The 113,402-nt window shown below is 71.2% G+C and carries 104 protein-coding genes and 2 pseudogenes (2 of these 106 cut by a window edge); 59 read left to right on the top strand and 47 right to left on the bottom strand.

Annotation, left to right across the window (positions count from 1 at the left end):
* Positions 1-1,433, top strand: the 3' portion of a protein-coding gene (locus ABGB14_RS01610; RefSeq protein ID WP_347641688.1) for a pyruvate, phosphate dikinase. It extends 223 nt beyond the left edge of the window; 1,433 of the gene's 1,656 nt are visible here — the last part of the coding sequence; its start codon lies off the left edge, out of view; its stop codon occupies positions 1,431-1,433.
* 189 nt (positions 1,434-1,622) lie between these two features.
* On the opposite strand, the gene ABGB14_RS01605 is transcribed toward ABGB14_RS01610, so the two are convergent.
* A complete protein-coding gene (locus ABGB14_RS01605) occupies positions 1,623-2,381 on the bottom strand; it encodes a TetR/AcrR family transcriptional regulator (protein WP_347641687.1) in 759 nt (252 codons plus the stop codon).
* A gap of 135 nt (positions 2,382-2,516) precedes the next feature.
* On the opposite strand from ABGB14_RS01605, the gene ABGB14_RS01600 reads away from it, so the two are divergent.
* Positions 2,517-3,137, top strand: a complete 621-nt coding sequence (locus tag ABGB14_RS01600; protein WP_347641686.1) for a hypothetical protein — start codon at positions 2,517-2,519, stop codon at positions 3,135-3,137.
* Positions 3,138-3,234: 97 nt separating this feature from the next.
* Here the strand turns inward: ABGB14_RS01600 and ABGB14_RS01595 are convergent, their stop codons facing one another.
* Both ABGB14_RS01595 and ABGB14_RS01590 read right to left on the bottom strand, forming a co-directional pair.
* Positions 3,235-3,819 carry a histidine phosphatase family protein gene (locus ABGB14_RS01595; protein WP_347641685.1) on the bottom strand — a complete coding sequence of 195 codons (585 nt, stop codon included), beginning with the start codon at positions 3,817-3,819 and terminating at the stop codon, positions 3,235-3,237.
* A gap of 71 nt (positions 3,820-3,890) precedes the next feature.
* A complete protein-coding gene (locus ABGB14_RS01590) occupies positions 3,891-4,562 on the bottom strand; it encodes a DUF998 domain-containing protein (protein ID WP_347641684.1) in 672 nt (223 codons plus the stop codon).
* Between the two features lie 91 nt (positions 4,563-4,653).
* Between ABGB14_RS01590 and ABGB14_RS01585 the strand changes: the two genes are divergently transcribed.
* On the top strand, positions 4,654-5,280 hold the full coding sequence (locus ABGB14_RS01585) for a TetR/AcrR family transcriptional regulator C-terminal domain-containing protein (protein WP_347641683.1): 627 nt from the start codon (positions 4,654-4,656) through the stop codon (positions 5,278-5,280).
* A 106-nt stretch (positions 5,281-5,386) separates the two neighbouring features.
* Here ABGB14_RS01585 and ABGB14_RS01580 read toward each other — a convergent pair whose 3' ends face one another.
* On the bottom strand, positions 5,387-5,698 hold the full coding sequence (locus tag ABGB14_RS01580) for a hypothetical protein (protein ID WP_347641682.1): 312 nt from the start codon (positions 5,696-5,698) through the stop codon (positions 5,387-5,389).
* Positions 5,699-5,930: 232 nt separating this feature from the next.
* On the opposite strand from ABGB14_RS01580, the gene ccmA reads away from it, so the two are divergent.
* Together ccmA and ABGB14_RS01570 are read left to right on the top strand one after the other, a co-directional pair.
* Positions 5,931-6,554, top strand: a complete 624-nt coding sequence (gene ccmA / locus ABGB14_RS01575; RefSeq protein ID WP_347641681.1) for a heme ABC exporter ATP-binding protein CcmA — start codon at positions 5,931-5,933, stop codon at positions 6,552-6,554.
* Positions 6,551-8,104, top strand: a complete 1,554-nt coding sequence (locus tag ABGB14_RS01570) for a DUF6297 family protein (protein WP_347641680.1) — start codon at positions 6,551-6,553, stop codon at positions 8,102-8,104. Before ccmA ends, ABGB14_RS01570 begins: the two co-directional genes overlap by 4 nt.
* 12 nt (positions 8,105-8,116) lie before the next feature.
* Here the strand turns inward: ABGB14_RS01570 and ABGB14_RS01565 are convergent, their stop codons facing one another.
* On the bottom strand, positions 8,117-8,611 hold the full coding sequence (locus tag ABGB14_RS01565; RefSeq protein ID WP_347641679.1) for a GNAT family N-acetyltransferase: 495 nt from the start codon (positions 8,609-8,611) through the stop codon (positions 8,117-8,119).
* A 46-nt stretch (positions 8,612-8,657) separates the two neighbouring features.
* Between ABGB14_RS01565 and ABGB14_RS01560 the strand changes: the two genes are divergently transcribed.
* Positions 8,658-8,963 carry a hypothetical protein gene (locus tag ABGB14_RS01560; protein ID WP_347641678.1) on the top strand — a complete coding sequence of 102 codons (306 nt, stop codon included), beginning with the start codon at positions 8,658-8,660 and terminating at the stop codon, positions 8,961-8,963.
* Entirely contained in the window at positions 8,960-9,376 is a 417-nt protein-coding gene (locus ABGB14_RS01555) for an acyl-CoA thioesterase (RefSeq protein WP_347641677.1), read from the top strand. The genes ABGB14_RS01560 and ABGB14_RS01555 overlap by 4 nt, the downstream gene beginning before the upstream one ends.
* Positions 9,377-9,388: 12 nt before the next feature.
* Here the strand turns inward: ABGB14_RS01555 and lepA are convergent, their stop codons facing one another.
* On the bottom strand, positions 9,389-11,221 hold the full coding sequence (gene lepA / locus ABGB14_RS01550; RefSeq protein WP_347641676.1) for a translation elongation factor 4: 1,833 nt from the start codon (positions 11,219-11,221) through the stop codon (positions 9,389-9,391).
* A 55-nt stretch (positions 11,222-11,276) separates the two neighbouring features.
* Between lepA and ABGB14_RS01545 the strand changes: the two genes are divergently transcribed.
* The 6 genes from ABGB14_RS01545 (at position 11,277) to ABGB14_RS01520 (ending at position 20,128) form a co-directional block, all read left to right on the top strand.
* Positions 11,277-12,266, top strand: a complete 990-nt coding sequence (locus tag ABGB14_RS01545) for a hypothetical protein (protein ID WP_347641675.1) — start codon at positions 11,277-11,279, stop codon at positions 12,264-12,266.
* Between the two features lie 150 nt (positions 12,267-12,416).
* Positions 12,417-12,686, top strand: a complete 270-nt coding sequence (rpsT, locus tag ABGB14_RS01540; protein WP_347641674.1) for a 30S ribosomal protein S20 — start codon at positions 12,417-12,419, stop codon at positions 12,684-12,686.
* A 186-nt stretch (positions 12,687-12,872) separates the two neighbouring features.
* Positions 12,873-15,929, top strand: a complete 3,057-nt coding sequence (locus tag ABGB14_RS01535) for an ABC transporter permease (RefSeq protein ID WP_347641673.1) — start codon at positions 12,873-12,875, stop codon at positions 15,927-15,929.
* Positions 15,926-18,520: an FtsX-like permease family protein gene (locus tag ABGB14_RS01530; RefSeq protein WP_347641672.1), complete on the top strand. Its 2,595-nt coding sequence runs from the start codon at positions 15,926-15,928 to the stop codon at positions 18,518-18,520. The genes ABGB14_RS01535 and ABGB14_RS01530 overlap by 4 nt, the downstream gene beginning before the upstream one ends.
* Positions 18,517-19,443, top strand: coding sequence for an ABC transporter ATP-binding protein (locus ABGB14_RS01525; RefSeq protein ID WP_347641671.1), 927 nt, complete (start codon positions 18,517-18,519; stop codon positions 19,441-19,443). Before ABGB14_RS01530 ends, ABGB14_RS01525 begins: the two co-directional genes overlap by 4 nt.
* On the top strand, positions 19,436-20,128 hold the full coding sequence (locus ABGB14_RS01520; RefSeq protein WP_165974647.1) for an ABC transporter ATP-binding protein: 693 nt from the start codon (positions 19,436-19,438) through the stop codon (positions 20,126-20,128). The genes ABGB14_RS01525 and ABGB14_RS01520 overlap by 8 nt, the downstream gene beginning before the upstream one ends.
* A gap of 92 nt (positions 20,129-20,220) precedes the next feature.
* On the opposite strand, the gene holA is transcribed toward ABGB14_RS01520, so the two are convergent.
* The 10 genes from holA to ABGB14_RS01470 all read right to left on the bottom strand — a co-directional run bounded on the left by holA (position 20,221) and on the right by ABGB14_RS01470 (position 31,654).
* The gene (gene holA / locus ABGB14_RS01515) at positions 20,221-21,192 is read right to left on the bottom strand and encodes a DNA polymerase III subunit delta (RefSeq protein ID WP_347641670.1); all 972 of its coding nucleotides are present in this window, start codon (positions 21,190-21,192) and stop codon (positions 20,221-20,223) included.
* Positions 21,193-21,499: 307 nt separating this feature from the next.
* Positions 21,500-24,094, bottom strand: coding sequence for a ComEC/Rec2 family competence protein (locus tag ABGB14_RS01510; protein ID WP_347641669.1), 2,595 nt, complete (start codon positions 24,092-24,094; stop codon positions 21,500-21,502).
* 1 nt (position 24,095) lies between these two features.
* Positions 24,096-24,641 (bottom strand): ComEA family DNA-binding protein, encoded by a 546-nt coding sequence (locus tag ABGB14_RS01505; protein WP_347641668.1) that lies wholly within the window; start codon positions 24,639-24,641, stop codon positions 24,096-24,098.
* Between the two features lie 868 nt (positions 24,642-25,509).
* On the bottom strand, positions 25,510-25,731 hold the full coding sequence (locus tag ABGB14_RS01500) for a hypothetical protein (protein WP_347641667.1): 222 nt from the start codon (positions 25,729-25,731) through the stop codon (positions 25,510-25,512).
* 251 nt (positions 25,732-25,982) lie between these two features.
* A complete protein-coding gene (locus tag ABGB14_RS01495; protein ID WP_347641666.1) occupies positions 25,983-26,357 on the bottom strand; it encodes a helix-turn-helix domain-containing protein in 375 nt (124 codons plus the stop codon).
* Positions 26,358-26,571: 214 nt separating this feature from the next.
* A complete protein-coding gene (locus ABGB14_RS01490) occupies positions 26,572-26,853 on the bottom strand; it encodes a DUF6597 domain-containing transcriptional factor (protein ID WP_347641665.1) in 282 nt (93 codons plus the stop codon).
* A gap of 80 nt (positions 26,854-26,933) precedes the next feature.
* On the bottom strand, positions 26,934-27,755 hold the full coding sequence (locus tag ABGB14_RS01485; RefSeq protein WP_347641664.1) for a DegV family protein: 822 nt from the start codon (positions 27,753-27,755) through the stop codon (positions 26,934-26,936).
* Positions 27,756-27,768: 13 nt separating this feature from the next.
* A complete protein-coding gene (gene hutI / locus ABGB14_RS01480; protein WP_347641663.1) occupies positions 27,769-28,977 on the bottom strand; it encodes an imidazolonepropionase in 1,209 nt (402 codons plus the stop codon).
* Between the two features lie 487 nt (positions 28,978-29,464).
* Entirely contained in the window at positions 29,465-30,877 is a 1,413-nt protein-coding gene (gene hflX / locus ABGB14_RS01475) for a GTPase HflX (protein WP_347643109.1), read from the bottom strand.
* An 84-nt stretch (positions 30,878-30,961) separates the two neighbouring features.
* Entirely contained in the window at positions 30,962-31,654 is a 693-nt protein-coding gene (locus ABGB14_RS01470; protein ID WP_347641662.1) for a DUF4097 family beta strand repeat-containing protein, read from the bottom strand.
* Positions 31,655-31,816: 162 nt separating this feature from the next.
* Between ABGB14_RS01470 and aceB the strand changes: the two genes are divergently transcribed.
* The 7 genes from aceB (at position 31,817) to ABGB14_RS01435 (ending at position 39,078) form a co-directional block, all read left to right on the top strand.
* Complete coding sequence (gene aceB / locus ABGB14_RS01465) at positions 31,817-33,394, top strand: malate synthase A (RefSeq protein ID WP_347641661.1); 1,578 nt, start codon at positions 31,817-31,819, stop codon at positions 33,392-33,394.
* 37 nt (positions 33,395-33,431) lie between these two features.
* Entirely contained in the window at positions 33,432-34,868 is a 1,437-nt protein-coding gene (locus ABGB14_RS01460) for an FAD-linked oxidase C-terminal domain-containing protein (RefSeq protein ID WP_347641660.1), read from the top strand.
* Positions 34,868-36,055, top strand: coding sequence for an FAD-binding oxidoreductase (locus tag ABGB14_RS01455; RefSeq protein ID WP_347641659.1), 1,188 nt, complete (start codon positions 34,868-34,870; stop codon positions 36,053-36,055). Before ABGB14_RS01460 ends, ABGB14_RS01455 begins: the two co-directional genes overlap by 1 nt.
* Position 36,056: 1 nt before the next feature.
* Positions 36,057-37,259 carry a heterodisulfide reductase-related iron-sulfur binding cluster gene (locus ABGB14_RS01450; protein WP_347641658.1) on the top strand — a complete coding sequence of 401 codons (1,203 nt, stop codon included), beginning with the start codon at positions 36,057-36,059 and terminating at the stop codon, positions 37,257-37,259.
* Complete coding sequence (locus ABGB14_RS01445) at positions 37,256-38,008, top strand: IclR family transcriptional regulator (RefSeq protein WP_347641657.1); 753 nt, start codon at positions 37,256-37,258, stop codon at positions 38,006-38,008. The genes ABGB14_RS01450 and ABGB14_RS01445 overlap by 4 nt, the downstream gene beginning before the upstream one ends.
* 113 nt (positions 38,009-38,121) lie before the next feature.
* Entirely contained in the window at positions 38,122-38,862 is a 741-nt protein-coding gene (locus ABGB14_RS01440; protein ID WP_347641656.1) for an IclR family transcriptional regulator, read from the top strand.
* 3 nt (positions 38,863-38,865) lie between these two features.
* Complete coding sequence (locus tag ABGB14_RS01435; protein ID WP_132596886.1) at positions 38,866-39,078, top strand: DUF2277 domain-containing protein; 213 nt, start codon at positions 38,866-38,868, stop codon at positions 39,076-39,078.
* Positions 39,079-39,087: 9 nt separating this feature from the next.
* On the opposite strand, the gene ABGB14_RS01430 is transcribed toward ABGB14_RS01435, so the two are convergent.
* Complete coding sequence (locus ABGB14_RS01430) at positions 39,088-39,510, bottom strand: hypothetical protein (RefSeq protein ID WP_347641655.1); 423 nt, start codon at positions 39,508-39,510, stop codon at positions 39,088-39,090.
* 94 nt (positions 39,511-39,604) lie between these two features.
* Between ABGB14_RS01430 and ABGB14_RS01425 the strand changes: the two genes are divergently transcribed.
* From ABGB14_RS01425 to ABGB14_RS01415, 3 genes are read left to right on the top strand one after another with little or no spacing between them, the layout of a single operon-like run.
* Positions 39,605-40,285, top strand: coding sequence for a response regulator transcription factor (locus tag ABGB14_RS01425; protein ID WP_347641654.1), 681 nt, complete (start codon positions 39,605-39,607; stop codon positions 40,283-40,285).
* Entirely contained in the window at positions 40,282-41,538 is a 1,257-nt protein-coding gene (locus tag ABGB14_RS01420) for a HAMP domain-containing sensor histidine kinase (protein WP_347641653.1), read from the top strand. The genes ABGB14_RS01425 and ABGB14_RS01420 overlap by 4 nt, the downstream gene beginning before the upstream one ends.
* A 46-nt stretch (positions 41,539-41,584) precedes the next feature.
* A complete protein-coding gene (locus ABGB14_RS01415; protein WP_347641652.1) occupies positions 41,585-41,905 on the top strand; it encodes a PepSY domain-containing protein in 321 nt (106 codons plus the stop codon).
* Between the two features lie 45 nt (positions 41,906-41,950).
* Here the strand turns inward: ABGB14_RS01415 and ABGB14_RS01410 are convergent, their stop codons facing one another.
* Entirely contained in the window at positions 41,951-42,535 is a 585-nt protein-coding gene (locus tag ABGB14_RS01410; RefSeq protein ID WP_347641651.1) for a helix-turn-helix domain-containing protein, read from the bottom strand.
* A gap of 261 nt (positions 42,536-42,796) precedes the next feature.
* On the opposite strand from ABGB14_RS01410, the gene ABGB14_RS01405 reads away from it, so the two are divergent.
* Both ABGB14_RS01405 and ABGB14_RS01400 read left to right on the top strand, forming a co-directional pair.
* Entirely contained in the window at positions 42,797-43,693 is an 897-nt protein-coding gene (locus ABGB14_RS01405) for an LLM class flavin-dependent oxidoreductase (protein ID WP_347641650.1), read from the top strand.
* The gene (locus tag ABGB14_RS01400; protein WP_347641649.1) at positions 43,690-44,625 is read left to right on the top strand and encodes a chlorophyllase; all 936 of its coding nucleotides are present in this window, start codon (positions 43,690-43,692) and stop codon (positions 44,623-44,625) included. Before ABGB14_RS01405 ends, ABGB14_RS01400 begins: the two co-directional genes overlap by 4 nt.
* Before the next feature lie 3 nt (positions 44,626-44,628).
* On the opposite strand, the gene ABGB14_RS01395 is transcribed toward ABGB14_RS01400, so the two are convergent.
* Positions 44,629-45,204 carry a CGNR zinc finger domain-containing protein gene (locus tag ABGB14_RS01395; protein ID WP_347641648.1) on the bottom strand — a complete coding sequence of 192 codons (576 nt, stop codon included), beginning with the start codon at positions 45,202-45,204 and terminating at the stop codon, positions 44,629-44,631.
* A 103-nt stretch (positions 45,205-45,307) separates the two neighbouring features.
* On the opposite strand from ABGB14_RS01395, the gene ABGB14_RS01390 reads away from it, so the two are divergent.
* Genes ABGB14_RS01390 through ABGB14_RS01380 form a run of 3 tightly spaced genes read left to right on the top strand, consistent with a single transcriptional unit; the run spans position 45,308 to position 48,138 of the window.
* On the top strand, positions 45,308-45,628 hold the full coding sequence (locus tag ABGB14_RS01390; protein ID WP_347641647.1) for an epoxide hydrolase N-terminal domain-containing protein: 321 nt from the start codon (positions 45,308-45,310) through the stop codon (positions 45,626-45,628).
* 2 nt (positions 45,629-45,630) lie between these two features.
* Entirely contained in the window at positions 45,631-46,479 is an 849-nt protein-coding gene (locus ABGB14_RS01385) for an alpha/beta hydrolase (RefSeq protein WP_347641646.1), read from the top strand.
* 60 nt (positions 46,480-46,539) lie between these two features.
* Entirely contained in the window at positions 46,540-48,138 is a 1,599-nt protein-coding gene (locus ABGB14_RS01380) for an AAA family ATPase (RefSeq protein ID WP_347641645.1), read from the top strand.
* On the opposite strand, the gene ABGB14_RS01375 is transcribed toward ABGB14_RS01380, so the two are convergent.
* Positions 48,119-48,562, bottom strand: a complete 444-nt coding sequence (locus ABGB14_RS01375; protein ID WP_347641644.1) for a MarR family transcriptional regulator — start codon at positions 48,560-48,562, stop codon at positions 48,119-48,121. The two genes, ABGB14_RS01380 and ABGB14_RS01375, sit on opposite strands and share 20 nt — an antisense overlap.
* A gap of 158 nt (positions 48,563-48,720) precedes the next feature.
* Here ABGB14_RS01375 and ABGB14_RS01370 point away from each other — a divergent pair, with 158 nt between their 5' ends.
* Positions 48,721-49,608: an MBL fold metallo-hydrolase gene (locus tag ABGB14_RS01370; protein ID WP_347643108.1), complete on the top strand. Its 888-nt coding sequence runs from the start codon at positions 48,721-48,723 to the stop codon at positions 49,606-49,608.
* 84 nt (positions 49,609-49,692) lie between these two features.
* On the opposite strand, the gene ABGB14_RS01365 is transcribed toward ABGB14_RS01370, so the two are convergent.
* Genes ABGB14_RS01365 through ABGB14_RS01345 form a run of 5 tightly spaced genes read right to left on the bottom strand, consistent with a single transcriptional unit; the run spans position 49,693 to position 57,401 of the window.
* The gene (locus tag ABGB14_RS01365) at positions 49,693-50,361 is read right to left on the bottom strand and encodes an HNH endonuclease family protein (RefSeq protein WP_347641643.1); all 669 of its coding nucleotides are present in this window, start codon (positions 50,359-50,361) and stop codon (positions 49,693-49,695) included.
* A gap of 59 nt (positions 50,362-50,420) precedes the next feature.
* Positions 50,421-53,528, bottom strand: a complete 3,108-nt coding sequence (locus ABGB14_RS01360; protein WP_347641642.1) for a 2Fe-2S iron-sulfur cluster-binding protein — start codon at positions 53,526-53,528, stop codon at positions 50,421-50,423.
* Positions 53,525-53,767, bottom strand: a complete 243-nt coding sequence (locus ABGB14_RS01355) for a sarcosine oxidase subunit delta (protein ID WP_347641641.1) — start codon at positions 53,765-53,767, stop codon at positions 53,525-53,527. The genes ABGB14_RS01360 and ABGB14_RS01355 overlap by 4 nt, the downstream gene beginning before the upstream one ends.
* On the bottom strand, positions 53,767-54,969 hold the full coding sequence (locus ABGB14_RS01350; RefSeq protein WP_347641640.1) for a sarcosine oxidase subunit beta family protein: 1,203 nt from the start codon (positions 54,967-54,969) through the stop codon (positions 53,767-53,769). The genes ABGB14_RS01355 and ABGB14_RS01350 overlap by 1 nt, the downstream gene beginning before the upstream one ends.
* Entirely contained in the window at positions 54,966-57,401 is a 2,436-nt protein-coding gene (locus ABGB14_RS01345) for an FAD-dependent oxidoreductase (RefSeq protein ID WP_347641639.1), read from the bottom strand. Before ABGB14_RS01345 ends, ABGB14_RS01350 begins: the two co-directional genes overlap by 4 nt.
* 233 nt (positions 57,402-57,634) lie before the next feature.
* Between ABGB14_RS01345 and ABGB14_RS01340 the strand changes: the two genes are divergently transcribed.
* A complete protein-coding gene (locus ABGB14_RS01340) occupies positions 57,635-58,633 on the top strand; it encodes a helix-turn-helix domain-containing protein (protein WP_347641638.1) in 999 nt (332 codons plus the stop codon).
* Positions 58,634-58,666: 33 nt separating this feature from the next.
* On the opposite strand, the gene ABGB14_RS01335 is transcribed toward ABGB14_RS01340, so the two are convergent.
* Genes ABGB14_RS01335 through ABGB14_RS01310 form a run of 6 tightly spaced genes read right to left on the bottom strand, consistent with a single transcriptional unit; the run spans position 58,667 to position 64,837 of the window.
* On the bottom strand, positions 58,667-59,425 hold the full coding sequence (locus ABGB14_RS01335) for a glucose 1-dehydrogenase (RefSeq protein ID WP_347641637.1): 759 nt from the start codon (positions 59,423-59,425) through the stop codon (positions 58,667-58,669).
* A 1-nt stretch (position 59,426) separates the two neighbouring features.
* Positions 59,427-61,739 (bottom strand): tetratricopeptide repeat protein, encoded by a 2,313-nt coding sequence (locus ABGB14_RS01330; protein ID WP_347641636.1) that lies wholly within the window; start codon positions 61,737-61,739, stop codon positions 59,427-59,429.
* 19 nt (positions 61,740-61,758) lie between these two features.
* A complete protein-coding gene (locus ABGB14_RS01325) occupies positions 61,759-62,514 on the bottom strand; it encodes a hypothetical protein (protein ID WP_347641635.1) in 756 nt (251 codons plus the stop codon).
* Positions 62,515-62,562: 48 nt separating this feature from the next.
* The gene (gene dapF / locus ABGB14_RS01320) at positions 62,563-63,375 is read right to left on the bottom strand and encodes a diaminopimelate epimerase (protein WP_347641634.1); all 813 of its coding nucleotides are present in this window, start codon (positions 63,373-63,375) and stop codon (positions 62,563-62,565) included.
* 9 nt (positions 63,376-63,384) lie between these two features.
* Positions 63,385-64,290, bottom strand: a complete 906-nt coding sequence (gene miaA / locus ABGB14_RS01315; protein ID WP_347641633.1) for a tRNA (adenosine(37)-N6)-dimethylallyltransferase MiaA — start codon at positions 64,288-64,290, stop codon at positions 63,385-63,387.
* A 13-nt stretch (positions 64,291-64,303) separates the two neighbouring features.
* Positions 64,304-64,837: a methylated-DNA--[protein]-cysteine S-methyltransferase gene (locus ABGB14_RS01310; RefSeq protein WP_347641632.1), complete on the bottom strand. Its 534-nt coding sequence runs from the start codon at positions 64,835-64,837 to the stop codon at positions 64,304-64,306.
* Position 64,838: 1 nt separating this feature from the next.
* Here ABGB14_RS01310 and ABGB14_RS01305 point away from each other — a divergent pair, with 1 nt between their 5' ends.
* Complete coding sequence (locus ABGB14_RS01305) at positions 64,839-65,738, top strand: ribonuclease Z (protein WP_347641631.1); 900 nt, start codon at positions 64,839-64,841, stop codon at positions 65,736-65,738.
* On the opposite strand, the gene ABGB14_RS01300 is transcribed toward ABGB14_RS01305, so the two are convergent.
* From ABGB14_RS01300 to miaB, 3 genes are all read right to left on the bottom strand, one after another.
* Complete coding sequence (locus tag ABGB14_RS01300) at positions 65,732-66,472, bottom strand: isocitrate lyase/phosphoenolpyruvate mutase family protein (protein ID WP_347641630.1); 741 nt, start codon at positions 66,470-66,472, stop codon at positions 65,732-65,734. The two genes, ABGB14_RS01305 and ABGB14_RS01300, sit on opposite strands and share 7 nt — an antisense overlap.
* 178 nt (positions 66,473-66,650) lie before the next feature.
* Complete coding sequence (locus ABGB14_RS01295) at positions 66,651-67,097, bottom strand: hypothetical protein (RefSeq protein ID WP_347641629.1); 447 nt, start codon at positions 67,095-67,097, stop codon at positions 66,651-66,653.
* Between the two features lie 1,271 nt (positions 67,098-68,368).
* A complete protein-coding gene (miaB, locus tag ABGB14_RS01290) occupies positions 68,369-69,862 on the bottom strand; it encodes a tRNA (N6-isopentenyl adenosine(37)-C2)-methylthiotransferase MiaB (RefSeq protein WP_347641628.1) in 1,494 nt (497 codons plus the stop codon).
* A 138-nt stretch (positions 69,863-70,000) separates the two neighbouring features.
* On the opposite strand from miaB, the gene ABGB14_RS01285 reads away from it, so the two are divergent.
* The 6 genes from ABGB14_RS01285 to ABGB14_RS01260 all read left to right on the top strand — a co-directional run bounded on the left by ABGB14_RS01285 (position 70,001) and on the right by ABGB14_RS01260 (position 76,070).
* Positions 70,001-70,756 (top strand): amino acid ABC transporter ATP-binding protein, encoded by a 756-nt coding sequence (locus tag ABGB14_RS01285; RefSeq protein WP_347620236.1) that lies wholly within the window; start codon positions 70,001-70,003, stop codon positions 70,754-70,756.
* A gap of 17 nt (positions 70,757-70,773) precedes the next feature.
* On the top strand, positions 70,774-71,634 hold the full coding sequence (locus ABGB14_RS01280; RefSeq protein WP_347641627.1) for a glutamate ABC transporter substrate-binding protein: 861 nt from the start codon (positions 70,774-70,776) through the stop codon (positions 71,632-71,634).
* A gap of 58 nt (positions 71,635-71,692) precedes the next feature.
* Entirely contained in the window at positions 71,693-72,361 is a 669-nt protein-coding gene (locus ABGB14_RS01275; protein WP_347641626.1) for an amino acid ABC transporter permease, read from the top strand.
* The gene (locus ABGB14_RS01270) at positions 72,358-73,224 is read left to right on the top strand and encodes an amino acid ABC transporter permease (RefSeq protein WP_347641625.1); all 867 of its coding nucleotides are present in this window, start codon (positions 72,358-72,360) and stop codon (positions 73,222-73,224) included. The genes ABGB14_RS01275 and ABGB14_RS01270 overlap by 4 nt, the downstream gene beginning before the upstream one ends.
* Before the next feature lie 143 nt (positions 73,225-73,367).
* Positions 73,368-74,213: a glutamate ABC transporter substrate-binding protein gene (locus ABGB14_RS01265; protein ID WP_347643107.1), complete on the top strand. Its 846-nt coding sequence runs from the start codon at positions 73,368-73,370 to the stop codon at positions 74,211-74,213.
* A 48-nt stretch (positions 74,214-74,261) separates the two neighbouring features.
* Positions 74,262-76,070: a prolyl oligopeptidase family serine peptidase gene (locus ABGB14_RS01260; RefSeq protein WP_347641624.1), complete on the top strand. Its 1,809-nt coding sequence runs from the start codon at positions 74,262-74,264 to the stop codon at positions 76,068-76,070.
* Here ABGB14_RS01260 and rny read toward each other — a convergent pair.
* The 5 genes and pseudogenes from rny to recA all read right to left on the bottom strand — a co-directional run.
* Positions 76,067-77,683, bottom strand: coding sequence for a ribonuclease Y (gene rny / locus ABGB14_RS01255; RefSeq protein ID WP_347641623.1), 1,617 nt, complete (start codon positions 77,681-77,683; stop codon positions 76,067-76,069). The two genes, ABGB14_RS01260 and rny, sit on opposite strands and share 4 nt — an antisense overlap.
* A 624-nt stretch (positions 77,684-78,307) precedes the next feature.
* Positions 78,308-78,862, bottom strand: coding sequence for a recombination regulator RecX (gene recX / locus ABGB14_RS01250; protein ID WP_347641622.1), 555 nt, complete (start codon positions 78,860-78,862; stop codon positions 78,308-78,310).
* A gap of 662 nt (positions 78,863-79,524) precedes the next feature.
* Positions 79,525-80,070, bottom strand: a complete 546-nt coding sequence (locus tag ABGB14_RS01245) for a hypothetical protein (protein ID WP_347643106.1) — start codon at positions 80,068-80,070, stop codon at positions 79,525-79,527.
* Between the two features lie 171 nt (positions 80,071-80,241).
* Positions 80,242-80,814: pseudogene (locus tag ABGB14_RS01240) on the bottom strand (LAGLIDADG endonuclease); the annotation flags it as partial.
* 42 nt (positions 80,815-80,856) lie between these two features.
* A pseudogene (gene recA / locus ABGB14_RS01235) lies at positions 80,857-81,705 on the bottom strand (recombinase RecA); the annotation flags it as partial.
* A gap of 442 nt (positions 81,706-82,147) precedes the next feature.
* Between recA and ABGB14_RS01230 the strand changes: the two are divergent.
* Positions 82,148-82,420 carry a hypothetical protein gene (locus ABGB14_RS01230; protein ID WP_347641621.1) on the top strand — a complete coding sequence of 91 codons (273 nt, stop codon included), beginning with the start codon at positions 82,148-82,150 and terminating at the stop codon, positions 82,418-82,420.
* 5 nt (positions 82,421-82,425) lie between these two features.
* Here the strand turns inward: ABGB14_RS01230 and ABGB14_RS01225 are convergent, their stop codons facing one another.
* Positions 82,426-82,620 carry a DUF3046 domain-containing protein gene (locus ABGB14_RS01225; RefSeq protein ID WP_132596118.1) on the bottom strand — a complete coding sequence of 65 codons (195 nt, stop codon included), beginning with the start codon at positions 82,618-82,620 and terminating at the stop codon, positions 82,426-82,428.
* Between the two features lie 44 nt (positions 82,621-82,664).
* Between ABGB14_RS01225 and ABGB14_RS01220 the strand changes: the two genes are divergently transcribed.
* On the top strand, positions 82,665-82,859 hold the full coding sequence (locus ABGB14_RS01220; RefSeq protein WP_347641620.1) for a hypothetical protein: 195 nt from the start codon (positions 82,665-82,667) through the stop codon (positions 82,857-82,859).
* Between the two features lies 1 nt (position 82,860).
* Here ABGB14_RS01220 and ABGB14_RS01215 read toward each other — a convergent pair whose 3' ends face one another.
* Entirely contained in the window at positions 82,861-83,349 is a 489-nt protein-coding gene (locus tag ABGB14_RS01215; protein WP_347620246.1) for a VOC family protein, read from the bottom strand.
* 89 nt (positions 83,350-83,438) lie between these two features.
* Between ABGB14_RS01215 and ABGB14_RS01210 the strand changes: the two genes are divergently transcribed.
* From ABGB14_RS01210 to ABGB14_RS01150, 13 genes are all read left to right on the top strand, one after another.
* Complete coding sequence (locus tag ABGB14_RS01210; protein ID WP_347641619.1) at positions 83,439-88,187, top strand: ATP-dependent helicase; 4,749 nt, start codon at positions 83,439-83,441, stop codon at positions 88,185-88,187.
* Positions 88,188-88,271: 84 nt separating this feature from the next.
* Positions 88,272-88,877 (top strand): TetR/AcrR family transcriptional regulator, encoded by a 606-nt coding sequence (locus ABGB14_RS01205; protein WP_347641618.1) that lies wholly within the window; start codon positions 88,272-88,274, stop codon positions 88,875-88,877.
* Entirely contained in the window at positions 88,874-89,623 is a 750-nt protein-coding gene (locus ABGB14_RS01200; protein WP_347641617.1) for an ABC transporter ATP-binding protein, read from the top strand. The genes ABGB14_RS01205 and ABGB14_RS01200 overlap by 4 nt, the downstream gene beginning before the upstream one ends.
* The gene (locus ABGB14_RS01195) at positions 89,614-91,368 is read left to right on the top strand and encodes a hypothetical protein (RefSeq protein WP_347641616.1); all 1,755 of its coding nucleotides are present in this window, start codon (positions 89,614-89,616) and stop codon (positions 91,366-91,368) included. Before ABGB14_RS01200 ends, ABGB14_RS01195 begins: the two co-directional genes overlap by 10 nt.
* A gap of 19 nt (positions 91,369-91,387) precedes the next feature.
* The gene (locus ABGB14_RS01190) at positions 91,388-91,603 is read left to right on the top strand and encodes a hypothetical protein (protein ID WP_347641615.1); all 216 of its coding nucleotides are present in this window, start codon (positions 91,388-91,390) and stop codon (positions 91,601-91,603) included.
* A 42-nt stretch (positions 91,604-91,645) separates the two neighbouring features.
* The gene (locus ABGB14_RS01185) at positions 91,646-92,314 is read left to right on the top strand and encodes a GntR family transcriptional regulator (protein ID WP_347641614.1); all 669 of its coding nucleotides are present in this window, start codon (positions 91,646-91,648) and stop codon (positions 92,312-92,314) included.
* A 90-nt stretch (positions 92,315-92,404) separates the two neighbouring features.
* On the top strand, positions 92,405-94,021 hold the full coding sequence (locus ABGB14_RS01180) for an ABC transporter substrate-binding protein (RefSeq protein WP_347641613.1): 1,617 nt from the start codon (positions 92,405-92,407) through the stop codon (positions 94,019-94,021).
* Positions 94,021-94,980, top strand: a complete 960-nt coding sequence (locus ABGB14_RS01175) for an ABC transporter permease (RefSeq protein WP_347641612.1) — start codon at positions 94,021-94,023, stop codon at positions 94,978-94,980. The genes ABGB14_RS01180 and ABGB14_RS01175 overlap by 1 nt, the downstream gene beginning before the upstream one ends.
* Positions 94,973-95,839, top strand: coding sequence for an ABC transporter permease (locus tag ABGB14_RS01170; protein WP_347641611.1), 867 nt, complete (start codon positions 94,973-94,975; stop codon positions 95,837-95,839). Before ABGB14_RS01175 ends, ABGB14_RS01170 begins: the two co-directional genes overlap by 8 nt.
* Entirely contained in the window at positions 95,836-96,801 is a 966-nt protein-coding gene (locus ABGB14_RS01165) for an ABC transporter ATP-binding protein (RefSeq protein ID WP_347641610.1), read from the top strand. The genes ABGB14_RS01170 and ABGB14_RS01165 overlap by 4 nt, the downstream gene beginning before the upstream one ends.
* The gene (locus ABGB14_RS01160; protein ID WP_347641609.1) at positions 96,798-97,766 is read left to right on the top strand and encodes an oligopeptide/dipeptide ABC transporter ATP-binding protein; all 969 of its coding nucleotides are present in this window, start codon (positions 96,798-96,800) and stop codon (positions 97,764-97,766) included. The genes ABGB14_RS01165 and ABGB14_RS01160 overlap by 4 nt, the downstream gene beginning before the upstream one ends.
* Positions 97,767-97,817: 51 nt before the next feature.
* On the top strand, positions 97,818-99,602 hold the full coding sequence (locus ABGB14_RS01155; RefSeq protein ID WP_347643105.1) for a gamma-glutamyltransferase family protein: 1,785 nt from the start codon (positions 97,818-97,820) through the stop codon (positions 99,600-99,602).
* Positions 99,603-99,788: 186 nt separating this feature from the next.
* On the top strand, positions 99,789-100,625 hold the full coding sequence (locus ABGB14_RS01150) for a polysaccharide lyase (protein ID WP_347641608.1): 837 nt from the start codon (positions 99,789-99,791) through the stop codon (positions 100,623-100,625).
* A gap of 24 nt (positions 100,626-100,649) precedes the next feature.
* Here ABGB14_RS01150 and ABGB14_RS01145 read toward each other — a convergent pair whose 3' ends face one another.
* The 3 genes from ABGB14_RS01145 to ABGB14_RS01135 form a co-directional block, all read right to left on the bottom strand.
* A complete protein-coding gene (locus tag ABGB14_RS01145; protein WP_347641607.1) occupies positions 100,650-101,735 on the bottom strand; it encodes a glutamate--cysteine ligase in 1,086 nt (361 codons plus the stop codon).
* A gap of 88 nt (positions 101,736-101,823) precedes the next feature.
* Positions 101,824-102,474 carry a M15 family metallopeptidase gene (locus tag ABGB14_RS01140; RefSeq protein ID WP_347641606.1) on the bottom strand — a complete coding sequence of 217 codons (651 nt, stop codon included), beginning with the start codon at positions 102,472-102,474 and terminating at the stop codon, positions 101,824-101,826.
* A gap of 12 nt (positions 102,475-102,486) precedes the next feature.
* Positions 102,487-103,635 (bottom strand): ROK family transcriptional regulator, encoded by a 1,149-nt coding sequence (locus ABGB14_RS01135; RefSeq protein WP_347641605.1) that lies wholly within the window; start codon positions 103,633-103,635, stop codon positions 102,487-102,489.
* Positions 103,636-103,772: 137 nt separating this feature from the next.
* Here ABGB14_RS01135 and ABGB14_RS01130 point away from each other — a divergent pair, with 137 nt between their 5' ends.
* The 4 genes from ABGB14_RS01130 to ABGB14_RS01115 all read left to right on the top strand — a co-directional run bounded on the left by ABGB14_RS01130 (position 103,773) and on the right by ABGB14_RS01115 (position 108,609).
* Positions 103,773-105,092, top strand: a complete 1,320-nt coding sequence (locus ABGB14_RS01130) for an extracellular solute-binding protein (protein WP_347641604.1) — start codon at positions 103,773-103,775, stop codon at positions 105,090-105,092.
* Positions 105,093-105,096: 4 nt separating this feature from the next.
* Positions 105,097-106,101, top strand: a complete 1,005-nt coding sequence (locus ABGB14_RS01125; RefSeq protein ID WP_347641603.1) for a sugar ABC transporter permease — start codon at positions 105,097-105,099, stop codon at positions 106,099-106,101.
* Positions 106,101-106,952 carry a carbohydrate ABC transporter permease gene (locus ABGB14_RS01120; protein ID WP_347643104.1) on the top strand — a complete coding sequence of 284 codons (852 nt, stop codon included), beginning with the start codon at positions 106,101-106,103 and terminating at the stop codon, positions 106,950-106,952. The genes ABGB14_RS01125 and ABGB14_RS01120 overlap by 1 nt, the downstream gene beginning before the upstream one ends.
* 214 nt (positions 106,953-107,166) lie before the next feature.
* Positions 107,167-108,609: a glycoside hydrolase family 3 protein gene (locus ABGB14_RS01115; protein WP_347641602.1), complete on the top strand. Its 1,443-nt coding sequence runs from the start codon at positions 107,167-107,169 to the stop codon at positions 108,607-108,609.
* 41 nt (positions 108,610-108,650) lie between these two features.
* Here ABGB14_RS01115 and ABGB14_RS01110 read toward each other — a convergent pair whose 3' ends face one another.
* On the bottom strand, positions 108,651-109,832 hold the full coding sequence (locus ABGB14_RS01110) for an ROK family transcriptional regulator (protein ID WP_347641601.1): 1,182 nt from the start codon (positions 109,830-109,832) through the stop codon (positions 108,651-108,653).
* 110 nt (positions 109,833-109,942) lie between these two features.
* On the opposite strand from ABGB14_RS01110, the gene ABGB14_RS01105 reads away from it, so the two are divergent.
* Positions 109,943-110,392: an Rrf2 family transcriptional regulator gene (locus ABGB14_RS01105; protein WP_347620262.1), complete on the top strand. Its 450-nt coding sequence runs from the start codon at positions 109,943-109,945 to the stop codon at positions 110,390-110,392.
* Between the two features lie 45 nt (positions 110,393-110,437).
* On the opposite strand, the gene ABGB14_RS01100 is transcribed toward ABGB14_RS01105, so the two are convergent.
* The gene (locus ABGB14_RS01100; protein ID WP_347641600.1) at positions 110,438-111,619 is read right to left on the bottom strand and encodes an MFS transporter; all 1,182 of its coding nucleotides are present in this window, start codon (positions 111,617-111,619) and stop codon (positions 110,438-110,440) included.
* 85 nt (positions 111,620-111,704) lie between these two features.
* On the opposite strand from ABGB14_RS01100, the gene ABGB14_RS01095 reads away from it, so the two are divergent.
* The gene (locus ABGB14_RS01095; RefSeq protein ID WP_347641599.1) at positions 111,705-112,289 is read left to right on the top strand and encodes a TetR/AcrR family transcriptional regulator; all 585 of its coding nucleotides are present in this window, start codon (positions 111,705-111,707) and stop codon (positions 112,287-112,289) included.
* Between the two features lie 202 nt (positions 112,290-112,491).
* Entirely contained in the window at positions 112,492-112,725 is a 234-nt protein-coding gene (locus tag ABGB14_RS01090; protein ID WP_347641598.1) for a hypothetical protein, read from the top strand.
* A gap of 71 nt (positions 112,726-112,796) precedes the next feature.
* Here ABGB14_RS01090 and ABGB14_RS01085 read toward each other — a convergent pair whose 3' ends face one another.
* Positions 112,797-113,402, bottom strand: partial view of a protein kinase gene (locus ABGB14_RS01085; RefSeq protein ID WP_347641597.1) — the final stretch only. Its footprint extends 1,290 nt past the window's final position; the window shows 606 of its 1,896 coding nt (coding positions 1,291-1,896); its start codon lies off the right edge, out of view; its stop codon occupies positions 112,797-112,799.

The following is a 113,402-nucleotide window of genomic DNA, read 5'->3' as shown; positions in this document are numbered from 1 at the left end:
GACGCAGGTTCGGCGGAGCTCAGGCGCCGTTGGCCGTGTCGGTACGCTCCGGGGCGAGCGTGTCGATGCCCGGCATGATGAACACCGTCCTGAATCTCGGGCTCACGACGGAAGCGTCAGCGGGTTTGGCCGCCGAGACCGGCGACGCCCGGTTCGCGCTGAACTCACGGCTGCGGTTCCTGTCGAGCTTCGCGTCCGCGATCACGGACACCGACGTCATGGGAGCGGCCGCCGACCCCGGCGGAGCCCCGGGCGACGGGGACGCACAGCTGATCGAAGCGGTCGAGGAGCGTATCCGGCAACGAGCCGGCCGGTCGATCCCTGACGGCGCGGCCGAGCAGCTGGAGCTGGCGATCGAGACCGTCTTCTCGTCGTGGGACGCACCTCGGGCGCGTACGTACCGCGAACTGCATGACATTCCGCACGATCTCGGCACAGCGGTGATCGTGCAGGCGATGGTGTACGGGAACCGTGACGACCGCAGCGGCACCGGAGTCGCCTTCAGCCGTGACCCCAACACCGGGGAGAACGTCCCGTACGGCGACGTCCTGTTCGGGCGCCAGGGCGAAGACGTCGTCTCGGGCCGGTCATCGACCCGCCCCCTGCACGAACTGGCCGGCCGGGAACCGGCCGTGTGGAGCGCCCTGACGGAAGCCCTGCGCCGGGTCGAGGGGCACTACCGCGATGCGTGCTACGTCGAGTTCACCTTCCAGGCCGGCGAGCTGTGGCTGTTGCAGGTCCGGCCCGGCCGGTTCGTCGGAGGCGCCGCCGTTCGCGTCGCGACCGAACTCGCCGACGAGCGCCTCATCACCCGGCGAGAAGCGCTGCTCAGGGTCTCGCCACACCATCTGCGGCACGCCCGCACGCCCCGCATGGCGGCATCGGCGAAGGCTGACATCGTCGTCCGCGGAGTGGGGGCCTGTCCCGGTGTAGCGGCCGGCAAGGTGGCGACCACGGCTGAAGCGGCGGTGCGCATGGCCGCCGACGGCCCGGTCATCCTGGTGCGCCCGGAGACGTCCCCGCACGACATGCGCGGCCTGGCCGCCGCCACGGGCATCGTCACCGCGCGCGGCGGGTCGGCCAGCCACGCCGCGGTCGTCGCACGGGCGATGGGAAAGCCGGCCGTCGTCGGCGTCACCGGCCTCGTCGTCGACGTCGCCGCCGCCTCGTGGAGGGCCGATGGGCACACCGTCAGCGAAGGCACCCTCGTCACCATCGACGGGACCAGCGGCGAGGTCGCCCTCGGCAGCCCTCCCGTCTCGACGGACGCGGCCGACGCCCACCTGCGCCGGCTCCTCGCCTGGGCGGACGACGTGTCGGGCGACCGCTCCGAACGCGAGGAGGCCGAACGCCTCACCGCCGCCCACGCCATCCTCCGTCACGACTGCACGAGCAAGTCCGATCTCCGGTCAAGGGTCGTAGGCGATCAGTGACCGGGTGATCGGGGCGTTGGTCGCGTTGTTTCGCCAGATCGCCGCCGCCGGCGCGAGAACGCGCTGGGCGACGCGGATGGTGCAATCCACGGTCCAGCAGTCGTCGGGCGAGCACGCCGACGGTCCGCTTGTCCAGCCCGACGGCAGGCCCGTAGCCGCTTGTCGTAGCCGGACGGTGGCCTGCCAGGATCAGCCGCCCGCGTGGTTGAGCTCGGCCAGCCCGGCCAGAATGCGGTCCAGGCCGAACCGGAAGTCCTCGTCGGTGTAGCCGATGGAAGCGGCGCCGGCCGCGTCGGCGAACAGGCCGCAGAACAGCGGATAGCGGTCCGGCGTCATGACCGTCGCGAGGAAGCCGAAGTAGTCGCCGGCCGCGGCCTCGCCGCCGTCGGAGATGACCGGATCGAGGGTGAGCCTGGCCTGCTCGCGAACGTATCCGAAAATCAGGGTGACGGCGCGCAGCCGGTCGTGCGGGCTCAGCCTGGTCCCCGATAGAGCCTTGAGCATGCGCTCGCCCCACAGCAGGTCGTTCGGCGTGTCCGGCGGGCCGAACGCGGGCACCTGGAGGACCCAGGGGTGGCGCCGGAAGAGGTCGTAGATTTGCCAGGCGGTGGCGGCCAGGGACTCCCGCCACCGTGCGGGGTCGGGGTCCGGCAGGCCGGCCGGGGGCGCGGCGGCGGCATCGCGCATCACCACGACGAGGTCGTCCTTGGAACGGACATGCCGGTACAGCGAGGTCGTCACGGTGCCGAGCGCGGCGGCGACGCGCGCCAGCGACACCGCCCCGAGCCCTTCGCGGTCGGCGAGGTTGATCGCGGCCTCGACGATCCGCTCCAGGCTGAGCCCTCGCCGAGGGCCGGGCCTGGGCGGCTCACCGCGCTCCCGGGCGCGGGAGGCGTGCCAGGCCAGCTCGATGCCCGCCGGCGTGGGCCTCCTGTGGTGCTCCCCCATCGCCTCCGTCTCCCTGTTGCGCTGCGGTATGTCGGCGACAACCCTATAGTGGCGTAGATTTTTCACCACTATGGTGAACAATCTACGCCACTCGTCGGAGGCAGGGCCATGAGAAACAGGACGTCAGTCGTATCCGTGGGCACGTGGGCGGGCGGTGGCTTCGTCACCCTGCTGGTGGCCTACACGGCCGCTCTCGCGGTAATGACGGCCCAAGGGCTGCCGTTCCCGCCGCAGGACCCCTTCCGCACGGCCTTTCACGTGATCATGATGCTCGGAGGGCTGGTCATGGTGCCCCTGTGGTGCGCCGTCCACCTCGCCACCCCGGCCGCCAGGCAGGTCTACACGCTCGCCTCACTGGTGTTCGTCGTGCTGTGTGCCGTGTGCACCTGCGCCAACCGGTTCGTGGCGCTGACTCTGGTCGCGCAGAGCCCCGGCCTCGGCCGGACCGAGGGCCTGGAGTGGTTCGAGCCCTACGGATGGCCGTCGCTGACCTTCGCGCTCGAACTGCTCGGCTGGGGCGTGTTCTTCTCCCTCGCCTGCCTCTTCCTGGCCCCGGCCTTCCGGGGGCATGGCATCGGCATGACCTTCGCGATCACCGGCGTGCTGAGCCTGGGCGGCGCGGTCGGCCTGCTCACCGGCTCCACCGCGCTCATGGGCGCCGTCGCCCCGCTGGCTTGGGGCCTCGGGCCCGCACTGGGCGTGGTGCTCATCGTGTTCCGGTTGCGCTCCCAGCCCCAGGACGCCGCCGCACCCTGAATGGCTCGGCCTGGCACCAGCACACCGCGTCCCCCGAGGCTGAACACCGCCGGGACCGCCGGGAGCCGCTGTCGTGCGACTTCCGGCGCTGCGCCTGTCACGGCCGGACGCTCGGCCCGAATCCGGTCCAGCGCAGGTCGGCCGGAAGGTGACCCATGTCGTTGTAGAACAGCACGGCCGGCGCGGCACCGTCGTAATAGTCGATCGCGGTCAGCGCCGTGTTGCCGCAGCCCAATCCCAGCCACCGGGCCGGCGGTGCGTCGAGGGCCTGCCGCACCAGCCAGGCGACCTGGTAGGCATGCGTGACCAGGACCTCGTGGGTCTCCGTCTCGGCGGGGCGCGCGAACCGGTCGATCAGGGCATCCGCGAGCCTCGCGCCCGCGGCCGCCTCCGCGGCGTCGTAGCCGTCGAAGAAGCCCGCCCACGCCGGCGGTATGTCATCCGGCACGTGTGGCACGTGGTCGACCAGCTCGGCCGCTTCGCGCACGGGAGCCGCCAGGTGCTCGCCGATGATCTGCGCCGAGCGCACCGCCCGGGGCAGGGGCGAATGCCACACCGCATCGATGGGCAGGCTGGCGAGCCGATCCGCCACCAGGTGCGACTGCCGCTCCCCCACGTCGGTCAACTTGCCGAACGCGTCGGCTGCGCCGTGCCGCACCGCGTACAGATGCCGAGTCGCCATCACGATCCCTTCAAATGTTAGGAACATTCCGATGCCATGAACATCCTAATGGGATCGCCGCGTACCAGGACTCAGGCGTCCTGGACGTCCCTCGGACGCCTGCGCAGGAACCACGTCGCGACCACACCGAACCAGCCCAGGCTGACGGCCAGATTGATGCGCTGCCAGAGCCCGTGGTACATCCCCGTCTGGCTCTCCGCGTCGTACGATCCGGCGGCAATCGCGAAGGTCACCGGCACCGCGAGCACCGTGGCGACGCAGAACCACATCCAGGGCCGCCCTCCTGGCTCGGCGGCGAAGTACCTTGCCATCACACCCATGAGCGCGATCAGCGACAGGTAGAACGGAACGGGATTGCCGTCGTGGATCAAGCCGTGCACCGTCGGCTCGGCCGTTCCCGTGCTGCCTACGGGATATCCGGGCTTGGGGTCGGTGACGAAGACGCCGCCCACGATCAGGCACGCGCCGAAGACGGCCGCCAGCAGGGAGGCAGCCACCGATCCGCTGCCGTGACGCATCACGCGCCGCAGGCCGAAGGCGAACCCGAGGACGAGCAGCCCGCTGACGATGAAGTTGGCGATCTGCACCCATCCCCGCTCACCCAGGGAGAGCTCGCTGCCGAAGCGGTGCAATGGCTCATATCCAGGACGGAGCGCGCCCTCAACGAGGATCACTCCCGGGAACAGCACCGAGACAATCAGGCCGCAGCACAACAGCAGCCTGGTGGAACGCGTGTACGACACATGCTCTCCTTAGCAACGATAAGGACGTGTTCCGCCAAACTGCCTTATCATTGATAAGGAGTCAAACGCCGACAGGAGGCCATGACGCGGAGTGAACCGGTCGACGATCATCAGTGCAGCGCTGGAACTGCTGGAAGAAGTCGGACTCGAGGAACTGACGACGCGCCGGCTCGCCGCCCGGTTGCAGGTCAAGTCACCCGCGCTTTACTGGCACTTCCGCAACAAGCGAGAGCTCCTCGATGAGATGGCACGATCCATCCAGGTGCGCCAGGATCTCGGGCCGCCACGCGCCGGCGAGCACTGGCGCGACTGGCTCACCCGCCGGGCCCGCGAGCGCCGCGCCATCCTGCTGTCCCACCGTGACGGCGCCCGTCTCATAGCCGGAAGCAGCCCGGGGCCCGATATCGCCGCCGCGTTCGATGGGGAGCTCAACGCGCTGGCGCTCCAAGGGTTCACTCCCGTGCGGGCCATGCGCGCCATCACCACGCTCGGCTCCTACATAACCGGCTTCGTCCTGGAGGAGCAGGCACGCCGCCAACGGGAGAAGCCCTCACCGAGCGACCTCGACCAAGCTCAGGCGACCCCCACGCTGCTGGCCGCCATCCGCGACGGAGGCTCGCCGGATGGACCTGCCGCGTTCGAGGACGGGCTGGCCCTGCTTCTCGACGGCATCGAGGCCACTCTCCGCAACGGTGGCGACGCCCCCTCGGCCCGATGAAGCCGAGTGAGACGTCTCCGCCGCATCCGGGGGCCCGCGCCGGCCCGGCGAGATCGCCGGCCACCCCGCCGGCAGCGGGACGGATGAGGGGCGGGCGCAGACCCGGCTAGCGGCCACCTTCCGGCGCTCCCGGATCGAGCTGCGACTCCGCGTCGAACCCCGCCAGCTGTAACAACGTCTCCAGCGCCGCCTGCCTGGACTCCTCGACCGAGTCGCCCCGCTCACCGAAGCACTCGGCCGCCACGTCGAGCACCGCCGTCAGCACGGCCGCGTCGGGATAGGGCACATCGACGAGCACCGTGCCGTCATCACCCGCCTCCCCTGGCGAGCCCAGATGGTGCCGCAACAACCTCCGGGTCTCCTCAGCCACAGCGACCCCCAGCACCGCAGCACGCTCGAACCGCTCAGAAGCGATCACGTCACCCTCCTATCGCACAGGTGTTCGGTAGTGAAAGGTAGAGGGCGGCACCGACAGAATCCCTTACGCACACGGCGATCGCCGCCCTCCAGGACGGTGCTCGACTCTCCGCGCCCGCACGGCATCGCGCGTCCGGGACGCCGTTTGCGGGACGGCGCCGTACGGGATGACGATCTCCACACGGCGGCGGTCCGCGCGCCGCGCGGCCCGCACGAGTGGGTACGCTCGAACGGTGTACGAGCCGATCATCGAAGTGGCTGGCCTCGCGGTGGAGCTGGGCGCCAATCCCGTGCTGCAGGACATGCGGCTGACCGTGGCGCCGGGCGAGATCGTGGCGGTGGTCGGCCCCAACGGGTGCGGCAAGTCGACGCTGCTCCGCTGCCTGGCCGGCCTCCAGCCCGCCACGTCCGGCGAGGTCCGGGTGTTCGGGGAGCCGCCGGCCGACGACGCCCGTTTCTGGGCCCGGGTCGCGCTGCTGGGCGACGAGCCGGCCTGGTATCCCGGGCTCACCGCTCGCGAGCATCTGGAGCTGATGGGCGCGGTGCACGCCACGCCCCGCATGGCCGTGGACGCGGCGCTCGACGTGTTCGCCCTGGCGGAGCGGGCCGACGCGGTTCCACTCAACCTGTCCACCGGCCAGCGCCAGCGCCTCTGCCTGGCCGCCGCTCTACTCAGGCCGAGCACGCTGCTCCTGCTCGACGAGCCGGAACGCGGGCTCGACTCCGCCTTCCGCTTGCGACTGGCCGGGCTGCTCGACGACTACGCGTCCGAGGGCGGCACCGTCGTCATGGCCACGCATGACGAAGGCCTGGCCTCGCACGCCCGCCAGGTCTCCCCCTCGGGAGTCACCGCATGACGGGCCCGCACTCGCCCCGGACGTCCGGATCCGAGACCGGCGTGCGGTCGGTACGCGCCTACCTGCGCTCGCGCGGCCGCGCCCCCGCGAGCCTGGCCGATCGCTATGTCACCGTGTTCGGGCTGGCGATGCTGGTCGCCGTGGCCGGTCAGCCCATCTCCACCATGGTCGGCGGTCTGGCCGGATCCGCCGAGCCCGGTCGCATGGGGGCGGGCGTGGCCCTGGTGGCGCTGGCCATGGCCGGTTTCCTGACCGCCGCGATGGCGGTGGGGCCGGTGCTGCTGCCCGCCCCCGACGCGAACTGGCTGCTGCTCTCCCCGCTGGACCGGCGGCATCTGCTCGGCCGCACGGCGCGGGCGCTCACCGCGGTGGCGGTCGTGGCCGGTCTCCTGCTGGGTCTCTGCGCGCTGGCCGTGCTGGGCGCGCCCGACCAGCTCGTGTGGCGGCTGCTCGCCGCGCTGGCGCTCGGCGTCTCGGCGGCCGTGGGCGGGACGGCGCTGGCGGTGCTGGGTCAGGCCTCCCTCTCGTGGCAGGTCTGGCTGACCGCCGCGATCGCCGCGCTGGTCGTGCTGGCCGTGGTGGCCATGAGCGGCCAGCTGCGTTCGGCGCTGGCGATCGCCGCGGGCGCGCCGCTGACGGCGGTCGCGGCCGCCGTCGCGGGCGGCGCCGTGCTCTCCGGGCTGCTGGCAGGGCGGGCATGGGCGGCGCTCGGCCGGATCCCTGCCCGCACCCTGGTCAGCGCCTCCACCCGCGCGGGCCATGTGGCCAACGCGACCGTGACCCTCGACCCCGGCGCGCTGACCTGGATCGCCGAGGACAACCACTGGCGGGCCAGAAAGCTCGGCTCGCGCCGCTGGCCGTCGTGGCCCGCGCCGCTCGCTCTGGCCTGGCAGGACTGGCTCCGCCTGGCCCGCAGGCCCCGGCGGCTGGCGACCATGACGGCGGCGGCCGCGCTGCCCGCCGTGCTGGCCCAGGCGGGCGTCACGAGCGTGGCGCTCTGGGCTGCCGTGCCGGCGGGGGCGCTGGCCGTGGCCTGCACCGGCGTGACCGGGGCGCGCAGAGACAGCGACAACCCGGTCATGGCCCGGCTGATCGGCGTGGGCCGGCGCCCGGCGCTGGCGGCCCGCGCCGTGCTTCCCACGCTGCTGAGCGCCGCCTGGACGACCCTGGCCCTGGCCGGGCCGGCTCTGATCGCCGGCGGCTTCCCCGGGGCGGAGACCGGGGCCGGCGGGGCGTGGTCTGGGGCATGGTGGCTGCTCGGGCCGCTGATGGCTCCCGCCCTTGCGGCAGGGGCGCTGCGGATGGCCAGGCGCAGCCCTGTCGATCATTCCATGCCGGTGATCGACACGCCGGCCGGCTCGATCCCGACCGGGCCGCTGATCTGGGCGGTCACGGGTGCGGACCTGGCCGTGCTGGGATGCCTGCCCGCCCTGTCGGCGCCGCTGGTTCCGGCGCACGGCCTGGGCGCTCTCCTCGCGGCCCAGGGCGTGGTGAGCGTGCTGGTCCTGGCGGGCTACGTGCTGCGCGCCGGCACGCGCAGGGCAGGGTGACCCCTTCGCTGCTCAGGCGACGTACACGTCGCTCGGCACGCCCCCGTACGGGATCGTACGGTCCTTGCGCATGCCCGCCTTCTCGGCCACCTTCCGCGACGGCTCGTTGACCTCGCGGATCACCGCCACGACGGGGCCGCCCAAGCCCTCCCCCACCCGCAGCGCCGCCTTGGCCAGTTCCAGCGCGTATCCCTGTCCCCATGCCGACGGCCGGAAGCGGTAGTACAGGTTGAGCACCTCTTCCCGGTCCACGACCGCGCGACGCAGGCCGCCGAAGCCGAGCACATGCGACTCGCCCGCGCGGCGCACCGCCCAGTAGCCGAGCCCTCGCTCCTCCCAGTCGGCCAGCCACAGGTCCAGCATGGCCCGGCTGGACTCCACGTCGGTAACGGGACCGTCGGGGTGGTAGACGCTCGTCCGCGGATCCGAGTGGATCTCATGGACGGCGTCGAGATCGTCGGCTGTGACACGGGAGAGGACCAAGCGTGCCGTCCGTACCACTTCCACCCTTACAGGGTAGTATGTAGAATCGCATAGCGTTTGATACCGATCGATGGGCGATGTGATGGACGTACCGAAGCTCCAATCCTCGTTGCGGCTCATCGCCCGCGGGCTGGAAGAGCTGGCCGCCGCACTGGGCGAGCCCGAGTCGAGCGAGGACGAGCGCACGGCGCGGGTCATCGGGGAGTGGGGGCGGCGCGGGCTCACCCAGAAGGAGGCGTCGGCACTGTTCCAGCGGCACGGATTCGCCCCGCAGACGACGGGCGGATGGGCGCGCGGCGACTGGGTGGAGATCGGCGACGACGGCCTGCGCTATCTCACCGCCCGATCACACGCCTGGCTGGAGGAACGATCATGACCTTCTCGGTGCGCATCGCCGTGCGCGGCTACGAGCTCGACGGGCAGGGCCACGTCAACAACGCGGTCTATTTCCAGTACGGTGACCACGCCCGCTGGGAGTGCCTGCGCGAGGCCGGCATCTCGGTCGACGACCTGTGGGACGACGGCATCGGCCCCGTGACCCTGGAGAACACCATCCGCTACCACCGCGAGCTGCGCGCCGGCGACGAGGTCGAGGTGACGTGCGCGTTCGAGTGGGGCGAGGGGAAGACGTTCCGGGTCAGGCAGGAGTTCAGGAAGCCCGACGGTGAGCTGGCGGCGGAGATGACCGGCGTCGGCGGGCTCATGGATCTCCGGGCCCGCCGCCTGCTCGACGACCCGAAGGCCCGCTGGCGCGCGCTGGCGCGGACGCCGGCCGTGCTCGGGTTGTAGGGCCGCGGAGGCCTACTTCTTGGCCTTGTCGGCGCTGGAGGAGTCGGTGGACAGCGCGGCGACGAAGGCCTCCTGCGGCACCTCGACGCGGCCGACCATCTTCATCCGCTTCTTGCCTTCCTTCTGCTTCTCAAGCAGCTTGCGCTTACGGGAGATGTCGCCGCCGTAGCACTTGGCCAGGACGTCCTTGCGGATGGCGCGGATGTTCTCGCGGGCGATGACCCTGGCTCCGATGGCCGCCTGGATCGGCACCTCGAACTGCTGCCTCGGGATCAGCTCGCGCAGCTTCTTCGCCATGTCGACGCCGTAGGCGTAGGCCTTCTCCTTGTGAACGATCGCGCTGAAGGCGTCGACCGGCTCGCCCTGCAGCAGGATGTCGACCTTGACCAGCTCGGACTCCTGCTCGCCTGCGGGCTCGTAGTCGAGCGAGGCGTAGCCGCGGGTGCGCGACTTCAGCTGGTCGAAGAAGTCGAAGATGATCTCGCCCAGCGGGAGCGTGTAGCGGATCTCGACCCGGTCTTCCGACAGGTAGTCCATGCCGAGCAGCTGGCCGCGCCGCCCCTGGCAGATCTCCATGATGGCGCCGATGAACTCGGCCGGCGCCAGGAGCGTGGACTTGGTGACCGGCTCGAAGACCTGCGCGATCTTGCCTCCGGTGGGGAACTCCGACGGGTTGGTGACGGTGAGCTCCTTGCCGTCCTCCATGATCACGCGGTAGACGACGTTGGGCGCCGTGGAGATCAGCGACAGCCCGAACTCGCGCTCCAGGCGCTCGCGGACGATCTCCATGTGCAGCAGCCCGAGGAACCCGACGCGGAAGCCGAAGCCGAGCGCGGCCGACGTCTCCGGCTCGTAGACCAGCGCGGCGTCGTTGAGCTGCAGCTTGTCGAGCGCCTCGCGCAGCTCGGGATACTGGTCGCCGTCGATCGGATAGAGCCCGGAGAACACCATCGGCTTGGGGTGCTCGTAGCCGGCCAGCATCTCGGGAGCGGGCTTGGCCGCGGCCGTCACCGTGTCGCCGACCCGTGACTGGCGCACGTCCTTCACGCCCGTGATCAGATAGCCCACCTCGCCGACGCCCAGCCCGAGCTCGGCCACCTTGGGCTCGGGCGAGATGACGCCGATCTCCAGCGTCTCGTGGGTGGCCATGGTGGACATCATGAGGATGCGCTCGCGCTTGCCCAGGTGGCCGTCCACGACCCGGACGTAGGTGACGACGCCGCGGTAGGTGTCGTAGACCGAGTCGAAGATCAGCGCGCGGGCGGCCGCGTCGGCGTCGCCGACCGGCGCCGGCACGGTCGCGACCACGTGGTCAAGCAGCTCGCGCACGCCCTCGCCCGTCTTGCCCGACACCTTGAGGACGTCGGAGGGGTCGCAGCCGATCAGCCCCGCCAGCTCCTCGGCGAACTTCTCCGGCTGGGCCGCGGGCAGGTCGATCTTGTTGAGGACCGGGATGATGTGCAGGTCGGCGTTCATGGCCAGATAGAGGTTGGCCAGCGTCTGCGCCTCGATCCCCTGGGCCGCGTCGACCAGCAGGATCGCGCCCTCGCACGCCTGCAGCGACCGCGACACCTCGTAGGTGAAGTCGACGTGCCCCGGCGTGTCGATCATGTTGAGCACGTGGCCGTCCCACGGGAGCCGCACGGCCTGCGACTTGATCGTGATGCCGCGCTCGCGCTCGATGTCCATCCTGTCGAGATATTGAGCGCGCATGGAGCGTTCGTCGACCACCCCGGTGATCTGCAGCATCCGGTCGGCAAGGGTCGACTTGCCGTGGTCGATATGCGCGATGATGCAGAAGTTGCGGATCAACGCGGGGTCGGTCTGGCCAGGCTGAGTGCGCACCGAAGTCCGTTTCGACAGGGTTGAGTCAAGCAGTCTTTCATGGTGACATGCCCGGATGAATGCCCGGACCGTCATCCGCCGCGGCCTGCGCCTGCTCGCGCTTGCCGCGGCCATCGTGCTGGCGCTGGTCGGCCTGATCGCCGCCACGCTCCGCATCCAGTTTACCGGTGACCCGGCCGCATGGGCGAAGAGCACGGGCCATGACGCCCTGTGGCTGGGCCATGCGTGGGTCGACGGGCGCCGCACCGAGCGCGACGTCGAGCGGCTGGCCGTACGGCTGCGCGCCACGGGGATCAAGGACGTGTACGTCCACTCGGGACCTTTCGAGATGGATGGCCGATTAGATCCAGCCAAATACCCCAACGCTCGAAATTTCCTGACGTGGATGCGCGAGCATCTCCCGACCGTCCGCATCTCCGCCTGGCTCGGCCAGTCCGTCAACGACGCCCTCGACCTCGACGACCCCAGGGCCCGCCAGAACGTGCTGGCCGGCGTCGCCGCCATCATGAAGGAGGGTTACGACGGCATCCACTACAACTTCGAACCCATCGGCGACGGCGACACCGAATTCCTGCGGCTCCTCGACGAGACCAGGCGGCACACACGACTGCTGTCCACCGCCAGCCCGCAGATCGAGCCCTACCCCGGCATGCGCCTGACGGCGAGGGCCGTCCTGGGCCACGACAAATACTGGTCGTCGGGCTACTTCACCCAGGTCGTGAACCGGGTCGACCAGGTCGCGATCATGACGTACGACTCGGGCACCCCACTGCAGGCGCTCTACGGCGGCCACGTCGTCAGGCAGTCGGAGCTGGCCCTCGACCTGGTGCCCGGCGACAAGTCGCTGTTCGTCGGCGCGCCCGCCTACCATGACCACGGCCTGGCCTGGGCCGACAACGCCGAGAGCGTCGAGATGGCCGCCGAGGGCGCCAAGCTGGCCCTGTCGGAGCACGGCCGCCGCGAGCGCTTCGGGCTGGCACTCTACGTCGACTTCGCCGCCACGGAGGACGACTGGCGTGAGTACATGACGCGCTGGATGGCCTAGCTCCCGTACACTGATGGACGGACCCATTTTCCCAGGCCGTTGATTTGAGCAGCCGCCTGGGTTATTGGTAATCTGTTCAACTGCGTGTGGCGCGCCCTCTCATCGAGCCCGCGCGCCCCATCCATCACTGACTTTCACCGAGGCTTCTTCGTGGCGAACATCAAGTCCCAGATCAAGCGCAACAAGCAGAACGAGAAGGCTCGCCTGCGCAACAAGGCGGTCAAGTCGTCGCTGAAGACGGCCGTCCGCAGGTTCCGCGAGGCCGCCGAGCAGGGCGACGTCCAGCAGGCCGTCGCGCTGCAGCGGGCCGCCGCCCGCCAGCTCGACAAGGCCGTCAGCAAGGGCGTCATCCACAAAAACCAGGCCGCCAACCGCAAGTCCGCGATCGCCAGGCAGGCCGCGGCACTGTCCGCCAGCTGACGCAGCACCAGAAACGCCGCATCCCCTAAGGGATGCGGCGTTTGCCGTTTCGGCAGACTTTTGTCACAGTTTCGATATCACACGGGCGTCGCCGCCTCGTATCGGCTCCGTCACCGTTGCGAAGATCACCTTGCTCTCCCTCCCGCGGGTGCCCGACAGTGCAGCTAAACAGGCAAAGGGGGGCACATGCGGGGGCCGTTGGTCGTCAAACGGGCGTTCAGCGAGCCGCTGCTCCTTCTGGCCGCGTTCGGGTCTATCCTGCTGGCCACCACCACGCTGGTCGCGCTGACCATGTACGCCTCCTCCATCGCCGAGGCAGGCGTCCGCAGGACGATGGAGACGGCGTCGTTCGAGCAGACGGCCGCCACCATCAGCGCGCCCGTGACCGCGGAAACGTTCCCCGCCTTCGACCGGTCCGTACGCGCCCAGCTCGACCGGGCCTACACCAGGCCCCCGGCCATCACCACCAGCTTCCGCTCCGACTCCTACGTGATGCCCGGCCAGGAGGGCGAGGAGCGGCCCGAGCTGCTCAGGTTCGGCAGCCACGACGCGATCGACCGGCACGCCAGGCTCATCTCCGGCGCCTGGCCGCGCGACGGCGGCGACCACGTGCAGGCCGCGATCTCGTTGTCGGCCTCCTCGGCCACCGGCTTCGAGACGGGCGACGAGTTCACCACGCGAGGCCGCCTCGACCCGCGCCCGGTCGAGGTCCGCGTCGTCGGCGTCTTCCAGCTCAACGACCCCTCCGGCGCGCGCTGGGCCGGAGAGCAGTTGCTGGCCAGGGGCGTGGACCGCGGCGACTTCACCACGTACGGGCCGATGATGGTGGCGCGCGAGACGTTCATCGCCCGCTTCGCCAGCAACGTCAACGCCACCTGGACCGCCGTCCCCGACCTGAGCGCGCTGACGCCCGAGCAACTGCGCCCGATGGCCGCCGCGCTCGGCCAGGTGGGCGAGCGGCTGAAGGCGGACGGCTGCGACCGCTGCACGGTCACCGGGCACCTGCCCGAGATGCTCACCCAGCTCGACACCGCGTCCCTGGTGGCCCGCTCCACCATGCTGATCCCGGTGCTGCAGCTGCTGTTGCTGGCCGCGTACGCGCTGATGCTCACCGCGCGGCTGCTCGCCGACCACCGGCGCATGGAGGTGGCGCTGCTGCGCTCGCGCGGCGCGGGCACGACGCGGCTGGCGAGCCTGGCCGGGGGCGAGGCGCTGCTGGTGGCGGTGCCGTGCGCGATCGCCGCGCCGTTCCTCGGCCCGCCGCTGCTCGCCCTGGTCAACACGCTGCCGTGGATCAGGTCCTCGGGCGTGCGGCTGTCTCCCACGGCCGATCTGGGCACGTTCCTCGTGTCGTTCGGCGTGGCCCTGGCCTCGGCGGTGCTGCTCCTGTTGCCGGCGCTGGCGGGCGCGCGGCGCACGTACGTGGAGGAGCAGTCGGCGCGCGGCCGCAGCGGCGGGCGCGGCCTGATCGAACGTGCGGGCGCCGACGTGGCGCTGCTGGTCGTGGCCGGGCTGGCGATCTGGCAGCTCCAGCACTACGGCGCGCCCGTGACCGCGACGGCGGGCGGCGGGCTCGGCATCGACCCGCTGATCATCTCAGGGCCCGCGCTGGCCCTGCTCACGGGCGGCATGCTGGGGTTGCGGCTGGTGCCGCGCATCTCGAAGCTGGCCGAGCGGCTGACCTCCCGGCGGCCCACACTCGCCCCCGCGCTCGGCGCCTGGCAGGTGGCCAGGCGGCCGCTCAGGTACGCGGGCCCGGCGCTGCTGCTGACGATGGCGATCGCGATCGGCATCGTCTCCCTGGCCACCGCGTCCACCTGGCGCACCTCACAGCTCGACCAGGCACGCCACCAGGCGGGGGCTGACCTGCGCCTGTCGGGTCCCGCCGACGGGCCGGAACTGGGGTCGCTGGGGCGCGGGACGGCGTTCACCGCGCTGCCGGGCGTGACGGCGGCCTCCCCCGGCTTCCGCGGGCAGACCGAGGTGGGCGGCGAGAGCGCGGTGCTGATCGGACTCGAGGCGAGCAAGCTCGGCGAGGTGTTCCAGCTGCGGCCCGACCTGTCCGCGAAGCCGGTCACCGACATGTCACGCGAGCTGGAGGGGACGCACGCCGACCGGCTGGAGCTTCCCGGGCGGCCGACGACGCTCACCCTCCGCGCGAAGGTGGAAGCCGACCTGCCGCTGCGGCTGGTGCTGTCCGACGGGCTCGGCGTCTGGCGCGACGTGCCGCTCGGCGTGCTGAAGCCCGGGGACAACCGCGTGGAGGTGAGCCTCAAGGCCCTGGCGGGGCAGAGCGGGAAGATCACGTACCCGGTCGCTCTGCGCGGTCTCGTCGCCGGCGCGCACGAGAGCACCGCGAACCTGACGCTGACCGGCCTGAGCGTCGACGGCCGCGAGCTCGCGACGCCCCAGATCTCGATGGAGGAGGACGACGCCCGTCCGGCCGTGGCCACCTTCGGGACCCGCCGGGAGGCGCCGCTGCCCGTCGTGCTCACGTCCGACCTGGCCGCCTCGCTCAAGATGGCCGTCGGTCAGGTCGGGCGGGCCAGCATCGACCGCAGGGTCCTGGAGATCAAGGTGGTGGCCGTCGTACAGACGATGCCGACGACCACCGCCGGCCAGCCCGCGGTGCTCGCCGACTGGGAGACGCTGCAGACGAGTGACCTGGCCGCGGCGCAGCTGCCCAGGCCCGCGACCGAGTGGTGGCTCGCGGCCGACGACACCTCGGCCGCGGTGGGGGTGCTCAAGAGCCGGCCGGAGTGGGACGTCACCCCGCTCGACCAGCGCGCGCTGACCGCCCAGCTCCAGGACGACCCGCTGGCCAGCGGCCTGCAGGGGGCACTGATGCTCGGGTTCCTCGCGGCGCTGGTGTTCGCGGCGCTCGGCTTCCTCGTGAACGCGGCGGTCGCGGCGCGCGAGCGGATGGCCGAGTTCGGGATCCTGCGGGCGCTCGGGGTGAGCTCCCGGCAGGTGTTCGGGATGCTGGCGGTCGAGCAGGCGTTCGTCATCGGCCTGTCCCTGGCGGCGGGCACCGGGCTGGCCGTGGTCGTCGGCACGCTGGTCGTGCCGCACATCGTGCTGACCGGGCAGGCCTCGGCCGTCACGCCCGGAGTGCTGCTCGACATCCCATGGGCCGCCACCCTCGCGATGTTGCTGCTGGTAGCGGCGGTGCTGCTCGCCATCGTGGCCGGCCTGGCACGCAATCTGCGCAGGCAAGGGCTCGTCCTCCGGGAGGAACAGTGAGGATCCCGCTGCTCGCGCGGGTGCACCTGGGCACGGTCGCCGTGCTCTCCGTGCTGACGATCAGCGCCTGCCTGCTGATCGCGGGCCTGCCCAGGGGGATGCAGGCCTCCTTCGACCAGGCGCTGCGGCGCTCGCTGAGCACCGCCGCCGCCCAGCAGGCCGACCTCACCGTGGCCGTGACGTCGGACTCGAATGAGGACGATCTCCACCACCGCGACCAGTTCACCGCGCGCGACCGCGAATGGCGCGACCTCCTGCCTCCAGGGCTGCGCCCGCTGATCACGCCCGAGGGCACCGGCTCCAGCCACATGAGCGCCAAGACCACCCTCACACCGATCACCGGGACCAGCGGCACCAAATACATCAACCTCGGCTGGCTGTCCGACGCCGGTCAGCGCGTGACCTGGGTCCAGGGACGGCCCCCCGGCAAACCCGGCACCACGCGGTACGACGGCGAGACGATCCCGGTGTTCGAGGTCGGGGTCGTGACGGAGGCCCTGCGGGAGATGGACCTGCGGGTGGGCGACACGAGAACGCTCGGCGAGAACGACTACGTCGCCGTGAAGATCGTCGGCGCCTTCGAGGCCAGGAACCCCGGTGACCGCTACTGGGACCACAACCTCGACATCCTGCGCGTCACGAAGATCCAGCCGCCGGGCTCCCTCGACTTCGAGAAGCACATCACCTCGCTGATGTCCGACGACGGGCTGACCGCGCTCAGCGGCGAAGGACGCCACCTGGCCTACCACTGGGTCCTGCCCATCGCCGCCACGACGGCGAACGCGCTGGACGTCCCCGCTCTCACCACCGCGATCTCCGACTTCGACCGCCTGATCGGCATCCAGGCGACCGGCACCGTCAGCCCCTACCGCCTGATCACCGGGCTGCCCAAGCTGCTCGGTGACTTCCGCGCCGGGCTGGCCACCGCCGAGACCGTGATGTACCTCGTGCTCGGCGGCCTCCTCGCCGTCGCGCTCGGCGTCCTCGTGCTGGGCGCGCAACTGCTGGCCGACCGGATGGAGCCCACGCTCACGCTGGCCCGCGCCCGCGGCGGGTCGCTGCGCCAGGTCGCGGGCACGGGCGCGGCACTGACCGGGCTGGCCGTGGCGCCCGCGGCGCTGGCCGGGTACGCGCTGTCGTACCTCGTGCCCGGCCCCGTGCTGCCGATCGTGCACGCCGGGCCGGTCCTCGTCATCGTCGTGACCGTCGGCTACGCCGCCACGCGGCTCGCCTTGACCTACCGCACGCCGCTCCACGAACGCCGCGACGACGTCGCCACCGCCCGGCCCTCGGCCAGGCGGATCACGCTGGAGGTGCTGGTCGTCGTGCTGGCGCTGGCCGGGGCCTACCTGCTGCGGGCGCGCGGGCTGGACGACTCCGCGGGGCAGGACCCGTTCCTGCTGCTGGTGCCGATCGCGCTGACGCTGGCGGCCGCGCTGATCACCCTGCGCTGCTACCCGTACCCGCTGCGCCTGCTCGTACGGCTGACCGCGCGCGGCCGGGCGGCCGTGCCGTTCCTCGGGCTGACCCGGGCGGCCAGGGCGCGCTCCGCCAGCGTGCTGCCCGTGCTGATCATGCTGCCCGCGCTGGGCGTGTCGGTGTTCGCCGCGGTGGTTTCCGACGGGATCGCCGGCACGCAGACCCGGGCGTCATGGCAGCAGGCAGGCGCGCCGATCAAGATGACGTCGAACATCGAGATCCCGGCCGCGGCCATCGAGCGGGTACGCGGCGCGGCAGGCGTGGAACAGGTGGTGCCCGCGCAGACCGCCCGCGTGCAGGTCGGCTACGGCGCGGAGCGGGCCGAGGCCATCGCCGTGGACGTGGCGCAGTGGCGGCGGCTCATGGGCGATGCCCCCTTCGACCTGCCCGCCCTGCCCAGCGGCGCGCTCGTCTCCCCCGAGTTGCAGGGGCGGGGCACGTTCGAGATCGGCTGGCAGTCGCGGGTGAAGCTCGCCACGCGCGGCGTGATCGAGTCGGTGCCCGGCTTCTTCACCAAGGGCAAGTTCCTCGTCGTGCCCATCGACGTGCTGACCCGGCCGGCGGTGAACACCCTGCTGATCAAGGGGGACGCCTCCGTCGACGATCTGGAACAGCTGGTCCCGTCGGCAACCGTGGTGTCCCAGAAGGGCACGCTGCGGGCCATCCAGGACGACCCGCTGACGAGCACCGTACGCTGGACCATGGTCGTCGTGACGGTCGCGCTGGCCGCGTACGCGCTGGTCGCCGTCGTGCTGGCGCTGGTGGTCGGGGCGGCCGACCGGGCCAGGGCGGTGTCGTTCCTGCGCACCCTCGGCCTGTCGGAGCGTCAGGCGCAGCGGCTGACCGTGCTGGAGATCCTGCCCATGATCATCGTCACCGCGCTGGTCGGGCTCGGCCTGGGCCTCGGCCTGCCCGCCGCGCTCGGGCCCGGCGTCGACCTGTCCTCCTACGCCGGCGACCTGCCCGTCGGCGACTACGCTCTCGACCCGTTCCTGCCGAGCGCGCTGGCGGCCGGGCTGGCCGCCGTCGCCGTGCTCGGAGCCTACGCCCACACCGCCGTCAGCCGCCGCCGCAGACTCGGCGCCGTCCTTCGAGTGGGAGACCTCACGTGAACCCGACCCTGTCCGAGCTGGAAGCGAAGGCCACGCGGCAGAAGGCCGCGTTCGGCGGCGACGCGCACATCGTGTGCGACAATCTCGTGCGCATCTACAAGACCGAAGGCGTCGAGGTCGTCGCGCTGCAGGGCCTGGACCTGGTGATCGACAAGGGCGAGCTGGTGGCCATCGTGGGCGCGTCGGGCTCGGGCAAGTCGACGCTGCTCAACGTGCTGTCCGGGCTCGACGTCCCGACGGCCGGGGTGGCCAGGGTGGCGGGCATGGATCTGCTGTCGATGAACGCCCGCGCCCGGCTGCGCTACCGGCGTTCCGTGGTCGGCTTCATCTGGCAGCAGACGGCCCGCAACCTGCTCCCGTACCTCACCGCCAAGGAGAACGTCGAGCTGCCGATGAAGCTGGCCGGCGGCAGCGGGCAGCGGCGGGAGCGGGCGGGCGAGCTGCTGGAACTGCTCGGTGTCGGCTACTGCGCCAACCGCAAAACTCCCGAAATGTCGGGCGGCGAGCAGCAGCGGGTGGCCATCGCCGTCGCCCTCGCCAACTCCCCCCAGCTCATCCTCGCCGACGAACCGACGGGCGAGCTGGACAGCGAGACGTCGGAGCTGGTGTTCGACGCGCTGCGCAAGGCCAACAGGGAGCTGGGCGTGACCGTCGTGGTCGTCACCCACGACCCGCTCGTGTCCGAGCAGGTCGACCGGACGGTGGGCATCCGCGACGGCCGCACCAGCAGCGAGACGCTGCGGCGCGAGGACGCCGAAGGGCAGATCATCGCCGAGGAATACGCCGTACTCGACCGGGTGGGGCGCCTGCAACTCCCGCGCGACTTCATGAACGCCCTCGAGATGGAACGCCGCGTACGTCTCGAGCTCGAATCCGACCACATCGGCGTGTGGCCCGCGCGAGAGGAGCCGTCAGGTGAGTGAGTCGCCCTTGGTCGTGGTGGAAGGGGTGCGCAAGGTCTACCGGAGCGGGCCCAAGGAGGTCGAGGCGCTGCGGGACGTGTCGTTCTCGGTGTTCCCCGGAGAGCTCGTCGCGATCCGCGGGCGGTCGGGGTCGGGCAAGACGACGCTGCTCAACCAGATCGGCGGCCTGGACAAACCGGACGCCGGACGGGTGGTCGTGGACGGGCACGAGGTCACCGCCATGTCCGACGACGAACTGCTCGCCCTGCGCAGGGACGTGGTGGGATTCGTCTTCCAGTCGTTCGGACTGATCCCCGTGCTGTCGGCGGCCGAGAACGTCGGGGTGCCGATGCGGCTGGTGCGCATGCCGGTGAAGGAACGCGAGGAGCGGATCCGGATGTTGCTGGCGCTCGTCGGGCTGGAACAGCACGTCAACCAGCGGCCGTACGAACTGTCCGGAGGGCAGCGGCAGCGGGTGGCGATCGCCCGCTCGCTGGCCAACCGGCCGCGCCTGCTGGTGGCCGACGAGCCGACCGGGCAGCTCGACTCGCAGACGGGACGGCAGATCATGGAGCTGCTGCGGGCACTCGTTCGGAGCGAAGGGGTCACCGCCCTGGTCGCCACCCACGACCCGAGCCTCATGACGCTGGCGGACCGGGTGCTGGAGATCAGCGACGGCGTGGTCCGCGAGGAGGCCCTCACCTGAACGCCGGTGACGATCACCGGCGTGCGGCTGGCCACGATCACCGTCCCGCCCGCGCCGCCGCCCCGGCCACATACCGGCAACGCCGGTGACGATCACCGGCCCGTGCGGCTGGCCACGATCACCTGCACCGTGTGTTCGAGCGCGTAGGCCGGGTCGGCGCCGCCGCCCTTGACCTGTTCGTCCGCATCGGCCACCGCCTGGATGGCCTTCGACAATCCGTCGGGCCCCCACCCGTTCAGCTGCCGCTTCACCCGGTCGGCCTTCCACGGGGGCATGCCGACATGGCTCGCCAGCTGACCACCCCGCAGGCTGCGCGGCGCGCCGGCGACCTTGGCCAGCGACCGCAGCCCACCCGCCAACGCGCTGACCAGCAGCACGGGGGCGACGCCGGTGCCGAGCGCCCACCGCAGTTGTTCCAGCGCCTCGGCCAGCCGCCCTTCGATCGCGGAGTCGGCGACGTTGAAGCCGGTGACCTCGGCCCGGCCCTTGTGGTAGCGCGCCACGGCGGACGCGTTGATCGTCTTGCCCTCGGTGTCGAACACCAGCTGGCTGCAGGCGGCTGCCAGCTCCCGCAGATCATTTCCCACGGCGTCGAGCAGCGCGGTGGCGGCGTCGCCGGAGATGCTCCGCCCCGCACGCTTGAACTCCCCCTTGATGAACTCCAGCCGCTCCCCCGTCTTGGTCACCTTGTTGACGGTGATCACTTGGGCCTTGGCCTTCTTCACCCCGTCGACCAACGCCTTGCCTTTGACCCCTCCCGGATGCGCCAGCACCATCACGGTGTCGTCGGAGGGCTGCTTGGCATAGGCCACGACCTCGGCGATGACGTCTTTCGGCAGATCCTGCGCCGACCGGATCACGATGACAGACCGGCCGCCGAACAACGACGGGGAGGTCAGCTGCGTGAGCTCGCCGACCGACACCTTGCCGCCCAGGAGGTCATGCACCTCGGACTCGCTATCGGCGGCCCGTGCCGCCGCGACGAGCCCGGTCACCGCCCTCTCGGCCAGCAACTCCTCATCGCCGACAACCAGGGTCACAAGCGCTGGATCGGTTCCCGCCATGGGGGAAGCATGCCAGACGCCAGGGACAACCAGGTATTCGCCGCAGCGACGCCGGGGAGGCCACGGTCCCAACGTCGTACCCGGCCTGCGAAAGGGCGGCCTCACCCGGCAGAACGAAGCCCCATCCGCACAAGCTCGACCCGTGCGGCACATGACGCCGGGCGCCTCTGCCGGGGCTCGCTCTCGCCGGGAGAGACCACGCGCCACCCGCAGGAAGCCCGACCCGAAGCAGCGCATGACACCGCCCACTTACCGAAGGCGTGTCCGAACCAGAAACGGGACGCTCCCGGCCCGGCTGCGTGCGCCATCAGGGTGCCGGGCCGCGCGAGAGCACGGCCATGCCACCTTCCCTCTCCACCACGGCGAGATCCCCTGAGTGGTCGGTCCGGTAGACGGCCGCGCCGAGCGTGCGCAGCAGGGCGAGCGTGGACGGCGCCGGATGGCCGTAGTCGTTGTCCTTCCCGACGCTGATCAGCGCCGCTCGAGCGCCCACGGCCTCCAGGAAGGCGGGTGACTGCCTGTTGGATCCGTGGTGCGGGATCTTCAGGATGTCGGCCCGGACCGCGGAGCGGCGCAAGACCTCTTCCTGGGCCTCGGTCTCCAGGTCGCCGCCGAGCAGCACGGAGCCCGATCGCCAGCGTACGTGGAGCACCACGCTGGAGTTGTTGATCGCGCTGCCCTCGCCGTGGCCGGCCACCTCTCCGGAGGCCGGCTCGGGAGCGAGCACGGTCACCTCTGAGGGGCCGAACGTCCAGCGAGTCCCCGGCGCAACCGTCCATTCCGGTATCCGGCGCCTCTCCAGCGTGCCCGAGACGCGTGCGGAGGCACGCGCCATGGCCCGCTGCGGGCTGACGACCACCGCGCCGACACGCCGGTCACGGAGCACTCCGGGCAGGCCGCCCACGTGGTCGGCATGCGGATGGGTGAGGACGAGCAGCGGAACGTCGTCGACGCCGAGGCCGCGCAGGCACCGGTCCATCGCGACCGGGTCGGGCCCGGTGTCCACCACGACCCCTCGTCCCGGCCCTGCCGCGACGACGATCCCGTCGCCCTGGCCCACGTCGCACATCACCATGAGCCAGCCCTTCGGCGGCCAGGGCGTCGCGATCGGCCGGATCACCAGCACCGCCACCAGAGCGGCACCGGCCGCCGTCAGCACGATCGCCCGCCAGGCGCGACGCCGCAGGATCAGTGTCCCGGCCGCCGCCGCGAGCGCGAGCAACGCCAGCCCGGGAAGGCCGCCCGGCCACGGCACGGTGGCGTACGGCAGGCCCACCGACCATAGGGCGACCGTGATGATCCAGCCGACCGCGTAACCGGCCGGGACCACCAGGAACCGTGCCCCGTCAAGCCATACGGGGGCCACCAGGGCAGCCCCGAAACCCAGCAGGGTCGCGGGAGCCACCGCCGGAGCCACGAGGAGGTTGGCGACGAGAGCGACGGGAGTGAGCTGTCCTGACATCAACACCAGAACCGGTGTCACCGCCACCTGCGCCGCCGCCGGCACGGCGATGGCCTCGGCGAGCCAGCGCGGCAACCGCACCCGCGAGCGGGGCTCAGCCCTCCGCCTGCCAGATGCTCCTGAGCCGTTGCCCGCGTCGGGAACCGGCCCGTCACCCCGGTCCCGCCCCGCCGGGTCGCGGCGATCGCTCCCCGGGCCACCGCTCGGCGAGGCCGCGCTGTGCGGTCGCGGCTCCGCGACCGGGCCCTGCGGCGGTGCGTCTCCCTCGTCCTGCTGGGCCGCCGACAGTCTGTCGCGCCAGCGAGGGGCGAGGAGGAGAATTCCGGCGGTGGCGGCCACCGAGAGGGCGAAGCCGTAAGACCTGGCGAGTTCGGGGACGAAGAGCACCAGCAGGAGGACCGTTGCCGACAGGGCCGCGAAACCGTCTCGTGCCCTGCCGGTGCCCAGCGCGACCGCGGCGGCCAGGCCCATGAGGAGAGCACGCAGGACGCTCGGGGACGGGCGGGCCACCACGGCGAACGCGAGCATGGAGAGCGCGGCCAGGACGGCGCGTACGGGCAGCGGGAAGCCGAACAGACGGGAGAGAGCCAGCATCGCACCCGCGACGATGGCCAGGTTGGCCCCGCTCACCGCGTTGAGGTGGCTCAGGCCCGCTTCTTTGAAGTCGGCCGTCACCTGCGGGTCCATCCGCGAGACGTCGCCGACGACCAGGCCGGGGAGGAGGCCGCGCTGGTCGGGAGGGAGCACGTCGGCGGCGGACCGCAGGCCCGACCTGAGGGCGCCCGCCGCTGTCTGGAGCTCCGACGGTGGCGTCAGGACCCGCGGCGGGCCGCGTACCAGGAGGACGGCCGCCACCAGGTTGCCCGCGGTCGGCATGGCGAGCCGGCCGGTGACCTCGAGATGCTGGCTGGGGAGGAGCGGGGCCCAGGCTGCCCCGCTGGAGAAGACGGTGACGGGGACGTTGACGGCCATCCGGCCCTCGGCCGTGCGGATGATCGTCAGGGTTGCCGGGGTCACGTAGCTGTCCGGGCCGAACGGGATGCTCTGGCTGGTTCTGCGTCTCGGGTCGTCCGTCAGCACGATCCGGGCGGTGACGAAGGCGTTCGCGGCCGCGAGTTCGGCCACCGGACCGCTGGTCACGGCGTGAACCCTGAAGGCGACCGAGCCGGATGACGCGGCCGCGCAGACGAGGGTGGCCAGGATGACACCGCGCCACGCGGCCGGCCCGCCGGCGGAGCGTCCGTCCCGTCGTCCGGGGAGTGAGCGGGTGTGCCAGGCCACGGCGGCGGCGCCGAGGGCCGCGACCAGGGCGACGGCCGTGCTGATGCGCGCGGAGCAGCCGAGCAGGATCAGCGCGCTGGCCCAGGCGGCGATCGCGGGGAGCAGCAGGGGCCAGGCGTGGCTCTTGCCCGTGACGGGCGGCAGCGGGTGGTCGGTCATGTCAGACGCGCACCTTCGGCTTGATCTCGTCGAACTTGCGCGGCCCTATGCCGCTGACCTCGCGGAGCTGGTCGATGGAGGTGAAACCGCCGTGGGTGGTGCGGAACTCGGCGATGCGTGCCGCCAGCACCTCGCCCACGCCCGGCAGCTCTTCGAGCTGGTCCGGTGTGGCGGTGTTGAGGTCGATGACGCCCCCGGCAGGGCCCGTGGTCGGCGAGCCCTGGGCCATTGTGCCGGGAGGTGCGCCCACGACGATCTGCTCTCCGTCGATCAGGCGTCTGGCGAGGTTGAGAGAGTCGAGGGACGCTCCTCGTGACACTCCCCCGGCCGCCGTCACCGCGTCCGTGACTCTGGCACCCGAGGGGAGCAGGTAGACGCCAGGCTTACGGATCTTGCCCGCCACGTGGACCGTCACCTTGGGCGCGGTGGGGGTCGTGGACGGGGTCGGCGACGACACGGGGGTGGGTGGTGGGAGCGGCGCCGGCGAGGGCTGGGATCGCCAGACGAAGAACGCCGCGACGGCTACGGCCAGGGCGCCCACGGCCACGAGGACACGCAGACCGGGCCTGCCGGGATCGAGGGCAGGGCTCTGGGACGCAAGGGCCGCCCGGAACGCCTGGAATGTCGGCGGAACCGGGGCGGGCCCGCGCTGCCGTGCGGTCTGCTCGGTCTGTGTGGGCTGTCCAGACTTGGGCTGTCCGGATCGTACGGGCCCTGCGGGGCGGGCGGCTTGTGAGCGGGGTGACAGCTGAGGCTGTGGAGGGCCGTAGGCAGAGGCGAAGGACCACGGTGGCTCAGGAGCCAGGTCGAAGGCTCCAGACGCCTCACGGGCCTCACTGGCGCTCTCCACGATCCGCGGCTCGCCGGACGCCCTGAGGAATCCGCCGGCGGCCTCGTGAGGTTCGGGGAATCTGTCGTCGTTCCGTGGCTCGTCAAGGAGCCTCTCAACGGGCTCACGGACACCGTCACGCGGCTTCCCAGGAGAATGGTCTCCATCGACGGACCGCGGTGCCTGAGGGGAGAAGCCGTGGGAGCCGGTGGCGTAAGGCATCCTGCGACCGTCGGCGGGGTTGCGTGCCACCCTCGCGGGCCGGCGGCGGGTGCGGCGGGATGGGGTGGCGATCGAGCGCAGCCGGGACTCGGCGATGACTCGTTCGGCCGTCGGATCGGGGGTTCGCACGCAGGTGAAAGTAGAGGTGCGGGCGGCCGTGCCAGGGGACCGAGCCGCGTTCTGTGGACGACGTCGGCGGCGGGGAATGGGTTGTGGACAACGCTGGGGTCGCGAGCTCGGCGCCGGTGGACGGAGGGTGCACGGCCGAGCCTGTACGAGCGATCCCGGAGGGCCCGACCTCGCGGCGGCTGGGCGGACCCGCTCCATCCGGGTCCGCCACGCGCGTGATCAGACGGCCACCGCGCTAGCGGCGTACTCGGAACCTCAGTTGGCATCCTCCCGGCCCCGTAGGACCGGGATTCCAGCCGTCGACGAAGTGGTACGGCGCCTCGGGATGCCAGCCCTCGGGTTTGGGCCGGTGGGACACCACGACCACGTGGTCGCCCGCGGGCGGATGCCCCTCCCATCCGTTCGTCAGGTCGAACAGGTTGCGGCCCATCACGCTCGTGCCGATCGCCTCCCACATCGCCCGGACGTATCCCGCCGATGCTTGTGAGACCTTGAAGGCGCTTCCCGTTCCTGAATGGTCGTACTGCTGGTCCGCACCCTCGGTGATCAGGGTGTCCCCGCTGAAGTACCAGTCGTGGAGTGGAGTGGCCCGACGTCGTCGTTCTCGTCGGCGATGAAGCCGTCCACCGATACCACGTTGTGCATGATGACCGTGCCCACAGACTCCCCCTCGAGTCGCCTTGCGCATTCGTCCCCGATCTTGCCGACTCAGGGCGCGGCTGGGCTTGTAAAAAATCCATCAGCGGGCATCGGACCACTGTCCGGCGGGGACCCCTGCTCGGCGGGGAACCTGCGCCGCAGGGTCAGGCATTGCGCCGGGGTGTGGCCGGTGAAGTCCTTGAACTCCCTGCTGAAGTGGGCCTGATCGAAATAGCCCGCCGCCTGGGTGAGCTCCGACCAGTCAACCGGACGCAGGGCGTCCACGGAGACGATCAGGCGTGCGAAGCGATAGATTCGCGCCACCCGCTTCGGGGTGACACCGACATGGGACTTGAACTGCGTGGCGAGGTGATTGCCGCTCACTCCCGCGGCATCCGCCAGCGCGCTGACCGGGACCACGCCATGGGCGGTCTCCAACCGCATGCCTGCGCCGGTGGACCAGGCGCAGACCGCGCGACGGCGCATCGGCGAGTCGTGATCGCAGTTCCTCCTCCACCAGCCGCAGCGTCCGGGTGGTGGATGCGAGGTCGCCGAGGCGGCAGCGCATCCTGTCCAGAGCCCGTTGCCAGACGGCGTCGACCGGCACCCATCGGTTCCGCAGCTCGGTCACCGGCCCATCGACGAACGGCGAAAGCCCTCAAGGCTTGAAGTGCACTCCGACGAGCCGCACCCGTGTGGGGTACTCCAGCAGAAAACGCCTGGTCCATAAGCCCATGAACCACCTATCGGTGAACACTGCGGGCGGCACCGAAGGGTCGGAATCACGCAGGCGGACGGGCCCGCCCAGGTTGACGAACAGGTGGGCCGACGGCATCGGCGGGACGTTCATCCTGCGGTGGCTCGGCACCCCCGTCAGGCAGTGGATGTCATCGATGAACCGGTCGAGCGGCGGGGCGGGCACTCGGCCGACGTAGTCCATGGACTCAGTGTGGCCGACGGCCTCCCTCACCATCGGATGTGAGCCGCACGGACCACTACCGGTGCGCCGTCCCGCCGACGTCAGTGGTCAGCGTGCCGGAGAGCGGCGACGGTCAGGCCGAGCATGCCGGGCCCCACGTGGGCGCCGATCACCGCTCCCACCTCGATCACCCGGGACTCCGCCGGTGACGGCATCCGCTTGGACAGCCGCTCGGCCAGCGCCCGGGCGCGTTCCGGGGCCTGCAGATGTTGCACCGCCACCTCCACCGGCCCTTCACCCGCCGCCTCCACGGCCAGGTCTTCGAGCCGGGCGATGGCGCGCGACGAGGTGCGGACCTTCTCGAGGAGGGAGATCCGGCCGTCCACGATGTGGAGCAGCGGCTTGATCATCAGGGCCGAGCCGAAGAGGGAGGCCGCTGCGCCGATGCGGCCGCTGCGGCGCAGGTAGTCGAGGGTGTCGACGTAGAAGAACGTGCGGGTGACCGCCACGCGGCTGCGGGCGGCCGAGGCCACTTCCGCCAGGGAGGCTCCGCCGGCGGCGGCGCGGGCCGCCGAGAGGAGCGGGTAGCCGAGGCCCATCGCGATCGAGCGGCTGTCGACCACCTCCACCGGTACGGGGGCGTCGGAGGCGGCCGCCAGGGCGGAATCGGCGGTGCCGGACATCGCGGCCGAGAGGTGGACCGACACGATGCCCGTGGCGCCCGCGGCGGCCAGGGAGGCGTAGCAGGAGGCGAACGTGGCGGGCGCGGGCCGGGAGGTGGTGGCGGAGGCGAGGTCGCCCGTGAAGGAGCCCTCGTCATGAGCCACTCCCTTGGCGATCACCTGCACGGGTACGACCGTGACCAGCGGCACAGGCGGCAGGTAGGCGGTGGAGTCGGTGACGACGGCGACCGTGGGCGGCATGTGCCGGGGTCAGTTACTGGACAGGGGTGCCACCCCGCCACACCCGGCGCGGCTGGAGGCCGAAGGACCAGGCGAAGGCGCCCTCGTGGTCGGCGTCCCACTGCACGATGTCGGCCAGCCGGCCCGGGGCGAGCACGCCGCGGTCGGGGGCGCCCAGGACGGTGGCGCCGCCGAGGGTGGCCGCGCGGAGCGCGTCGTTGACGCTCATGCCGAACGCCGACACCGCCATGGCGATGACGAGGGCCATCGAGGTGATGCCGCAGTAGCCGGGGTTGTGGTCGCTGCCGAGCGCGATCTGCACGCCGTGCTTGATCATCTGGCGGACCGGCGGGAGGTGGCCGCGCTGCAGGGCGGTGGCGGGGCAGACGACGGCGGGCACGCCGTAGCGGGACATGATGGCGATGTCCTCGTCGGACATGTGGTGCAGCCCGTCGGCGGAGGCGCAGCCGAGCTCGGCGGCCAGCTGGACGGCGCCGCGGCGGCTGTACTGGCCGGCGTGGATGCGCGGCAGCAGGCCGACGTTGCGGCCGGAGGCGAGGACCCAGCGGGACTCCTCGGTGGTGAAGTGGCCCTCGTCGCAGTAGACGTCGACGCTGTCGGCGCCCGCGGCGGCGGCGTCCGCGCACCAGGAGCCGACGGCCTCGACGTATTCGCGCTGCCGGCCGAAGTATTCAGGCGGGACCACGTGCGCCGCGAGGAAGGTGACGTGCACCCGCGGCATCATCGGCTCCTTCTCCAGCTCGCGCAGGAGCCGCACGTCGGCCAGCTCGCCGTCGCGGGTGAGGTGGTAGCCGGTCTTGGCCTCGACGGTGGTGGTGCCGCCGAGCAGCCAGTCGCGCAGCCGCTCGCGCACGCCGTTGCAGAGCGTCCATGGGTCGGTGCCGCGGGTCACGGTGACGGTGGAGCCCACGCCGCCGCCCGCCGCGGTGATCGACGCGGACGTGGAGCCGCCGGTGCGGATGGCCAGCTCGGCGTAGCGGTTGCCGGCGTAGACCGGGTGGGTGTGGGCGTCGATGAGCCCGGGCGTGACGAGCGCGCCACCCAGGTTTTCGACGTGGTCGACGTCGACGATGTCGTCGACGACTCCGGGCACCGTCTGCGGCAGGTCGGGCGCTCGCCCGACCCACGCGATGCGGTCGTTGTGCACGAGGATGGCGGCGTTGCTCAGGACTTCGTTGCCGGTCCAGAGACGGCCGATGTTGGTCAGCAGCCGAACGGTCACCGCATCACCGCCCCGGGAGAGCTTCTGCCCGTTTCCCGGCATGGCCCCAGCGCCCAGCGCACGGCCTGCGCCGCGCCCACTGAGTCCGCTCCGGGTCCGGACGACATGGGGGGTCTCCTGCTCTAGTCCGCGTCATGCTGTGCGGTGACCGTATCGCCGGAGACATGATCCGGCGATGTCAGTTCAGTTACGTTATTTCACAGGCTGGGCCGGTGTACAGGCTTATTCGGAAGAAAGACCACTGATCCCATCCGTCACCCAGCCCTGCCTCGTCCCCATGGCCCCCGTTGACGACATCCACACCACTGGTCATCATCAGCAACCCAGAACCCGAACCCAAAAATGCAGACCAACGTTAGGTCTGGCCAATGGTAGCAACCCCAGGGTGCGGGGACCACTGCCGCTTTTGGGCAGCTCTGCGCGCTTTATGGCGAGAGCTGCCCAACCGCTCCGCGATATACCGGCGCACGCCGGCCGCCCCAGGGCTCTAGGAGACGCGCTCGACCGGCTTGCCCACCCGCTCGAGCTCCTGCGACAGGCTCGGCAACACGCGGGCGTGGAGGATCGTGCCGTCCTCGACGTGCTCGACGGAGAGCACCTCGCCCTCCTTGTGAGCGCGCGAGATCAGGTCGCCCCTGTCGTACGGCACCAGGAGGTTGACCTCGTGGTCGAGCCGCGGCAGCTCCTGGTCGATGAGCGCCATGAGCTCGGGGATGCCCTTGCCCGTGCGGGCCGACACCACGATGCTGTCGCGCTCGCGCCGCAGGATCCGGTCGACCACTTCCCGGTCGGCCAGGTCGGCCTTGTTGATCACGACGATCTCGCGGATGCCGGAGGCGCCCTCGATGTCGGCGAGCACCTCGCGCACGGCCGCCAGCTGACCCTCGGGGTCGGGGTGGGAGCCGTCGACGACGTGCAGGATCAGGTCGGCGTCGGCCACCTCTTCCAGCGTGGAACGGAACGCCTCGACGAGCTGGTGCGGAAGGTGCCGGACGAAGCCGACGGTGTCGGCGATCGTGAACAGCCGGCCCTCGGGCGTGCGCGCCCTGCGCACGGTCGGGTCGAGGGTCGCGAACAACGCGTCCTCCACCAGCACGCCCGCGCCGGTGACGCGGTTGAGCAGCGAGGACTTGCCGGCGTTGGTGTAGCCGGCGATCGCCACGGCCGGGACCTCGCGCCGCTGGCGCTGGTAGCGCATGGTGTCACGCGAGGTGGACATGCTCCCGATCTGGCGCCGCAGCTTGGCCATCCGCTCGCGGATGCGCCTGCGGTCGAGCTCGATCTTGGTCTCGCCCGGGCCGCGGCCGCCGATGCCGACGCCGCCCGCGGCGCGACCGCCGACCTGGCGGGACAGGTTGCCACCCCAGCCGCGCAGGCGGGGCAGGAGGTACTGGAGCTGCGCCAGCTCGACCTGGGCCTTGCCCTCGCGGCTCTTGGCGTGCTGGGCGAAGATGTCGAGGATCAGCGCGGTGCGGTCGATCACCTTGACCTTGACCGTCTCCTCGAGCTGGCGGAGCTGGCCAGGGGTCAGCTCGCCGTCGCAGATCACGGTGTCGGCGGCTGTCGACTCGACCACGTCGCGCAGTTCGAGAGCCTTGCCCGAGCCGATGTAGGTCGCCGGGTCGGGCTTCTGGCGGCGCTGGATCAGGCCGTCGAGCACCTCGGACCCGGCCGTCTCGGCCAGCAGCTTGAGCTCCAGGAGCGAGTTTTCCGCGTCCTCGACGGTGCCGGAGGTCCAGACGCCGACCAGGACGACCCGCTCGAGCCGCAACTTCCGGTATTCGACCTCGGAGACGTCCTGCAGCTCGGTGGACAGGCCCGCCACGCGGCGCAGTGCCTGGCGCTCCTCGAGGTCCATGTCGCCGGTTTCGTACGCGTCGAGCGTGGAGTATTCGTGCATTCGTGTCATCTCTATGAGGAAACGTCTGGACACCACGGTGTCTTCCCACGATGGTGGCATGACATCCCTGGCGCAATCACCTGGTTATCCCGGTTCCACATCGACGTTGCCCGAACCCGCCGACACCGAGATCTTGTGCGGCGAGGAGCCGTCGTTGTCGACCTTGACGTTCTCGTCGCCGGATCCCACATCGGTCGTCACGGCGTACTTGCCCGCGGGCACGATGAGCCTCGTGTCGCCCGAGCCGGTTTTGAGCCGCGCGTCATCCGGGGCGCTGCGGTATTTGAGCTCGATGTTCCCCGACCCCGCCTCGGCGTACACCTTCTTGCCGCCGAGCCCGGCCGCGTCGACGTCGCCGGAGCCGACCTTCACGTCGATCATCCCGGTCAGGTCCCTGAGCGTGATGTTGCCCGAGCCTGCCTCGAGATCGACGGCCAGCCCTTTGGGGACCTCGATCTTGTAGTCGACGCTGCAGTTGCCGAAGGCGGACGGGCAGTCGTAGGTGACGAACAGCCCCTCCCCCTCGACCTTGTGCTCGGTGGTGGGCTTGTCGTCGCCGCTCCAGCGGAGCGTCTCGGTGACCCGGACGGCGGTGCCGCCGGTCTCCGTGATCACGGTGTCGCCCGCGCCGCTCTCGAGCCGCAGCTTCGTGACCTTCTCCGTCACCTGGTACGACGCCGTGTCCTGCTCGGTCGGGCCTCCGATCTTCGCGAGCCCGCACCCGGTCAGCGCCAATGCGGAGGCCAGCAGCCCGCCCGCGATCGCCATCGTTCTCATGCCTCGCATCCTTTCGCGGCACGGCGCCCGCCCACATCGGGGATGCCCCGGACGACCCCCCGGGGGAACCCCGTCTTTGACCGGGAAAGGACCATAAGGGTAGCGTCGATTCCATAATCCAGAAGTCGTTTTCCACATCGCGAAAAAGCGGAAAGGGGTCCCATGGAGATCACCGGCCCGATGCTCGACCGGTTCGACGAGATCCTCACGCCGGAGGCGCAGGCGTTCGTGGCGGCTCTCCAGCGCGAGTTCGACGCCAGGCGGCTGGAGCTGCTGGAGGCCCGCCAGACGCGGCAGGCGGAGTTGTCGGCCGGCGCCATGCTCGACTTCCTGCCGGAGACGAAGGAGGTCAGGGAGGGCGAATGGCAGGTCGCCGCCCCGGCGCCCGGCCTCGAGGACCGCCGCGTCGAGATCACCGGACCCGTCGACAAGAAGATGACCATCAACGCGCTCAACTCCGGCGCGAAGGTCTGGCTGGCCGACTTCGAGGACGCCAACTCGCCGCTCTGGGAAAACTGCGTGAGCGGCCACATCAACCTGCGCGACGCGCTCGACCGCGCGATCGACTTCGAGTCCGGCGGCAAGACGTACGCGCTGCGCCCCGACGACGAGTTGGCCACGATCGTGGTGCGGCCGCGCGGATGGCACCTGGACGAGAAGCACGCCCAGGTCGACGGGCGCCCGGTCGCGGCGGCGCTGTTCGACTTCGGCCTCTACTTCTTCCACTGCGCCCAGCGGCAGCTCGACAAGGGCAAGGGCCCGTACTTCTACCTGCCCAAGATCGAGTCGCATCTGGAGGCGCGGCTCTGGAACGACGTGTTCACGCGGGCGCAGGAGCTGCTCGGCATCCCGCACGGCACGATCAGGGCGACCGTGCTCATCGAGACCTATCCGGCGGCGTTCGAGATGGAGGAGATCCTGTACGAGCTGCGCGACCACTCCGCGGGGCTCAACGCCGGCCGCTGGGATTACCTGTTCAGCGTGATCAAGAAGTTCCGCACCAGGGGCAGGGAGTTCCTGCTGCCCGAGCGGAACGCGGTGACGATGACCGCGCCGTTCATGCGCGCGTACACCGAGTTGCTGGTGCGGACGTGTCACAAGCGGGGTGCGCACGCGATCGGCGGGATGGCGGCGTTCATCCCCTCGCGGCGTGACCCCGAGGTGAACGCGGTGGCGCTGGAGAAGGTGCGGGCCGACAAGACGCGCGAGTCCGGTGACGGGTTCGACGGGTCGTGGGTGGCGCACCCCGACCTGGTGCCGGTCTGCCGGGAGGTGTTCGACGGCGTGCTGGGGTCGCGGCCCAACCAGCTCGACCGGCTGCGCGAGGACGTCAGCGTGTCCGCCGGCGAGCTGCTGGCGGTCTCGGAGACGCCCGGCGAGATCACGGAGGCGGGACTGCGCAACAACGTGGACGTGGGGCTGCGCTACCTCGCCGCCTGGATGGGCGGGCAGGGCGCGGCGGCGATCCACAACCTCATGGAGGACGCCGCGACGGCCGAGATCTCGCGCTCGCAGATCTGGCAGTGGATCCACAACGACATCGAGCTCGCCGACACGGGCGCGCGGGTGACGAAGGATCTGGTCGAGCGGATCATCGCGGAGGAGCTGGCCGAGATCGCGCAGGAGCCGGGCCACGACGAAGGGCTGTACGCCCAGGCCACCGCGCTGTTCAAGGAGGTCGCGCTGGATGACGACTTCGCGGAGTTCCTGACTCTTCCGGCTTATGCTCAAATGCCATAGAAAAGGCAGATATCAACAGGAAAAGGGGGGATCGGTGATGGAAACGCTGATAGCGGCGCTGCGGTCGCTGCTGCCCCACGACTCGGTGATCACCGATCCCGTACGCCTGCGCACGTACGAGTGCGACGGCCTGACCTACCATCGGGCGACCCCCGGCGTCGTCGTGCTGCCCGGCACGGCCCAGCAGGTCGCCCGCGTGGTGCGCCTGTGCAACGACTTCGGCGTGCCCTTCGTGGCCAGGGGCTCGGGCACCGGCCTGTCGGGGGGCGCGCTCCCCCGCGAGGACGGCGTGCTCATCGTCACCTCGAAGATGCGCGCGATCCTGGAGGTCGACCTCGCCAACCGCAGGGCTGTGGTCGAGCCGGGCGTCACCAACCTGGCGATCACCGAGGCCGTGCGCGACCAGGGCTACTATTACGCCCCCGACCCCTCCAGCCAGCAGATCTGCTCGATCGGCGGCAACGTCGCGGAGAACTCCGGCGGCGCCCACTGCCTGAAGTACGGCTTCACCGTCAACCACGTCGAGGCCTGCGAGATCGTCACCCCCGACGGCGACCTGGTGACGCTCGACCGCATGGACCCCGGCTATGACCTGCTGGGGGCGTTCGTCGGCTCGGAGGGCACGCTCGGCATCGCCACCAAGATCACGGTACGCCTCTGCCGCGCGCCCGAGTCGGTGACCACGGTGCTGGCCGCGTTCGAGAGCATCGAGCAGGGCGGCGAGGCCGTCTCGGCGATCATCGGGGCGGGGATCGTGCCGGCCGCGATCGAGATGATGGACGCGCTGGCCATCGAGGCGGCCGAGGCGGCGGTGGCCTGCGCCTATCCCGAGGGCGCGGGCGCCGTGCTCATCGTGGAGCTCGACGGGCCCGCCGCGGAGGTGGAGCGGCAGTTCGCCCAGCTCAGGGAGATCTGCTCGGGCGCGTTCGAGCTGCGCGTGGCGGCCGATCCCGCCGAGCGGGCGGCGATCTGGAAGGGCCGCAAGTCGGCGTTCGCGGCCGTGGGGCGCATCAGCCCGGCCTACATCGTCCAGGACGGCGTGGTCCCGCGCACGTCGCTGCCCGGCGTGCTGGCCGCCATCGACCGGCTCTCGGCCGAGCACCGGATCAAGGTGGCCAACGTCTTCCACGCGGGCGACGGCAACCTGCACCCGCTGGTGTTGTTCGACGACGCGGAGCCTGGCGCGGGCGAGCGGGCCGAGGTGGTCTCCGGCGCGATCCTCGACCTGTGCATCGAGCACGGCGGCTCGATCACGGGCGAGCACGGAGTCGGGGTCGACAAATCACGCTATATGCCGAGGATGTTCAGCGAGGACGACCTGGACACCATGCAGCTCGTCCGGTGCGCGTTCGACCCGCGGGGCCTGGCCAACCCGGGCAAGGTGTTCCCTACGCCGCGGCTGTGCGGCGAGGTGCCGGGCGTGCGCAAGGGCGTGCACCCGCTGGTCGAGTCGGGGAAGGCGGAGCAGTTCTGATGACCCTGGCGGCGACCGGCGTGACGGTCAGGCGGGCCGGCGAGAAGGACGCCGTGGGCGGCGTGGTCCCGCGCTGGGTGGCCCTGCCCGAGACGGTGGAGGAGATCTCGGCGGTGCTGCGGGCCTGCGCGGAGCAGGACCTCGCGGTGGTGCCCGCGGGCGGCGGCACCAAGCTGCACTGGGGACACCCGCCCGAGCGGTGCGACGTGCTGCTCGACATGTGCTGCATGAACGAGATCATCGAGCACGCGGCGGGCGACCTCGTGGTCCGGGCGCAGGCGGGCGTCACCATGGACGCCCTGGCCGCCGCGCTCGCGGACAAGGGGCAGGAACTGGCGCTCGACCCGCCGTTCGCGGAGCACACGACGGTCGGCGGCACGCTCGCCACCGCGACCGCGGGCCCGCGCGCCTTCCGCTACGGCACCGCCCGCGACCTGCTCATCGGCATCACCGTCGTGCTGCCAGACGGCACCGTCGCGAAGTCGGGCGGCAAGGTGGTCAAGAACGTCGCCGGCTACGACCTCGGCAAGCTCTTCACCGGTTCGCGCGGCACGCTCGGCGTGATCGCCGAAGCGACCTTCCGCCTGCACCCGCTGCCCGCTCAGCGGCTCTGGATCGTGACCGGCACGAAGGTCGCCGACCTCACCGGCGAGACGTTGCGGCGCCTGGCCGCCTCCCAGGCCGAGCCCTCCGCCGTGGACATCGACTGCCTGGACGGCCGGTACGCGACGATCGCGGTGCTGGTGGAGGGGTCGGCCGCCGGGCAGCGGGCGGAGGCCCTGCGCGACGTGCTCGGCGACGGCACGATCACGGCCGGGCCACCGGACTGGTGGGGGCTGATCCTCACGGACGACGTGCTGCTGGAGGTGCGCTTCCCGCCCGCGCGCACGGTCGAGACGCTGGCCGCGGCAGGCGAGAGCGGGTTCTCCTTCCGCGGCTCGCCGGTCACGGGACAGGCCTATCTGGAGCTCTGGGGCGACGTCTCCGAGGAGGAGCTGACGGCCGCCGTCGACCGGCTCAGGGCGCGGATCGAGGCGCTGGGCGGGCGGCTGACCGTTCCCGCCTCGCCGTACGAAGGGGTCGACAGGTGGGGGCAGGTGAGCACGTTGCCGCTGATGCGGCGGGTGAAGGAACGGTTCGATCCCGGGCGCAGGATGTCCCCCGGCCGGTTCGTGGGAGGGATCTAGCGTGGATCCTGAGCTGATCAACGACTGCGTGCACTGCGGGTTCTGCCTGCCGACGTGCCCGACGTACGCGTTGTGGGGCGAGGAGATGGACTCGCCGCGCGGGCGGATCCACCTGATGCAGCAGCACGTCGAGGGCACGCCCATCACCCCGGAGATGGCCGGGCACTTCGACGCCTGCCTGGGATGCATGGCGTGCGTCACGGCGTGCCCGTCCGGAGTCCGGTACGACCGGCTGATCGAGCAGACCAGGGCCGTGGTCGAGCGGGAGCACGTGCGCGAGCCGGAGGACCGGGCCGTGCGCGAGATCGTGTTCAGCCTCTTCCCCTATCCGCGCAGGCTGCGGCTGCTGCGCCCCACGATGTGGCTGGCCGGGCGGATGGCGCCGTTCCTGGCCCGGGTGCACCCCGGCCTCGGCTCCATGGCCGGGCTGGCGCCGCGGGTCGAGCACCGCCAGCGCATGCCGGGCGTCGTGAGGGCCAGAGGAGAGCGCAGGGCCGTGGTCGGCATGCTCACCGGGTGCGTGCAGGGAGAGTTCTTCCCCCAGGTCAACGCGGCGACCGCGCGCGTGCTCGCGCTGGAGGGCTGCGACGTGGTCATCCCGCGGGGCCAGGGCTGCTGCGGCGCGCTCAGCGTGCACTCCGGGCGCGCCGAGCAGGCCAGGAGGCTCGCCCGCCGCACGGTCAGGACGTTCGAGAAGGCGGGCGTCGACACCGTCGTGGTCAACGCGGCCGGATGCGGCTCCTCCATGAAGGAATATGCCGAGCTGCTCGGCCGCGAGCCCCGGTTCAAGGTCGCCGACCTGTCCGAATATCTCGCCGAGCTGGGCCCCGTGGCCAAGCGGCACCCGCTGCCGCTCACCGTCGCCTACCACGACGCCTGCCACCTGGCCCACGCCCAGGGCATCCGCGACCAGCCGCGCGAGCTGCTGCGCGGCATTCCCGACCTGGAGCTGCGCGAGATCCCCGAGTCGGCCATCTGCTGCGGCTCCGCGGGCACGTACAACATCCTGCAGCCGCAGGCCGCCCGCGACCTCGGCGACAGGAAGGCCCGTGCGGTCGGCACCACGGGCGCCGGCCTGCTGGTCTCCGCCAACCCCGGCTGCACCATGCAGATCGCGGCCGCCATGCGGCGGGCCGGCGAGGAGATCAGGGTGGCGCACACGGCCGAGGTGCTCGACGCCTCGCTCCGCGGTGTGCCCCTATGAGCGTCCAGTCGGTCGAGCGGGCGCTCGACGTGCTGGAGGCGCTGGCCGAGCATGGGGGCGAGGCGGGCCTGTCGGAGATCGCCGCCAGGACGGGCCTGCCGTACGGGACCATCCACCGGCTGCTGCAGACGCTGCTCGCACGCGGCTACGTGCGTCAGGAATCGGACCGCCGGTACGCCCTCGGCGGCGGGCTCGTGCGCCTGGGCGGCATCGCGGAGAGCATGGTCGGGGTGTGGGCGCAGCCGTACCTCGGCAAGATGGTCGAGCTGTCCGGAGAGACCGCCAACCTGGCCGTGCTCGAAGGCGACTTCATCGTCTACGTCGCCCAGGCGCCCTCGCCGCGCAGGCTGCGGATGTTCGCCGAGGTCGGCAGGCGGGTGCTGCCGCACAGCACGGCGGTGGGCAAGGTGCTGCTGGCCGGGCGGCCGGCCTCCGAGGCGGTCGCCGTGTTCGAGCGCACCGGCATGCCGCGGCGCACCCCCAACACGATCACCGAGCTGACCGCCATGCTCGCCGAGCTCGAACAAGTCAGGTCGTGCGGCTACGCCATGGACCTGGGCGAGGAGGAGCTGGGCGTGCACTGCCTGGCCGTGCCCGTCTGGGACGGCGACCGGGTGGTCGCCGCGATGTCGGTGTCGGGCCCCGCGGAACGCATCGACGGGCTCGACCGCGACGAGCTGGCGGAGGGCATGCGTAAGATCGCGCTCGACTTCGGGAACGAGCTCAGCCCGGTGGCCGGCGGAAGTTGAGTAGTCAATTACCTTTTCCGGCCCTCCTGACGTGCGACAACGCGGCGATTCCCCCTCACCGTCCACGAAGATCCCCGTGAGAAGCTCCGTGCGGCGAAGTATGCTGTTGCGGTATGAGCAACACCGCGACCGTACAATCAGTAGATCGGGCCATCGCCATCCTGGAAATCCTCGCTCGTGAGGGTTCGACCCGAGTGACGGACCTCGCGACGGAGCTCGACGTGCACAAGTCCACGGCGTTCCGGTTACTCGCCGCTCTAGAGCAGGGCGGTCTGGTGGAGCAGAGCAGCGACCGCGGCCGCTACCAGCTCGGATTCGGGGTGGTGCGCCTGGCCGGCGCGGCCACGGCCCAGCTCGACCTGTCGCGCGAGGGCAGAGACGTGTGCCTGCGCCTGGCCGAGGAGATCGGCGAGACCGTCAACATCGCGGTCCCGCAGGACGGCGACGCGGTCAACCTCACCCAGATCCGCGGCCCCGCCGCCATCAGCGGGCACAACTGGGTCGGGCAGAGCACCCCCGCTCACGCCAGTTCCAGCGGCAAGGTGCTGCTGGCCTTCGGCGCCCTGCGCATGCCCGACGAGCTCGACCACTACACCCCCAGGACGATCACCTCCGAGGACGACCTGGAGCTCGACGCCATCAGGGAGCGCGGCTGGGCCGCGGCCGTGGAGGAGCTCGAGGTCGGGCTCAACGCCGTCGCCGCGCCGATCAGGGGCAACGACGGCTCCGTCGTGGCCGCCGTCAGCGTCTCCGCCCCCTCCTACCGGCTGACGCCTGACCGGCTGCCCGAGGTGGGCGAGCTGCTGGTGGAGGGCGCGCGGGAGATAAGCCAGCGCATGGGCTATTACCGTTGAGGCATGTGCAGAAGCATCAAGACCCTCCGTCCCCCTTACACCGAGAGCGTGACCGAGGAGGACGTACGCGCGGCGGCGCTGCAGTACGTCAGGAAGATCTCCGGCTTCCGAGCACCCGCCGCGCACAACGCGGAGGCGTTCGACCGGGCCGTCGAGACCATCACCAGGGCGTCAGAGGAGCTGCTGGGGGCGTTGCAGGTGCGCGGGAGCCGCTGACCGGCCTGGCTACGACGTGGGGCGGGCAGCGGGCCGGCCGCCCGAGCAGGCGATCGTGAGCTCGATCTCGTCGCCCTCCTCCGGCTCGAACTCCACCTTCGTCTCGCGGGCGGGCCCCGGCTCGACGCCGTCCACCGCGTAACCCTGGGCAGGGCTCCACGAGCGCAGCGTCACCCGGTCGCCGTCGCAGGAGGCGACCACGGTCCCGCCGGCGCTGCGGATCAGCTTCTCCTGCTGGGGCCTCGCGGGCGAGCCTGTCGGCGTCGCGATCGCGCGCGAGGTCGCGGTGGCCAGGGCTGCACGCACCTCCGGCTCGCTGAGCACGTGGCTGGAGGCGCCGGTGAGGCCGTTGCCGAGCAGGCCGAGCACCGCCACGCCCGCGCCGGTGGCGGCGACCGCGGTGGCGGCCCAGGCCAGGACGAGTCTCTTCATCGGCTCCCAGCCTCCCCCCTCTACGGCTAAGACCGGGTTAAGGCGACCTTAACGCGGCCCGAGCCATCGCCATCGAGGGTCTACGTTCATGTACATGGCTGACATCCTGCTCATCGAGGACGACGTGGCGATCCGCACGGCGCTCAGCCGCGGGCTGCGCGAGCTCGGCCACGCCGTCTCCTCCTCGCCGACGGCGCTGGACGGGCTGCGGCTGGCCGTACAGGACCGTCCCGACCTGATCGTCCTCGACCTCGGGCTGCCCGACCTCGACGGGGTGGAGCTGCTGCGCATGCTGCGGGCGGTCAGCCGGGTGCCGGTCATCGTGGCGACGGCCCGCGACGGCGACGCGGAGATGGTGCCGGTGCTGGACGCGGGCGCCGACGACTACGTGGTCAAGCCGTACAGCGCGGCGCAGCTGGACGCCCGGGTCAGGGCCGTGCTGCGGCGCTCGGGCAGCGACTTCGCGCCGGAGCCGCTGGCGGTGGGAGCCCTGCGGGTGGATCCGCGGGCGCGGACGGCCACGCTGGACGGTGCCGCGCTCGACCTGACGCCGCGCGAGTTCGACGTCCTGCACTATCTCGCCGCGCGGCCGGGCGAGGTGGTCACCAAGCGGGAGCTGCTGACGGAGGTGTGGCAACTCCCCTACGGCGGGGCCGACAAGACCGTGGACGTGCACCTGTCGTGGCTGCGCAGGAAGCTCGGCGAGACCGCGTCCGAGCCCCGCTACCTGCACACGGTGCGCGGCGTCGGCGTCAAGCTGGTCGGGCCGTCATGAGGCGGTGGCTCGCGCTGCTGGTCGCCGCGACCACATCTCTCGTGCTGATCGCGCTGCTGGTGCCGATGGCGCTGCTGATCCGCGCCGTGGCCGAGAACGGCGCCATGAGCAGGGCCACCGCCGCGGCCGAGTACGTGGCGGTGAACGTGAGCACGCCCGACCTGACGCTGGCCGTGCAGCAGGCGGGGCGGCCCGTGACCGTGTTCCTGCCGGGCGGCGGCACGGTGGGCGGGCCCGCGCCCCGCTCCGACGCCGTACGCCTGGCCTCGACGGGACGCAGCGTCACCGCCGCGGCCCGCGGGGGCAGGGAGGTGCTGGTCTCGGCGCAGACGCCTGAGGGCAACGCCGTGATCAGGGTGTTCGTGCCGGACGCGGAGCTGACCAAGGGGGTGCGGGAGGCGTGGCTGGCGCTGTTCGTGCTCGGGCTCGCCCTGGTCGTGCTGGGCATCGTGCTGGCCGACCGGCTGGCGCTGGCCGTGACGCGGCCCGTGGACGGGCTTGCCCGGGTCTCGCACCGGCTGGCCGGCGGCGACCTGTCCGCCAGGGCGGAGCTCGGCGGTCCCCCCGAGGTGCGCTCCGTGGCCCTGGCGCTCAACCATCTCGCGGGACGGATCGACGACCTGCTCGCGGCGGAGCGGGAGTCGGTGGCGGACCTCTCGCACCGGCTGCGTACCCCTCTGACAGGCCTGCGGCTGGACGCGGAGTCGCTGCGCGACCCGGAGGAGAGGGCGCGTGTGCAGAGCCGGGTCGACGCGCTCCAGCGCGCGGTGAGCGCGGTCATCACGGACGCGCGGCGGCGCTCGGCCGGGCGCGACGCCTGCGACGCGGCGGCGGTGGTGAGCGAGCGGGTGCGGTTCTGGTCGGTGCTGGCCGAGGACCAGGGGCGGGACGTGTCGCTCGCGCTGCCCGACGCCCCGCTGCCGGTGGCGGTGGGCGCCGAGGAGCTCGCCGCCTGCGTGGACGCGCTGCTCGGCAACGTCTTCGCGCACACCCCCGAAGGGGTTCCCATGGCGGTGCGCCTCGGGCCGCACGGCGCCGGGGCCCTGCTCGTGGTCGAGGACTCCGGCATCGGCCTCGACCCGGCGCTGCTGGAGCGCGGCACCAGCGGGGGCGGCTCGACCGGGCTCGGCCTCGACATCGCCCGCCGCACCGCCGAGTCGTCGGGCGGCGGCCTGACCGTCTCCAAGTCCGCGGGGGGCGGCGCGCGCGTGGAGGTCGTCCTGATGGGTCCGCAGAGCTCAGCCCGGTCTTAACCGCGGCTTAGCGCGCGATTAGCGGCAATCGCGGTTCCGTGGAGTCATGCGAATCACGAAGAAGTTCATCGTTGCCGGTGCCGGGGTCGTCGCGCTCGTCGCGAGCGGAGGCGCGGCCGTCGCCGCCACCACCGTCGCCGCGCCGGCCCCGAAGGTCACGGCGGAGCAGGCCATCGAGATCGCGCACAAGCAGGTGGCGGGCGCCTGGGTGAGCGAGCTCGACTTCGACTCCCAGGGCACGCGGGCGGACGTGTGGGAGATCGAGCTGACCAAGGGGTCGCAGCGGCACGAGCTGAAGATCGACGCCGCCACGGGCAAGGTCACCAAGAACGAGACGGAACGGGCGGACAAGGACGACGACGACTGATCCGGATCCCGTGAGGAACGCCGGGCCACGTGGCCCGGCGTTTTCCTATTTTTCTGGGCGGAGTCCTCCGATGAGGAGGGCGACCATTCGCCGCGCGTCGTAGCGGGGATCGTTGTCCGCGCCGATGCAGAGGTTGCCGACGCCGCGCATGAGCTCGAGGGCGTTGACGTCCGTCCGGATCTCACCGGCGGTAGCCGCCGCGTCGAGCAGTTGGGTGCAGACGGGCACGAGACGGTCCAGAAAGTACGCGTGCAGCGTGTCGAAGCCGGCGTTGTCCGACTGCAGCACGGCGGCGAGCCCGTGCTTGGTGACCAGGAAGTCGACGAACTGGTCGATCCATCGTCGCAACGCGTCGTAGGGGCCGGCCGCACTCTCCAGCAGGGCGGGGCCGGCCTCGGCGCAGGCCTCGACCTGGTGCCGGTAGACGGCGATGATGAGATCGGCCCTGGTCGGGAAGTGCCGGTAGATCGTGGCCACCCCGACTCCCGCCCTGGCCGCGATGTCGCGCACCGGCGCCTCGACGCCCGAGGTCACGAAGACGGCCGCGGCGGCGTCGAGCAGCGTCCTCTCGTTGCGCCGGGCATCGGCCCGCTTCCGGGGCGCCGCACGCCCCGCGCCTCCGTCGTTCACCGCGCTGTTTCCCTCCATACCGACTTGCAAAACGGAACGACGATCCGTATCGTAGCTGGAACCAGATTCCGTTTATCCCATGATGCCAGAGCGCCGCCCGGACGGCCAAGCCTGCCGCAGAGCCTCAGGTGAGAGGCCGACCGGACATGCGCCATCGGGCCGACCGCGACGAACGGCTCCAGCATGCACCGAAAAAATGTTCCGTTCACCTCTCAGCGGCGTGCCCGTCAGCGCGGCGCGCACGAAGGGAGCAGTGCCCAGATGCCGCACACCACCCGGCCCAGCTTCGGGATCATGACCGCCCCCTCGCAGGTCGACTACCGCGACGTCCTGCAGGTCTGGCAGGAGGCGGACACGATCCCGGAGATCGAACACGCGTGGTTGTTCGACCACCTCCTGCCCATCTTCGGTGACCCCCGCGGGCCGGTCTACGAAGGCTGGACCCTGCTGTGCGCCCTCGCCGCGCAGACCCGGCGCCTGCGGCTCGGCGTGATGGTGACCAGCAACCGCATCCGGCCGCCCGCACACCTGGCCAAGATCGCCGCAACCGTCGACGTCGTCTCCGGCGGACGGCTCGACTTCGGCATCGGCGTCGGCTCTCGGCCCGACTGGCCCCTGGCCCGGCGCGAGTACGAAGCCCACGGCCTGCCCTTCCACGACACCGCCCACGCCCTCGGCAGCCTCGCGGAAGCGTGCACGGTGATCCGGCGGGTGTGGACCGAGACGGAGCCGTTCGACTTCCACGGCACATACGTGCAGGTCACCGGAGCGTACGGCAACCCCAAGCCCGTCCAGCGCCCCCATCCGCCGATCCTCATAGGCGGGCGCTCCTCCGCGACGCTGCGGGTGGTCGCCCAGCACGCCGACCTGTGGAACATCCCCGGCGGCGACATCGCCGACGTCGTCAGCCGCAGCGCGCTGCTCGACCGCTACTGCACGGAGATCGGCCGCGACCCCGCCTCCATCGTCCGATCCATCCACCTGCCCGTCTCCTACGACCAGCCCGGCGTCACCCGCGACGCGATCGGCGAAGCGCTCGACGCCGGCTTCACGCACATCGTCCTCGGGCTGTCGGCGCCCTACCCCGGCAACGTCGCGCGGTGGGTCACCGACGAGCTCATCACCAAGAACCGCAAGAAGGAGAGATCAGTCTCATGACGGAAACAGGCCTCGCGGCCGGCTCCCCCGCTCCGGTCGTCTCGGTCAAGCCGGTCACCCTGCCCGCGCCTGGCCGCGGCGAGGACCTCCAGATTCACGTGTCCGCTCCCGTGACCGGCACCGGCCTGCCTGTCATCGTGTTCTCGCACGGCTTCGGCCAGTCGATGAACAGCTACGCCCCGCTGGCGGACCACTGGGCGGCACACGGGTTCGTGGTCCTGCGGCCGACCCACCTCGACTCCCGGACGCTCGGCCTCCCGCCCGAGGACCCCCGTACGCCGGAGATCTGGCGTTTGCGCATCGAGGACCTCAGGCGCGCCCTCGACGGGCTCGACCTCGTCGAAGCCGCCGTACCGGGCCTCGGCGGACGCCTCGACCGCAGCCGCGTCGCCGTGTCGGGCCACTCCTGGGGAGCCCAGAGCGCGAGCACGCTGCTGGGCGCGCGCGTCCTCGGCTCCGACGGCATGCCCGGGGAGGACATGTCCGATCCCCGGGTCAAGGCGGGCGTGCTGCTCGCCCTCACGGGCCTCGGCGACGACCTGACCCCTTTCGCGGCCGAGCACTTCCCCTTCATGAGGCCGTACTTCGGCGACATGACCACCCCCTCGCTCATCGTCGCGGGAGACGAGGACCAGTCCGCGCTGTCCACCCGCGGCGCCGACTGGTTCACCGACCCCTACGTGCACGGTCCCGGGAGCAAGAGCCTGCTCACGCTGTCCGGGGCCGAGCACTCGCTCGGGGGCATCTCAGGGTACGAGGCCGCCGAGACGACCGACGAGCATCCCGCCCGCGTCGCCCTGATCCAGCGGCTCACCACCGCCTACCTGCGCAGCGTGCTCTGCTCCGATGACACCGGCTGGAAGACGGCGCTGGACGAGGACCTCGGCCCGCTGGGGAGCCTGCGGAGCAAGAACGTCTCGATGACGAGGTGACGATCACTCCGTTGAGCTGAGGCCTTTTCGCTGGTTGGCAGTGAAGCGCGCCTTCTTCTGACGATTACCACAGGTGTTCATGTCGCACCATTTGCGAGTGCGGCTCTGGCTGGTGTCGAAGAAGGCGGCCCGGCAGGTCGCTGATGCGCACAAGGCCAATTTGCCGTCGCGTTCACCTGCGATGATGCTGATCGCGTCGGCGGCGATCACGCTGAGGGCGTCTTCCACGCAGGAAGCCGAGCTGAGCCGCCATCGCCGCTTGCCCTCGGGCGTCAGGATGGCCGCCGCCCGGCCTTGAGCGCTGCGGTCATTGATGACGTGGACAGCGGGCGCGGGGAGAGCGTCCCCGATCGCGACCGCTGTCGCGGCGGCGTGGATCGACTCCCTCAGCTCCCTGGCGAGGTCGAGCTGGGCAGTGGTGCAGGAGTCCACGGCGAGGTCGTACACCGCCAGCCAGTCGACGAGTCGTTGGGGCGTGGGAATGCGCTCCACAGCCTTGCCATGACGCTCCGACAGGGTCCCCGTGAAGCTGGTGGCCAGCACGCCGCCGAGGCGGAAGGCAGGGAACCCAGCACGCATGGAACCACCTTAGCAGGTTGCACGCCGGCGCGAGGGCATGTTAGAACCGTCTTAGCCGGTTCGCAGCGGTTCGCGGCCGGCTCCGCGACGGCCAGGAGGTCTCATGCCCCGTCCAACCACCGACGTGCAAGCATTCGAAGCCCACGCGACTGACGCCGACCTCGACGATCTGCGCGCGCGACTGGCCGCGGCGCGGCTACCGGAAGCCGAGACGGTCTGTCGCGCCGCGCCCGGCCCTCGCCGATGGGAACAGGGCGTTCCTCTCTCCGACCTCGTCGATGTCGTGAACTACTGGCGCACCGGGTACGAATGGCGGCCGTTCGAAGAGCGCCTCAACCGGATCGGCCAGTTCCGCACCACCATTGACGATCTCGTATCCACTTCCTGCACCGCCGATCCGCGCGCCCGGACGCCACCGCGCTGATCTTGACGCACGGCTGGCCCGGCAGCATTGCCGAGTTCGTCAATGTGGTGGACGAGCTGGCAGATCCGGAAGACGCCGCCGCGCCGGCGTTCCACGTCGTGGTCCCGTCGCTACCGGGCTTCGGTTACAGCGACAGGCCGGCCACCACCGGATGGGGAACCGAGAAGATCGCGGCCGCATGGGTGGAGCTGATGGGAAGGCTCGGTTACACCGAGTTCCTGGCCCGCGGCGGCGACTGGGGAGGCAATATCACCACGGTTCTCGGCGGCAGGTTCCCTGCGCACGTTCTCGGCATCCACACGACGTTCGCGGAGGCGCCGCCCGGGTTGACGACGGACGGGCTGACGGCGGTCGAGCGCAGGTGGACCGAGGAAACCCGCGATTTCTGGCGCAACCACGCGGCGTACGCGAAGCAGCAGGCGACCCGACCGCAGACCATCGGCTACTCGCTCGTCGACTCACCGGTCGGGCTCCTCGCCTGGATCCTTGACAAGTTCGCCGAGTGGTCAGATACCGAGGACAGCCCGTTCGAGACGATCTCCAGAGACAGCGTCCTTGACAACGTCACCCTGTACTGGCTGACGCGGACCGGCGCGTCGTCGGCCCGCATCTACTACGAGAGCCACAACTCGCTCGATCCCGAACTTCGGGTCGACGTCCCGTCAGCGATCAGCGTGTATCCCCGCGACATCGAGAAGTATCCGCGCCCCTGGGCACAGGAGCGGTACCGGCAGATCGTCCGATGGAGGTCGCCCGAGGCCGGGGGACATTTCCCGTCGCTGGAGGTTCCCGAGTATTTCGTCAAGGACCTGCGGGAAGGCCTCGCGGCGGTGCTGGCCGCTCATCGGTGAACGCGGCTCTCCCATCCGGAAACTCGCCGCTCAGGACAGGAGCGATGACAGTATGTGACCATGCGTCCACCCCGAGCGAGATCTTTCAACACCGCGGGCCCGTGCGACCCCCGGCGGCACTACATGCTGCCGCCCACACCTCGGCTTCCCGAGGCGCGAGCGCTGATCGACATGGACCGCTACTTCGTGGTCCACGCACCCCGGCAGACCGGCAAGACCACCGCGCTGCGCACTCTGGCGTCCGAGTTGACGGCCGAAGGCGATGTCGCGGCTCTGGTGTTCTCCTGCGAGCGCGCCAAGGTGGCCCGCGACGACGTGGGCTGGGGAGAGTCGATGCTGCTGGATTCGATCCGTGCGGCCGCCGAGCGGTCGCGCTGGCCGGACGAACTGCTCCCGCCGGACCCCTGGCCGCAGGCCACGCCGGGCAGCCGCATCGATGTCGCGCTGAGCGAGTGGTGCCGTCGCAGCCCTCGCCGGGTGGTGCTGTTCTTCGACGAGATCGACGCCCTGCAGGGCGACAGCCTGGTCAGCTTCCTCTGCCAGCTCCGTGACGGTCACAACGCCCGGCCCGACGGGCACCCGTTCCCCACGTCCGTGATCCTGTGCGGACTACGCGACGTCCGTGACTACAAGACCGCTGTGGGCGCCGACCCGGGCCGATGCAATCCCACCAGCCCGTTCAACATCGTCACCAAGTCACTGCGTCTGGGCGACTTCACCGCCGACCAGATCGCCGAGCTGTACGGCCAGCACACGCGGGCCACCGGCCAGGAGTTCACCAAGGACGCGGTGGACCGGGTGTTCGAGCTGACGCAGGGCCAGCCGTGGCTGGTCAACGCCCTCGCCCACGAGATCACCTTCGAGATGGGGGTGACCGGCGCCATCACCGTCGACCGGGTGGACGAGGCCAAGGAGCGGCTGATCCGGGCGCGCGCCACCCACCTGGACGCCCTCGTGGCGCGCCTGTACGAACCACGGGTGGAACGGGTGATCGAACCGATCGTGGCGGGCACGTGGCCGGGCACGGACACGTCTTTCGACGATGACGTCTCCTACGTTCACGATCTGGGCCTCATCCGAGGGCCCAGGGACCTGGAGATCGCCAACCCGATCTACCGGGAGGTCCTGCTACGGGTCCTGGGTGACCGCACGGAGCGATTCGTCAAGGCCGACCCGCGCAGCTTCGTCCTGCCGGACGGCCGGTTCGACCTGGTGCGCCTGTTGCAGGAGTTCGTCCTGTTCTGGCGCGAGCACGGTGAAGTCCTCATCCAGCAGGAGGGCTATCACGAGGCCGCCTGCCAGATCATCCTCATGGCCTTCCTGCATCGCCTGGTCAACGGCGGCGGCCACCTCGACCGCGAATACGCCGCCGGCACCAAACGCCTCGACGTGCTGATCCGCTGGCCCTACCCGGGTCCGGACGGCGAACGACGGATGCAACGGGAGGCCATGGAGCTGAAGGTGTGGCGCGCAGGCAAGGACGACCCGCTGCCCGACGGCCTCGCCCAACTCGACGGGTATCTCGACCGGCTCAGCCTCACCACCGGCGTACTCGTGATCTTCGACCGGCGCCCTGAGGCCCCGCCGTGGAAGGATCGCGGCTCCTTCGAACAGGCGACCACACCGTCCGGCCGCCACGTCACCGTTCTCCGGGGATAGCGCGGCTGAGGGCTTGTTCGAGCAGGTCCTGGAGAGCGCGCTGCTGCTGCGTGGTGAGGCCGGCCAGTGGTGAGTCCTGGACGAGGAGTTCGAGGAGCCGTTCACGGAGGGCGTTGCCCTCCGGGGTGAGGACGAGTTGCTTGGCGCGACGGTCGGTGGCGTGCGCGCGGCGCTCGATCAAGCCCTGCTTTTCGAGCTTGTCGACGATGAAGGTGGCGTTGGAGGGCTCGCAGCTCATGCGTCCGGCAAGCTCTCGCATGGTCATCGGTCCGGTCATCTCCCGCAGCGCGGTCGCCTGGGCCGAGGTGAGGCCCAGGGTGACCGCGCGTTCGCGCACGTGAGCGGCGATCTGCTGGGCCAGTCCGTTCACCAGGCCGCACAGCTCCCGCTCGGCGACGGCCTGCGGTTCTGGAGACGTGGTCACGCACCCCATCCTAGCAAGTCCATCAAGCCAGCATATTTTAAGCTTGACCGTTTCAAGCCAGGATAGTTAAAGCTTGACCGTTTCAAGCTTGATGCTTATGGTGACCTGGTCGCCGACGACGCGGCGACGGACATGACCCAGAAGAAGGGACCGTGACCATGGCGAACTCCGCGGTTGACCAGGACGATCGACTGCGGCGGCCGGCGGGGATCCACTCGGTATGGCTGGGCGACACGAGGGTGTCCTTCGTGCCGGACGGAGCCATCCAGGGGAGGCCGCGCACATGGCTGCCGGACACCACCGATGAGACCTGGGCCGCCCACCCGCAGTACCTGGACGCCTCCGGCCATCTTGTGGCGAGTATCGGTGGTCTTCTGGTGGAGAACGGCGACCGCGCGCTGCTGATCGATGCGGGATGGGGTCCGGTGTCGCTGCCGGCCGAGCCGGGAGGTCCGAACGGCGCCGTTCACGGTGGCGCGCTGCTGGACAGCCTGGCCGAGCTCGGCCGCAGGCCGGAAGAGATCGAGGCGGTGGCCTTCACCCACCTGCACATCGATCACCTCGGCTGGGCCTGGCATCCCGCCCCGGGTGGTGACCAGCCCGTGTTCACCCAGGCCACGTATGTGGTGGCCGAACCGGAATGGGCCCGACGCGACCTGTCTGCGCAGGGCATCACCGAGGAGGAGGCCACCGCACTGGCACCGCGCGTGCGTACGGTGACGGACGGGCAGGAGGTCTTCCCCGGCGTGCGGGTCCAGATCACCGGCGGTCACACGGCCGGGCACACGCAGTACCTCATCACCGGGGGCGGAACCCGGCTGATCGCCTTCGGCGATGCCCTGCATTCACCGATCCAGGTGGACCGCCCCGAATGGTCCTGCCTCTACGACCACGACCGTGCCCAGTCCGCCGAACATCGTCATCGTCTCGTTGCCGAGCTGGAAGAGCCTGACACGATCGGCTTCGGCATCCACTTCGCCGATGCGGTCTTCGGGCAGGTCCGCCGGGACGGCGCCGGCCCCGCCTGGCGCCCCCTGGACGTCTGACGCCGGTCACCCGTGGATCAGCGGGTCATCATCACGATCGGCCGGTGGCCGGAGGCTACGCACACCATGACTGTGCGTACAGGGTCAGCAGCCGTCGAGGATGGTCTGCATGGCCTGCTTCTCCGCCTTGGTCACCCAGACGTCGTACTTGGCCTTCACGTCGATCTGCCGGCTGACGTAGGCGCACCGGTACGCCTTGCGCGGCGGCAACCAGGTGGCGGCGTCGGAGTCGCTCTTCTGCCCGTTCAGCGGACCGTCGACGGCCAGCAGGTTGAGCGGGTCGTTGGCGAACTCCTTGCGCTTGTCCTTCGACCACTGCTGCGCGCCCTTCTGCCAGGCGTCCGACAGCGGCACCAGGTGGTCGATCTGGACTTTCGAGCTGGTGTCCTGGCCGCGCTCGAACTCGATGGTCTTGCCGCTGAACGGGTCGTTGAGCGTGCCCGTCAGGACGACGCAGTCGTGGGTGCCGGGCTTGAAGGTCTCGCCCTCCAGGTCGCGCTTGAGAATGTCGTTACGGGTGTCGCAGCCGTTGTGGTCGACGTCGGACCAGGCGGCACCGAACTCGTCGCGGTCGAAACCGGTCTTCGGGGCGCGGCCCTTGACGTCGAGCTCCGCCAGCTTGTCGCGGGTCTCGGACACCGAGGCGGAGTCCGGCTTCTCGACGTCCCCGCCCGCCGACTGCACGGCCAGCCCGCCACAGCCGGCCAGCATTCCCGACATGGCCACACCGGCCACGAATCCCCGAACCCGCACCGCACACCCCCGGACCTTGTTTGCGTAAAGTCTAGGGATAGAAATGCCCATCAACGGGTCTACGAAGCCTCAAGGGCATCGATCAGCCACTCTGCCAGGTATTTTGCAAAGGATGATCTTACGTAGATCCGGTACGTTTCGGGCGAAAGCCGTTCCAGAATCACCGACGTTCCGGCCAGCAGGGTCTGGGCATGCCCGGGAAAGACCGACGGGTCAAGATCGATCGGGCAGCCGGTGACGAGCACGTCGTGGGCGGCGGGACCGGCGAGCTCCAGGACCGTACGCTGGCCCGACACGTCCACCCAGCCCGAGCGTGGCGGGACGTCCCCGGTCACCAGCCACCAGTCAGGGCCGAGCCGCAGGCCCGTGCCCGGATCCGCGCCGCGCACCTCCCACATGGGCTCGTACGGCACCTCGCGCAGGCGAACCCGCGGGGTGCTCGCGGCCTCGAAGCGGGCGGCGAAGGCGGCGGCGGGGCTCTCCGACCGGCACTCCCCCGCGTACGGGGCCGGCGCGTCCACGAGAGGGTCGCCGTCGCGGCGGGCGTTGTCCGGGTCGTAGAAGACGGGCTCCACGACGGTCACCGGGTGCGCAACGTCCCCCGACACCGCCGTCAGCCGGTCGCCCGGCACGACGCTCCTCGCCATGGCCAGGCTGAACGTGCGGCCGAGCGCGGCGCTGCGGTAGCTGGAGGTGACGTGGCCGAGCATCGGCGCCACTCCCGCGGCGGTCAGCTGGGCGCCCTCCTCCACGAGCGCCGCCGGATCATCGGCGAGCAGGCCGACCAGGCGCTTGCGGTCCTGGCGCGCGGTGTCCGGCCGGGCGTGGGAGCGTTTGCCGACGAAGTCCGGCTTGCGCTTGGAGACGATCCATCCCATGCCGAGGTCCTGGGGCGTGACGGTCCCGTCGGTCTCCTGGCCGACGATCGCGAACCCCTTCTCCGCCCGCAGCACGTGCATGGTCTCGGTCCCGTACGGCACCGCGCCGAGCTCCAGCACCGCCTCCCACAGCGCCCTGCCGTACCGCCACGGCACGTTGACCTCGTAGGCCAGCTCGCCGGAGAAGCTGATCCTGAAGACCCGGCCCGGCACGCCCAGCACGGGCACGCTCGCGTACCGCATGAAGGCCAGCTCGACCGCTTCCGGCGCGACCGCCGCGATGACCCGGCGAGCGTGCGGGCCGACGACGGCGACCGTCGCCCAGTGGTCGGTGACCGAGGTGAACGACACGTCCAGGTCCGGCCACTCCGTCTGCCGCCATTCCTCCAGCCAGTCGAGCACCGCGGCGGCGTTGCCCGTGGTCGTGGTCGTCAGGTAGTGGTCGTCGGCGAGCCTGGTCGTGGTGCCGTCGTCGAACACCATCCCGTCGGCCCCGCACATCACCCCGTAGCGGCAGGCTCCGACGGCGAGCGTGGAGTACATGTTCGTGTAGACGCGGTCGAGGAACTCGCCGGCGTCCGCGCCCCTGACGTCGATCTTGCCCAGCGTGGAGGCGTCCATGGCGGCGACGGCGCTGCGGGCCGCGTGGCACTCGCGCCGCACGGCGGCCTCCATGTCCTCGCCGTCCCGGGGGAAGTATCGCGGCCGTTTCCACTGGCCGACGTCCTCGAACACGGCCCCGCGCGCGACGTGCGCGTCGTGCGGTGCGGTGGTCCTGACGGGGTCGGACAGCGCGCCGCGGGCGCGTCCCGCGAGGGTGGCGAAGGACACGGGCGTGTACGGCGGCCGGAACGTGGTCGTACCGACCTGGCCGGGGGCGGCGCCGAGCAGCGCGGACATGACGCCCACGACGACCGCGCCCGACGTCTTGCCCTGGTCGGCGCCGGTGCCCGCGGTGGTGTAGCGCTTGACGTGCTCCACCGAGCGCATCCCGGTGCCCGTGGCCATGGCCAGGTCGGCCACGGTCACGTCCCGGTGCAGGTCCGCGAAGGCGGGGTCACTGCCCGGGGCTCTTTCGACGAGCCAGAGGGCCGCCGGCCGCCGCAGGGGCCGCTCGTCGCACTCCGGCACCCTCAGCCCGGGTTCGCCGTGCCCGGCGGCCTCCGCTCCCGCGGCGTAGCCGTCGGCGATGGCCTCGCGGGTGCCGTACAGGCCCGCGCAGGCTCCCGCCGACCGTTCGGCCTGCGCCGACGTGCCGGGCACGAAGGCCGCGAGCTCCTCGTCGAACCTGGTCCGGCCGCCCGACTGGCTGAACAGGTGCACGGCGGGGTTCCAGCCGCCGGCGACGGCCAGCAGGTCGGCGTCGAAGTGCCGGGCGCCGGCCTGGACGCCCGTGAGCACCCCCTCGGCGTCCGAGGTCGTGCCCGTCACCACCTGGCCGGCGAGCACCTCCACGTCCGCGGGCACCCCGGAAGGTCGCGGGTCCACGACGGCGAGCACGTCCACCCCGGCCGCCATGAGGTCCTCGGCAGCCTCGTAACCGGAGTCGGCGCAGGCGAACACCACCGCCCGCCGTCCGGCGCGCACGCCGTAACGGTTGGCGTAGGCGCGGGCGGAGGCGGCCAGCATCACACCGGGCCGGTCGTTGCCGGGGAAGGCGAGCGAACGCTCGTGCGCGCCCGTGGCCAGCACCACGCGGCGCGCCCTGATGTGCCACAGCCGCTCGCCCCGAGCCCGCCGCTCCACGGCGAGCACGTAGTTGTGGTCGTAGTAGCCGACGGCCGTCGTCCTGGTGAGCACCCTGGCGGGCACGTCGAGGCCGGCCACCCAGTCGAGCGCGGGAGCGCCGTCCAGGAGCAGGCGGCTGTTCAGCAGGTCGCCGCCGAGCCTTGGCTGGTCGTCCACGAGGATCACCCGCGCCCCCGACCGTCCCGCCGCGGCGGCCGCGGCCAGCCCGGCCGGCCCGCCGCCGACCACCAGCACGTCACAGTGCAGGTATCCCTTGTCGCAGCGGCGCTCGTCCACCGCGTCGAGATCGACCCGGCCCTTGCCGCGCAGGCTCTGAGCCTCCAGCCCGTCGTGGAGCTCCACGGTGGTGGCCGCCAGCATCGGGTCGGCGCCCACGCGGACCAGCGCGTTCGGCTCCTCGGGACCCGCGCTGAAGATCCCGCGCGGACGGCCCAGACCGACGCTGCGGCCGACCACCCGCACCCCGTTGCGCAGCAGCGCCGCGGCCAGCGTGTCACCCGGCTCGCCCGTCATCGGGCGGCCGTCGAACGTGAACCTCATCGTGGCTTCCTGATCTCGTGGGTGACCGTATGGCGCTCGACCGTGAACCAGGTCCGGCAGCCGTGCACGTGGAACCAGCGCTCGTGGAACCAGCCCTTGGGGTTGTCGCGCATGAACACGTACGCGGCCCACCGTTCGTCCGTCATGTCGCCGGTGGGGCAGGCGATGCCGGCCTGGCCGCCGTAGTGGAACTCGTTCTCGTCGCGGGGCCCGCAGCTGGGGCAGTCGATCAGCAACATCAGTGCGCCACCGCCGCCGCGCCGTGCTCGTCGATGAGCGCCCCCGTGGTGAACCTGTCGAGGGCGAACGGCTCCGCCAGCGGATGCGGCCGGTCGTGAGCCAGGGTGTGGGCGTAGACCCAGCCGGAGCCGGGGGTCGCCTTGAAGCCGCCGGTTCCCCAGCCCGCGTTGATGTAGAGGCCGTCGACGGGGGTCGGCCCGATGACGGGCGAGGCGTCAGGAGAGACGTCGACGATCCCAGCCCAGGTGCGCAGCACGCGCACCCTGCTGAAGATCGGGAACAGCTCCAGGGCCGCCGCCATCTGCGCCTCGATGACGTGCACGCCGCCGCGCTGCCCGTAGGAGTTGTACGCGTCGATGCCCGCCCCCATGACCAGCTCGCCCTTGTGCGCCTGGCTGACGTACACGTGGACGGCGTTCGACATGACGACGCAGTCGAGCACCGGCTCCAGCAGCTCCGACACCAGCGCCTGGAGCGGGTGCGACTGCAGCGGCAGGCGGATCCCGGCCCGTTCGGCGAGTACGGAGGTGTGCCCCGCCGCCGCCAGCGCGACCTTCCCCGCCGCTATGCGCCCGCGCGAGGTCTCGACGGCCGTGACCCGGCCGCCGGTGATCTCGAAACCGGTGACCTCGCACCCCTGGACGAGGTCGACGCCGTACGCGTCGGCCCGGCGGGCCAGGGCCCAGGCCACGTGGTCGTGCTTGGCGATGCCGCCGCGCCGCTGCAGGGTGGCGCCCATGACGGGATGGCGGGCCCGGTCGCTGACGTTGATGACCGGGCAGAACTTCTTGACCTCGTCCGGGTCGAGCCACTCGGCGTCCACGCCGTTGAGCCGGTTGGCGTTCACCCGGCGCCGGCCCTCGCGCACGTCGCCCAGGTTGTGCGCCAGGTTGAGCACGCCGCGCTGGCTGAACTGCAGGTCGTAGTCCAGCTCGTCGCTCAGCCCCTCCCACAGCTTGAGCGAGTGCTCGTAGATGGCGGCGCTCTCGTCCCAGAGGTAGTTGGAGCGGATGATCGTGGTGTTGCGGGCCATGTTGCCGCCGGCCAGCCAGCCGCGCTCCAGGACGGCGACGTTGGTCAGGCCGTGGTTCTTCGCCAGGTAGTAGGCGGTGGCCAGGCCGTGACCGCCGCCTCCCACGATGACGACGTCGTAGGCCGGCTTGGGCTCCGGGTTGCGCCAGAGGAAGTCGGGGTGGGTCAACGTCTGATCTTCTCCATCCCGGGGTCGAACAGGGGCTCCTTCGCGACCTCCGCGGGGACGCGGCGGCCAAAATAGGAAATATCCACGTGTGTCCCTGGTTCGGCGAGCTCGGCGGGCAGCCAGGCGTACGCGATGGGCCGCTGGATGGTGTGCCCGTACGCCGCGCTCGTGACGTACCCGACCGTGCGGCCCTCATGCCGTACGGGCTCCTTGCCCATCACCACCTCGGTGCTGAGCAGCGGCACCAGCCTGCGCGTGACGTCGGCCGTCAGCGCGTCCCGGCCGACGAAGTCCTTGTCCGTCCTGACGGCGAAGGCCAGCCCCGCCTCGTACGGGTTGTGCTCGGTGGTCATGTCGACGCCCCAGAGCCGGTAGCCCTTCTCCAGCCGCAGGCTGTTGAACGCGGCCCGCCCGCCCGCGGTCGTCACCCCGGGCGACCAGAGCGTGTCCCACAACTTGAGCCCCATGTCGGCGGTGGTGTAGAGCTCCCAGCCCAGCTCGCCCACGTAGGAGACGCGCATCGCGAGCACCGGCACCTGACCGACATATCCGGACTTGCAGCTGAAGTAGCGGAAGTTCTCGTGCGACAGATCCATGTCGGTGAGCCCCTGCACGAGCTCCCTGGCCTGCGGGCCCCACACGCCCACGCAGCACGTGCCGGGCGTCAGGTCGCGCACCCGCACCCCTCCGGGCGCGTGCCTGGTCAGCCATTCGAGGTCGAGGTTGCCGTTCGCGCCGACCTGGAAGGTCTCCTCGTCCAGCCGCGCCACCGTGAGATCGGACCTGATGCCGCCTGCGACGTCCAGCAGCAGGGTGTAGGTGACCGAGCCGGGCTTCTTGTCCACGTTGTTCGTCGTCATGCGCTGCAGGAACGCCGCCGTCCCCGGCCCGCTGACCTCGACACGCTTGAGCGGCGTCATGTCGAAGAGCGCGACCCGCTCCCTCGTGGCGTACGACTCCGCGGCGGCGATCGGCGACCAGTAGCGGCTCGCCCACTCGTCCCGCTGCTCCGCCCCCAGGAACGTCTCGACCGGCGCCTCGCCGGCGTGCCGCCCGTCCCTGCGGCGGCGTACGAGGTCCTCCAGCAGCGGCACGTTGGCCTCGAACCAGTGCGGCCGCTCCCACCCCGCCGCCTCAAGGAAGAACCCGCCCAGTTCCCGCTGCCGCGGGTAGAACGGGCTGGTGCGCAGGGGCCGCGGCGACTCCATCGGCTGCAGCGGGTGGATGACGTCGTAGACCTCGACGAAGTTCTGCTTGCCACGCTCCTCGACGAACGCCGGCGACAGCTGCGCCTGCTCGAATCTGCCCAGCTCGCACTCGTGCAGGTCGACAGACGAGCGTTCGTCCACGAGCACCTCGGCCACCGCCCGCGCCACCCCCGCCGAGTGGGTCACCCAGACCGCCTCGGCCAGCCAGAAACCTTCGAGGTGAGGCGCCTCGCCGATCAGCGGGAAGCCGTCCGGCGTGAAGGAGAAGACGCCGTTGATGCCCTCCTCGTACTTCGTCTCGGCGAGCGCGGGCAGCAGCTCGACCGCGTCGCGCCAGGCGGGGTCGAAGTCCTCCTCGGTGAACGCCTGCACCGACGGCATCGTGGTCGACCGGGGGCCGATCTCCTCCTGGGTGACCGGCATGGGCCTGTGGGCGTAGGAGCCGATGCCGATGCGGTCACCGTGCTGCCGGAAGTAGAGATCGCGGTCCTGGTGGCGGAGGATGGGGCCCTCCGGCTGGAGGGCGAGGGGGCCCGACTTGGCGTACTGGTGGGCCAGCGGCAGCAGCGGCACGGTCAGCCCCGCCATCGCGCCGATCGAGGGGCCCCAGAAGCCGGCCGCGCACACCACCACGTCGGCGGGGACCGTCCGGTGCCCGTCCGAGGTCACGACCGAGACTCCGCTCACCCGGCCGCCCCGCTGCTCGACGCCCACCACCGTGTGGCCGGGCAGGAACGTGGCCCCGCGCTCCATGGCCCGCTCCGCCTGCGCCTGCCCGCAGGCGACCGCCCCCGCCAGGCCGTCGCTCGGCACGTGGAAACCGCCGAACACCCTGTCCTTGTCGAGCAGCGGCCACAGCTCCGCGCACCGCCCGGCGTCGACCAGCTCTCCCTCGACGCCCCACGACTCGGCCCAGCCGTGCTTACGGTGCAGGTCGGCCCAGCGTTCCGGGGTGGTGGCCACCTCCAGGCCGCCGACCTGGCGGAAACAGCTCTCCCCCAGTGCGGTGTACTTGCGCACGGTGTAGGAGGCGAACTCGGTCATCGTCTTGGACGGGTTGGTCTGGAAGACCAGGCCGGGTGCGTGCGAGCTGGAGCCGCCGGCGGCGAAGAGCGGCCCCTGGTCGAGCACGGCGACATCGGTCCACCCCCGCTCGGTGAGCTCGTCGGCGAGAGCGCACCCCACGATTCCCGCCCCGACGATCACCAAACGGGGTCCACTCATGGCGCCTCCGGCTGTTTCTTAATACGCAACACGCACCGCACTACGCAACCGAACATAGGCCCATGCGTACCTCTGGAACAAGAGCGGCTTTCCGGAACACTCTGAACCCGCCCCCGAGAACCCGAAACCGCCGCACTGGACGCGGCCCACCACAGGCGCACACATCGCAGCCTGAGGTGGACCGCTGGACGCGGCCCGCCTTACGCTTGTGGGATCTTGGGGGTGAGGGCGACATGGCGCAGCGGCGCTTGCTGGAGGGGCTCGGCGTCACCGTCGCCGAGGAGACGGCCTACCGCGCCCTGCTCCGGCACGGCCCCGCCACGTTGAGCCGGCTCGCCGCGGAAACAGGGTCGTCCCCCGCCGCCATCCGCCGCATGCTGCCCAGGCTGGAGGACCTCGGGCTGATCTCCCGCGTCGCGGGCCGCCCGCTGAGACTCGTCGCCACTCCCCCGAACGTCGCCATCGACATCCTCGTCGCCCGCCGCCAGGAGGAGATCGCCCACAGCAGGGCCGCCGCCGCGCTGCTGGCCACCGAGGTCGCCGAGCGCAGCGGGCCGCAGCCCGAGGAGGTGCTGGAGGTGGTGACCGGGCGCGACGCCGTGGCCCGCCGCTATCTGCAGCTCGAACGCAACGCCACCCGGGAGATGCTCGTGCTCGTGCATCCCCCGTACGCGGTCGACATCAGCGACGACCAGGAGAACCGGCAGCGGGCGGCCCGCCAGGGAGCACCCACCCGCGGCATCTACAGCCCGCTGGCCTTCGAGCACCCCGGCATGCTCGCCCACACGCGCCGCGCCATCTCCGACGGCGAGCAGGCCAGGCTCGGCCAGGTGCCGGTCAAGCTGGCCGTAGCCGACGCCCGCACCGCCATCCTGCCCCTGGTCTCCGACGACGACCGGGCCGTGGAGAGCGCCCTCGTGGTGCACCCGTCCGCGCTGCTCGACGCTCTGGTGGGGCTGTTCGAGACGTTGTGGAGGGCCGCCGTGCCGCTCCGCCTGACCTCCACCGAGGCCCTGGAGCCCGAGATGTGGCCGCAGGCCCCCGACGCCGAAGTGCTGGCCCTGCTCGCGGCCGGGATGAAGGACGACGCCATCGCCAGGCAACTGGGGTTGAGCCCGCGCACGGTGCAGCGGCGCGTGCAGGTGTTGTGCGAGCGGCTGGGCGCCAGGACCCGCTTCCACGCGGGCTTCCTCGCCGCCCGCCACGACCTGCTCGTGGCCGGCCCCAAGTGAACGAGCCCGCCGCCCGCCGCCCGTGGCGGGGGCCTAGGTGAGCAGGATCCCGCCGTCCACCGGCAGCGTCACCCCGGTGATGTACGAGGCCGCGTCGCTCGCCAGGAAGACCGCGGCGGCCACCAGCTCGGCCGGGTCGCCGGTGCGGTCCATGATCACCCGCGACTCCACCATCCGCTCCAGATAACCGGGTTTGTACTGCTCGGTCATCTCGGAGGCGAAGAACCCCGGCTCCAGGCAGTTGACCCTGATGCCGCGGCGACCGGTCCACTGCTGCGCGAGGTCGCGCGTCAGCCCGGTCACCGCCGCCTTGGACGCGCTGTAGGCGGCCTGCGGCAGCCCTGCCGTGGTCTCGCCGAGCACGCTGCCGATGTTGACGATCGACGAGCCTGGCCGCATCACCCGCGCGCACGCCTGCGCCATCCAGTAGGTGCCGTGCAGGTTGATGTCGATGACCCGGCGGAACTCCTGCGGGGTCTCGCGCAGCGCGGGCACGGCCGTGCCGACGCCGGCGTTGTTGATCAACACGTCGACGCCGCCCATGGCCTCGACGGCGGCGGCCACGAGGGCGTCGCAGTCTTCCGGCCGCGACACGTCGGCCGGCACGGCCAGGCACCGGCGGCCGGTCTCCTCGACCAGCCGCCGCGTCTGCTCCAGCCGCTCGGCGCGCCGGGCGGCGATCACGACGTCGGCGCCCGCCTCGGCCAGGCCCCGGGCGAAGGCGACGCCCAGCCCGGCGGAGGCGCCGGTGACGATGGCCACCCTGCCGTCGAGCCGGAACCGATCCAGCACGTCAGTCTCGCCCTTCCGGTCGGCCCGAGAGCCTTACAGGCCGTATTCCTTGACGATGCGCTCGTGCCGCTCGACCTCGACGTCGATCTCGCGGGCCAGGTCGAGCCAGGCCAGCGGGTGCACCCACCGCTCGGTGGCGTCGTCGAGCAGGGCGTCGACCTCGTTGGGCGACACGTCGGGCGGCACCGCGACCCAGCCGAACACCCCAGGCAGCCGCTCGCCCGAGGACGGGTGGGAGACGGTGTAGTTTTCGTCGCTGTAGACCCACATCGGCCACGGCGCCGCGCTCGGCCATGACCTCGGTGAACTCCGCCCAGTCCTCCTCGCTCGGCGCGGCGCCGTCGAAGAAGTAGCTGGTGTAGCCGCCGGGCCGCAGGATGCTCACCGCGGCGAAGGGCGGCACGAAGTTCTGCTGCTCCTCGGGATCCTCGGGCACCGGCTCCAGCAGCTGCGGGTCGAAGACGACCAGGTCGCCGGCGTTGTAGTCCATGCCGCGCGGCTGGGGCAGCGCCAGCCTGGCGGTGGCCGGGCCGGTGCGGATCGACAGGACCTGGCGCTGGCCACCGTCGGGTGCGGGCAGGATGACCCTGATGAGGCCCATCTCCTCCTCGATCGGGCCTTCCTTGGCCTTGATCGGCATGCCGATCTTGGCCGCGCCCTGGTGCACGATCTCCCAGTTCTCGGCGGCGGTGGCCATGACGATCATGCGCCAGACGTCTTCGTCGACGAGCTCGTCGAGCACTTCGTGCAGCACCCCGGCCGCCCGGTCGTTCTGGTCGACCTGCTGGGCAGCGCCCGACAGCAGGCGGCGGGCCTCGAGCCCGGCGCCGGCCGCGACGGCGTGCTCGGCCGCTTCGAGTGTCTCCGGCCAGCGCTCGCGGGCGCTGTGCAGCCTGGCGAGCGCGAGGTATTGGGCGTCGTGCGGCAACATCGCGGCCATCTGCTCCAGCCGCTCGTCCTGGCGGGCCTCGATGAGCAGCGTGGTGAGGTAGGCCACGTCGTCGGAGTCGGCCGTGGCGATGTCGCCGGAGTCGACCAGCATCGTCCAGTAGATGTCGGCGCCGGTGGCGGGGTAGCCCAGGAAGCCGGCCGTGGTCGTGTGGCGGCGGGTGGCCTCGAGGTCCTGCCCGGACAGCGGGGCCAGCCAGCCCACCCACTTCTCCGGGTCGGCGTTGAAGCCGTCGGCGGCGTCGAAGAGGCCGACCCGCTCCTCCAGCGGGCCGGGCGGCTCGGGCTCGCCCGTGGCGTCGGCGGTGGCCCGCAGGGCGGCGACGCGCTCGGCGAGCCCTTCGCTCTCGCGCAATTCGGCGACTCCGGACTCGGCGAGGTCGGCCAGCAGCCTGGCCTGCCAGACACCCTGCCTGGCGATGGCCAGCTCGCCCGCGACCAGCGCGAGCTCGACGCGGGCGCGATAGCCGCCCATCATGCTGAAGTAGTCGATCCACTGGCGCAGCACGCGGCCCAGCTGCCAGGTGTTGGTGATCTGGGCGGAACCCGCCAGCTTGCTGACGGCCTGCGACCACTCGACGAACACCCGCGGGTGCTCGCCGACCACGTCGAGGTCGGGCAGCGCGTCGACGGCCTCGGCGATGCGACCGAGCGTGGCCAGGATGAGCGCCCTGCGCACGCCGTCGCGGTGCTCCTTGGCCACCGGGTCGTCCGGCTGGAACTCCGATGCGGCCTGCAACGCCTGCAGCGCGTCCTCGGCGCGGCCGGCGGCGAGCAGCGCGCGGGCGCTCTCGGCGCCGAGCTCCCAGCTCGCCTCGCGACCGGCGACCGTCAGCCGCTCGACGGCCGACTCGGCATAGGTCACGGCCTCGCCCGGCCGGCCCGCGTCGGTGAGCGCGGCGACATATTGCGTGACGAGCCCGGTGAAGGCGGGCTTCTCCGGGCTCAGCGCCTCGATCCGCGCGCCCAGCAACTCGAGCCGCTCGGCGGCGTGGCCGGGGCCGTCGGCGTTGGCCCATGCGATGGCCATCGCCTCGACCGCCGCGGGAACGGCCGGGCACTCCCGCACGTCTTCGCGCTGAGCGAACTCGAGCAGCTGCTTGGCGTCGTCGATGGCGACCGCGCCCTGAGCCCGGTCGCCGATGCGGCCGATCAGGTGCCAGTAGCGGGCGTAGAACTCGAGCCAGGGCAGCTCCAGGGCCTCTGCCTGCTGCGCGATGGCCGGAGCCATGACGTCGAGCTGCGGGTTACGGCCCTCATAGGCCTGTGCGGGAAGGTCTCCCAGCGCCATGGCGAGGCCAACGTTGCCCGCCTCAGAAAGCTGCTGCTGGGTTTCGCCGACCCAGGCCCAGATGTCCACGTCCATGGGCAGCCAGTCTGCCAGGTCAACGAGCGTCCCCAAAACGCAGAAGCCCGATCAGCTCGTCCGATTCGCTGTCGCTCAGGACCGAAAAGGCGCGGGCCATGAGGTCGTCGGTCGTCTCCTCCACGGCGGCGCGTCGCTCGACCACGTCGGGACCGGGCTGCGGGTAGGGCTCAGGCCAGGTGAAGAACCGGGCGATCTGCTCCCCCGTCGTGCGCCCGAGCGGGGTCGAGTCGTGGGCGGCGGCCAGCGTCGCCTCCAGAGGGTCGAGGCCCGCCGCGATCACGGCGTTGGCGTGCAGGCCGCCGCGCAGCTCGCGTACGACGTGCATGAGCTGGACGGCACGCGCCGGCGGGTCGTCGGCCAGCGGCACCGCCCGCCAGCCCGCGAACAGCGGCGCGCCGACGGGCGAGGCCTCCTCGACGACCCGCTGGAGCAGCTCGGCGATCCTGGCGCAGCCGTCGTGGCCGCCCAGCTTGCGCCGCCCCCAGGCCCTGCACACCTCGGCGTAGAGCTCGACGGCCTGCTCGGCGGCCACCTTGCGGCCGCCGTTCCAGCTCTCTTCGACGTGCTCGGGCGGGAAGAAGACGACGACCGCGCTGACCACGTCGGCGTCGCACTCGCCGAGCACGCCGCAGCGGCCGCGGAAGTACAGCTCACGAGGGCCGAGGGCGTACTCGTCGCAGACGGCCTTGGCCTCTCTGGAGATCGTGAAGCCACCGCCGAACTGGCCGATCGGGGCCCTGACCTGTGTCGCGGTGGTGCGTGGGTCCGCCATGTCCACCTCTCAGTTCGCGAAGTGAACCCAGCATTCCTCAGACGAACATCATTCTGCAAGCATCAGTTCGCCACTCGCCACGACGACCGCGGGACCGGAAAGGTAGCTGGTGTCCTCGTCGAGGATGACGGTCAGCGTGCCGCCGACCACCTCGACCGTCCAGGTGCCCGTGCTGTCGCCCGACAGGCTCGCGGCGGCGACGGCCGTGGCCACCGCCCCGGTGCCGCACGACCGGGTCTCGCCGGAGCCGCGCTCGAAGACGCGCATCACCGCGCGGCTGGTGCCCACCGGGTTGAACAGCTCGATGTTGACGCCGCCGGGGAAGACCCCCGTGTCGAAGCCCGGCTGGTGGGCGAGGTCGAGCTGCGCGACGGGATCGCCGATGGCGCAGGCCAGATGCGGGTTGCCCATGTCGATGCACAGGCCGGTGTACTCGTGTGAGCCGACGGTGGCCACGCTCTCGCCGTGGACGACGGGCCGGCCCATGTCGACCGTGACGTCGCCGTTCGGCTCGACGCGGACCTTGCGCAGGCCGCCACGGGTGGCCACCGCGAACTCCGCGTGCTCCGCCAGCCCGGCGTCGATCAGGTAGCGGACGAACACGCGCACGCCGTTGCCGCACATCTCCGCCACGCTGCCGTCGGCGTTGCGGTAGTCCATGAACCATTCGGCCGCCGACGCCTGCTCGGCCACCTCGTGGCTCAGCTTGGTGCGCGCGACCCTGAGCACACCGTCGGCCCCGATGCCTGTCCTCCTGTCGCAGATCTTCGCGACGAGCGAGGCTGAGACGTCCAGCTCGCCGTCGGGATCAGGCAGGATGACGAAGTCGTTCTCGGTGCCGTGCCCCTTGAGAAAGCGCATTCTGAAAGTCTATGCACACCGGCTCGCCGCGATCCGATCGAGGGATCGCTCAAGCAGATCCGGGGCGTCGTAGGGCAACCAGCACACCCGCGGATCACGGCGGAACCACGACTCCTGGCGACGCGCGAAGCGCCTGGTCAGCCGGACGGTCTCCGCGATCGCCCGCTCCTCGCTCCACTCGCCCTCCAGGAGGCGGATGACCTGGGCGTACCCGAGGGCGCGGCTCGCCGTACGGCCCTCGGCCAGCCCTTCGCCGAGCAGCCCCCGAACCTCGTCGACCAGGCCCGCCCGCCACATGCGCCCAACCCTGACCGCGATCCGCTCGTCCAGCTCCGCCCTCGGCACCTCGAGACCGAGCTGCACGCTCGGGTAGACCGCTTCGTAGGCGGGCATCGTGGCCGAGAACGGGCGCCCCGAATGCTCGATCACCTCAAGGGCGCGGACGATGCGGCGGCCGTTGCTGGGCAGGATCGCCGACGCGGCGGCCGGGTCCAGGCCCCGCAGCCGTTCGTACAGCCGGGCGGTGCCGAACTCGGCCAGCTCCGCCTCCAGCCTCGCCCTGATCTCCGGGTCGGTGCCGGGGAACTCCAGCTCGTCGATGGCCGCCCGCACGTAGAGCCCGCTGCCGCCCACCAGGACCGGCACGTCGACGCGGTCGAAGACGGCCCTGGCCAGCTTCTGGTATTCGGCCACGCTGGCCGTGACCGTGACGTCCCAGACGTCCAGCAGGTGGTGGGGAACCCCGCGCTGCTCGGCCGGGGTCAGCTTGGCCGTGCCGATGTCCATCCCCCGGTAGAGCTGCATGGAGTCGGCGTTGACGCACTCGCCCCCCAACCGGAGCGCGAGGTCGACGGCGAGATCGGACTTTCCCGCCGCGGTGGGGCCGACGACGGCGATGACGGGCTGCTGGCTCACGCTGACCAGTCTGCTAGAGGTCGAGCAGCGTCGGTTGCAGATAGCCCTCATGGGTCAGCAGCCGGCGCTTGGTCTCCACGCCCTCGCCGCCGCTGAAGCCGCCCAGGCCGGTGCCCGCGACCACGCGGTGACAGGGCACGAAGATCGGGATCGGGTTGGAGCCCATGATCGAGCCGATGCCGCGGGCCGGCACGCTGGAGCCGCTGCGCCGGGCCAGCTCGCCGTAGGTGACGGCGGTGCCGTACGGGACCTGGTGGAGGGCCTGGAGCACCCGCAGCCGCGAGCCGGACATCAGGCGCCAGTCGATCGGCGTCTCGAAGACCTTCAGGTCGCCGGCGAAGTAGGCGTTCAGCTCCGCGACCGCGAAGGCCGTACGATCCGCATCATGAACCTCAGGCAGGCCGAGCCGGTCGGAAAGGCGCGCACGCGATCCGTGCGCCGACGCCCAGCCCGACGCCACGAGGCCGGTCTCGGTGACGGCCAGCACGAACAGGCCGACCGGCGTCGGCACCTCGGCGAAGGCGGCGGTCTCTGCGGCGGCGGGCATCATGTCCTCACGTGAGCTCGTGGTGCTGGGCACCTCCAGCGCGGTTCCTACCCGACACCGTAACCACAATGGCTACCTCCTGCGCTGGGACGGTCAGGGCTTCCTGTTCGACCCGGGCGAGGGCACGCAGCGGCAGATGCTGCACGCCGGAGTCAGCGCGCACGACGTGCACTGGCTCTGCGTCACGCACTTCCACGGCGACCACTGCCTGGGCGTGCCGGGCGTGGTGCAGCGCATCGCCCGCGACAAGGTCAGGCACCCGGTGCGGGCGCTCTTCCCCGGTTCCGGCGAACCCTACTGGCGCAGGCTCCGCCACGCCGCCGTCTTCGCCGACACGTCCGTCATCTCCGAACATCCCCTCGACGGCGACCTCACCGCCGTCGGCCCGCTGACCGCGCGCCGCCTCTCCCATCCGGTCGAGTCCTACGGCTACCGCCTCCAGGAGCCGGACGGCCGCCGCATGCTGCCTGAGCGGCTGGCCGCCCACGGCATCCGCGGCCCCGAGGTCGGCGAGCTGCAGCGCACCGGCTCCGTTCGCGGCGTCACGCTCGACCGGTGCAGCGAGCCCAGGCCGGGGCAGAGCGCGGCCTTCGTGATGGACACCCGGCTCTGCGACGCCGTCTTCGAGCTGGCGTCGGGGGCCGACCTGCTGGTGATCGAGTCGACGTTCCTGTCGTCGGAGAGCGCGCTGGCCAAGGAGTACGGGCACCTGACGGCGTTCGAGGCGGGGATGGTGGCGGCGGACGCGGGGGTGCGCAGGCTGGTGCTCACGCACTTCTCCGAGCGGTACGGCTTCGCCGAGGAGCCGGCCTTCGCCGCCGAGGCGCGGCGCAGCTTCGACGGCGAGGTGGTGCTCGCCCGCGACCTGATGAGGATCCCCGTGCCGCGCCGCCGTCAGTAGGGGCTCCGGCCCTCCTTGACCTTCGCCAGCAGCCCGCGCGTGTAGTCGGCGGACGCGCGGTGCAGGCCGCTGCCGAAGCTGATCCTGGCCACCCCCAGCTCGGCCAGGCGCGCCGGCGAAGGGCCTCCCGGCCGGAACAGGATGTTGACCATCCCGCCCAGCTCGCCGGCCAGCGCCCGGATCTCCTCCTCGTCCGCCAGGCCGATCGGGTAGACGCAGTCGGCTCCCGCCTCCAGATAGCGCCGTGCGCGCTCGACGGCCGCGGCACGGTCGCCGCTTCCGTACAGGTACAGGTCGATCCTGGCGTTGATCACCAGGCCCGGGCCCGCGGCGGCGCGCACCTCGGCGAGGAAGTCCGCCTGGACGCCTGTCTCCACCATCTCGCCGGTGCCGGGGAGCGAGTCCTCCAGGTTGCACCCGACGGCTCCGGCGCCCGCCAGCGCCTCGGCGAGGGCGGCCGGTTCGAGCGCGTACCCGCGCTCGACGTCGGCGGTGACGGGCACGTCGACCGCCCTGGCCACGCGCGCCACGGCCGCCATCATCTCGTCGGCAGGGGTGCCCTCGCCGTCCTCGTAGCCCAGCACGCGCGCGACGGCGGCGCTGCCGGTGGCGACCGCGGGGAAACCGGCATCCTGTACGGCCCGCGCCGACGCGGCGTCCCAGACGTTGGGCAGGACCAGCGGAGTGCCCGGCACGTGAAGGGCTCGGAGCGCGTCCGCCTTGTCAGCAGTCATGCGGCGACCTTACGGAGCACCCCGGCGCCGCCGAAGGTCCAGTACCGGCGAATTACGGCAAGCCACTTCACCGGCGCCGCACGAGCGCGAGGGGGACGCGAGCACCCGGGCGCTCAATGGCGAGCGGCCCCCGGCCTCCCTGACGCCTTCGATGGGCGAGTGGCCCTTCGTGACACCTTCAGCAGCCGGCCTTGGCGCACTGGCCGTTGACCAGGCCCCCCGGGCCGTCGGCCGGGGTGTCGGCCTCGTCCTGCGCGGGCTTGCTCGGGGACGTCGTCGCGGGCTTCTTGCCGGTGTTGGTCTGCTTGGTGCCATCGGACGGGTTGGAGCCCGTCGAGCCCGTGTCGTGGTTGCCCGGGCCACCCTCGCCGTCGTTGTCCGTCCTGGCGTCGCCCATGCTGCCGTCGTCCTCGCCGGTCGGCAGGTTGTCGTCAGGGGCGTCGGTCCTGGCGTCACCCATGGTCGCGTCGTCGTCACCCTGGAGTTCTTCGTCGCCGCCCGCGCTCTGCGAGGGCGCCGGCTGGGAGGCGCCTCCGGGCCGTGCGGGATCGGCGGGGTTTCCCGCCAGGAAGTAGCCGCCGCCGGCCGCCGCCACCAGTGCGACCGCCACCGAGGCGACGATCATGGCGATCTTCTTGTTGTTCTTCGAGGACTTGTGCCCTGGCGGCGCATTCCTCGAAGCCAGGCGGGTGTCCCCAGGCCCCTCTAGGATCTCCTGATGATCCGGCTCACGCGAACCTTGCATGGTGTTGCAGCTCCCTGCGGTCGTATCGGGAAAGCTCACCGGCTTCCGCGGGTGATGGACCACACTAGCCGCAACACCGGAATGCTCGCAGAACAATCACGAAGGAATCACGACTTGTCCCCCCTTAGATCCATAAGACCAGGTAGCCGCGCCAACCTGGCACCGCTGGCCGGAACAGCCGGGGTACTCGTCACCGCGACCCTGGGAATTTTCCTGGCATTCACCGACTCCTCAGAACCGTCTCCGCAAAGCTCCGCCGAATTCGATCAGGAATCTCCGCATTCCTCAAGATCGATAACGCCTTCGCCGCCACTCTGGGCGTCGAACATGACACAAAGGGCGACCGCCTCCCGAACTTCCGGGCCATTTCCTGGAACGTTCCCGCAGCCGCCCTCACAGACCGTGGACGCCGTGATGGGGCCGTTGGCGCCGCCGTGGATCCAGCCCGTCCCGCCGCCCCGGGACATCACGGGAACGCCGCCCTGGGGCACCCGAACGCCTCTCCGGGACGCCCCGGCACCGCCCTGGGGCACGCACGAACCCGTCCGCCCGTCAACTGCCACGGGCCCGCCGGCCGCGACCGCGCCCCCGGGGTCACCGGCGCCCTTTCCCGGACGAACGGCCGCGCCTCCACCGCCCTTCCGCGACCGGTCGGCGGCTCCCGGGCCACCCGTGCAGGTACGGTCCGCGGCGCCCGGCCCGGCGGGCTCGCCCTCTCCGCAGTCGCCCCCTCAGCCGCCTCCCCGCGACCCAGCGCCGACCAGGCGCCCGGCCGTCCCCGCGCCTCCGGCACGCGGCATCGACCCCTGCGCCACGTTCGACGACTTCCGCCGGCAGCCCTGCTACAGCTTCCTCGACCGCCTCACTCGCTGACCCTTGGCCATCGGGATGCGGCCGTGAGAGCGCCTGTCCGGCGCCCGGGCACCGGACAGGCGGGCCAGAGAGCAGGGGAGACAGGTGGGCAGGTGGTGTGCCGGGTATCTGGGGACGTCGCGCCACCGATCCGGCCGAGCCCCGATCCGGGAACGACCGGCCGAGCCCTGATCCGGGAACGAAGCGGGCTTCCCGGCCGGGGAGCGTCTGCACTGGCGGCCTCGGCGAGCGCGGCGAAGGGAGGCGTCAGCCCTCGGGCGGAGAGGGCTGCGCCTGGGTCAGTGGGCCGAGCAGGCGCCCGACGGGGCGGTGGTGGGAGCGGGGCGGCCGACGGTGGGCATGCCGAGCAGCACCCCCGGCCCCGTGGAAGGACCTGCCTGTCGGGACTCCCAGGCGTCGCCCGCCCGCGTCCGCCTGACCGCGTACGCCGGCCCGTCCGCCACCAGGTGGTGCGGGGCCGCGTACGTCACCTCGACCGTCACCATGTCACCCGGCCGGGGAGCCTCCGAGCCCACGGCGAAGTGCACGAGCCGGTTGTCGGGCGCGCGGCCGGACAGCCGGCGGGTGGCGTCGTCCTTGCGCCCCTCGCCCTCGGCGACCAGCACCTCGAGCGTCCGGCCCACCTGCTTCTTGTTCTCCTCCCACGAGATCTCCTCCTGGAGGGCCACCAGCCGCTCGTAGCGTTCCTGGACGACCTCCTTGGGGATCTGGTCGTCCATGGTGGCCGCCGGCGTGCCGGGACGGATGGAGTACTGGAAGGTGAAGGCGTTGGCGAAGCGGCTCTGCCTGACGACGTCGAGCGTGGCCTGGAAGTCCTCCTCGGTCTCGCCGGGGAAGCCGACGATGATGTCGGTCGAGATGGCAGCGTCCGGCATGGCGGCGCGCACGCGTTCGATGATGCCGAGGTAGCGCTCGGCGCGGTAGGAGCGGCGCATCGCGCGCAGCACCCGGTCGGAGCCCGACTGCAGCGGCATGTGCAACTGGTGCATGACGTTGGGCGTCTCGGCCATGGCGGCGATCACGTCGTCGGTGAACGCGGCGGGGTGGGGCGAGGTGAAGCGGACCCGCTCCAGGCCCTCGATGGAGCCGCACGAGCGCAGCAGCTTGCCGAAGGCCAGCCGGTCGCCGAACTCCACGCCGTAGGTGTTGACGTTCTGGCCCAGCAGCGTGACCTCGAGGACGCCCTGGCCGACGAGGGTCCCGACCTCGGCCAGGATCTCGCCGGGCCGGCGGTCCTTCTCCTTGCCGCGCAGGGAGGGGACGATGCAGAACGTGCAGGTGTTGTTGCAGCCGACCGAGACGGCCACCCAGGCGGCGTAGGCGGACTCGCGCCTGGTGGGCAGCGTCGAGGGGAAGACCTCGAGCGACTCCTTCAGCTCGACCTGCGCCTCGCCCTCGATGCGGGCGCGCTCCAGCAGCACCGGCAGCGAGCCGATGTTGTGGGTGCCGAAGACCACGTCGACCCATGGCGCCTTGCGGACGATCTCGCCCTGGTCCTTCTGGGCGAGGCAGCCGCCCACGGCGATCTGCATGCGCGGGTTGCTCACCTTGGCGGGCCGCAGGTGGCCGAGGTTGCCGTAGAGGCGGTTGTCGGCGTTCTCCCGCACGGCACACGTGTTGAACACGACCACGTCGGCGGTCTCGCCGTCGGGGGCGGGCACGTAGCCGGCATCCTCCAGCAGGCCGGAGAGGCGTTCGGAGTCGTGGACGTTCATCTGGCACCCATATGTGCGCACTTCATAGGTGCGGGCGCTCTCCTGGGTCACAGTCATGGCGCTTTCCAGGGTAGTCGTTGTCAGGCTTGAGACGGCCCGTACCGATCTAAAAGACCAGCTTGACGGCACGATGTGATCGGATCGGTACCACCCGGTTAGTGACCAGCGTCTTAATGCCCTCTACCGTTTGGGTGCATGACGGAGAACGGCGACGGCGCTCCACTGGTTCGGTTGGAGAACGTCAACAAGCACTTCGGGGCGCTGCATGTCCTGAAGAACATCAACTTGACCGTCTCTCGTGGCGAGGTTCTGGTCGTCATCGGCCCGTCGGGCGGCGGGAAGTCCACGCTCTGCCGCGCGATCAACCGGCTGGAGACGATCAGTGACGGGCAGATCATATTTGACGGCCAGGTGCTGCCCGAGGAGGGCAAGGCCCTGGCGAGGCTCCGTTCCGACGTCGGCATGGTCTTCCAGTCGTTCAATCTGTTCGCTCACAAGACCATCCGGGAGAACGTCACGCTCGGCCCGATCAAGGTGCGCGGGATCGCGCGCGATGCGGCCAACAAGCGTGCGATGGAGCTTCTCGAACGGGTAGGTATCGCAGCACAGGCGGACAAGTATCCGGCCCAGCTGTCGGGTGGCCAGCAGCAGCGGGTCGCCATCGCCAGGGCACTGGCGATGGACCCGAAGATGATCCTGTTCGACGAGCCGACCTCGGCACTGGACCCCGAGATGGTGCAGGAGGTGCTCGATGTCATGGTCGGGCTGGCCCGTGACGGGATGACCATGGTGGTCGTCACGCACGAGATGGGTTTCGCCCGCCGCGCCGCCAACCGCGTCGTGTTCATGGCAGACGGGCAGATCGTCGAGGAGAACACCCCCGACGAGTTCTTCACCAACGCGCAGACCGACCGGGCGCGCGACTTCCTTTCGAAGATCCTCACGCACTGAGATTGAGGCAGGTACACATGCACATGCGTCGAACGGGAGCGGTGCTCTCGGTAGCGGCTCTGGCCGCCGGCCTGACGGCTTGTGGTGGCGGCGAGCAGACGTACGCCACCGTGCTGGAGAAGGTCCAGGGCGCCAACACGATCGTGGTCGGCACCAAGTGGGACCAGCCGAGCCTGGGCCTGAAGATGGGCGCCGAGCCCGAGGGATTCGACGTTGACGTGGCCAAGGCCCTGGTGAAGGAGCTGGCCGGCGGCAAGGAGGTCGAGATCGAGTGGAAGGAGTCGGCCTCGTCCAACCGTGAGCCGTTCCTCCAGAACGGCACGGTCGACATGGTCGTCGCCACCTACTCCATCACCGAGGAGCGCAAGGGCAAGGTCACCTTCGGCGGCCCCTACGTGATCGCCCACCAGGACGTCATGGTCCGCAAGGACGACACGTCGATCAACAGCCCGCAGGAGCTCAAGGGCAAGAAGATCTGCAAGGCAGCCGGCTCCAACTCCTACAAGCGCATCACCGAAGGGCCGCCGGACGGCGAGCTCGACATCGACGCCACGACCGTCGACGCGGCCAACTACTCCGAGTGCGTGCAGAAGCTGACCGGCAGCAACCTCGACGCCGTCACCACCGACGACCTGATCCTGGCGGGCTTCGCCAAGCAGGCGGGCGGCAACTTCAAGGTGCTGGGCCAGGGCTTCACCGACGAGAAGTACGGCGTCGGCCTGAAGAAGGGCGACACGAAGACGTGCGAGGCCGTCAACACCGCGGTGAAGAAGCTGTGGGACAACGGCACCATGAAGCAGCTGCTGGACAAGTGGTTCGGCGGCATCCAGGGCCTGAAGCTGTCGGAGGCCGCGCCGCCGGCCGAGGGCTGCAGCTGATCACGTCGGCGACGGCGGCCGGCCCCCCGGCCGCCTTTCGCCCCTGCGGTGGAGCACGATGGACGAACTAATCACGTACGCCCCCGACCTCGCGTTGGGCTTTCTGGAGAACGTCAAGCTCGCGCTCGTGGCCCTGGTCGCATCACTGGTCCTCGGCACGATCCTGGTCGCGATGCGGGTCTCCCCCACGCCGGTGTTGCGCGCGGCGGGCACGATCTACGTCAACGTTGTCCGTAACACCCCCCTGACACTGGTGCTGGCGTTCTCGGCGCTGGGCCTGAGCGACCAGCTGGGCCTGATCTTCTCCGACGAGCCGCGGTCCAACTCGTTCTGGCTCGTCGCGATGGGCCTGTCGCTCTACACGGCGGCCTTCGTGTGCGAGGCGCTGCGCTCGGGGGTCAACACGGTGCCGATGGGGCAGGCCGAGGCCGCCAGGGCGATCGGCCTGACGTTCAGCCAGTCACTCACGATGATCATCCTGCCGCAGGCGTTCCGCGCCGTGGTCGCCCCGCTGGGCAGCGTGATCATCGCCATGATCAAGAACACCACGGTCGCCACCGCCGGCGGGTTCCTCGCCGATGCGGCGGCCGTGATGAAGGAGACGTTCGACCAGACCGGCGCGTCGATCCCCATCTTTCTCGGCATCGTCGTCGCCTTCATGGTGCTGACCATGCCGATCGGGTTCTTCACCGGCTGGTTGTCGCGGCGCCTGGCGGTGGTCCGATGAGCACTTCTGTCCTGTTCGACGCCCCCGGGCCGCGCGGGCGGGTGCGCAACCACGCCCTCACCGTCGTCAGCGTCATCGCCGTCGGGGCGGTCGTCTACGGCGTCTACAGGGGGTTCGACGCCAAGGGCCAGTGGGAAGGCAAGATCTGGCAGCCGTTCCTGCAGTGGGAGACGTGGGAGTTCTACATCATCCCGGGTCTCATCGGCACCCTGAAGGCGGCGGCCGTGGCCGCGGTGCTCGCGCTCGCCTTCGGCGCGATCTTCGGCCTGGCCCGGCTCTCGGACCATGCCTGGATCAGGGTCCCGGCCGGCGTGGTGGTGGAGGTCTTCAGGGCCATCCCCCTGCTGCTGCTGATCTTCTTCATCTTCTACCTGGCCCCGTTGCTGATGGGCGGCGGCGACTACGCGTTCATGGCGGTGGTCGTCGGCCTGATGCTCTACAACGGCTCGGTGCTCGCCGAAGTCGTCAGGGCCGGCGTGCAGGCCGTCCCCAAGGGGCAGTCGGAGGCCGCCTACGCGGTGGGCATGCGGAAGAACCAGGTCATGCGGCTGGTGTTGTTGCCGCAGGCCGTCACGGCGATGATGCCGGCGATCGTCAGCCAGCTCGTGGTGCTGCTGAAGGACACCGCGCTCGGCTACATCATCGCCTACGTCGACCTGCTCAACACCGGCTTCAAGATCCTTCCTGCCCGGTTCTTCGGCTCGTTGATCCCGGCGGCGATCGTCATCGGCATCATCTACGTCGCGCTCAACATGGCCCTGAGCTACCTGGCCACCTGGCTGGAGGGGCGGAGCAGGCGCAGCCGCAAGACCGCGGCCAAGCCGGTCACGCCGGCCGTGGGCATGGGCGAAGGCGCCGCCTGACGGTGTACGGGCGGTGAACGCGCCGCCCGTACACCGATAAATCCCCAAGAAAGTCCCACTTCTCCGTTGGAGGCGTTGAAACACCGGCCTGCGCGCGTTATTCAGCCGACAAGCTCCTCTTACAGGAGATGATCGGGGTGACCATGCGTGGGGCGGCGCTCGCAGGGGCGGCCATGGCCGTGTGCCTGGCGGCGTGCGGCGGAAACGGCTCATTCTCCACCGTCGCGGAGAAGATCAGAGAAGGCGGCACGGTCACGGTCGGCACCAAGTGGGACCAGCCGGGCGTGGGCCTCAAGACCGGGCCCGGCGCCCCCGAGGGTTTCGACATCGACGTCGCCCGCTACATCGTCCGCCACCTCGCGGGCGGCGAGAACGTGCACATCACGTGGCGCGAGGCCCCCTCCTCAGCCCGCGAGGCACTGCTCCAGAACGGCACCGTCGACATGGTCGTCGCCTCCTACTCCATCACCATGTCGCGCAAGCCCAGGGTGACGTTCGCGGGCCCGTACGTGACGGCCTACCAGGACACGATGGTCCGCCGCGACGACACCTCCATCCAGAAGACCAGCGACCTGGCGGGGCAGCGCATCTGCCTGGCCAAGGGGTCCAACTCCTACCGGCGCATCGTCGACCCGCCGCCGGACGGCAAGCTGGACCTGCCGGCCATCCTCGTGCCCGCGGCCAACTACTCCGAGTGCGTACGCAAGCTCCTCGACCGCCAGCTCGACGCGGTGAGCACCGAGAACCTGTCCCTGGCCGGGTACGTCGAGCAGGACCCCAAGAAGCTCAGGCTGCTCAACGACCCGATCAGCGAGGAGCAGTGGGCCGTCGGCCTCAAGGAGGGCGAGATCGCCACGTGCGAGGCCGTCGACGAGGCGATCACCATGATGTGGGCGGACGGCACGGCCGCCCGGCTGCTGCAGAAGTGGTTCGGCAGGACGGGGCTCGACCTGCCCACGGCGCCACCACCGCCCGCGGGCTGCCCCTGATCCAAGATCCGGCCAGCACGCTCGCCGATCTTCCGGCAGGATGCGGGTATGCCTTTCTGGCCCTCCCCCATCACGACCAGAGACGTGGCGAGCGCAGGCGTGCGTCCGAGCTGGCCCACGATTCGGGGCGGCCGGGTGTGGTGGACCGAGGACCGCCCCGAGGAGGGCGGACGCACCACGATCGTGTGCCGCGCCGCCGACGGCACCCACCGCGAGCTGCTGCGGGCCCCGTGGTGCGCGCGCACCCGCGTGCACGAGTACGGCGGCAGGCCCTACACCGTGACCCCCGGCGGCGAGGTGGTCTTCGCCAACCTCGACGACCAGCGCCTGTACATCCTGGCGGACGGCGGTGAGCCCGAGCCGCTCACCGGCGACGGCTGCCGCTACGCCGACCTGGTCGTGCACGACGGCCAGGTGTGGGCCGTGCGCGAGCGGCACGGCGACGACGGCAAGGTGACCCGGGCCATCGTGTCCGTCCCGCTGGACGGCGGCGACCCTCGCGCCTGGGTCACGGGCTGCGATTTCTACGCCTCCCCCGCCGTCTCCCCTGACGGACGGCACCTGGCTTACCTCTGCTGGAACCACCCGCTCATGCCCTGGGACGGCACCGAGCTGCGGGTCGTCCGCCTCTCCAGCGGCGAGGAGTGGACCGTGCGCGGCGGGCCCGCCGAATCCGTGCTCGCCCCCGTCTGGAAGGACGACGCCCACCTCTACCTGATCTCCGACGCCTCAGGATGGTGGAACCTCTACGAGACCGGTCTGCGGGGCGCGGATACGCGGGCGGTCCATCCCGCCGAGGAGGAGTTCGCGGCGCCGCCGTGGCAGCTGGGCGGATGGCCGTACACCGTGCTCGGCGACGGGCGCATCGCGGTCCTGCACGGGCGCGGCGACCTGCGGATGGGCGTGCTCGACCCCGAGTCGGGCACCCTGACCGACCTCGACGTGCCCCGTTCGGGGTGGGACGCGGCGCTGGCGGCCGAGGGCACGTCCGTGGTCGGGGTCGGCTACTCCGCCACGCTCCCCCGGTCGGTCGTCCAGGTGGACACGGCGGCGGGCACGCACGTCGCGCTCGGCCAGGACGTCGCGCGCCTGCCCGACCCCGCCTGCCTGCCGCTTCCCCGGGCGGTGGAAACGCCGGCCCCCGCGTTCCTCTATCCGCCGCACGGACCGGCGACCACCGGCGTCCCCCCATACGTGATCTTCGTGCACGGCGGGCCGACGGCCTGCGCCGACAGCGCGCTCGACCTGGAGAAGGCGTTCCTGACCTCGCGCGGCATCGGCGTGCTCGACGTCAACTACGGCGGCTCCACCGGCTACGGCAGGCCCTACCGCGACCGGCTGAAAGGGCAGTGGGGCCTGGTTGACGTCGCCGACACGATCGCCGCCGCACGATGGCTGGCCGCCGAAGGCCTGGCCGACCCCGCCAAGATCGCGGTACGCGGCAGCAGCGCGGGCGGCTGGACCGTGCTGGCCGCCTGCTGCCGGTCCGACGTGTTCGCGGGCGGCGTCTCCTACTACGGCATCAGCGCGCTCGCGCCCCTCTCCGAGCACACCCACGACTTCGAGTCACGCTACGTGGAGTGGCTGGTGGGGCCGGAAGACCCGCAGGTCTACGCCGCCCGCGAGCCGCTGGGCCTCGTCGACGACGTGACCTGCCCCATGCTGCTCCTGCAGGGGCTCGACGACCCCGTGGTGCCGCCCCAGCAGTCGGTGGCCTTCGCCGACGCGCTCTCCGAACGCGGCATCCCGTGCACCTATCTCTCCTTCGACGGGGAGTCACACGGCTTCCGCCGCGCCGAGACGCGGGCCGCGGCGCTCGCCGCAGAGCTCGCCTTCTACCAGCAGATCTTCGCCTAACGGGCGAACTCGGTGGCCCTCGACTCCCTGACCACGCTGATGCGGATCTGCCCCGGGTAGGTCAGCTCCTCCTCCACCTGCTTGGCCACGTCGCGGGCGATCACCTGCGCCTGGATGTCGTCGACCGCGTCGGGCTTGACCATGACGCGGATCTCCCGGCCGGCCTGCATGGCGAAGACCTTCTCCACCCCGTCGTACGACTGCGCGATCTCCTCCAGCCGCTCCAACCGCTTGACGTAGGCCTCCAGGGACTCACGGCGGGCCCCTGGACGGCTGCCGCTGATCGCGTCGGCGGCCTGCGTGAGCACCGCCTCGACGGTGCGGACCTCGACCTCGTTGTGGTGCGCCTCGATGGCGTGCACCACGTCCTCCTCCTCGCCGTAGCGTCGGGCGATCTCCGCGCCGATCAGCGCGTGACTGCCCTCGACCTCGTGCGTGAGAGCCTTGCCGATGTCGTGGAGCAGGGCGCAACGCTTCATCAGCCGCTGGTTCAGCTTCAGCTCGGCGGCCATGATGCCCGCGATGTGCGCGGACTCGATCAGGTGCTTGAGGACGTTCTGTCCATAAGAGGTGCGGTAGCGCAACTGCCCGAGCAGCAGCGTCAGCTCGGGATGCATGTCGGTGATGCCCAGCTCGACCAGGGCGTCCTCGCCGGCCCGGGCGCACAGGTCCTGGACCTCCTGGCGGCTGCGGTCATGGGCCTCCTCGATGCGCTGCGGATGGATGCGGCCGTCCAGCACCAGCTTCTCCAGCGTCAGCCTGGCGGTCTCCCTCCGCACCGGGTCGAAGCACGACAGCAACACCGCCTCAGGCGTGTCGTCGATGATCAGGTTGACCCCGGTGGTGGACTCGAAGGCGCGGATGTTACGCCCCTCGCGCCCGATGATCCGGCCCTTCATCTCGTCGCCCGGCAGGTGCAACACGCTGACGACCGACTCCGCCGTCTGCTCCGCCGCCACCCGCTGCACGGCCAGCGTCACGATCTTGGTGGCCCGCTTCTCGCCCTCCTTGCGAGCGGCCCCCTCGATCTCCCTGACGATCAGGGCGGCCTCGCGCTTGGCTTGGTTCTCGATCTCCCTGACCAGCTCCGCCTTGGCCTGCGCGCCGGTCAGCCCGGCGACCCGCTCCAGGATGACCTGCCGCTCCTGCTCGACCTGGAGCAGCTCCTCGCGCCGGTCGGCCAGCTCGACTTCCGTCTCGGCGAGCTTCCTGTCACGCTCGGACTGCCGTCTGGCCTCCTCGTCCAGCCGCTGCTCGCGCTCGGCCAGCCTGGCCTCCCTGCGCTCCAGGTCGGTCCGTAGCTCTTTGAGCTCGGACTTGAGGATCCGGGCCTCCTCCTCGACCTCCCGCCGCATCTGCGCCGCGCTCTCGGCAGCGCTCTCCGACCTGCGCAGGATCTCCTCGGCGTCGGTCTCCGCCTTGTGGCGGATCTCCTGCGCCTCCTCACGCGCCTGCTCGAGCTCCTCGTGAACGGCCTGCATCTGCTCGGAGCTCGGCTTGCCGGAACGTGGCAGAGGGCCGGAGGTGCGGCGTATGACAACGAGGAGCGCGACGATCATCCCGAACGCGAGCACGAGCACCGCCACCATCAGCACCACGACCAGCGGCCCCATGTGCGCCCCGCCCTCCTCGCGTCGTCAACACCTCATAACGCGGCCACAAAACGGGAGGGGTCACAAGCACGCCACGGACAGCCCGGTCATCACCTGGGTCGATGCCCAGCCAAGGCTGACCGGGCGTCGGCTCGGAAAGCCGACACCTCGCCTGCCTCGATCGCCCAAGCTCGCTCGTCCGTCGTTCACCGGTATGGCAATCCGCACTGCGCGGAGTAACTCCCTCACTGCCGTCGAGGTTATGCGTCGAACAGGTCACGAGCAAGCAAACGCGTCTCCAAGCGTGTCTTACGGACCCGCATCGCCACATCCACCACAAGATCCGCCATTGCCCTGGGAAACCGCCGGGATCCGGCACGCTCCCCGTGCCGGACGCGGACATCCTTCAGGCGGCCGCGTTGAATGCGCCAGGCATCCACCAGGCTGACGGCGGGTCAGACTCTCCGGCGAAACGTCCGCTCCCAGCGAGTCAGACTCTCCGGAGGAACGTCCATTCCCAGCGAGGCGAGCTCGCCGGGCCGGACGTCGGCCCTCCCGAGGGGTTGAGTTCCGGGCGGGGTGCTCGTCGAAGGAGAGCGACCATCCCCTTTGAAGCCAGGGGCAGACGTCCCGTCAGGGGTCCCGTCAGGGGAAGTCTTCTTCCATGTCGATGCCCTCCTGTTCCAGGGCCTCGCGGATGACGCGGAAGGCCAGGCCCGACGGGTAGCCCTTGCGGGCGAGCATGCCGGCGAGGCGGCGGGTGCGGGCGCGCGGGTCGAGGGAGCGGGTCACGGCCAGCTTGCGCTCCACCAGCCGGCGAGCGGTCTCCGCCTCCTGGTCGGGATCGAGGCGGTCGACGGCTTCCTTGACCGTGTCGGTGTCGACGCCCCGATGGCGCAGCTCGGCGGCCAGGGCGCGCTTGGCCAGGCCGCGACCGTGGTGCCTGGAGTCGACCCAGGCCGTGGCGAAGGCCTCGTCGTCGATCAGCCCCAGCTCAGAGAACCGGCTGAGCACCGCCTCCGCGGCGTCGTCCGGCACCTCCCGCTTGCGCAGAGCTTCGGCGAGCTGGGCTCGCGTCTTGGGAGCCATGGTGAGAAGGCGCAGGCAGATGGCCCGGGCCACCGACTCCGGGTCGGCGGCCGGAGCGGCCCCGGCCGGAGCGGCCCCGGCCGGGCTGTCGGCGTCAGGCCCTTCCGGCAACCATCCCCGCGGGCCCTTTCCTGCGCGCCTGCTGGACCGACCGGACCGGCGCCCTCTGCCCGATCGCCTCGCACCGTCCTCACCCCACTCGCCCGCCGGGCTCCCGCTGCCTTCGTCCTGCCCGCCTGAGGCGTTCTCGCCGCCTCCGGCCCACTTGTCAGCTCGGCTCCTGCCTTCAGTGCCCTTCCCGCGGCCCCTGGCATGGTCTTTGCCGAACCAACTGTCCCCGGCCAGCACCTCGGAATGCCATCCGCCGTCTCCGTCGCCGGAAGACCTGTCAGCCGGCCCGCCATCGCGCACGCGGGAGCCGTCGGCCTCCGGAGGCGGGGAGCCGGTGGCTCCTTGCTCCAGCTCTGCCGGGACACCGGGGGCACGCTGTCCATCACGCCCCGAACCATCGCGGTCCAGGCGGGGGCGGCCCGGCGTCGGAGGCGGGCAACCGGGCACGCCGGGACCTTCTGCCGGGCTGCCGGAATCCGTGGCGCCGCCGGGCTCGGGATCGGGGGTGCGAGGACGGTTGCGCCACTCGTCGAGTGATGGCCAGCCGTCCGCCGCCGAGAGAGCGAGGTCACGGCCCCGCGGCGAGGTGGACTTCGGCCAGGCGCCCCGATTGTGTGGCTGGGGCGCCTGTGGCCGCTCGGGGTTGCTCATAGGGTCAGCGATCAGACGTCACCCGGCTTGGGGGTGGACTTGGAACCCCGGCCGGAAGGAGCGGCCGCCGGGGCCGGAGCGGCGGGCTCGGCCGGGGTGTCGAGGCGTGGGCCGACACCCAGCTTGTCCTTGATCTTCTTCTCGATCTCGTTGGCCATGTCGGGGTGGTTGCGCAGGAAGTTGCGCGCGTTCTCCTTGCCCTGGCCGAGCTGGTCGCCCTCGTAGGTGTACCAGGCGCCGGACTTGCGCACGAAGCCGTGCTCCACACCCATGTCGATGAGGCCGCCCTCGCGGGAGATGCCCACACCGTAGAGGATGTCGAAGTCGGCGACGCGGAAGGGCGGCGCCATCTTGTTCTTGACGACCTTGACCCTGGTGCGGTTGCCGACCGCCTCCGTGCCGTCCTTGAGCGTCTCGATGCGGCGGATGTCCATCCGGACCGAGGCGTAGAACTTGAGCGCCTTGCCACCCGTCGTCGTCTCGGGGCTGTTGTGGACCATGACACCGTCGACGAAGTAGTTGTGCGTCCCCTCGATCTCGAGGTCGAACTTCCTCATGGAGCGGGCCTTCGGCTTGATGCGAATGTCAAGGATCCGTGAGGGCACGAGCCGCGGCTCGGGGTCGGCGAACTCCGGCTCGACCGCGAACTGGCCGCGATAGCGAGGCAGGAGCTTGTAGGCCATAGAGGGGTGGACGTAGGGCGCCACCAGCTTCTGGAACGTGGCCGACGATGCCGTGTCGAACTGCAGGACGGCCACGCCCCGGGCCCCGCGATGCTGAACCTGCACGTTGAGGCCATAGGTGTCACACAGGTAGTCGCGAAGACGCTCCTGGGAGCCCTGGCTCATCGCCTCGACGCAGATCTCGATGCGACCGGAACCGCCTTCGGTGCGCTGCTGCAACCCTTTCGAACGGAGCGTGAACGAGCCATCGTCCATGTACCACACCGCCAGAGCCAGAGGTGTCAGCGCCTTGAGGTATTCCGAGGTGATGTGCTTCTTGCCGCCACCGAGGTAGACCACCTGGCGCAGCTCTTCGAGCTCGGGAAGAGGAGTGAAGTCGGCGAAGACCGCGCCCTTGGAGTTGGTGCTGCGGCTGTGGGTGATGTTGCCGAGCATCGAGCACTTCCAGGACAGGTAGTCCTCCTGCTTGGCGCCATGCCCCATGCGGAAGCGAACGCCGGTGCGGCCACGGCGATTGGGCGACAGGTTTCCATCTCCCATCAGCGACCCCAGGATGACCTGCCACTGCTTGTCGCTCAAGCGGTGGGTCTCCGTGAGCATGACGCGATCTCCCGCGATCAGCTCACCGGCGTCACGCCAGCCGCCCGGGGTGCGGATCTGGTGGTTCTCCGTCGCAGCGAACTGGGCCTTTCCGTTTCCGCCCGACTTGGCCACAGTGAACTGCAGGAACCGCTCGGCGTTGCCGTTGTCGAACCAGTTGACAATGCGGCGGGGAACGAGCTTGTCGGTCTCCGGGTCGTAGGAGAGAACCTCGACGTCCATCTTCTGATTGACGATCTTGCCGATTTTCTCCTGTGTGCCGTCGGCGAGCGTGACGCGCGTGCCGTACGACATGCAGCCGAACATCACACCGATCTTCTCGCGGAGCTGGTTGATGAAGATGGCGGTGGTGCCGGTGCTGCTCAGGGCACCGGCGATCTTGCGCAGCGCCTGGGACATGAGGCGGGCCTGGAGGCCGACGTGGCTGTCGCCCATCTCACCCTCGATCTCGGCCTTGGGCACGAGCGCTGCCACCGAGTCGATGACGATGATGTCGACGGCGCCGGACCTGATGAGCATGTCGGCGATCTCGAGCGCCTGCTCACCGGTGTCGGGCTGGGAGACCAGCAGGGCGTCGGTGTCGACGCCGAGCTTCTTGGCGTATTCGGGGTCGAGGGCGTGCTCGGCGTCGACGAACGCCGCGATGCCGCCGGCCCGCTGGGCGTTGGCCACCGCGTGCAGGGCGATGGTCGTCTTGCCCGAGGACTCAGGGCCGTAGACCTCGACGATGCGGCCACGCGGCAGGCCGCCGATGCCGAGGGCCACGTCGAGGGAGATCGACCCGGTGGGGACCACCTCGATGGGAGCTCGGGCGTCGTCGCCCAGGCGCATCACTGAGCCCTTGCCGAACTGCCGCTCGATCTGGGCGAGTGCGGTCTCGAGGGCCTTCTCGCGGTCGTTGATAGCCATGGAACTCCCCCTGGAGGATCGTGGTCCGGTCAGTCGAGTGAAAGCTACGGCCTGCCACCGACATTTTCTGGGACTGCCGGGGAAGACGTGGCTCGGCGCGCTTCCATCGTAGCCGAACGGCTGTTCGAGCACAGCGGGAACACGCCACGAGCCGTGCCCCGCCCTGAAGCCGATCAGCGCAGGTGACTTAAGGTACGCCAGGACGTCCCGGCGGTGGCAGGGTTTCCGGCATCGCCGCCGGGAGTCCACCAGGACCGGATCCTCGAAGAGGCCCCTCGGCTCTGCCCACCCGGATCCTCATGGATCCGGAACACTGGAAGCCCGCGCTCCGCGTAATTCCTCGATCTCGCCACGTGATGTTCACGAGGGTCGGCCCCGGCGTGTTGTGATGCGCGGTGAGCTGGGGAGACTCACTGCAGGGCGAAAGCTTGGAGGCGGCGACGTGGCGAGCGGCTTCACCGGGGAACGGCGCGTCCATCTGGAGTCGCTCGCCGAACTGCTGCCCGACGTGGGACTGGTCAGCCGGTTGGTCGGCGAGGACGATCCGGTGTTGTGGGTGTGGCATCCGCGCACCGGCCGCCAGACGATCATCTTCGCGACGCCGTCCGGCCAGGGCTGGCTCTTCCTTTGGTCTGCGGGAGGGCAGGGCAGCGCCGACGATCTGGAGAGCACGGCCGCGGCGCTGCGCCGGGCGCTGGACGCGGCCCAGCCCTAGCCGCTTCAGCGCAGCTTGGGCGAGACGTCCTCCACCTGGCACACGGCGCGCCAGACGGTCTTGGCGCTCTCACCGTCGGCCAGCGCCTGCGTCACCGTCCGCCCGCCGAGCGGGGCGAGCACGTAGTCGCGCGCCCATGACTCGGCGTAGGTCTCACCGAAGTGAGCGTTCATCCGTCTCCAGAACTCGGTCAGGCGCATGCACTCAAGTATGGAAGCCCGCCGCGGGTGGGTAGGACATCCCCATGCCAAAGACCCCCAAGTCTTCACCCCCGAAGTCAGCCGTCGCCAGGGCCAACAGGGCCAGGCGCCGCCGGTTGCGGCTCGCGCTGCGCCTCGCCGTGCGGAAGGAGAAGGAGGAGCGTGCCGAGCGGCACGCGGGCATCAGGCGGTTACCGCGTACGGGCAGGCCGCGAACGCGCAGGGCGTCGCGCCGCTAGGTCACATCACCCGCGCGCCGTACATCTCACCGAGATGGTCGGCGAGCAGTTCCAGGCGGGCGCCGTCGGGGTCCTTGAAGTAGATGGAGGCGCCGCTCTCGATCTGGTGCGGCACGCCGGCCATCTCCAGCTTCCCGCGCAGTCGTTCCCACGTGGCGGGGTCGACGGAGATCGCGATGTGGTGCAGCCCGCCGAGCACTTCCTGGTACGGCCCGAGGTCGAGGCCGGGGAAGTCGAAGAAGGCGAGCAGGTTGCCGTTGCCGATGTCGAAGAAGAAGTGGCTGGAGCCCTTGTAGTCGCGGTTTTCGATGATCTCGGTGAGCGGGAACTCCAGGAGTTCCTGGTAGAACGTTATGGTCCGTTCCACGTCGGACGACAGCAGGGCCACGTGGTGCAGGCCCCGCGCGCTGCTGGACGGCCGGTGCGGTAAGACGTGACGCCGCCTGAGCTCCGCACGGCGGGCTTCGATGGACGCGTAGTCAATGGTCACGGTCGCTGTATGTCCGCCATGGCGCCCGCTCAATCACGCGCCGTCGTGCGAATGCGGTTTCTGTCGGTGACGCGAGGCAGTATGTGCTGGTGAGCTCGCTAGACCACTTCAGCCAGATGACCAGGCAATGGTTCACCGGAGCATTCCAGGAGCCCACCGCCGCCCAGGAGGGGGCGTGGGAGTCGATCGCGCGCGGCGACAACACCCTGGTCGTCGCGCCCACCGGGTCGGGCAAGACGCTGGCGGCGTTCCTGTGGTCCCTCGACCGGCTCGCCGCGACGCCGGTCGATGAGCGGGTCCAGGAGCGGCCCCCGAGACGGCCCGGGGGCCGGGCCCAGGGGCAGGCCGGGCGCAGGGGCACGCGCGTGCTCTACGTGTCGCCGCTCAAGGCGCTCGCCGTCGACGTCGAGCGCAACCTGCGCGCGCCGCTGGCGGGCATCAAGCAGACGGCGCGGCGGCTGGGGCTGCCGGTGCCGGAGATCTCGGTCGCGATCCGCTCGGGCGACACCCCGGCGGAGGACCGCAGGCGGTTCGCCGCCAGGCCGTCCGACATTCTGATCACGACGCCCGAGTCGCTGTTCCTGCTGCTCACCAGCCAGGCACGCGAGGCGTTGCGCGAGGTCGAGACGGTGATCGTCGACGAGGTGCACGCGGTCGCGGCCACCAAGCGGGGCGCGCATCTGGCGCTCACCCTGGAGCGGCTCGACGCCCTGCTCGAACGGCCGGCGCAGCGCATCGGGTTGTCGGCGACCGTGCGCCCGGTGAGCGAGGTGGCGACGTTCCTGGGCGGGGTTCGCCCGGCCACCGTGGTGCAGCCGCCGTCGGAGAAGCAGATCGAGATCGAGGTCGTCGTCCCGGTCGAGGACATGACGGAGATGGAGGGCGGCAAGCCGCAGGAGGGCGAGGAGTTCGCGCCCGAGCCGAGCGGCAGGTCGATCTGGCCGCATGTCGAAGACCGGCTCTTCGACCTGATCGGGGCGCACAGCTCGACGATCGTCTTCGCCAACTCGCGGCGGCTGGCCGAGCGGCTGTGCACCCGGCTCAACGAGCTGGCATATGAGCGCGAGCACGGCACGGAGGCCGTCGATCCGTCGATCTGGGAGACGGGTCCGCCCGATCAGGGCCGCGCCGCCGAGCCTCCCCGGCGCACGCCCGCCGAGATGATGGCGCAGGCGGGATCCGCCAAGGGGGTCGTGACGGAGATCGTACGCGCTCACCACGGCTCGGTCTCCAAGGAGGAGCGGGCGCAGATCGAGGAGGCGCTCAAGTCGGGCAGGCTGCCCGCCGTGGTCGCCACCTCCAGCCTGGAGCTGGGCATCGACATGGGCGCGGTCGACCTGGTCGCGTGCGTGGAGGCGCCGCCGAGCGTGGCCAGCGGGCTGCAGCGCATCGGCCGGGCGGGCCACCAGGTGGGGGCGGTGTCCAAAGGGGTGATCTTCCCGAAATACCGCGGCGATCTGGTGCAGACGGCCGTGGTGGCCGAGCGCATGAAGAGCGGCGAGATCGAGGAGCTGCGCTATCCGCGCAATCCGCTCGACGTGCTGGCCCAGCAGATCGTCGCCATGACGGCGCTCGACGAGTGGACGGTCGACGAGCTGGAGTCCGTGGTCAAGCGGTCCGCCCCCTACGCCACGCTGCCGCGTGGCGCGCTGGAGGCCACGCTCGACATGCTGGCCGGCCGCTATCCGAGCGAGGAGTTCGCCGAGCTGCGCCCCCGCATCGTGTGGGATCGCGTGACCGGCACCCTGCAGGGGCGTCCAGGGGCGCAGCGGCTCGCGGTCACCAACGGCGGCACCATCCCCGACCGCGGCCTGTTCGGGGTGTTCCTGGTGGGCGAGCGCTCCTCCAGGGTGGGCGAGCTCGACGAGGAGATGGTCTACGAGTCGCGGGTGGGCGACGTGTTCGTGCTGGGCGCGACGTCCTGGCGGATCGAGGACATCACGGCCGACCGGGTGCTCGTCTCACCGGCGCCGGGGCAGCCGGGCAAGCTGCCGTTCTGGCACGGCGACGCGCCCGGCCGTCCGGCCGAGCTGGGCCGGGCGATCGGGCGGTTCCTGCGCGAGCAGGCCCAGCAGGGCTCGACCGACCGGATGCGGGCGGCGGGCCTGGACGCCTACGCCTCGGGCAACCTGCTGGCCTACCTCAACGAGCAGCGCGAGGCCACCGGCTACGTCCCCGACGACCGCACGTTGCTGGTGGAGCGTTTCCACGACGAGCTGGGCGACTGGCGGGTGGTGATCCACTCCCCCTACGGCGCGCGGGTGCACGCGCCATGGGCGCTGGCCGTCAACCGGCGGCTGCGCGAGCGTTACGGCGTCGACGTGCAGGCCGTGCACTCCGACGACGGCATCGTGCTGCGCATCCCCGACACGCTGGCCGAGCCTCCCACCGACGTGGCGGCGTTCGACGCCGAGGAGGTCGAGCAGATCGTCACCGAGGAGCTGGGCGGGTCGGCCATGTTCGCCTCCCGGTTCAGGGAGTGCGCGGGGCGGGCGCTGCTGCTGCCGCGCCGCACGCCGGGCAGGCGCAGCCCGCTGTGGCAGCAGCGCCAGCGGGCCGCCCACCTGCTGGGCGTGGCCTCCCGATACGCCTCGTTCCCGATCGTGCTGGAGACGATGCGCGAGTGCCTGCAGGACGTCTTCGACGTGCCCGGCCTCGTCCGGCTCATGCGCGACATCGCGGCGCGCAGGGTGCGGCTGGTGGAGGTGGAGACCTCGCAGGCCTCCCCGTTCGCGGCGTCGTTGTTGTTCCACTACGTGGGCGCGTTCATGTACGAAGGCGACGCGCCGCTGGCCGAGCGGCGGGCGCAGGCCCTGGCCCTCGACACCACGCTGCTGTCCGAGCTGCTCGGGCAGGCCGACCTGCGCGAGCTTCTCGAACCCGACGTGATCTCCGACAGCGAGCGCGAGCTGGCCCGGCTCGACCGGCCGCTGCGCGACGCGGAAGACCTCGCCGACCTGCTGCGCTCGCACGGCCCGCTGCTGGCGCCCGACGTGAGCGTGCGCGGCGGCGACCCGGCCTGGCTGCAGGAGCTGGAGCGCGCGCGGCGGGCGATCAAAGTACGCGTCGCGGGCGAGGAGCAGTGGGCCGCCATCGAGGACGCGGCGCGGTTGCGTGACGCGCTCGGCGTGCCCCTGCCGGTGGGGGTGCCGCACGTGTTCCTGGAGCCGGTCGCCGACCCGCTGTCCGACCTGGTGGCGCGGCACGCCCGCACGCGCGGGCCCTTCCACGCCGGCACGGCCGCGGCGAGGTTCGGGCTGGGCGTCGCCGTGGTGACGGACGCGCTGCGGCGGCTGGCGGTGACCGGGCGGGTCGTCAGCGGCGAGTTCCGGCCCGGCGGGCGGGGCGAGGAGTGGTGCGACGCCGGGGTGCTGCGGATGTTGCGCCGCCGGTCGCTGGCAAGGCTCCGCAAGGAGGTCGAGCCGGTCGCGCCGGAGACGCTGGCCCTGTTTCTCCCGGCCTGGCACGGCATCACCGGCTCGGGGCCGGCCTCGGCGGGGCGGGCGGGGGCGGCCAGGGCGATGGACTCCCTGGTCCGCTCCATCGAGCAGCTCCAGGGGGCGGCCGTGCCCGCGTCCGCGCTGGAGACGCTGGTCCTGCCCGCGCGGGTGCCCGGCTACCATCCGGCGCTGCTCGACGAGCTGACGTCGTCCGGCGAGGTGATGTGGGCGGGGCAGGGCTCACTGCCCGGCGGTGACGGCTGGGTGTCCCTCTACTTCGCCGACACCGCGCCGCTGCTGCTGCCCGAGCCCGCCGAGATCACCATGACGCCGGTGCACGACAGCGTGCTGGAACTGCTGGGCGGGGGTGGCGCGCTGTTCTTCCGCGGGATCTCCGACCAGCTCGGCTCGCTCGACGACACGACGCTCGTCGCCGCGCTGTGGGACCTGGCGTGGGCGGGGCGGGTGTCAGGTGACACGCTCGCGCCGCTGCGGGCCACCCTCGGCACCGGACGGCCCGCGCACCGGCCCGCCACCACGCGGCGGCGCCGGGCGGTGCTGCCGAGCAGGAGCGGGCCGCCCACGGTGGCCGGGCGGTGGTGGTTGCTGCCCGGCCCCGCGCCCGACGCGACGCAGCGGGCCAACGCCCAGGCCGAAACGCTGCTCGAACGGCACGGGGTGGTGACGCGCGGGGCGGTGACCTCGGAGCGCCTGCCCGGTGGGTTCACGCCGGTCTACCAGGTGTTGCGGGCGTACGAAGAGAGCGGGCGCTGCCGGCGGGGCTACTTCGTCGAAGGGCTCGGCGGTGCCCAGTTCGCGCTGCCCGGGGCGGTCGACCGGATGCGCGCCATGGCACCGGGCATCGCCCCGGGCGCGTCCGGCTTCGCGCCGGAAACCGGGCTCGGACCGGGTACCGAACCGGGGCCGGGGGCCGGATTCGAGCCGGGCGCCGGGCTCGCGCCGGGGACCGGGGGCTCGCCGGCAACCGGATTCGGGGGCGTTTCCGCGGGCTCCGGGCGGTCGGGCGGCTCAAGGCGGGCGGTGGTGCTCGCCGCCGCCGACCCGGCCAGCCCGTACGGCGCCGCGCTCCCCTGGCCGCAGCATCCCGGCGACGTCGGGCACAAGCCGGGCAGGAAGGCCGGGTCCCTGGTGGTCCTGGTCGACGGCCACCTGGTGCTCTACGTCGAGCGGGGTGGCAAGACCCTGCTGTCGTTCACCGACGACGCGCGCCTGCAGCCGGCCGTCGACGCCCTCGCCCTGGCCGTACGCGACGGCGCGCTGGGCAAGCTGACCGTGGAGCGGGCCGACGGGGCCTCCATCGTCGACTCACCGCTGGCGGCCGCTCTTGAGGCGGCGGGGTTCCACCCGACGCCCCGCGGCCTGCGCCTGCGCGCCTGACCGAGCTCCGGCGTCCTTCGGGCACGACGCCCCGGGCAGGCTCCAGGCGACACTCGAGTTGAATGACCGTTTAGAATTCTGATCATGCCGTCAGAAAGTCGCACGTTCATTGAGCAGGCGCGCCGGGCCCAGATCATCGCGTGCGCCATCGAGGTGCTCGCCGACCAGGGGTACGCCCACACGACCCTGGCCAGGATCGCCGAGCAGGCAAAGATCAGCACCGGCGTGATCTCGTACCACTTCGGCGGCAAGAAGCAGCTCATCGATGCGGTCGTCGCGGAGGTCGCCAGGATGGCGACCGACCTGATGGTCCACCGCATCCTCGGCCAGTCCACGGCGAGCGACGGCCTGCGCGCCTACATCGAGAGCAACATGGAGTTCATGCGGCTGCGCCGCAAGCCCCTGCTGGCGCTGATGGAGGTGATCACGCACACTCCGGGCGAGGAGGGCGGCCCCGGGCCGTACGCGGTGCAGGCCGAGGTGGCGATCGCCGACCTGGAGAAGCTGCTCGGCTGGGGCAAACGGACGGGCGAGTTCCGCGACTTCGACCAGCGCAGCATGGCCGTCAGCATTCGCGGCGCGATCGACGCGGTGCCCGGCCACCTCCTGCATGATCCGGACTTCGACCTCGACCTGCACACCCGCGAACTCGTCACCTTGTTCACCATCGCCACCAGGAGAGACCCATGACAGCCGCATTGGAGATCAAGGGGTTGGCCAAGACGTTCGGCGAGAACGTCGCCGTCGACCACATCGACATGACCGTTCCCCAGGGGTCGTTCTACGGCCTCGTCGGGCAGAACGGCGCGGGCAAGACCACCACGTTGTCCATGGCGGTCGGCCTGCTCAGGCCGGACGCGGGAACGGCGCGGATCTTCGGCGCCGACGTGTGGTCCGATCCCGGCCGGGCCAAGCAGCTGGTGGGCGTGCTGCCCGACGGAATGGCCATGCCGGAGCGGCTCACCGGCCGCGAGGTTCTCACCTACCTCGGGCTGCTGCGCGGGCTGGGCAAGGAGGTGGTGGCCGAGCGGGCCGAGGAGTTGCTGTCGGTGCTGGAGCTGGACGGGGCCGAGAAGACTCTGGTGATCGAATACTCGACCGGCATGCGTAAGAAGATCGGCCTGGCCACGGCTTTGTTGCACGCGCCCAAGCTGCTGGTGCTGGATGAGCCGTTCGAGGCAGTGGACCCGGTGTCGGCTGCCACGATCAAGATGATCCTGCGCGGGTTCGTGGCGGGCGGCGGTTCGATCGTGTTGTCGAGCCATGTGATGGCGCTGGTCGAGCAGCTCTGCGACCACGTGGGCGTGATCGACAAGGGCCGGGTGGCGGCGGCGGGCCCGCTGCAGGAGGTGCGCGGCGCGGCGACGCTGGAGGACCGGTTCGTGGAGCTGGTCGGCGCGGGCTCCACCGGCACCAGGGGATTGTCATGGCTGTAGCCGTCACTCTGGTCCGGATGAAGGTCGCGATCCTCCGCCATTCGGTCACGGGACAGCGCGGCGGCACGATGGCCACGGGCGGCGTGCTCGGGCTGGTGCTCGCGGCGGGCACGATCTACCTGACCCTCCTTGACGGCGACTGGGCGGCCGCCGCCTACGCCGTGTGGATGCTCGGCTGGATCATCGGCCCCGTCTTCTCCGGCGGCGGCGACGAGACGTTGCGACCCGAGTTCTTCGCGCTGGTGGGGTTGCCGCCGGCGCGGCTGGCGGGCGGGCTGTTGGTCTCGGCGTTCGTGGGCGTCGCGCCGGCGGTCAGCCTGATCGCCCTGTCGGGGCTCGTGGTGGCGGGCGCGCGGGAGAGCGCCGTGGCGGCGCTGGTCGCGGTGCCCGCGATGGTGTTGCAGCTGGCGGTGTTCGTGCTGCTGTCGAAGGTGGCAGTGGGACTGCTGGGCATCGCGCTGCGCTCGCGCGTGGGGGCGATCGGCGCCGGGGTGATCAACGGTGTGGTGCTGGCGTTCCTGGGGCAGGCGTGGGTTTTCGCGGTGGCGTTCGGGCAGGGCGGGCGGATTCCCGAGTTCGTGCGGTACCTGCCGTCGGGGTGGGGGTTGCTGGCGGTGCGGGGCGGCTATTGGGCCCTGGCCGCGATGGCGGTGCTGATCGTGCTGCTGCTCGGCGCGTGGGCGGCGCTGCTGACCCGGCGGGCGGGCGCGTCCCGGCCGTCGGCGCGTGGCCGCCGGCCGATGCGGGCGGGCACGGCGGGCACGGCCGTGGTCGCCAAGGAACTGCGTACGTGGTCGCGCGACCTCGTGCGCAACCATCAGCTGACGTTCGCGCTGGCGTACGGGCTGTTCTTCGCGGGGGCGCCGCTCGTGCTCGGCTGGGCGGGGCTGCTGCCGTGGGCGGGGCCGATGTTCATCGTCATGGCGGCCGCCATGACGTCCAACCTCTACGGCACCGACGGCACCGCGCTCTGGTTGTCGCTGATGACGCCGGGCGCGTCCGACGTGCGCGGCCGGCAGCGGGCCTGGCTGGTGATCGTGGGCCCGGTGGCGGTCGTGCTCGGGGTGGCGCTCGCCCTGGTCGTGGAGGGCACGATGCCGCTGATCCTGGCGGCCACGGTCGCGCTGCTCGGCGGCGCGGCCGGGCTGGTGCCGCTCATCTCTGTGTTCGCGCTGGTGCCCGGCACCGACCCCCAGAAGCGCGGCGGCAACCCCCTGCGGACGAGCGAGGACGACGGCTCGCTGACCGGCCTGGCGTACCTGGTGCTGGTCCTCGTCGCGCTGACGGGCGCGCCCGCCATCGTGGTGGCGGTGCTGTACGGCTGGTGGGGCGTGGCGGCCGGGGTGGGCACCGGCGTCCTGTGCTACTGGGGGCTGGGGCTGCTGGCCGAGCGGCGGCTGGCCGCCCGGGGCCCCGAGCTGCTGCACATGATGCGTACGGGCCGCCGCCCCGACGGAGGAGCCGGCACGGCGTTCAAGATGCCGGACATGCCCAAGGTCCAGCGGGTGATCGTCATGACCTGCTGGTCGCTCGGCGCCATCCCGCTGTTCCCGCAGGGGATCGTGGCCGGCATCTTCGTGAACAACGGCATGCTGGAGCACTCGTGGTTCCTGGCCACGTACATGGAGCCGGGGCTGCGCGCGCCGACCGTCGCGGTCATGATCGTCCTCGGCGTGGCCATGTACGGCACGGGCCTGTGGCTCACCTATCGCGCCAAGCGCCGCGCGGGCGCGGCCACCGGGTGAAGCGGCTTCCGTCCGGCTCGTGCGGACCGCGAAGGTGATCTACCTGACGGCACGACCGGCCTGGTCGAGGAGCCTGCAGAAGTGCCTGGTCCGTGGCGGAGCGGTCGAGGTCCTGCTGATCGACCCGCAGGGCACGGTGCCGGAGGAGGCGATGACGACGGGAGAGTTCGGGCGCATGTGGGAGGTCAGCCGGGTGGCGGAGGAGGCGGGCCGGAGTCCACGCGGGGAAGCCTGACCCGCAATGGAGCTGTATACGATAAGTCATCAAATGAGTGGCATGACGCTGGGCGCGGCCCATCAGACATTACGCGACGAGGTCACCGAGGAGCTGCGGCGCCGCATACTCTCCGGCGAGCTCGCCCAGGGCGAACGGCTGGTCGAGGACCGGCTGGCCGCCGCGCTCGGCGTCTCGCGCAATCCGGTACGCGAGTCCATCCGGGTGCTGGCCGCCGAGGGCTTCATCGAGGTCGTCCCCCGGCTCGGCGCCACGGTCGCCCGCCTGTCCGCCGAAGAGGGCGAGGAGCTCTTCGACGTGCGCATGGCGATCGAGGGGCTCGCGGCCCGGCTGGCGGCGCGCAGGCGTGATCCGGCCGCCGCCGAGCGGCTCCGGCAGGTGCTCGAGCAGGCCAGGCAGGCGGTGGAAGCCGGGCGCCTGGAGCGGGTGGCCGACCTCAACACCGCCTTCCACCTGGCCGTGGGCGAGGCTGCGGGCAACTCCTACCTGAGCCTGATGATGAAGCCGATGCTCCAGCGGGCGCAGTGGGTCTTCAGCCAGACCGCCGCCGCGCGCGGCCCGCACTCCTGGTCAGAACACGTGAGCCTGTACGAGGCCATCGCCGCGGGCGACGAGGACGAGGCGCAGGCCAGGGCGGTCGCGCACGTGGCCGCGGCCAGGAGATCGTTCCTGGTGGCCGTGGGCCGTACAACAAAACACCCGAACGATTAGAAAACGGTCAGATAACAACACAGCGTTATGAAACACTTATGAAATGTCAGGTCTTGTATACAGTCTCCTAAAAGGTTCTACGGAGGCCCCATGAGACCGTCCCCCAGGCTCTTCGCGGCGCTCGCCGTTCTCCCCGTGGCCCTGGCGGCATGCGGCGGAGGCGGATCCACCGGCACGCCCGCCGCACCTCCATCCATCGCCGACGCCACCACCGACAACCGGCCGGTCAAAGCGGGCGGCACGCTCAACATCGCGCTCAACGCCGACCCCGACGCACTCGACCCGAGCTCCGCGACCACGCTGGTGGGTCGCGAGGTCTTCGCGAACATGTGCGAGAAGCTCTACGACATCGACGCGGCGTCGGCTCTGGTGCCGCAACTGGCCGCCGCCCTGCCGGAGGTCTCCGACGACGGCAAGGAGGTGACGATCAAGCTGCGCGAGGGCGTGAAGTTCAACGACGGGACACCGCTCGACGCCGAGGCCGTCAAGAAGTCGCTCGACCGGCACCGCACCTGGAAGAAGTCGGCGCGCCAGGCCGACCTCGCCCCGGTCGACAAGGTCACCGTGGTCGACCCCGCCACGGTCAGGCTCACGCTCTCGCAGGCGTTCACCCCGCTGACCGCGCAGCTCGCCGACCGCGCCGGCATGATCATGTCGCCCAAGGCGCTGGACGAGGCGGGCGACAACTTCGGCGCGAGCCCCGTGTGCGTGGGACCGTTCGCGTTCGCCGGCCGCACCTCCGGCAGCCAGATCGTGCTGGAGAAGGCGCCCGACTACTACGACGCGGCCAAGGTCAAGCTCGACAAGCTCGTCTACAAGATCATTATCGACCCCAACGTACGGGCCGCCAACCTGAAGTCCGGCGACGTTCAGGTGGCCGACCAGCTCGCCACCACCACGGTCAAGGGCGTGCAGGCCGACCCCAACCTGAAGGTCGTGGCGGGCGGCGGCCTCGGCTACTACGGCGTCACGATCAACGTCGGCAACGCCGACGGGGCCACGGAGAAGGCCGGCGCGGTGGACACGGCGCTGGGCAAGAACCCGCAGCTGCGCGAGGCGTTCGAGCTGTCCCTCGACCGCGAGCTGATCAACAAGACCGTCTACAACGGCCTGTACGAGGCCGACTGCTCGCCCCTGCCGCTGGACAGCCCCTACCGGGCGCAGGACCTGCAGTGCTCGAAGCGCGACGTCGCCAAGGCCAAGCAGCTCGTCCAGGCCTCCGGCGTGCCGACGCCGATCCCCGTCAGCCTCAACACGCCCAACGACGCCACCAACATCCGCCTGGCGCAGGTCATCCAGCAGATGGCCAAGGAGGCGGGCTTCAACGTGAGCGTGAAGACGGGCGAGTTCGTCAGCAACCTGGAGCAGGGCAAGGCCGGCGACTTCGACGCCATGCTGGTCGGCTGGTCGGGCCGGGTGGACCCGGACGGCAACCTCACCGGCATGGTCACCAGCCGCGGCGCCAACAACTACAGCGGCATGTCCGACCCGGGCATCGACGACCCGGTCAAGGAGGCGGCCGCAGAGTCGGACACCGCCAAGCGGGCGGAGCTCTACAGCAGCGCGACGAAGAAGATCGCCGAGCTGCGCGGGATCGTGTACCTCTACCACAACAAGTACTACCTGGGCATGAACAAGAACGTCGCCGGAGTCCAGTACTTCAAGGACGGCCTGCCGCGCTTCGTCACCGCCGGGTTCACCTCCTGATGCTCTGGTTCATCCTCCGGCGCTGCGGATCCGCGGTGATCGTCATGTTCCTGGGCAGTGTCCTGATCTTCCTGGGGATCAGGGCGCTGCCCGGCGACCCGGCCACCGTCATGGCGGGACAGGAGGCCTCGCCCGAGGTGGTCGAGGCCATCCGGCAGGAGTTCGGCCTGGACAAACCACTGCCCGCACAGTACGTCGACTACATCGGCCAGACCCTGACCGGCAACCTCGGCCGCTCCACGCAGGACCAGCTCCCGGTGATCGACATCATCGCCGAGCGGCTGCCGGTGACGCTGGAACTGTCCGCCCTCGCCATGCTGGTCGCGATCGTCATCGGCGTGGGCGCGGGCATCGTGGCGGCGGTGCGCCGCGGCAAGGTCGCCGACTACGTCGCCACCGGGTTCGGCCTGGCCGGGTTGTCGGTGCCGCACTTCTGGCTGGGCCTGCTCGCCATCCTGCTGTTCGCGGTCACCTGGCGGGTGCTGCCCGCCTCCGGATACGTGCCGTTCACCCAGGACCCGGCCGAGAACCTGCAGCGCATGATCCTGCCCGCCCTCGTGCTCGGGACCGGCTTCGCGGCCATCCTGATGCGGCAGACCCGCTCGGCCATGCTGGGCGCGCTGTCGGCCGACTACGTCAGGACCGCGCGGTCCAAGGGCCTGTCGGAGGCCAAGGTCGTGGGCGCGCACGCGCTGCGCAACAGCCTGACGACCGTCGTCACCGTGCTCGGCCTCCAGCTCGGCGCCCTGATCAGCGGCGCCGTGGTGACGGAGCAGATCTTCGTGATCCCCGGGTTCGGCAAGCTGACCGTGGACGCGGTGCTGACCAGGAACTACCCCGTCATCCAGGCCGTGGTGCTGATCACCGTGATCGGCTACGTCGTCGTCAACCTCCTGGTCGACATCGCCTACGCCTTCCTCAACCCGCGGATCAGGCTGTCAGGGGGCTCCCATGACTGAACAGGCCGTCGCGGCGGGCCGGGCCGCCCGCAGGCGCAGGTTGTGGCGGCGCTTCCGGCGGCGGCCGATGCCGATGGCCGGGCTGGTGCTGGTCGCGGGTTTCGTCCTGCTGGCCCTGGCGGGGCCGCTGGTGACCGGCGACCCGGCCGCGCAGGACTACCTGGCCACGCTGGCACCGCCGTCGCCCGCGCACCTGATGGGCACCGACGACCTGGGCAGGGACGCGTTCGCCAGGATCGCGCACGGCGCGCAGGTGTCGCTCCAGGCCGGGGTGCTGTCGACCCTGCTCGCGATGGCGGTGGGCATCCCGATCGGGCTGGTCGCCGGGTTCTACCGGCGCTGGCTCGACCCGGTCGTGATGCGGCTGGTGGACGTGACGCTGGCCTTCCCCTTCCTGGTGTTCGCGGTGGGCCTGGCGGCGATCATCGGGCCGTCACTGAAGGGCGTGGTGCTGGCGCTGGGCTTCTCCCAGCTGCCCGCCGTCGTCCGCATCACCCGGGGCGAGGTGCTGGCGGTCAGGGAGATGGACTACGTGGCGGCGGCCGTCGCCGACGGCGCCGGCGACGGGCACATCATCTTCAGGTACGTGCTGCCCAACTGCGCCAGCCCGCTCATCGTGCAGGCCACGGTGGCGATCCCGGCGGCCATCATCGGCGAGTCCACGCTGTCGTTCCTCGGGCTCGGCGTGCAACCGCCGACGGCCTCGTGGGGAGTGATGCTGACCACCGCGCAGCAGTACCTGAGCGACGCGCCGTGGCTGGCCATCTGGCCCGGCCTGATGATCGCCCTGGCCACGCTCGGCTTCAACCTGCTCGGTGACGGGCTGCGCGACGTACTGGACCCGAGGAGCGGCCGATGAGCCTGCTGGAGATCACCGACCTGACCGTCGGGTTCGACACCGAGGACGGCCTGGTGCAGGCGGTCAGGGACATCTCGCTCACCCTGGACGAGGGCGAGATCCTGGCGTTGTGCGGCGAGTCCGGCTGCGGCAAGTCGGTCACCGCGATGTCGGTGCCCCGGCTGCTGCCGCCCGACACGACCCGGTTGTCCGGCTCGGTGCGGCTGGACGGCCGCGAGCTCACCACGCTGCCCGAGCCGGACCTGCGGCACGTACGCGGCAAGGACGTCTCGGTCGTCTTCCAGGAGCCGATGACCTCGCTCAACCCGTCGTTCAGCGTCGGCTACCAGATCACCGAGGTGCTGCGCAGGCACGAGGGCCTGTCTCGGCGGGCGGCCGGCGACCGCGCGGTCGAGCTGCTGGAGCTGGTCGGCATCCCGGCGGCGGCGCGCAGGATGAAGGAGTATCCGCACCAGCTGTCCGGAGGCATGCGGCAACGCGTGATGATCGCGATCGCGGTGGCCTGCTCTCCCCGGGTCCTGATCGCCGACGAGCCCACCACGGCGCTCGACGTGACGATCCAGGCGGGCGTGCTGGACGTCTTCCGCGACCTGCGCGACCGGCTCGGCACCGCGATCATCCTGATCACGCACGACCTGGGCGTGGTGGCCGACATCGCCGACCGGGCCGTGGTCATGTACGCGGGCCGCGCCGTGGAGCAGGCCACGGTGACCGAGCTGTTCGCGAACCCGCGCCACCCGTACACGCTGGGGTTGATGCAGGCCCTGCCCACCGCCGCGGTCGGCGGGCGGCTGGCCGAGATCCCCGGCATGGTGCCCTCGCCGCTGTCCGACCCCGACGAGTGCGCCTTCCACGACCGCTGCCCGCGCGTCCAGGCCGACTGCCGCCTCTCGCGGCCCTCGCTCGTACGCCAGGCGGAAGGCCATCTGGCGGCCTGCTTTCACCCGGGAGGCACGGAGTGATCCTGCGCATCGACGACCTGGTCAAGCACTACGGCCAGGTGCGCGCCGTGGACGGCCTGTCGCTGGAGATCGGCCAGGGCGAGGTGCTCGGCCTGGTCGGCGAGTCCGGCAGCGGCAAGTCCACGGTGGGCAAGTGCGTGCTGCGCCTGACCGACCCGACCGCGGGCACGATCGAGCTGGCCGGCCGCGACATCACCCGCCTGTCGCGCCGGGCCATGCGCCCGCTGCGCCGGGACATGCACATGGTCTTCCAGGACCCCTTCTCCTCGCTCAACCCGCGCTTCACGATCGAGCAGATCGTCGGCGAGCCGCTGCTGCGGCACAAGGTGGCCGACCGCCGGGGCGCCTCCGAGCGGGTGTCGGCCATGCTGGAGAAGGTCGGGCTGCGGCAGGAGATGCGCTCGCGGTTCCCGCACGAGCTGTCCGGCGGGCAGCGCCAGCGGGTGGGGCTGGCCAGGGCGCTGGTCCTGGAGCCGAAGCTGGTCGTGGCGGACGAGCCGGTGTCGGCGCTCGACGTGTCCGTGCAGGCGTCCGTGCTCAACCTGATCACGGATCTGCAGCGGGACATGGGCTTCTCCTGCCTGTTCATCACGCATGACCTGTCGGTCGTGGAGTTCCTGGCCGACCGGATCGCCGTCATGTACCTGGGCAAGATCGTGGAGTCGGGCCCGAAGGCCGAGATCTTCGCCGCGCCGCGGCACCCGTACACGCAGGCGCTGCTGTCGGCGGCCCCGGTGGCCGATCCGGTGCGGCAGCGCGAGCGGCGCAGGATCGTGCTCGGCGGCGACGTGCCGAGCCCGGTCGATCCGCCCTCCGGGTGCCGGTTCCACACGCGGTGCCCGCTGGCGTACGACGCCTGCCGCACCGACGAGCCCCCCTTGACCGACGCGCGGGGCAACGGGCATCCGGCCGCGTGTCACCTCGTCACGGCGGACCGCATCCCCGACGCGGCCGCTCATCGCTAGAAGGAGAATGGTTTGTTCACCACCAGGCCCGAGCTCTCAGGCGACTTCGGCATGGTCGCCAGCACGCACTGGCTGGCGTCAGCCGCCGGCATGGGCGTGCTGGAACGCGGCGGCAACGCCTTCGACGCGGCCGTTGCCGCCGGGTTCGTGCTGCAGGTCGCCGAGCCCCATCTGAACGGCCCTGGCGGTGAGGTGCCGATCCTGCTGTGGAGCGAGGCCGACCAGAAGGTGTCGGTGGTGTGCGGCCAGGGCGTGGCACCCGCCGCGGCCACGATCGAGCACTACACCGGGCTGGGCCTGGACGTGGTGCCCGGCACGGGGCTGCTGGCGGCGACCGTGCCGGGGGCGTTCGGCGGCTGGATGCTCATGCTGGAGCGCTGGGGCACCTGGTCGCTGGCCGACGTGCTGGCCCCCGCGATCCACTACGCCGAGCACGGCGTGCCGGTGCTGGAGCGGATCTCCGCCACGATCGAGTCGGTCGCGGGGCTGTTCACCGACGACTGGCCGACGTCGGCGGCGACGTGGCTGCCCGGCGGCGCCGCGCCCGCGCCGGGGTCGAAGCTGGCCAACCCGGTGCTGGCCGCCACCTACCGGCGGCTGGTGGCGGAGGCCGAGTCGGCGTCGAGCACCCGCGAGGGTCAGCTCGCCGCCGCCAGGAAGGCCTGGTACGAAGGCTTCGTCGCGGAGGCGATCGCCGAGTTCAGCGCCAAGACGGCCTGGCGCGACAGCTCCGGCGAGGTGCACGGCGGGCTGCTGACCGGCGACGACCTGGCCGGCTGGGCGGCCTCCGTCGAGGATCCCGTGACCTTCGACTACCGCGGGCACACCGTGTGCAAGACGGGGCCGTGGGGGCAGGGCCCGGTGTTCCTGCAGCAGCTCGCGCTGCTGTCCGGGTTCGACCTGGACGCGATGGGATATCTCAGCGCCGACTACGTGCACACGGTGACGGAGGCCGCCAAGCTCGCCTTCGCCGACCGCGAGGCCTGGTACGGCGACGCCGACGTGCCCATGTCCGATCTGCTGGGCGAGGCGTACAACGCGGGGCGGCGCGCCCTCGTCGGCCCCGAGGCCAGCATGGAGCTGCGGCCGGGAGCGCCCGGCGGCCGGACGCCCAGGCTGCCCGTCCTCCCCGCGCCCGGCACCTCCAGCAGCGCCCCCGGCGTCTCCGGCGCGCGCGCCCCGCAGGGTGTCGGCGAGCCCACGGTCGCCAAGAGCGCGGGCGGCGTGGAGGTGACCGCCGCCGACGGCACGGTCAGGGGCGACACCTGCCACGTCGACGTGGTCGACCGGCACGGCAACATGGTCTCGGCCACGCCCAGCGGCGGCTGGCTGCAGAGCTCGCCCACCATTCCCGCGCTGGGCTTCTGCCTGGGGACGCGGGCGCAGATGTTCTGGCTGCAGGAGGGCCTGCCGGCGTCGTTGCGGCCCGGTGCGCGGCCGCGCACCACGCTGTCGCCCTCGTTCGCGCTCAGGGACGGCCGGCCGTGGCTGGCGTTCGGCACCCCGGGCGGCGACCAGCAGGACCAGTGGAGCCCGAACTTCTTCCTCTCCGTCGTGCACGGCGGGCTGAACCTGCAGGAGGCCATCGACGCCCCCATGTTCCACTCCGAGCACTTCCCCAGCTCGTTCTTCCCGCGCGGCTCGCGCCCCGGCGTCCTGCACGTCGAGGACCGCCTCGACCCGGGCGTCGTCGCGGAGCTGCGGCGGCGCGGGCACGAGGTGGAGGCGCAGGGTCCGTGGGCGCTGGGCCGGCTCAGCGCGGTCGCCCGTGACGGCGCCTTCCTCAAGGCCGCCGCCAACCCGCGGGGCGCGCAGGGCTACGCCGTCGGCCGGTGACGCCGGTCGATGAGCCGAGCGGCGTGACCGTCGCTCGGGGAAGCCGCGCCGAGGGCCGGTTGCCGGGTGATCACCTGACACCGGCACGGTGCGCGCCCCCGTAGAGTGGCGGCCTTCGCCCAGCACGGCGGCGCGCGGGACGCGAGGCCGCCGCCGTGCTCCCGACCCGAGGAGTGACCAACCCAGGTGTGCGCTTTCGCCAAGCCGGTGTCCGCGGCCATGTCGGTGTTCGCCGCCGTCGGCCTCTGGCCCGTGAACGCTCACGCGTCGGCCGCTGTCCTCCGGCTCGATTACGAGAACGGCGCGAGCAGCTCGGGGCAGCCGGCGCTGGGGTTCAACGAGTGCTGCAAGCATTCGATCCAGGTCGACGATCTGCCGCGGACCGGCAAGTACGCGATCCGCAGCATCCTGAAGTACGGCGACGCGGCGGTCGCCGGGGGCAGCCGGGCCGAGAGCCATTCGATGAAGGTCAAGGACAGCCACTTCAGGTCCGGCAGGACCGTCTACTACGGGTTCAGCATCTACCTGGCGAGCAGCTGGCAGAGCGACTCCAGGGAGGACATCCTCTTCCAGTGGAAGCCCTGGCGTGACAAGTGCGAGGCCGACAAAGCCCCCAGCGCCTTCCTCACCGTGCAGCCCTCGGGGAAATGGCGGCTCAGGGTCAACTCCGACGGCAACGCCTGCTCGACCCCGGACTCCGTGAAGAAGGTGAGCTTCGACCTCGCCGAGGTGCGGCCGGGGCAGTGGCACGACTTCGTCTTCAGGTTCGCGTGGAGCCACGGCAGTCAGGGCGCCGTCGACGGCTGGTACCAGACCCACAAGAGCCCCGGCTGGCGCAAGGTCGTGACCGCCACCGGGCCCAACACCTTCAACGACGACGCCACGACCCAGGGCTACCTGAAGTGGGGCATCTACAAGCCGGCCTGGAACAGCGGGCCGACCGACGTCACCAGCCGCACGGTCTTCCACGACAACATCGCCGTGGGCAGGTCCTTCGCCGAGGTCGACCCGGCGAAGGGTTAGCACCCCGGTGACCACGGTCCTGGTCTAGGCGACCGTCGCCTCGATCAGGTCGTCCACCACCTCGGCCAGGTCGTTGCCCCTGGAGTGCACCCGGCGCTGGCGCATGGCTCCCGAGCCCTGGCGCAGCAGCCGGTCCAGACCCTCCTGGACGAACGTCAGGTCGCCCGCCTCCGACAGCGCGGGGCGTACGTGCTCGAGGAGGCGCCCGGCCATCACCGGGGCGGGCACGAGCGTGCCGTGCCGCACGTCCATGCTGTCGCCCAGCAGCCCGTCGCGGGCGGCCCGCCAGTAGGCGGCGCGCAGCACCTCGGCGGGGACCGGCAGCCCTCGGTCGCCGCGCCCGACGGCCTCCAGGGAGGTCACGACCAGGGCGCGGATGAGGCCGATCAGGGTGAGGCTGTCGGCCACGTCGAGGGGCACGTCGGCCACCCTGATCTCCACGGTCGGCAACCGCGGCGACGGTCGGGAGTCCCAGAAGACGGTCCTGGAGTCGAGCAGCACGCCCGACTCCGCCAGCGAGCGCAGCGCGAGCTCGTAGTCGCGGTACGACGGGAAGTAGGGGGGCGCGCCGGAGACCGGCCAGCGGCCCCAGCTGATCACCCGCCAGGACGCGTACCCGGTGTCGCGCCCCACGAAGAACGGCGAGTTGGCGGCCAGCGCGATCAGCGTGGGCAACCACGGCCGCAGGTGGTTGCCGACATAGACGGCGTGCTCCTCGTCGGGGACGTCCACGTGCACGTGCAGGGCGCAGATGCTGATCTCGTCCTGCAGCGCGCGGTAGAGCACCCTGCCCTGGTGGTAACGGTCGTCGTCGGTGAGCGGCGGCTGCATGACGTTCCCCAGGACGGGGATGCCGCTCGCGACGACGGCCAGCCCGCACCTGCGGGCCGCGTCCGCCACTTCCTTGCGCACGGTGCGCAGCTGCGAGCCCAGCTCGCTCAGGTCGGCGGACGGCGGCGTGCGTGCCTCCACCTGGAATCGGGTGATTTCTTGCACCACGTCCAGCACGTCCGTGGCCGCGGCCAGGACTTCGGCCGCTCGGGGAGCCACGTGGCGGGTGCGGGGATCGACGACGAGGTATTCCTCTTCGATCCCGATCAACGGAACCATGCCCACACCTCGTTGGGGAGTCCAAAAGCCTCCGTACGAAGTTGTGCCCGTACCGTGCCCTCGGGGAAACCCGTCCGACAGGTGCTTGTCAGATGGGTCCGTAGAGGGCGTAAGAGGCGCGTGTGGCCATGGCCCAGTAGCGGTCGCCGTAGGACCAGTGCCACCACTCCGTGGGATAGTTGACCAGCCCGACGGGCTCCAGCGCGGCGGCGAGGAGCTTGCGGTGGGCGCGGGCGTCGTCGGAGATGGTGGGGGCGGCGGTGTAGCAGGCGCCGTCGCTCTGCTCGGGGTTGTCGTTGACCTGGGTGCCCATGTCATATTCGGTGCCGTTGGGGGCGCACAGGGTCAGGTCGACGGCGGCGCCTGCGGTGTGGGGGGCGACCTCGACGGGAGACACGTAACGGCTCGCCGCGACATAAGACTCGTCGGGCGACATGTCGGGGAACGCCGCCTCCAGCTCCGCCCGGTATTCGTCGAAGATCCGCCGCTGCGTCGCGATGGGGCGGTAGCCCTCGACGATCAGCAGGTGATAGCCGTCGGGCAGCAGGGCTTCCGCCTTCTCCAGGCGGTCGAGCAGGCCGGATCGCAGGTGGGCGTACGCGCCGTCGGCGTCGGCCATGCGCGTGTCCACGCGCAGCCGCCCGCGTACGTCGGTCAGCGGTTCGCCGCACTCCTGCACCGGGACGGAGGCGACACGGGGGTCCGAGATGAGCACGACATCGTTCGGGGACTGCCACATGGGCAGAAATTCTCACACAGTGTCGGAGAAAACCTGTTCCCGGGCCTGTTCCAGCGCCGCCACCAGGGCGCCGCGCAACACCGGGTTGCCGGCGACCCCGGTCGTGACCACGGTGGGCCGGCTGGGGCACACGCGCGCCACCGCCTCCTGCACCTTGGCGGCCAGCCGCGCGCCGCCCGCCCTGCCGACGTCGCCGCTCAGCACGATCAGCCCGGGGTCGAGCACGACCGTCACGGCCGCCGCGCCCACGGCCAGCCGCCGCGCCACCTCGTCCAGATAGCCCTCGTCGCCGCTGCGCACGAGGTCGGGCACCGTGTTGCCGGTCAGCCCGCGCCGCTCGGCCAGGCCGCGCAGGGCGTCGTGTCCCACCAGGCGCTGGAACGAGCCCGACTGCGGCTGGGAGACGTCGGCGGGCAGCGGCTCGCCCGGCACCGGGAGCCAGCCGATCTCGCCCGCTCCCCCGGTGATGCCGCGGTGCAGCCTGCCGCCCAGCATGACGCCGAGCCCCTGGCCGACGCCCGCCCAGATCACCACGAAGTCGTCGTGCCCGGCGGCCGCTCCGTGCTCGTGCTCGGCGAGGGCGACCAGGTTGACGTCGTTCTCGATCGTCACCGAGGCGCCGAGCGTCTCGCGCAGGCTGGCCAGCACGCCGACGTGCCAGGCCGGCAGGTCGTACGACCAGCGCACGTCCCCGCTGACCGGGTCGACCACGCCTCGGGTGCCGATGACGAAGGAGCGCAACCGTGACAGGTCGATGTTCGCCGCGTCGCAGGCCCGCCGCACGGCCGCGTGCACCGCCTCGACCGGATCCCGGCCGTCCGAGGGGTTGAGTGTGATCTCGACCACGGTCCTGCCTGTGATGTCCGCCACACCGACGCGGAGGCTGTCGGGCAGGACCTCGAGCCCGGCGACGTAGGCGCAGGAGGGCACCACGGCGTAAAGGGCGGCGTGTGGCCCCCTGCCGCCTGCCCGCTCCCCCGTGACCTCGACGAGCCCCCGCTCTTCGAGCCTGACGAGGAGCTGACCTGCGGTGACCTTGGACAGCCCGGTCCGTTCCCCGAGCTGGGCGCGGGTGAGGGGGCCGTCTCCGATGAGCAGTTCGAGCGCCGCCCGGTCGTTCAGCCGGCGCAACAACCGAGGGGTTCCCGGGTCTCGGCTCATCGACGTGGCCCCTCTCGTCACGATCGGCTAACGGGCGTTTTATTAAGGAAAGTTTCTTGTTAGTTTATCAGCATCGTTCGGCATTGACGATCAGCCTGGTGCGGACCGTAGGCCGGCACCCGGGAAGGGAGAACCCTGTGAGGATCGCGAAGATCACAGCCACCACGGTCACCACGGCCGCCCTGGCCCTGGGCCTGGCAGCCTGCGGGTCCGGCGAGACGCCTGAGTCCTCACCGAGCGCGGCCGCCGCGAGCGGGCCCAAGTACGCCGGCAAGACCCTGACCTTCTGGCGCCTGGGCGACACCAACCCCGACGCCCAGAAGTACACCGACCAGCTGGTCGCCGAGTTCGAGAAGCAGACCGGCGCCAAGGTGAAGGTCGAGTGGATTCCATGGGCCCAGGTCAACGACAAGTTCACGGCCGCGGCGGCGGGCGGCGCCGGCCCCGACGTCACCGAGATCGGCAACGACCAGGTCCCGCTCTGGCAGAGCCAGGAGGCGCTGGAGCCGGTCACCGACATCGTGGCCTCGGGCGACCAGGCCCAGATCCCGAAGAACCTGATGGGCCTGGAGACCATCGACGGCGAGACGTACGCCGTGCCGTGGGGCGGCGGCACCCGGGCGGTGCTCTACCGCGCCGACTGGTTCAAGGAGCTCAAGATCGAGGTGCCCAAGACCTGGGACGAGCTCGTCGCCGCCGCCAAGAAGATCCAGGCCGAGAAGGGCTCCGACGTCGACGGCTTCGCCTTCAACGGCGGCTCCGACGCCAACCACCTGCTCGGCGCCCTCTCCTGGACCGCCGGCGGCGAGTACGCCGTCAAGGAGGGGGACAAGTGGGTCGGCAAGCTGACCGAGCCGGGCTTCAAGACCGGCTTCGCGCAGTACACCGGCCTGGTCACCGACGGCCTGTCCAGCAAGTCACGCCTCAACCAGAACACCAGCGAGATCCGCACCCGCTTCGCCAACCACAAGGTCGGCATGTACCTCACCGCCGCGTGGGACCTCGCCGGAATCGAGGAGGACAGCAAGGGCAAGCTCAAGGGCGACAAGCTCGCCTTCTTCGCCCTCCCGTCCCAGTCGGGCGGCGAGGCGCAGGCCTTCCTCGGCGGCAACGACATCGCCGTCTGGGGCACCTCGGAGGAGAAGGACGCGGCCAAGGAGTTCGTGAAGCTGGCATCCGGCAAGGAATGGGGCGTCAAGTACGCCACCGACGGCGGCCTGCTCCCCGTCTATCCCGAGGCCCTCGCCAAGCTGGCCGAAGACCCGGTGCAGGCGCCGTTCGCCGCCGCCTTCGCCAAGGCCAAGGCCTTCCCCGCCGATCCGCAGTGGACCGAGGCCAACGAGACCAAGGCGGTGCTGCAGAACGCCGCCCGCAAGGTCATCGAGGGCAAGGCGTCCGCCGACGAGGCGCTGGCCGCGGCCAACAAGGAACTCGAAGACATCCTCAACGCCTCCTGAGCCTATGACGAACACGTCAACGCTTTCCCGGGGCGGAGGCCGCTCCTCCGGCCCGGGACCGCGCCGCCCGAGCCCGCCGCGCAAGGCCAGCGGGCTGCCCGCGTGGTCCATCCCCTACGTCCTGCTCGTCCCCGGCCTGCTGGTCATCGGCGCGCTGCTGCTCTACCCGCTGATCCAGATGGCGATCATCGCCTTCCAGAAGGTGGGCCTGGTCCAGATCTCCGGCAAGAAGCCGGCCACCTGGGTCGGGCTGGACAACTTCACCGCCTTCGTCGACAACGACATCTTCTGGTCCTCGCTCCGCAACACGGTGGTGTTCGCCGTGATCGCGGTGCCGCTCACCCTCGTGCTCGGCACCGCCGTCGGCGTGCTGCTGCACCGGCTCGGCAAGAAGATGTCGCTGTTCGTCATCATCGGCATCATGTTCGCCTGGGCGGTGCCGCCGGTGGCGCAGGGCGTGATCTGGCGCTGGTTGTTCGACGCCGAGGCCGGCATCGTCAACTGGGCGCTCAACCTGCTGCCCGACTGGCTCTCCACCGCCCTGTTCGGCCGGGCCGACTGGACCGGCGAGCCCTGGCTCAACGACGCCTGGTCCATCTACATGGTGCTGGTCATCTGCGTGGTCTGGGCAGGCTTCCCGTTCGTCGCCGTCTCGGTGCTGGCCGGGCTCAAGGGGGTCCCCGCCGAGCTCTACGAGGCCGCCAGGGTCGACGGCGCCGCCCCGTGGCGGACGTTCTGGAGGATCACGTTCCCGCTGCTGAAGCCGGTGTTCGCGGTGCTGACCGTGCTCTCGATCATCTGGGACTTCAAGGTCTTCTCCCAGCTCTACGTGCTGGCAGGCACGAACAACCGGGAGGCCTACAACCTGTCGATGTACGCGGTGACCGAGGCGTTCAAGGCCCCGCCGAAGATGGGCTCGGGCGCGGCCATCGCCCTCGTGCTGACCGTGATCCTGCTGATCGTCACGGCGGCCTACATCCGGCAGATGTTCAAGCAGGAGGACACGTGATGACCCCGCTGGCCCGCAGACGCCTGGGCAAGGTCACGCTCAACACGCTGGGCGTGCTGGTCTTCGTGGTGGCCACCTTCCCCGTCTACTGGATGGTCTCCACCGCCTTCAAGGCCAACGACCAGATCTTCACCACCGACTTCATCCCGTTCCCGACGCACTTCACCTTCGAGCACGTGCAGCGCGTGCTCTCCGAGGGCGTGGCCGGGCACTCCATCTGGCTCTACATGCGCAACAGCGCCATCGTCGCGCTCGGCACGATCCTGATCGGAGCCGTCTTCGCGCTGCTGTCGGCCACGGCGGTGGCCCGCTTCAGGTTCAAGGGCCGCACGCCGTTCCTCGCGCTGCTGCTCGTCGTGCAGATGATCCCCGCCGAGGCGCTGGTCATCCCGCTGTTCCTGAGCGTCAAGCGGCTGGGCCTCTACGACCAGCTGCTCGGCCTGATCGTCACGCAGGTGGCGCTGACCCTGCCGTTCGGGATCTGGATGCTCCGCACGTTCGTCGCCGCGGTGCCCAAGTCGCTGGAGGAGGCGGCCTGGATCGACGGGGCAGGCCGGTTCACCACCTTCTGGAAGGTGCTCTTCCCGCTGGTGGCCCCCGGGCTCGTCGCGACCAGCATCTTCTCGTTCATCACCGCGTGGAACGAGCTCATCATGTCGCTGTACCTGATCAGCGACCCGACCAAGTACACCATGCCCGTCGCCCTGCAGTACTTCTTCGGCCAGAAGGGCACCGACTGGGGCGCCATCATGGCCACCTCCACGATGATGACCATCCCCGTCGTCATCTTCTTCCTCGTCGTCCAGCGCCGCATGGTCTCCGGCCTGGTCGCCGGGGCCGTGAAGGGCTGACGTCCGCATCCGTACGGCACGCCGTGCCGTACTCCGCCCTGCCGGAAAACGGCCGGCCCGCTCCCCGCGGACGATCCGGGAGATCCCGGCCTGGACCCTTCCGCTTCGCGGGACGTTTCGCCCGGACCGCACCCGTCGATCCACGCACCGCTGCACGGCGGTTCGCTTCCGCCCCGAGGCACGTGCCCGGGGTCTCCAACGAAAGGAAGGTCCGATGAGCCAGAGTGATCGGGGGCTGCGCCGCCTCGCGGCCGGCACGCTGCTCGCCGCTTTCCAGGGCACCACGGCGCCCGAATGGGTGCTGCGCGAGCTCGAGCACGGTCTCGGCGGTGTCACACTCTTCGGCTTCAACGTGGCCGAGCCCGGCCAGGTGCGCGACCTGACCACCACGCTGCGCGCCGCCGGTGAGCCCGTCATCTCGCTCGACGAGGAGGGCGGGGACGTGACGCGGCTGGCGTACCACGTCGGCAGCCCGTACCCGGGGAACGCGGCGCTCGGCGCGGTGGACGACGTCGAGCTGACCCACCGCGTGCACCAGGCGATCGCCGCCGAGCTGGCCGCCTGCGGCGTGAACCTGAACATGGCGCCGAGCGCGGACGTCAACACCGAGGCGGACAACCCGGTGATCGGCACCAGGTCGTTCGGCACGGACGCGGAGCTGGTCGCCAGGCACACGGTGGCGGCCGTACGGGGTCTGCAGGCGGGCGGCGTGGCCGCCTGCGTCAAGCACTTCCCGGGCCACGGCGCCACCCGGGTGGACTCCCACCTCGCGGTACCGGTCGTGGACGTCGGCCTGGACGTGCTGCGGGAGCGCGAGCTGGCCCCGTTCCGCGCGGCGATCGGCGCCGGGGCCAAGTCGGTGATGACCGCGCACGTGGCGGTGCCGGCGGTGACGGGCGACGCCCCCGCCACGCTGTCCGGACCCGCGCTGACCGGGCTCTTGAGGGGCGAGCTCGGCTACGACGGCGTGGTCGTCACCGACGCGCTCGACATGCACGCCATCACCAAGAGCGTGGGCCTGGCCGGGGGCGCGGTGCTGACGCTCGCCTCCGGCGCCGACCTGCTCTGCCTCGGCCCGCTGCCCACCTACGACGACATCCAGGCGATCATCGCGGCGATCGTCACCGCCGTGCGCGAGGACCGGCTGCCGCTGGAGCGGCTGGAACAGGCCGCGGAGCGGGTGGCGGCGCTGCGCGCCTGGTTCGGCGGGCCCCACGTGGCGGCGGCGGAGCAGAACGGCGTCGGCCTGCACGCCGCCCGCCGCGCCGTACGGCTGACCGGCGCCCCGGAACCTCTGGTCGAGCCCCTGGTGATCGAGGTGGACACGCCGCCGACGATCGCCGTGGGCGACGTGCCCTGGGGCGTGGGCCCGTGGCTGCCCGAAGCGGAGATCGTCAGGGTCGGGCCCGCGGCCGCGGACGTCCCCGTGCTGCTGGCCAAGGCCGCGAACCGGTCGCTGGTCGTGGTGGTCAAGGACGCGCACCGCCACCAGGCCAGCCAGGACCTGGTCTCCGCGCTGCTGGCGGCCCGCCGCGACACCACGGTCATCGAGATGGGGCTGCCCGTGTGGCAGCCTGGCGGCGCCGCCTACATCGCGACGTACGGGGCCGCCAGGCCCAACGCCCAGGCCGCCGTCGAACTGCTCGGCGGACGCTAGACGGCCGCGGCCGGCCCCGTCCGGCTTCGGGCGGGTCGGGCCTAGGAGGCGAGCAGGGCCTCGCGGGCCTGGTCGAGCGCGGCCAGCACGGCGCCGCGCAGCACCGGGTTCTGGCCGGTCACCATGGTGGTGACGACCTGGGGGCGCACCGGGCAGATGCGGGCCACCGCCTCCTCCACCCGGGACGTGAGGGCGGCGCCGCCCGCGTGGCCGACCACGCCGCCCAGCACCACCAGGCCGGGGTCGAGGATCACGCACACCGCGGCCACGCCCAGGGCGAGCCGGTCGGCGATCTCGGAGAGCAGCGGCTCGCCCTCGGCGCCCGCCGCCACCGCGACCTGGACGCACTCGCCCGCGCTGCCGGCCGCGAAACCGTGGCCACGAGCCAGCTCGGTCACCGCCTCGGCGCTGACCAGCGACTGCAGGCCGCCCGCCAGCGACGGCAGGCGCCCCGGCATGGTGCGGATGTCCTCGGGCAGCGGGACGCCGGGCACCGGCAGGTAGCCGATCTCGCCGGCGCTGCCGGCCCGCCCCCGGTGCAGCTTGCCGCCGAGCATGACCGCGAGACCGAGCCCGCGGCTCGCCCACAGCAGCACGAAGTCGTCGATCCCCTGCGCCGCGCCGTCGACGCGCTCGGCGATGGCGGCGAGGTTGACGTCGTTCTCGATGGTCACCTCCCGCCGCAGGTCATCGGCGAGGGCTTCGTGGATGCCCTCGTGCCAGCCGGGCAGGTCGAACGAGAAGCGCACGTCGCCGCTGCGCGGGTCGACCACGCCGGGGGTGCCGATCACGACGCCGCGCAGCCTGGCCAGGCTGACCTTGGCGCTGCGGCAGGCCTTGGCGATCGCGTCGTGCACCACGGAGACCGGGTCGTCGTCGCCCTGGGGATCGACGGTGACCTCGGCGATGGTGCGGCCGTGGATGTCGGCGACCGCGGCGGAGATCAGCTCGGGCCCGACCTCCAGGCCGGCGACGTACGCGCTGGAGGGGATCACGGAGTAGAGGGCGGCGTTGGGGCCGCGCCCGCCGGCCTGGGTGCCGACCACCTCGACCAGGCCGCGCTCCTCCAGCCTGGCCAGCGTCTGCGAGGCCGTGACCTTGGACAGGCCGGTCAGGTCGCCGATCTGCCCGCGGGTCATGGGGCCGGTGGCCAGCAACAGCTCCAGCGCGGCCCGGTCGTTGATCTCCCTCAGCAGCCTGGGCACACCAGGGCGTCGCTCCACGCGGAATTCCCCACCCGTCAATCGAAAAGGTTGTTAGAAGTTTAGCGCCGGGCGCCCGTTCTGACGGCCTTGCGACCTACCAGTCTTGACCAGGAGGGATAATCAAGAACATGCGCCTTTCCGCTCGTGTCGACTACGCCCTCCGCGCCGCCGCCGAACTCGCCGCAGCCGGTGCCGGCCCGACTACTGTGGGCGAGCTCGCCAAAGAGCAGGACATGCCCCCCAAATATCTGGAGAACATCCTGCTGCAGATGCGCCGCGCCGGGTTGGTGCGCGGGCAGCGGGGGCCGGAGGGCGGTTACGTGCTGGCCCGCGCCGCCGCCGAGATCTCCCTGGCCGACGTGATCAGGGCGGTGGACGGCCCGCTCGCCAACGTGCGCGGCGAGCGGCCCGAGCATGTCGGCTACCGAGGGCCCGCTGAGTCGCTGCAGCAGGTGTGGATCGCGCTGCGGGCCACCGAACGCTCCATCCTGGAGGAGGTCACGCTGGAGCAGGTCGCCTCCGGCACGCTGCCCGAGCGCATCCGGCTGCTCGCCTCCGACCCCGCGGCCTGGGACTGAGCGCCCGCCCACCCCCGACCCGCCGCCTCGACCTGACCGCCCGCGTCAGGCGCGCAGCCGGCTCGCCGTCCAGAACAGCGCGAGCGCGGCCAGTTCGGCCACGGCCGCGGCGGCGGGCAGCCAGCCGCTGCCGTGGGCGTCGAGCACGAGCCCGCCGAGCGCCCCGCCACCCGACACCCCGACATAGACGGCGCTGCTGTTGAGCGCGAGCGCCTGCGGCGCGGCGGGGCCCGCCATCGCGAGCAGCCGGGTCTGCGCGGGCGGCGGGATCCACCACGACACGGCCGCCCACAGCGCCAGCAAGGGCAGGAGCGCGAGCAGCGTCATCGGCCGCAGGAGCCAGCAGGCGGTGAAGGCCGCCATCACCGCCGTGAACCCGGCGATCCCGGCCATCAGCGCCCGGTCCGCGCCCCACCGGTCGGCGGCGCGCCCCCCGAACTGCCCGCCCACCAGCCCGGCCAGCCCGGCCATGGCGAAGACCCAGCCCAGCTCGGCGGGCCCGGCCCCGGCCAGATCGCGCAGGAACGGCGCGAGGTACGTCATCAGCATCATGCTGCCCAGGACGATGGCCACGATCCCGAGCAGGCCGACCAGCACCCGGGGCCGGGCCAGCGGGGCCAGCCGGCGCCCCATGGGCATGGCCTCCCCCGGCGGCGGCTCGGGCAGCGTGAGCCTGGTCGCCACGAGCGCGGCGAGCCCCAGCAGCCCGCCGGCCACGAACGTGGCCGGCCAGCCGAACGCTCCTCCCACCCAGGTTCCGATGGGCACGCCCAGCATCAGGGAGCCGGTCAGCCCGCCCATCACGAGAGCCAGGTAGCGTCCCTGGCGTCCTTCCGGGGCCATGGAGGTCGCGATGGCGTACGCGGCCGGCACGACGGCCGCCGCGGCGAGCGCCGCCAGCACCCGCAGGCCCATGAGCACGGCGTACGAGCCGGCGAACGCGGCCGCCCAGTTGGCGGCCACGAAGAGCGCCAGGGCGCCGGTGATCAGCCCGCGCCTCGGCCAGGTGGCGGTCACCACGGACGCCACGGGCGCCCCCAGCGCGAAGGCCAGGGAGAACACGGTGACCAGCTGCCCGCCGGCCGCCTCGCTGACGCCGAGATCGGCGGAGATGGCCGGCAGCACGCCCGCGACCACGTAGTCGTCGGTGGCGAAGGCGAACGTGGTGAAGGCCAGCGCGAGCAACCATGCGGGCACGCGGGCACGCTGCCGCACGTCAACGGACATGGGGATCCCCTTGATTAAGGTAACAGTCGTTGCCCGGATAGGGTAACAGTCGTCACCTCAATGACGTCAAAGGAATAATCAGCCCATGGCCAGGACCGCCGACCCCAACCGCCGCGCCGAGCTGCTCGACCGGATCGTCGACTATCTGGCGGGACACGGCCTCTCGACGCTCTCGATGCGGCCGCTGGCCGAGCATCTGGGCAAGTCCACGCGCGTGCTGACGCACCACTTCGCCGACAAGGACGAGCTTCTCTCGGCCACCATGGAGCGCCTCGACGAACGGCACCGCGCCTGGTTGCGCTCGCTGCCCGGCTGGGCGGGCTCCGACAGCGTGGGCACGATCATCCGCCGCACCTGGGACTGGCAGTCCTCGGAGGACAACCTGCCCATCGCGCGGCTCGTCCACGAGATCGAGGGGCTGGCCGCGGGCGGGCGTCTGCGCGGCCACGTCCCGCGGCTGCTGGCGGACCGGTCGGAGTTCGTGGCAGGGCTGCTGCGCGAGCGGGGCGTGCCCGAGGCCGACGCGCTGCGCATCTCCACGCTGGCCAACTCGGCCTACACCGGGCTGCAGATCGACCTGCTCACCACCGGCGACAGGGGGCGCGTCGAGGAGGCACTCGACCAGCTCTGCGCCCTGGTGGACGAGTGGGTCGCCACACACCGGAGGTGAAGGCGACACGGATGAGCGCCCTCTGGCGGAGGTCCGGCAAGCCCGCTCTCCGGAGCGGCGCAGGCTGACGAGGCGCCACGCGACCTTGTCCGGGCCGGAACGGAATCTCCGGGATTCGTGACCCCGTTGCCGATCTCCGAAATCACCGTACGCGATCAGGGCGAATCGATGAGAGCAGAGGTGAGTCCCGGGATCGACCGGCGTGGTGGGTCTTGTGTGGCTGGATCCGCAGTCTGCCCGAGAGGTGCCCGAGCTGACCAGGCGGGCCCGCGACCGCCCTCGGGCGGGCATCGAATCGACGGCCGGCCGGATCATCCACCGCACGGGCATCCGCCGCAGCAGCCACAAGAGCATCCGCGCCACCCACATAGGTCACTGCCTGGCCGCCACCGCGATCAACCTCATCCGCCTCGACGCCTGGCGACAGGACCATTGACCCGAGCCGACCCGTGTTACTCACCGGCTTCTCCAGCCCACCCCCATGAAAGATCGGCAACGGGTCATTCGTCACGGGGATTTACGGGTGAACCAGAGCGCGACGTCGTCCAGCTCGGCGGCCGGGCCGTCGGCCAGCGTGCGGACGGGCCGGCCCGTGGCGTCCATCAGGACGACGTCGGTGTTCCCGCCGCCGCCGGGCACGGTCGCCAGGAAGTGCCGCCCGTCCATCCAGCCGTTGAAGCTCCCGCCCTCCGGCAGCCGGGCGACGCCCTTCCTGTCGCCGCTCGCTTCATCCCAGAAGCAAATATTTCGCGTATTGTCCGGGCACTTCGTGGCAAACACCGCCCCGAGGCTCATACGCGCCACTCCGCCCGCCGCCACCTCGCCCACGTCGGGAAAGGCCCGCAGCTCCTTGCCGTCCAGGGCCAGCACCTTCACGACCCCGCCCGGCGCCCCGTACACCACGCTCCTGGCGTCCGCGCCCCACGCGTACCTCGGCTGACCCGCGACCGCCACCCGCGTGACCCTGACCGTGCCGGCCACCGGGTCCACGACCGCGAACCCCACGGCCCTGGCCGGCTCGCCCGGCTCGACGACGGTCGCGAGCAGCCGCCGCCCGTCAGGGGACCAGGCCGGCCAGAACAGCGTGGCGGGCTTGTCGACGGTGCGCAGGTC

Origin of the sequence: Nonomuraea sp. B10E15 (assembly GCF_039871615.1) — a bacterium.
In the GTDB taxonomy this organism is placed as follows: domain Bacteria; phylum Actinomycetota; class Actinomycetes; order Streptosporangiales; family Streptosporangiaceae; genus Nonomuraea.
This window is presented reverse-complemented; position numbering and strand designations above follow the sequence as displayed.

Coding starts and splice junctions, on each gene's coding strand:
- ABGB14_RS01605 (WP_347641687.1), bottom strand. CDS start 2,381: ATGGGGGAGCACCACAGGAGGCCCACGCCGGCGGGCATCGAGCTGGCC.
- ABGB14_RS01595 (WP_347641685.1), bottom strand. CDS start 3,819: ATGGCGACTCGGCATCTGTACGCGGTGCGGCACGGCGCAGCCGACGCG.
- ABGB14_RS01570 (WP_347641680.1), top strand. CDS start 6,551: ATGACGGGCCCGCACTCGCCCCGGACGTCCGGATCCGAGACCGGCGTG.
- ABGB14_RS01560 (WP_347641678.1), top strand. CDS start 8,658: ATGGGCGATGTGATGGACGTACCGAAGCTCCAATCCTCGTTGCGGCTC.
- ABGB14_RS01555 (WP_347641677.1), top strand. CDS start 8,960: ATGACCTTCTCGGTGCGCATCGCCGTGCGCGGCTACGAGCTCGACGGG.
- ABGB14_RS01545 (WP_347641675.1), top strand. CDS start 11,277: ATGAATGCCCGGACCGTCATCCGCCGCGGCCTGCGCCTGCTCGCGCTT.
- ABGB14_RS01535 (WP_347641673.1), top strand. CDS start 12,873: ATGCGGGGGCCGTTGGTCGTCAAACGGGCGTTCAGCGAGCCGCTGCTC.
- holA (WP_347641670.1), bottom strand. CDS start 21,192: ATGGCGGGAACCGATCCAGCGCTTGTGACCCTGGTTGTCGGCGATGAG.
- ABGB14_RS01510 (WP_347641669.1), bottom strand. CDS start 24,094: ATGACCGACCACCCGCTGCCGCCCGTCACGGGCAAGAGCCACGCCTGG.
- ABGB14_RS01500 (WP_347641667.1), bottom strand. CDS start 25,731: ATGTGGGAGGCGATCGGCACGAGCGTGATGGGCCGCAACCTGTTCGAC.
- ABGB14_RS01495 (WP_347641666.1), bottom strand. CDS start 26,357: ATGCGGTTGGAGACCGCCCATGGCGTGGTCCCGGTCAGCGCGCTGGCG.
- ABGB14_RS01490 (WP_347641665.1), bottom strand. CDS start 26,853: ATGGACTACGTCGGCCGAGTGCCCGCCCCGCCGCTCGACCGGTTCATC.
- ABGB14_RS01485 (WP_347641664.1), bottom strand. CDS start 27,755: ATGCCGCCCACGGTCGCCGTCGTCACCGACTCCACCGCCTACCTGCCG.
- hflX (WP_347643109.1), bottom strand. CDS start 30,877: ATGCACGAATACTCCACGCTCGACGCGTACGAAACCGGCGACATGGAC.
- ABGB14_RS01470 (WP_347641662.1), bottom strand. CDS start 31,654: ATGAGAACGATGGCGATCGCGGGCGGGCTGCTGGCCTCCGCATTGGCG.
- aceB (WP_347641661.1), top strand. CDS start 31,817: ATGGAGATCACCGGCCCGATGCTCGACCGGTTCGACGAGATCCTCACG.
- ABGB14_RS01460 (WP_347641660.1), top strand. CDS start 33,432: ATGGAAACGCTGATAGCGGCGCTGCGGTCGCTGCTGCCCCACGACTCG.
- ABGB14_RS01455 (WP_347641659.1), top strand. CDS start 34,868: ATGACCCTGGCGGCGACCGGCGTGACGGTCAGGCGGGCCGGCGAGAAG.
- ABGB14_RS01445 (WP_347641657.1), top strand. CDS start 37,256: ATGAGCGTCCAGTCGGTCGAGCGGGCGCTCGACGTGCTGGAGGCGCTG.
- ABGB14_RS01440 (WP_347641656.1), top strand. CDS start 38,122: ATGAGCAACACCGCGACCGTACAATCAGTAGATCGGGCCATCGCCATC.
- ABGB14_RS01435 (WP_132596886.1), top strand. CDS start 38,866: ATGTGCAGAAGCATCAAGACCCTCCGTCCCCCTTACACCGAGAGCGTG.
- ABGB14_RS01430 (WP_347641655.1), bottom strand. CDS start 39,510: ATGAAGAGACTCGTCCTGGCCTGGGCCGCCACCGCGGTCGCCGCCACC.
- ABGB14_RS01425 (WP_347641654.1), top strand. CDS start 39,605: ATGGCTGACATCCTGCTCATCGAGGACGACGTGGCGATCCGCACGGCG.
- ABGB14_RS01420 (WP_347641653.1), top strand. CDS start 40,282: ATGAGGCGGTGGCTCGCGCTGCTGGTCGCCGCGACCACATCTCTCGTG.
- ABGB14_RS01415 (WP_347641652.1), top strand. CDS start 41,585: ATGCGAATCACGAAGAAGTTCATCGTTGCCGGTGCCGGGGTCGTCGCG.
- ABGB14_RS01405 (WP_347641650.1), top strand. CDS start 42,797: ATGCCGCACACCACCCGGCCCAGCTTCGGGATCATGACCGCCCCCTCG.
- ABGB14_RS01400 (WP_347641649.1), top strand. CDS start 43,690: ATGACGGAAACAGGCCTCGCGGCCGGCTCCCCCGCTCCGGTCGTCTCG.
- ABGB14_RS01395 (WP_347641648.1), bottom strand. CDS start 45,204: ATGCGTGCTGGGTTCCCTGCCTTCCGCCTCGGCGGCGTGCTGGCCACC.
- ABGB14_RS01390 (WP_347641647.1), top strand. CDS start 45,308: ATGCCCCGTCCAACCACCGACGTGCAAGCATTCGAAGCCCACGCGACT.
- ABGB14_RS01380 (WP_347641645.1), top strand. CDS start 46,540: ATGCGTCCACCCCGAGCGAGATCTTTCAACACCGCGGGCCCGTGCGAC.
- ABGB14_RS01370 (WP_347643108.1), top strand. CDS start 48,721: ATGGCGAACTCCGCGGTTGACCAGGACGATCGACTGCGGCGGCCGGCG.
- ABGB14_RS01360 (WP_347641642.1), bottom strand. CDS start 53,528: ATGAGGTTCACGTTCGACGGCCGCCCGATGACGGGCGAGCCGGGTGAC.
- ABGB14_RS01355 (WP_347641641.1), bottom strand. CDS start 53,767: ATGTTGCTGATCGACTGCCCCAGCTGCGGGCCCCGCGACGAGAACGAG.
- ABGB14_RS01345 (WP_347641639.1), bottom strand. CDS start 57,401: ATGAGTGGACCCCGTTTGGTGATCGTCGGGGCGGGAATCGTGGGGTGC.
- ABGB14_RS01340 (WP_347641638.1), top strand. CDS start 57,635: ATGGCGCAGCGGCGCTTGCTGGAGGGGCTCGGCGTCACCGTCGCCGAG.
- ABGB14_RS01330 (WP_347641636.1), bottom strand. CDS start 61,739: ATGGACGTGGACATCTGGGCCTGGGTCGGCGAAACCCAGCAGCAGCTT.
- ABGB14_RS01325 (WP_347641635.1), bottom strand. CDS start 62,514: ATGGCGGACCCACGCACCACCGCGACACAGGTCAGGGCCCCGATCGGC.
- dapF (WP_347641634.1), bottom strand. CDS start 63,375: ATGCGCTTTCTCAAGGGGCACGGCACCGAGAACGACTTCGTCATCCTG.
- ABGB14_RS01310 (WP_347641632.1), bottom strand. CDS start 64,837: ATGCCCGCCGCCGCAGAGACCGCCGCCTTCGCCGAGGTGCCGACGCCG.
- ABGB14_RS01305 (WP_347641631.1), top strand. CDS start 64,839: ATGTCCTCACGTGAGCTCGTGGTGCTGGGCACCTCCAGCGCGGTTCCT.
- ABGB14_RS01300 (WP_347641630.1), bottom strand. CDS start 66,472: ATGACTGCTGACAAGGCGGACGCGCTCCGAGCCCTTCACGTGCCGGGC.
- ABGB14_RS01295 (WP_347641629.1), bottom strand. CDS start 67,097: ATGATCGTCGCCTCGGTGGCGGTCGCACTGGTGGCGGCGGCCGGCGGC.
- miaB (WP_347641628.1), bottom strand. CDS start 69,862: ATGACTGTGACCCAGGAGAGCGCCCGCACCTATGAAGTGCGCACATAT.
- ABGB14_RS01285 (WP_347620236.1), top strand. CDS start 70,001: ATGACGGAGAACGGCGACGGCGCTCCACTGGTTCGGTTGGAGAACGTC.
- ABGB14_RS01280 (WP_347641627.1), top strand. CDS start 70,774: ATGCACATGCGTCGAACGGGAGCGGTGCTCTCGGTAGCGGCTCTGGCC.
- ABGB14_RS01275 (WP_347641626.1), top strand. CDS start 71,693: ATGGACGAACTAATCACGTACGCCCCCGACCTCGCGTTGGGCTTTCTG.
- ABGB14_RS01270 (WP_347641625.1), top strand. CDS start 72,358: ATGAGCACTTCTGTCCTGTTCGACGCCCCCGGGCCGCGCGGGCGGGTG.
- ABGB14_RS01265 (WP_347643107.1), top strand. CDS start 73,368: ATGCGTGGGGCGGCGCTCGCAGGGGCGGCCATGGCCGTGTGCCTGGCG.
- ABGB14_RS01260 (WP_347641624.1), top strand. CDS start 74,262: ATGCCTTTCTGGCCCTCCCCCATCACGACCAGAGACGTGGCGAGCGCA.
- rny (WP_347641623.1), bottom strand. CDS start 77,683: ATGGGGCCGCTGGTCGTGGTGCTGATGGTGGCGGTGCTCGTGCTCGCG.
- ABGB14_RS01245 (WP_347643106.1), bottom strand. CDS start 80,070: ATGAGGAAGTTCGACCTCGAGATCGAGGGGACGCACAACTACTTCGTC.
- ABGB14_RS01225 (WP_132596118.1), bottom strand. CDS start 82,620: ATGCGCCTGACCGAGTTCTGGAGACGGATGAACGCTCACTTCGGTGAG.
- ABGB14_RS01220 (WP_347641620.1), top strand. CDS start 82,665: ATGCCAAAGACCCCCAAGTCTTCACCCCCGAAGTCAGCCGTCGCCAGG.
- ABGB14_RS01205 (WP_347641618.1), top strand. CDS start 88,272: ATGCCGTCAGAAAGTCGCACGTTCATTGAGCAGGCGCGCCGGGCCCAG.
- ABGB14_RS01200 (WP_347641617.1), top strand. CDS start 88,874: ATGACAGCCGCATTGGAGATCAAGGGGTTGGCCAAGACGTTCGGCGAG.
- ABGB14_RS01195 (WP_347641616.1), top strand. CDS start 89,614: ATGGCTGTAGCCGTCACTCTGGTCCGGATGAAGGTCGCGATCCTCCGC.
- ABGB14_RS01185 (WP_347641614.1), top strand. CDS start 91,646: ATGACGCTGGGCGCGGCCCATCAGACATTACGCGACGAGGTCACCGAG.
- ABGB14_RS01180 (WP_347641613.1), top strand. CDS start 92,405: ATGAGACCGTCCCCCAGGCTCTTCGCGGCGCTCGCCGTTCTCCCCGTG.
- ABGB14_RS01175 (WP_347641612.1), top strand. CDS start 94,021: ATGCTCTGGTTCATCCTCCGGCGCTGCGGATCCGCGGTGATCGTCATG.
- ABGB14_RS01170 (WP_347641611.1), top strand. CDS start 94,973: ATGACTGAACAGGCCGTCGCGGCGGGCCGGGCCGCCCGCAGGCGCAGG.
- ABGB14_RS01165 (WP_347641610.1), top strand. CDS start 95,836: ATGAGCCTGCTGGAGATCACCGACCTGACCGTCGGGTTCGACACCGAG.
- ABGB14_RS01155 (WP_347643105.1), top strand. CDS start 97,818: ATGGTCGCCAGCACGCACTGGCTGGCGTCAGCCGCCGGCATGGGCGTG.
- ABGB14_RS01145 (WP_347641607.1), bottom strand. CDS start 101,735: ATGGTTCCGTTGATCGGGATCGAAGAGGAATACCTCGTCGTCGATCCC.
- ABGB14_RS01140 (WP_347641606.1), bottom strand. CDS start 102,474: ATGTGGCAGTCCCCGAACGATGTCGTGCTCATCTCGGACCCCCGTGTC.
- ABGB14_RS01135 (WP_347641605.1), bottom strand. CDS start 103,635: ATGAGCCGAGACCCGGGAACCCCTCGGTTGTTGCGCCGGCTGAACGAC.
- ABGB14_RS01125 (WP_347641603.1), top strand. CDS start 105,097: ATGACGAACACGTCAACGCTTTCCCGGGGCGGAGGCCGCTCCTCCGGC.
- ABGB14_RS01120 (WP_347643104.1), top strand. CDS start 106,101: ATGACCCCGCTGGCCCGCAGACGCCTGGGCAAGGTCACGCTCAACACG.
- ABGB14_RS01115 (WP_347641602.1), top strand. CDS start 107,167: ATGAGCCAGAGTGATCGGGGGCTGCGCCGCCTCGCGGCCGGCACGCTG.
- ABGB14_RS01105 (WP_347620262.1), top strand. CDS start 109,943: ATGCGCCTTTCCGCTCGTGTCGACTACGCCCTCCGCGCCGCCGCCGAA.
- ABGB14_RS01100 (WP_347641600.1), bottom strand. CDS start 111,619: ATGTCCGTTGACGTGCGGCAGCGTGCCCGCGTGCCCGCATGGTTGCTC.
- ABGB14_RS01095 (WP_347641599.1), top strand. CDS start 111,705: ATGGCCAGGACCGCCGACCCCAACCGCCGCGCCGAGCTGCTCGACCGG.